Source organism: Paraburkholderia ginsengiterrae (assembly GCF_001645125.1).
GTDB lineage: Bacteria > Pseudomonadota > Gammaproteobacteria > Burkholderiales > Burkholderiaceae > Paraburkholderia > Paraburkholderia ginsengiterrae.
Window position 1 is genome coordinate 57,672 of record NZ_LXKA01000098.1, and the last position, 92,499, is coordinate 150,170.

The following is a 92,499-nucleotide window of genomic DNA, read 5'->3' on the forward strand; positions in this document are numbered from 1 at the left end:
CCGGATCTTCGCCAAGGCAAAAGTCCCCGTCTATGTTTTTGAATTCATCAACAAACGTTTCATGGGCCTGCGGTATACGAACCCGACACCGTTCATGGAACTTGTAATGGAGTGAGCTTCGCCCGGTTTCTTGCCTTCCAACGGTCGCGAGTTACGCAGCCGCATCCTTGGTCCGCTGAGCCTTAACATTTAGCAACGGCGCTTGTCTCAATCGCGGCAAGCGCCGTTGCTAGCTAATCTTCCCGCTCCGTCCACTCACGCCAAAGGGCGGACAGCCCGCTGCCTTGGCAGGCAAACCAGAATTCGCGGCCGGCACCGCAGGTTGCCCCCATCCGCCTCTGAAATACTGTCGCAGTCGAGGACCAGCAGTTAAGGCTTGCCACTCAAGCGGCACCCTGTGCGTTTCGAGTTCGAAATATGCGTTTGTTATACTCGGAAGTGCACTTTCGTACCCATTTTGAGAGACCCCAATGCTGGTCAAAGACCTTGTTCGCGACACGATCTGGATGCCTGGAACGGATTATGATCCGTCGCACAAGCCCAAAATTTCGGTCCTGCTTCCGACCTTCCGCCGCGGCAAGAGCGGCATGTTCCGGCGTTGCGTCGATTCGATCCTCTCCCAGACGCTCGAAGACATCGAGTTGATCATCATCGACGATGCGAGCACGGACGGTACCGCTGACCAGATCGCCGAGTATCTCGCGAAAGACGGTCGCGTGAGCTGCCTGCGGCATCCGAAGAACATCGGCCTGCCGGCAATCTCGGAGTACGAGGGGTACCTTAAAGCCCGAGCGGATCGTCTGTCGTTTGCCTTTGACGACACGATGTTTAACGAAGACGCTCTCGAAAAGCTCCTCAAGGAATCCGAGAAGGCGCCTCACGCGATGATCTACGGGCACGTTGAGATGTCGCTGCGCAACGAAGCGACCGGCGAGATCGTGACAACTCGTCTTGGCGTCGCTCGCTCGCAGGGGACGCTGCGCGTTGAGAATTTCATTCCGAATAACGGCGTGTTGCTGACGAAGGAAATCATCGAAGACGTCGGCTTCTACGACCCACACGTCGTCATCGCGCGGTTATGCGATTGGGATCTCTGGTGCCGCATCGCTGAACGGTACGAAGTTAAAGCAGTCGATGTCGCGGTTGGTCTCGAAGAAGGACCGATCACGAACGACAGCCTCGGACATACTTACGTACTTGACAGCTGGGCTGCCAATGAATGGATGCACACTGCGCGCAACGAACGCTTGCATCCAGATCAGCTTGGGAATTACGAGGTATTCGCCCCGAACCCGGTGCATGGTGCGAGCACACAAAATGTTGCTCACCGCCTTGCCGTCAAGCATGCGGCAGCACGTAACTGGGCGTTGCCGGCCGATCCCGGCCCAGCATCTGGAGCCGGGTACATCCTCGTCGTCACCGCGCACTACGATGCTTCGACGTATCTCTACTTCAACATGCTGCCACCGGAAGTCGCTAGGCGCGTCCGGATCATTTCAATCAGCACGGGATACGGCGTCGAAGAACTCGCTCGCGCCAGCTGCGTGATCTTCGTCCGGCACATCAGCGTGTTTTCCGCGTGGATGGATGCCGCGCGCGCGATGAATGTGCCGGCGTATTACTTCCTTGACGACAATCTTCCGTTGCTCGCAAAGATCGGGGAACTGCCGCCCGGCAACGAAGACTATCGCCCGGATCAATACCGCGAAGACCTGGCGATGTTCGATGGCGTATTGCTGTCCAGCCGGAATCTCCTTGAGTATTTCGAGGAGGAGAAACTACACGACCAGCTGTTTTGTTTCCCAGTCTCCTACTACGATCAGCGTTCGCTGTTCATCGACTATCACGAATCGAAGAACCAGGACGAGTTGGTCATCGCATGCGCGACGGGCTCGCATCGCGCGAAGGGACTCTGGGAAGTCGTGTTCCCTGCCATCCAGCGTTTGGTGAGCGAGGGTCGCAACGTTCATCTCATTGCGCCAGAGCCCAGCGAGAGCGAATACAAGAACCTGACCAAGGGGCTGCCGAAGAATTTCCGGATTACCCTTTTGCCGTTTGAGCTGGATTATCTGTTTGCGATGCGCCGATTCGCGCGCTATTCGCCCGATTTTTTGCTTCACGCGCCAAGCGCCACGGCCAACAACGCCTACAAGACATTGCATCCGCTTATGTCGGCATTGATCATGAACGCCGTGCCTGTGCTGCCCGACACCAAGCCGTACGACCAGATCCTGGAATGCGGCAATGCCGTGTTCGTGCATGATTCCGCGCAGCCGCTCTCGTGGTACACGGCGCTCGTCGATGCGCTTAAAGACAAATCGTCACTTGATCAGATACGTCAGAAAAATGCGGAATACTGCGCGGAAAACTTTTCTGGCTCGCAGAACGCCGCCGTGCTCGACAGCATTCTCACGAAGTTCGATCATGAAGCTTCATGGGAAACGCAGGCCAACCGCCTTCACAAATTCGCCTCATGGTCCAGGAAAATTAATGGTGTAGGCGCAGGCAATGCGTCTACCACGCCAGCAATAGAGCAGGCCGGCGAACTCGCCAACTTCCGGCGCATCCACCGCTACTCGTGGCGTCACCGTATCCTGTCGGCGAGAAGCAATCTTTGGAACCTGATCTCGCCGCAGTTCGCGCGCCTGAAGTCATTCAGCGACGAACAAGGTTGGCGATTGAATGGATCGTCACTCGAATTGAGTGACTCACTGCACAACATACCCTTCCGGGAATACCGCATCTCGCCACCAACGGGAAAGTGGACGGCTCTGTATGTTGCACTGACGGTGGACTTCATTAAGCAAGGTCAGGTCGGAGTCGAACTCGTCTCTCCGGAAGACAATGTCAAGAACCACATCGCCATTGACATTCAGAGACTGGATCTGACGAGACCGATTCGCTTCGATCTCCAGGACATCACCGTAAAACCTGGTGAGTCGTGGCGCGTTCGTGTCTTTGCGAAATCCAAGGCGCCGGTTTACGTATACGAGTTCATCAACAGGAAGTGGTTCGGATTGCGATTTTCCGCACCGACCCCTTTCATGGAACTTGTAACGGAGTGAACCTCCTTCGGGTTTTCGTCTTCCCGGTCGCCACCCAGTAACGACGCGTGCCGCAATTGCGGCACGCGTCGTTGTTAATTCACCTTCCCGCTCCGTCCGCTCATGCCGTCAAGCAACCCTTTTCCCATGAGCTTCAAACGCTGACGTCTTGGCGCTACGAAAAAGCCAAAGAACATAATCTGCGCCACCAATCGGACCGACAGAAAAGCGCGCCATGCAAAACTCATAGGCACGTGGCGAAGCAGTAAGAGCGCGTTGCGTGATGCGTAGTAGTCGCGAATGGGGGAATGCACAAACACCTCACGCCAGCGCCCACTCCACACTTCGACCACTTCGTCGCCCAGTGAATGCGTCAGCAACGCATCGCGGGCGGCATAGAGCCTATAACCTCGCGCCAACGCACGCAGACACCATTCTGTGTCGACATGGTCTATGAACAGGCCATCGTTCATCCCGCCCACATCGTCTAGTACGTCAAGTCGCGTCAATGTGCCCGACGAGATCAGGAAATCAACGGGTAGTTCAGGCACATCGCTTGGGCACTTCTCACGGTTAAGCCAGAAGCGGCGTTCGCGCATGAAGCGAGCCGCCGTGCCGGTCCGCTTGTCGAGCGTGACCGGACCTACGCCGCCTACGCGCTCCCCGCGTTCCCGTATGCGAGAGTCAGCCTCAAGCAGGCACTGCACCATATTGCCAGCAGGAATACTGTCGTGATCTAAAAACAGAGCAAAGTGCGAATCTAGTGCTTCGCCACGCACATAGTCCTTGACCGCCTCAATGCCGCGATTCTGAGCAGTCGCGATGCCGAGATTCTCACCGAGCGCCTTCAGGATGCAATCGTGACGCGCAGAGAGTTGCTCGAGCCTATCCATCACGGCCGGCTTCGAACCGTTGTCGACGATCACAACCCGATCAACCTGCGGACAGATTGCCGCGAGAATTGTCTCAAAGGTCGCCAGATCCGGATTAAACGTGACTACGATCGCCGACACCGATGGGTATTTCCGCGCTCGGCTGTTGTTCACGGGTTGTGCGCTCGCCGTCATTCGCTGTGCGCGCGGCTTCGACGCGCAACAATGGCATGCAACCGCTTACGGGCCATCTGCGCACGCAGGAGTGTCAGGTTGAGGACGCGGCGCGCCCGGATGCTCGTGATAAGTGCGCGGGACGGTTTCCCGACGGGAGTGCTGGTCGAGTATCGGGCCGCAAAATCGAACAGCAGGTCTGCCCATTGCCGCGCGACCACATTTTGCGCATAGTTTTCACGCACGTCCTGATAGGCTGCATCAGCGATCTCGCCTCGCAGCTTCGCATCCACCACCAGCCGCTTCAACGCGCCATACCACGCGTCGACGCCGTGTTCGACAAGCAGTCCAGTATTCCCGTCGACAACCGACTCCCTATACGGTGATGTATTGGTATAGACGCCTGCGATCTTCAACGCACCATATTCACGATACTTGTTATTGGTCTTGTAGAGGTTCGACACGGAGCCGGTCATCGGGGCAATCCCGATATCCAGCCCGCTCGACGCCTTGAGCGCAATGAATTCAGCGTAATCATGGACTGTGGGCACGTACGTCACTCGCTCACGGCCGATCAATTCAGGTGGACAGTATCCGAAGAACACCATCGAAACCTGCGAAAACTCGGTGAGTAATCGATCGAACGCGGGGAGAATCTCAACGAAATCGGCGGCGCGCGACACGTTGCCGGCGAAACCGATGCGAACCTCGCCGGGCGCTTTGTCATGCGGTGCGACTCGCTCAATCAACGAAAAATCGAACGGCGCATTCAGATGAACGACGTTAGCGCGCGGGAAACGTTTCCTGATGTAGTCGCCCAACAGCACGGAATTCACGATGACCGCTTTGGCGCCCTGGACCGCTTGTGCGAGCGCTTTGCGCACTCTGGGATACTGGTAGTACTGGGCGAGCCTGGTATTACCCACCAGCTCCCAGAAGTTGTCATCGATATAGTACAAATACGGGACTCGGCGGGTCGCCATCCACGTGAGCATTGGTATCGCTGTAGGATCGCCCACCCGGCTCAGGATCACGGCCCCGCCATTCTGAAGCACATCCGGGGTGAAATATGGCAGCAGGTATTTTTCGACCGTCCCTTTGCTGCCTAGCGCCTCGCGAATCACCCGTTCAACGATGTGGTTGGTGGGAATGTCCCCTTCAATGATCAGCTTCACGTCGACCGGCAAGGACTCGCTGCCTGGCTCCGTCTGGCCCGATTTGCTTGCTTCGTGATGCGACTTGGCCGCGTCATCCGCCATGCGAGCGTGGTCGTTTGCGTCTCGAGGGGTCATAGGTGCAGCAAGTCCATAAACGGGGACGCCGGGGCGTAGAGCATATTAAAGCCGCGGCGATCGACCAGCTCGTACACATAAACCGGTATCGTCGAACGGCACCGGAGCCGGCCGCGCAGCACTGCCGCGCGAACTACGATAGCAATTCGCGCTTATACCGATCGTTACTGCCCGGCTTTGCGCTCGTACTCAGCGAGCACGCGCTTCGCCGGACCATCCATCACTACTTCACCTTTGCGCATCCAGATAACGCGCTCGCAAAAGGCCTGCAGCATCTCAAGACTATGGCTGGAAAAGACCAGAATCTTTCCCTGCTCCATGAACTCATGCATCCTGCGCTTGGCCTTGTTGGCGAACTGCACGTCACCGGCGCCCATGACCTCGTCCAGAAGCAGAATTTCCGGATTGATCGCCGTCGACACCGAGAAGGCCAGGCGGATGAACATACCCGCCGAGTAGGTCTTGACCGGATAGTCCAGGAACTCGCCCAATTCGGAGAATTCGCCGATCTGCTGAATGCGCTCTTCGACCTGAGCTGGCGTCAAACCGAGCAGCATGCCGCGAATCCGGATGTTGTCCCAGCCGGTCTGTGTCATTTCGAACCCGGTGGCGAGTTCGAACATCGCGGACACATGACCGCTGATCGTCGCCTCACCGGAGGTCGGCGGATAAATCCCGGCCATCACCTTCAGAATCGTGCTTTTACCCGCGCCGTTCAAACCGATCAGGCCGACCCGCTCCCCATGCTCGATATCGAGCGTCACGTTCTTTAGCGCGTGAACGACCCGGCGCTCCGTTTTTTCTTTTTTTCCAGTTCGACGAAACGCGTTGAGCACTGTGGACTTGAGACTGTCCTGGCGCGCCGACACGTCGAACTTCACACCCACGTTACGCAGGCTGATCCTCAAATCTTCGGTCATAACACGTATACGATCCGCTGCGACATCTTTCTCACGACATACGTTGCGACCAACCCCGCAACGACGCAATAGCCCAGCGCGACATAGATCACTTCGGCCGGCGGAGCTTCGCTATTGAGCAACGGATAGCGCAGGATCTCGATAAGGTAATACAGTGGATTGAACATGTAGACGAACGCCAGCCCGCGGTCCTTGAGCATCGCGACGGTGAAAATCACCGGCGTCAGATAGAACGCAATCTGGATCAGACTGCCCAGCAAATGCGGCAGATCCCTGAAGCGAACGCCAATATGCGCGACGATCACCAGATGAAAGAAATTGATGGTCAGGAACAGCAGAAAACACGGCACTGCCCAGAGCGCGCCCCACCCCACGTGGCGCTGATAGAGCGCCATGGCGATAAAGAACACCACCAGGCCCACAAAGAACACCACCGTATAAGGCACGATCGCTCGGTACAGGTAAATGATCTTTGGAAACGCAAATTGCTTGATATAGCCTTCGGCGACGACAAACGCCGAGCAACCGTCCACCAGCGACGACGAGATAAACGTCCAGATCACGATACCCAGCGTGAGAAACGGCAAGAACTCGTTCATCGGCTGATGAAAGAGCCGCCCGTAGATCACGCCAATTGCGGTGATGACCGCCCCCAGATTGATGAGAATCCACGCCGGACCAAGCATCGAACTCCGGAAACGGCTCTTGACGTCCTGAAGACCCATATGGAGCCAGACCCGCCAAAGTTTGGCAGCGCTCACGAACTCCATCAAAGACGGACGAGCGCCGGCTCTGTTATACGTGATCATTGATGCTTCGCTCCATTGTGATCATGCCGTCGGCGCGCGAAACCTCGGTGAAACCAAGCTGCACGTACAGGCGGTGTGCACGCTCATTGGTGTCGCGCACCAGCAGATACACCGATGCAAGCCCGAGCGCCTCGCGCGCGAACCCCATCAGCGCCTCGATGCCCTGGCGCATCAAACCCTGCCCCTGGAATTCCGGTGCGACGACGAAACGTCCGATCTCTGCTTTGCCCGCCACGGTGTCGATCCCATAGATCGCCACTTGACCAACACGCGCCTGGGTTGCCGCCTCTTCGACGATAAACACCAGGTCGTCCGCTTTATCGAGGTAGCGCGTGAACCAGCCGGCGTGCTGATCCCACTGCAGCACGTCGGCGGTGCCGAACTGCTGCCGCGCGCCGTCGCGGTTTCGCCACGCGAGCGTGAACGGCAGATCAGCTTCGGCGAGCAGCCTTAAACGAAGGCTGCCCGCCGCAAACGGCGGGTAGGCTTGCTTCATTGTGCAGCGTAGCGCTTCACGAGGCCGGCGATCAGCTCGACGTCCTTGCGCGTGACGCCCATGTGCATCGGCAGCGACAGGATTTCATTGCTGGCTTGATGCGACTTCGGGCACTGGCCCTTGCCGTGCGCATACATGCGGTATTCGGTGTTATCGCGGTAGTGCACGCCCGGATAAACTTCATGCTCGTTCAGCGCAAGCATCAGCTCGTCGCGATTCTTGACGCGAATCTGGAACAGATGGCGCGACGATTCGCAACCCTTGGTGATCGGCACGAGACGCACGTTGGCTTGATCGCCGAGCAGCTCTTCGTACCAGTTCGCCAACTGGCGGCGATACGAGTTGTCGTTGTCCAGATACTTGAGCTGCACGAGGCCGATCGCGGCCATGATCGAGTTGCCGTGATACTTGAAGCCGACTTCCTCGACGTCGTACATCCACTTGTACGCGCCCTGCGAAGCCGTACGTGCGTACGTGTCCTTGTTGATGCCGAGCCAGCTCATCTTGCGTGCGCGTGCATCGTCTTCCGCGTCGCGGAAGCAGATCATGCCCGAGTCAGCCGTCGGCAGGTTCTTGACTGCCTGGAAGCTGAACACAGTCACGTCCGCGTCATGGCCGACATGCTTGCCATGGAAGCGCGTGCCCGACATATGCGCCGCGTCGAGAATCAGCACGAGGCCGCGGTCGCGGCACAGCTTCAGCACGCGCTCATACTGGCCGACGTTGCCGCCGACACCGACGTAGATCACCGCACGCGTACGGTCGGTAATGCGCGCTTCGATGCTTTCCGGATCCAGGCAGAGCGAATCGTCGACGTCGGCGAACACCGGCGACAGCTGCGAGTAGAGAATCGCGTGATTCGACGACACGAAGGTCAGCGGCGTGGTGATGACTTCGTCGCCATCGGCCCAGTTGTGCTTGGTCTTCAGGAGTTCAAACGCCAGGTGCAGGCCAACGGTGTTCGAGCTCAGGAAGTGCGCATTCGGCAGACCCGTGTAAGCCTTCCATGCTTCTTCGAATTGATTGGTCTTGAAACCGAGTCCGGTCCAGCCCTTCTCGAGGCATTCCTTGATCTCGTCGAGGCACTCTTGAATACGGAAATTGGGTACAAACAACTGGATAGCCATAAAGGTCTCCTCGTGAGGCGGGCTAGTTAAATAATTCGGCGTCGGCAAGTGCAGGCGCTGCGGCGTCTTTTTTAGACAGCAGCGGCTCACCCTCGAACGGCCATTCAATTCCAATCGCGGGATCGTTCCATCCCAGCGAGCGCTCGAATTCAGGTGCGTAGTAATCGGTGGTCTTATACAGGAATTCCGCGAAATCGGACAGCACGACAAAGCCGTGCGCGAACCCCTCAGGAATCCACAATTGACGCTTGTTCTCGGCCGACAATTCGACACCCACCCACTTGCCGAACCGCGGCGAACTGCGGCGAATGTCGACCGCCACGTCGAACACGCGGCCGCTCACCACACGCACCAGCTTGCCTTGCGGCTGGCTGATCTGATAGTGCAGGCCGCGCAACACGTTGCGCGCCGAACGCGAGTGATTGTCCTGCACGAACTCGCGCTCGATGCCCGTGGCTTGTGCGAAAGCCTTGGCGTTGAAACTCTCGTAAAAGAAGCCGCGGTCGTCGCCAAACACCTTCGGTTCGAGAATGACGACTTCCGGCAACGCGGTCGGAATAGCGGTCAGATTCATGCAACAGACTCCTGAAGAATGCGGTGCAAATAGGCACCGTAGCCGTTCTTGGCGAGCGGCTTGGCCAGCGCTTCGAGGTCTTCCGCGGAGATCCAGTGATTGCGGAACGCAATCTCTTCGGGGCACGCGACCATCAGACCCTGGCGCTTTTGCAACGTGGCGATAAAGACGGCGGCATCCTGCAGCGAATCGTGCGTGCCGGTATCGAGCCAGGCGTAGCCGCGGCCCATAATCTCGACGTTCAAGCGGCCGTTGCGCAGGTAGTGCAGGTTGACGTCGGTGATTTCAAGCTCACCACGCGCCGACGGACGAATGCCCGCCGCGATATCGCACACGTCGTTGTCGTAAAAGTACAAACCGGTCACCGCGTAGCTGGAACGGGGCGACTTGGGCTTTTCCTCGAGCGAGACCGCGCGGAAGTCCTTGTCGAACTCGACCACACCGTAACGCTCCGGGTCATGCACGTGGTACGCAAAAACTGTCGCGCCCTGCTCCTGCGAAGTGGCATGCTGCAACTGCCCCAGCAGATCGTGGCCGTGAAAAATGTTGTCGCCGAGAATCAGCGCCGACGGATCGTTGCCCACGAAATCGCGGCCGATGATGAAAGCCTGCGCGAGCCCGTCCGGCGAGGGCTGCACCGCATATTGCAGGTTCAAGCCCCAGCGCGCGCCATCGCCCAGCAGTTCCTCGAACCGCGGCGTATCCTGCGGCGTGGAAATGATCAGGATGTCGCGAATTCCGGCCAGCATCAGCGTGCTGAGCGGATAGTAGATCATCGGCTTGTCGTACACCGGCAGCAGCTGCTTCGACACCGAACGCGTGATGGGATAAAGGCGGGTGCCGGAACCACCTGCCAGGATGATGCCTTTTCGTTTCATGATGGATCTCTCAGGTATGCGATGGAGGCACAATCAACCGAGCAACCGGTGTCCCTCGACAAACTCGGCGAGCGCGCGATCCACGCCTTCGCGCCAATCGGGGAGGTCGATATTCAACGCCGCGCGCAGCTTCGACGTATCGAGTCGCGAGTTGGCGGGACGCGCGGCCGCGCTGCCGTAGTCGGCCGCTGCGATCGGCAAAACGTCTTCCGGCTTGACCGAGAGCGGAATACCGGCAGCGGCGAGCGTTTCGACAATATGGCGCGCATATCCGTGCCAGTTGGTTTCGCCCTGTGCGGCCAGGTGGTACACGCCGCTCGGCATTGGCGAAGCACCGTTCAGATACTGGTGCACGGCGAGCGCCGTCACGTCCGCCAGTAGCGATGCGGGCGTCGGCGCGCCGACCTGGTCCGCGACCACGGACAACGACGTGCGGCTGCGCGCCGCACGTGCGATCGACTTGAGGAAGTTGCCACCCTGCAAGCCGAAGACCCAGCTAGTGCGGAAAATCCAGTGCGCCACGTCCACATTCTGCACCGCGATCTCGCCGTCGAGCTTCGAACGGCCATACACGGACAACGGCGCAGTCGCGTCGTCTTCCAGGTACGGGGTCGCCTTGGCTCCGTCGAATACGTAATCCGTCGAATAGTGAACTATCAGGGCGCCGAGTGCCTTGGCTTCGGCCGCCAGCAGCCCCGGCGCCACCGCATTGACGGCGTGCGCGAGCTCAGGCGATGTTTCCGCGGCATCGACGGCCGTGTAACCACCGGCGTTGACGATGACCCGCGGCTTGACCGATCGCACCGTCGCCACAATCTGTTCCGCGGATGCCAGGTCGCAGGTGTCGCGCCCGACTGCCACGACGCGACCAAGGAGCGCCAGGCTCCGGCACAATTCCAGCCCCAGTTGCCCGCGGGCGCCAACTACGAGAATCGCGCCAGTCTCGCCTTCAGACCGCGACTCAAGGTCACGCATAGTGCTGGCCTACCCATTTGCGGTACTCGCCCGACGTGACGTCGTTCACCCACGGCTGGTTGTCGAGATACCACTGCACTGTCTTGCGCAGGCCCGTTTCGAAAGTCTCGGCAGGCCGCCAGCCTAGTTCGCGTTCGAGCTTGCGCGCGTCGATCGCATAACGGCGATCGTGGCCCGGACGATCCTTGATGAAGGTCATCTGGTCGCGATACGAGCCTTCCGCCTTGGGCTTCAGTTCGTCGAGCAGGTCGCACAGGGTATGCACGACTTCGAGGTTGGTTTTCTCGTTCCAGCCGCCGACGTTATAGGTTTCACCCGGCTTGCCGCTCGCGAGCACCTGGCGGATTGCCGAGCAGTGGTCGGTCACATACAGCCAGTCGCGCACGTTCTGACCGTCGCCGTAGATCGGCAACGATTTACCTGCGAGCGCATTCGTGATCATCAACGGAATGAGTTTTTCCGGGAAATGATACGGGCCGTAGTTGTTCGAACAGTTGGTGGTCAGCGTCGGCAAACCGTACGTGTGGTGGTACGCGCGCACCAGATGATCCGATGCGGCTTTCGTGGCCGAATAGGGGCTATTCGGCGCGTACGGGGTTGTTTCGGAAAACTGAGGATCTTGTGGACCGAGCGAGCCGAAGACTTCGTCGGTGGAGACCGCCAGCATGCGGAACGCCGACTTTTCGGCCTCCGGCAACGCGCTCCAGTAGGCGCGGACCGCCTCGAGCAGCGTGAAGGTGCCAACCACGTTGGTTTGCACGAAGTCAGCCGGGCCGTCGATGGAACGGTCAACGTGGCTCTCCGCCGCGAAGTGCACCACGGCGCGCGGCTTGTGCTCGGCCAGCAAGGCGTCGAGCGCGGCACGATCGCAGATGTCGACCCGGGCAAAAATGTGCTTGTCGCTTCCCTGAAGCGACTTAAGCGTGGCCAGATTACCCGCGTACGTGAGTTTGTCCACGTTCACCACAGGTTCGTCGCTTGCACCAAGCCAGTCCAGCACGAAATTCGCGCCGATGAAGCCGGCGCCGCCCGTTACGAGAATCATACAAATCCTTAAGTTGTATTCGTGCGCCGCAGCATAGGCAGCGCGCCCCGCCCCACCTCCGCCGGCGCCTGCAGCACCGGCCGGACGCTCATTGAATGCGGGTCCTCGCAACAATCGGCTGGGATACGCGGCCGTGCCTCATTCGGCAATGGAGACGAAGAGCACCACGGCCAGGCGCGCTTTTGACGCTTTGGGAGCGGAGATTATATGACAGCCAGCCCCCAAAACAATGCCCCCATACAACTTGATACATCGCACCGGAAGCAAAAAAACAGTGGGGGAAGCCCTGACCCATGCAAGCCTGACACAAGCTTGTGGTAATAACGCGACTTAATCCTGCTATCTGGCGGGCGGGCTCGAGCGACCGGCCTGTGGGCAATTACAGGGAAGTTTCGGCGTAGTTTTCCGCTCGCTACAAACCGTTTCGGAATTTTCAGCGCAATTACACGAGAAAATTCCGACACCCAGATTCAATGGCATGGTCGCAAACGGGCACGCCATCCATATCGGGCAGATTTGCCGGGCATTACCTCTGCGAATCGACCTTCGGTAAAAATAACTAGGCCGCCAGCATCCAGCGCAGCGTCTCCATGAATGGAATCGATTCGACTTCCGGCACGAGCGTGCGCAGTTTCGCGGGCGAACCGGCCAGCATCTTGACATCGGTTTGCCGCACGAAGGCGGGATTGATCCGCACGTCGAGCTCGTGGCCTGTCAGATGGCTCGCCGCCGACAGGATGTCGCGCAGCGTATAAGGCGTACCGGTGCAGACATTGACCGTTTCGCCGGCGGCATCCGACTCGAGCAGCGCTTCATAAGCGCTTGCCACGTAGCGTACGTCGGAGAAGTCGCGCGCCACGTCGATATTGCCCAGTTCGATCGCCGGCTCGCGGCGCGCGAAGTGCTCGACGATTTTCGGCACCAGGAAGTTCGATGCCTGGCCGCGGCCGGTATAGTTGAACGGCCGCACGATCAGGATCGGCAGCCGGTCGAACCAGGTCCGCACCATGGTTTCCATGGCCGCCTTGCTGGCGGCGTAGTGATTGACAGGCGTGACCGGAAAGGTCTCGTCGATGGCGTCGCTCGTCACGTTCCCGTAGACGTTCGCGCTGCTCGCGATCAACAGCTTGCGGGGCGTATGGCCGACCGCCGCGCAAGCCTCCAGCAGATTCAGCGTGCCGATTACGTTGACGCGGTAAAAGTCGAGCGGGTCGTCATGGCCCACGAAGCTGATCGCGGCCAGATGAACGATGTAATCGGGCCGCGCGAACTCGATCACCCGCCGGCAGGCTTCGGGCGACGTGATATCGAGTCTGAGCTGCGTCGGCGTTTCAGGCGCGTTGCGCCCGGCGACCGTTTCGATCACAGTGTGGCCTCGGCCGAGCAGGTTATCGACCAGATAGCGGCCGGTAAAGCCGCTCGCTCCGGTGACGAGTGTGCGGATCGGTTGTCCGGCATGAAAAGACGACATGCTTTCTCCGTTCACGAGGATCATCCTGTTGTGCTGCAATATTGCGCCCACCGTTCGCCGTTCCGTTTGCCAGCGGCGCAGGGCGCGGTAGCGGCGCTTCAGACGGGCTATTATGTCACGCTGGCATGCTGCACTGCCCAATGCGGCACGCCGCGTGCGTAACAGCATGTATCAAACCGCACCCACTTCCTCGATGACTCCCGCCACCACGTCCTCCGCCCTCTCCGACTTATCCGCCATGCCTGAACAGCGCCCGGTCCCGCTCGCCTTCGGCGATCTGCAAGGTTGTCGAAAGCCGTTCCAGCAGCTGCTTGCCAAGGCTGCGCCGCCGGCCGGCACGCCGCTCTGGTTTGCCGGCGACCTGGTCAACCGTGGCGCGGAATCGCTCGCCACCTTGCGCGATGTCATCGCGCTGGGCGATCTGGCGGTGCCGGTGCTGGGCAATCACGATCTGCATCTGCTGTCGGTGTCGGCGGGGATTCGCAAGTCGAAAAAAGGCGACACGATCGACGATATTCTCAGCGCGCCGGATGCCGCCGACCTGCTCGACTGGATTCGCCACCGTCCGCTTGCGCACTTCGCGGACGGCATGCTGATGGTGCATGCCGGCGTCTTACCACAATGGGATGTGAACCTGACGCTGGAACTCGCTGACGAATTGCAGCGGGCGTTGCGAGCGCCGAACTGGAAGGAAACGCTTGCCGGTTTGTACGGCAACGAGCCGAACCAGTGGACCCCGAAACTGAAGGGCATCGACCGGTTGCGCGTGACCTGCAGCGCATTGACGCGCGTGCGCTTCTGCAATGCAGAGGGCGCGATGGACTTCAGCAGCAGCGGCGGCCTGAACGCCGCCCCGCCGGGTTGCATGCCGTGGTTCGACGTGCCATCGCGCAGGACCGCTGACGTGACGATGGTGGTCGGCCATTGGGCCGCGCTCGGTCTGATCTTGCGCGACGACCTGATCGCACTCGATTCGGGCTGCGTGTGGGGTGAAAAACTGTCCGCCGTGCGTCTCGCGAAGGATCCCGCGGAACGTACGCTGACGCAGGTGGACTGCGAGTCCTGCCGGGTTCCCAACGGCGGAAATTAGGCCTGCACCGCAGGCGCTTCCTGAAGGCGTATCCGGCTGAGTGAGGCGCCACAGACTCATGCCGGCTCGAAGCGGGCCGGCATGGCAAAACTAGGCGGACCGGCCAGGCGGGTCAATCGGTTCGACCAGTGCCTCGTTGGCCGCGGGCACAGCATGCTGCCCGCCCTGCACCGCGCTGGTTCTCGCCGCGCCGCGCTGCATGTCCCGCAAGGCGGAGGCAACCACCGCTTCAGCTTCAGCGGCCAGCGTGCGCCGGTCCGCGCCAGGCGCGAGCGGCGCGCCGACGTAGACATGAGCGGTGAGCGGCCCGCCGCGCAGCAGCAGATTCAGCGAATCGCCGAGCGACAGATCGTCGATATAGGCCGGCGCGGTAGATTGCCTGCCGTGCGCGTCCTCGTACATGATGCACAGCGGCTGCACCGGCACGGAGGCCGACACGGCCGCCTGGAACATGTTCGCGTGAAATGGCAGCAGCGAGAGCCCGTTGGTCGTCGTGCCTTCAGGGAACACGCACATGAGCTCACCCGCGCTCAGGCGGTCGGCGAGTTCATGCATGATCCGCTTCGCGTCGCTGCGCTTTTCACGCTGAATGAACACCGTGTCCAGTTGCTGCGCGAGCCAGCCGACCACCGGCCATTGTCGGATCTCCGCCTTCGAAACAAACGGCGTGGGCCGCCACGCATTGATCACGTAGATGTCGATCCACGAGATGTGATTGGCGACCACCAGCACGCCACGGTCGAGCCGCTCGCTGTCGTTGTGCACGACAAGCTGCATGCCGCACAGGCGCAGCATCTTCAGCGACCATTCGCGGTTGAGCGCATGACGCACGTCGGCGCCGGCTTTCGGAAAGCGGGTCGCCACGATCCACATGCCGTGCAACAGATGCGTGATGAGACGGGCCTTGCGTAACGCGAGCTTCATTGTCGGTGCGTTCCGTATTGGGTCGATAAACGTAGCAATAAGCGTGGCAATAAGCGGGCGATGCTGCGGATATTAACGCTGTTCGAATGCGACGTGACCGGAGACGATGGTCGCTCGCACGCGCGCCGGCAGTTCGTAACCGAGGAACGGCGTGTTGTGCCCCTGGCTCTTCAGCGCACGCGGCTCGACGCGCCAATGCGCGTGCGGGTCGAATACGCAGAGATCGGCCACGCCGCCCACGGCAATACGGCCGGCTCCGTCCAGCTTGAGCACATCGGCCGGCGCCGTGGTGATGCGGTTCAATGCCTTGGCGAGCGGCAAGCCTGCTTCGTCGGCCCACTTCACCGTCAGCGAAAGGAACAGTTCCAGCCCGGTTGCGCCCGGCGTGGCCTCGGCGAACGGCAGCAGCTTTTCGTCGTCGTCGACCGGCGTGTGGTCAGAGCAGATCGCGTCGATCGTGCCGTCGACGAGACCCGCGCGGATCGCCTCGCGATCGCGCTGTTGACGCAGCGGCGGATCGAGCCGGAACTGCGCATCGAAATAGCCGATGTCGAGGTCGATCAGATGCACGTGATTGACGGTGACGTCGCACGATACCGGCAAGCCCTCGGCCTTGGCCGTGCGCATCAGCTCGATGCCCGCCGCCGACGACACGTGCGACAGATGCACGCGCGCCCCGGTCACCCGCACCAGTTCGAAGATAGTATGCAGCGCGATGGTTTCCGCCGACACCGGCACGCCCGACAACCCGAGCCGCGACGCCAGCGCACCGCTCGCGGCCACGCCACCCTTGCCGAGATAAGCGTCCACCGGACGCAACCATACGGTGTAGCCGTAGGTCTTCGCGTATTGCAGTGCGCGCATCAGCACCTGGGTGTCGACCACCGGCACGTCGGCCTGCGAGAAGCCGATGCAGCCGGCTTCCGTCAGTTGGACCATCTCCGTGATCACTTGCCCCTTGAGTCCGACCGTCAGCGCGCCCAGCGGGTACACGTGCGCCTGGTTCAGATTGCGCGCGCGGAACTTGAGCATCTCGACGAGGCCCGGTTCATCGAGCGTCGGATCGGTGTCCGGCGGACACACGAGGCTCGTCACACCGCCCGCGAGCGCGGCGGCCATTTCCGATTCGAGCGTCGCCTTGTGCTCGTAGCCCGGTTCGCGCAATCGCGCGGACAGATCGACCAGCCCCGGCGCAACATAAAGGCCTTTGGCGTCGATCGTCCTGGCCGCGTGAAAGTCGGCGGGCGCGTTGCCAATGGCAACGATCTTGCCCGCTTCGATAAAAACGTCCTGCTGCTGTTCGGTGCCCGCTGCTGGATCGATCAGCGTGCCGCCTTGAATATGAATCTTCATGCGCTGCCTTATTCTTTAATCGTGATTGCCCGCGACGATACCCATCACGGCCATGCGCACCGCGATACCGAAAGTCACCTGGTTCAGAATCACCGATTGCGGGCCGTCGGCCACCTGCGAATCGATTTCGACGCCGCGATTCATCGGGCCCGGATGCATCACGATCGCATCGGGCGCGGCGAGCGCGAGACGCTCCGGCGTGAGACCCCAGCTCTTGAAGTACTCCTGCGCCGACGGCAGCAGCGCGCCGCTCATCCGCTCGTTCTGCAACCGCAGCATGATGATGACGTCGACGCCCTTCAGGCCTTCGTCGAGATTGTGGAACACCCGCACGCCCATCTGCTCGAGACCGCCCGGCAACAGCGTGCGCGGACCGATCGCGCGCACTTCCGGCACGCCGAGCGTGGTCAGCGCGTGAATATCCGAGCGCGCCACCCGCGAATGCAGAATGTCGCCGACGATCGCCACACGCAGCTGCGTGAAATCCTTCTTGTAGTGGCGGATCGTGTACATGTCGAGCAGCCCCTGGGTGGGGTGCGCATGACGGCCGTCGCCGGCATTGATCACGTGCACGTGGGGCGCACAATGCTGGGCGATCAGATAAGGCGCGCCGCTCGAAGCATGACGCACGACGAACATGTCGGCGTGCATGGCCGAGAGGTTGTTAATCGTGTCGAGCAGAGACTCGCCCTTGCTGGTCGAGGACGCGTTGATGTTCAGATTCAGCACGTCCGCGGACAGACGCGTCGCGGCGATTTCGAAGGTGGTACGGGTGCGCGTCGAGTTCTCGAAGAACAGGTTGAACACCGATTTGCCGCGCAACAGCGGCACCTTCTTCACTTCGCGATCGGTCACGCTGACGAACTGGTCGGCGGTATCGAGAATCTGATTGACGATCGCCTTCGGCAAACCCTCGATCGACAACAGATGTTTGAGCTCGCCGTTTTTCGTGAGCTGCGGGTTGCCCTTCAGGAAGCCGTAACGGAAGCGCTCAGTGGCGCTGTCGGCGGAATCCTTAGGAGCCGGGGTGGCGGTGTTCATGGTGTACCTGCTTCAAATACGGGCTTCAACGTGATCGATGTCGATGCGCACCGCGCACGACGGTGCCGGACGCGGCCGGCGCGGCTTCATGCGAGGCCTCGCGCCGCCTTCAATCGACGCGTGCTTCAGTGTGAAAGGTGAAACGCGGCTGGCCCTGCGCGCCGCTCTCTTCTCGGGCCAGCACCAGTGTCGCGTCGGCGGGAATGTTCACCTGGGCGCCGACAAAGCGCGCCGCCACCGGCAATTCGCGCCCGCCGCGATCGGCGAGCACCGCCAGCTCGACCGAGGCCGGACGGCCATAGTCGTACAGCTCATTGACTGCCGCGCGGATCGTGCGGCCGGTGTACAGCACGTCGTCCACCAGCACGATACGGCTCCCGTCGACGGAAAACGGCAAGGCGGTTGGGCTGGCCTGCGCGTGCAGACCTTTTTTCGCGTAGTCGTCGCGATGTAGCGCCACGTTCACCACGCCGAAGCTCGGCAGGTTCAGGTCGTGGGCCAGCCGCTCGGCAAGCCATGCGCCGCCGCTGTGGATACCGGCCAGCACGGCGCCTTCGGCGCCGCCTTGCGTGGCGCCCAGCCGGTCGCCATACGCCGCGCGAATCTGGTCGAGCAGCGCGTGATAGAGCGCTTCGGCGTCAATGGAACTCATGATGGTCGGAAAGTCCGTCTAGATATTGCTGAAGGATGATGCTGGCGGCTTCGGCGTCGAGCATGTCGGCGCGGCCTTTGCCGGCGCGGATTTCCGCCTTTGCCTCGACCGACGAATAACGCTCGTCGATCCACGTGACCGGCAGATTGAAGCGGCCGTTCAGCTGATTGCCGAAGCGCTTCGCAAGTTGCGTCATTTCGTGGGGCGTGCCGTCCGGATGCATCGGCAAGCCGACGATCAGGGCGTCCGGCTTCCACTCGGCAATCAGCTTGCCCACCTCTTCGAAGCGGTATTCGCGGCTGCGATTCTGCACGATCACGAGCGGGCGCGCGCGCCTGGTCAGCGAATTGCCGACCGCCACGCCGATGCGTTTTTCACCGTAGTCGAACGCAAGCAGCGTCGCCTCACGTCCGGCCGGCAGGCTCATGCGTGACCTGCCTCGCCCGACAACATGGATAGCGAAATGCCGAGCAATGCAAGGGCGGCTTCGAGGCGCTCTTCGGCCGGCACGTCGAAGACGATGTTCGGGTCGGCCTCGACAGTCAGCCAGCCGTTCTTCGAAATCTCTTCTTCGAGCTGACCCGCGCCCCAGCCGGCGTGGCCGAGCGTGAGCAGAAACCGCTCCGGACCCGTGCCGCTCGCGACCGCTTCGAGCACGTCTTTCGAGGTGGTCATCTCGAGACCGCCCGGCACCGACATGGACGAGGTGTACGCGTTGCCGTCTTTCGGATCGTGCAGCACGAAGCCGCGCTCGGTTTGCACCGGGCCGCCGAAATACACGGGCACATGGAGAAGGGGCTCGATCTCGAGCTTGAGGTCGATGCGATTGAAGAGCGCTTGCAGGTCGATATCGGTCGGCCGGTTGATCACGAGGCCGAGCGCACCGCGCTCACTGTGATCGCAAAGGTAGACCACCGTTCCTGAAAACGTCGGATCGGCCATGTTCGGCATGGCGATCAGGAACTGGTTGGTCAGATTGATGCGATCGGTACTCTTGGACATAGTTCGGATTTTAGCAAAGACGATGCGGGATGGCGGGCTTTGAGCGTGGAACCGTGTGGCATGCCACGAAGGGGGCCGCCCGCCATCGACGGCCAATCAAGTTCCACTCTATCACGCACGCGGGCCCTGGCCACCGCGCAGATTAGCGGTGTTTTGCGGCACGCCTGTTGTGACCCGCCGGGTGGTGCTGCGGTGCCCATGCCGGTGCCCGTTGCCATTGCCTGTTGCCATTGCCTGCTGCCTCTGTGTCACCTGAGTGACCTGACACGCGGACCGGTCACGCACCGCCCTGCTCGATCGCCCGCGTCAACGCGCTCAACGCAGCGTTGCCGCCGGGCGGCGCCACGCCCGCGGCTACCTTATGCAGCGTCGCCCGCAAGGCCTCGGCGGCCTGCTCGAGCGTGCGCGCCGGGGGTGCGCCGACAATCACATGCGCGCGCACCGCCGGCGTCGACACGCCCGCATGCGCCCGACGGCGCCAGGCGAGCCCCAGCGCATCGGCCAGCAGCGCCACGTGGCCGAGGCCGAGCGCGCACGCGGCGGAGCCGAGCCGGTAGGCGGCGCCGCCCGCCTGCAACGCTTCGGTGGGATCGGCTTTCTCCGGCTGATCGGCCGCTCGGGCATGCTCGGTCAGGGCGGAGATCGAGGCATCCGCCGTCTGCAGGAAATCTTCGTAGGCGTTCGCGTTGACAGTCAGCAGACCCAGTTCGCGCGTCAATGTGGTGCGGGTGGCGGTGAACGCCTGTGCCTCAGCGGCGCCCGCTTCCCACAGCATTTCCGATGCCTGGGTGGCCGCCACGTGCCAATCGACCGTCAAACCGTAGTCGTGCAGCACTTCCACCTGATCGGCATCTTCCGCGGCGGCGCCGAACAAGGCGTAGTCGCGCCATAGCAGTGCGAGCGTCGCGCGCACGAGGGAACGCGGCGCGAGTTCGATGCCGCGCGCGTGATCGGCCAGCGCGAGGTTGCAGCGGGCGTAGAAGCGCCGCGCGTCGGTCTCGCCGGTGGCGCGTCCGCCCAGCCGCAACGCCTTGGCGCAGGCCTTGGCGAGGCGCCAGAAATCGTAGGGATCGGGACCTGCGAGCTCGCCGAAAACGAGGTCCAGTTCGTCGAGCGCCGCATTGGTGGCGGCCAGCGCCGCCGCGCTGCCGGAATCCGGTTGCGAGCGCAACACCGGCAACAGCGCGCGCTCGTAGCGCGCCCGCAAATGGGCAAGCTGATCAGCCGGTTGCGCGTGCAGCGACACCGGCGGCACCGGCCGCGCGGCCAGCGCGAGATCTTCAAAGGCGACCGTGGAACCGGGCGTGTGCTCGGACAGATGCGTGCTGAGCGCGCGGTAGTGATTGAACAACACTGGCGAGCAGGACAACTCGCGCAAATTGTGACGCTCGAGCGCCGCGCGAAAATCGCGCAAGGCCGCACCGAACACGGGCCGCGCGCTGTCTGCGTCGGCCGGGTCGCCCGCGGCGGCAAGCGGCGAGACCCGCACCAGCGCATCCGTGAAGCGCTGTGCGCTCAGCCAGCCGGCTCCGCGCAACGCTTGCGAAGCGCGAACGAGAGCCGACGTGCCCTCGCTACGCTGTTCGAAAGCGAGCAGCGCCTCCGCCAGCGCGAGCTCTGCAAGACGAACGGCGCCGCCGCGTGGATTCGGCAAGGCGTCGAAGGGAACGGGTGTGGCGGGTCGAAGAGTCATGGGCAGGCGACACGAAGCTGACGGGCCGACGCCTGGCAACGCGCGCAGACTGCTCGGCTAACGCGCAAACCGGCGACAGGACAATGACAGACTACCGTTGCTAACATTGCGACAAGGCGCGGCCAAGGACGTTCCACACCGTCATATTTGGGGCAACCTTCAGCGTGCAGGGAGCGCGTTCGCCCCAACAGCGACCGGCCGCGAAACGCCGCGCCGGCGCATGCGGCACGCCCTCAGCCGGCCACGCCGGCTGCCCCTGCACTTCAGATCTGGACCATCTCGAAGTCTTCCTTGCGCGCGCCGCACTCCGGACAGGTCCAGTTAATGGGCACGTCTTCCCAGCGGGTGCCCGGCGCAATGCCTTCGTCCGGCAGACCGGCTTCTTCGTCGTAAATCCAGCCGCAAATCAGGCACATCCAGCTTTGATATTCCATTCTTGTGTCGCGTCGTAGAGTCCGTGGAAACGGGAGCCATGATGGTACCGTGTTGCCGCCCCAATGCCTAGCAATCAGAAGCCCGCGATCGTAGCCTGCGGCGGCCTTTGGCTAGAGGTTTTCGTCGGCTCGCCGGACGATCTCGGCGCCATGCCGCGTATCGGCCGCACCGCCTCGAACCATGCGAAAAAACGCCCCCGCGACGGATTAGGCCGCATAATTGAGTCGATTGCGCACTCGCGCACCCAAATCCAGTTCCTTTTAGTCAACTTTCATGCCCAGCGACACGCCTCCGATCGTCCTCACCTTCGGCCTCTCCGATCCCACTGGCGGCTCCGGACTGCAAGCCGACCTGATGACTCTTGCCAGCATGGGCTGCCATGGCATCTCCGTGCTCACGGGCTACACCGTGCGCGATTCGGCAAGCTGCGACGAAGTCACCGGGCTCGATCCCGAGGTGGTCGCGACGCAGGCCCGGATGCTGCTCGAAGACATGCCGGTCGCCGCGTTCAAGGTGGGTGCCTGCACGCGCGCGGAGGTGGTGAGCGCGATTGCCGAAGTGGTCGCCGACTACGACGACATTCCGCTGATCCTCGCCCCCGATTTCACGCTCGACGACGAGCACGTGCTCGCCGCCGACGAACTGCGCGAAGCGATCGCCGATCTGCTCGCGCCGCAAACCACCTTGCTGGTGGCCGATTCGGCCACGCTGCTCGCGCTCGCCCAGCCGGACGGCGACGCCGAAGCACCGAGCCTCGACGCGGCCATTTCGCACCTGCTGTCGCAAGGCTGTGAATACATTCTCTCGACGGAAACCGGCACGCACCGGCACGTCAACACGCTCTTCAGCGAAGACGGGCAATTGCGCCAGGACATGTGGGACCGCGGCAGCCATCGGATCATGGGCTTGACCGATACGCTGGGGTCGGCGATTGCGGCGCTGCTGGCTAACGGCCAGGAACCCGCGGAAGCGGTCCGTGAGGCGCAGGAGTATCTGTACCAGGCGGTACGCAGCGCATTCCGGCCGGGCATGGGCGCGTATCTGCCGGACCGGTTTTTCTGGGCGCGCAGCAGCGACGACGAAACGCCGCCGGCAACCGGCAAGGACGTAGCGCCCGGCGAAGCGCGGCACTGATTGCAGGCCAGGCGCTGAAGGAGTGAGCGCCTGCTGATTCGCGCACCACACGCTAGTACGCTGGCCAGGCGCAACTGCAAGCGCCCCAAAAAAACCCGCATCTCTGCGGGTTTTTTCTTTTGGGAAGCGCGCCTTGCAGCGCACTTCCCCACGCATTCCCAACTGAGCCCCGTAGCGGAGCCCAACCGGAATTACATGTCCATGCCCATGCCGCCCATGCCGCCGGGCATGCCGCCACCCATCGGTGCATCTTCCTTCGGCAGTTCGCAAACAGCTGCGTCGGTCGTCAGCAGGAGACCTGCAACCGAAGCTGCGTTTTGCAGCGCCGTGCGCGTCACCTTCGTCGGATCCACGACACCTGCGTCAACCAGGTCGACGTACTCGCCGGTTGCTGCGTTGTAGCCGTAGTTGCCCTTGCCTGCGGACACTGCTGCCACCACGACGCTGGCTTCTTCACCACCGTTCGTGACGATCTGGCGCAGCGGCTCTTCCATTGCGCGCAGCACGATCTTGATACCTGCGTCCTGATCGGCGTTAGCGCCCTTCAGGCCGGCAACTGCCGTGCGAGCGCGGATCAGCGCGACGCCGCCGCCAGCCACGATGCCTTCTTCCACAGCTGCGCGCGTTGCGTGCAGTGCGTCTTCGACACGTGCCTTCTTTTCCTTCATTTCGACTTCGGTCGCAGCGCCGACCTTGATCACTGCAACACCGCCTGCCAGCTTGGCAACGCGCTCTTGCAGCTTTTCACGGTCGTAGTCCGACGTTGCTTCTTCGATTTGCGTGCGAACTTGCTTCACACGTGCTTCGATGTTCGCAGCTTCGCCAGCGCCGTCGATGATCGTGGTGTTTTCCTTGCCCACTTCGATACGCTTCGCCTGGCCCAGTTCAGCCAGCGTTGCCTTTTCGAGCGTCAGGCCGGTTTCTTCAGCGATGACTTGACCGCCGGTCAGGATCGCGATGTCTTCCAGCATGGCCTTACGGCGATCGCCGAAGCCCGGAGCCTTCACAGCAACCGTCTTCAGGATGCCGCGGATGTTGTTCACCACCAGCGTAGCAAGCGCTTCGCCTTCGACGTCTTCAGCGATGATCAGCAGCGGACGGCCAGCCTTCGCGACTTGTTCCAGAACCGGCAGCAGATCACGGATGTTCGACACCTTCTTGTCGTGCAGCAGCACGAACGGGTTGTCGAGCACGGCAACTTGCTTGTCCGGGTTGTTGATGAAGTACGGCGACAGGTAGCCGCGGTCGAATTGCATACCTTCGACAACGTCCAGCTCGTCTTGCAGCGACTTGCCGTCTTCAACGGTGATGACGCCTTCCTTGCCGACCTTGTCCATTGCTTCAGCGATGCGATCGCCGATCGACGTGTCGCTGTTGGCCGAAATCGCGCCGACTTGTGCGATTTCCTTGTTGGTCGTGCACGGCTTGCTGATCTTGCGCAGTTCTTCGATCGCGGCAGCCACTGCCTTGTCGATACCGCGCTTCAGGTCCATCGGGTTCATGCCCGATGCAACGTACTTCATGCCTTCGCGGACGATGGACTGAGCCAGAACCGTTGCGGTCGTGGTGCCGTCACCTGCGTTGTCGCTGGTCTTGGAAGCGACTTCCTTGACCATTTGCGCGCCCATGTTCTGGAGCTTGTCTTTCAGTTCGATCTCTTTTGCGACCGAAACGCCATCCTTCGTGACCGTCGGGCCGCCGAAGCTGCGTTCCAGGACAACGTTGCGACCCTTCGGGCCCAGCGTGACCTTCACAGCGTTCGCGAGGATGTTCACGCCTTCAACCATCTTGGCACGGGCGGAATCACCGAATACGACGTCTTTAGCTGCCATCTTCCAACTCCTTGAATTCTTGGGATATAACCGGGTAAGTAGCGCTTTGCGCTTACTTCTGCACCACGGCCATGATGTCTTCTTCGCGCATCACGAGCAGTTCGTTGCCGTCGACCTTGACGGTCTGGCCTGCGTACTTGCCGAACAGGACGCGGTCACCAACCTTCACGTCGAGTGCGATTTGTGCACCCTTGTCGTCACGCTTGCCCGGGCCGACTGCCAGAATTTCGCCTTGATCCGGCTTTTCCGCTGCGGCTTCGGGGATCACGATGCCCGACGCGGTCTTGGTTTCTTGATCCAGACGCTTGACGATCACGCGATCATGCAAAGGACGAAGGTTCATACATACTCCTCTCTTGATTGAGACTGAAGAACGCTGAGAAAACCCAGCTGGCCGAGCCAACCGGCGATGTTGTTAGCACTCTCGTGCAGTGAGTGCTAATTATATGGACGGGTGGTGACAAATTCAAGAAGCGTCGGAGAGGGGGTCTCGGAGGGGTATCGAGATTCGCTTAACTTTGAATTTTGCTCGCTTGAGCCTGAACTCCAAGGCTGCGCAGAAACGCGACCGACATGAATTATTCACAACGAAAACAACAACTTGCGATCGCGTCACCACTTGCCTCGGAGCGCTCCTGAAGCCGGCCGCTACAACCTCACCGACCGTTGTCTGGGTGCGCATTACTGCGGTTTTCGCCTTCCCAGGGAATTCCCTATCGTCTTGTCGCCACAATAAATCAGACGAATGTAGCCAGACAACGAGGTCGAAGCTTTCAATACGTAAGGCGCGCGACTACCGTTGTTCAACATGCAGATACCGGTAGTCGTTGTGCCGCATCTCCTGAGGCGTCATTTCATAGGCGCGCCGGAATGCACGGGTAAAGTCGGATGCACTCTTGAAGCCGACTGAATAGCCGACGTCCTTGATCGGCACGCCCGGAAATCGAACGAGCTCGTCAGCGGCGGCGCGCAAGCGAAGATGGCGGATATACGCACCCAGTCCGCCCTCATGCTCGAACAGCCGATAAATCGTGCTGCGCGGAAGCCCCAGCGATTCGATGACGCTCTCGGGTGAAAGTTCGCATGTTTGCAGGTTGGTGCGGACGTACTGTCGCGCATGTTCGAACATGAGCGCGCGGTTGACCGCTCGCTTGCTGCCGCTCAACCCGGCCTCTTTCCCGAATGCGGCCACGATCAGATCAACGAGGCCGGAGAGCTTGCGATGCCCCTCCTCGAACGGCATGTACCGGAAGCTCTCGACTAGCGTCTTGGCACGCTCGACGATCAGCCGGGTGGCAGGCTCGCGCGGATCGAGCACGCGCCCGTGTATCGCCTCCGGGTCCGAGAACACGTGTCGCAACCGGTTGGCGGGCACAACGAGCGTGATGTACCGGCACGCCTGCCGCCGCACGCGTACGGGTTGTCCGAGGTCCGTGGCAAGTATGCTGCCTCCACCCACCTGGTAATCACTGCTCCTCGCGAGCGTGGTCGCCATGTGCGCTTCGCCGTCCAGGAAGATGGTGAAACCGATGCCGCGCGCGTTATCGCGTGAAATGCGCGTGGCGGTGCGTTCGATCATGACATGATCGGTATAGGTGTCGCTGATACGAAATTCGCCGATATCGTAACGGTCGTTGATGCAGGCAAAGGGCTGTCGAACCTGTCCTCGTGACGGCACAATCTCGATAACCTGGCCAAGCTGCTCCCAATAACCCAGCAACTGCTGTTGCGGTGGCAGCCCGGACACATCGAATCGGTTATATACGATGCCATTCGCGAGCATATTGCGATCCCGTAGCAAAGAAGAACGATGACGCGCCCCGCCACCGCGCATCCAGTTAGCGCTTCAAATTGCGCAAGCTTAACTTAATATCGCCAATTCTCGACTGCACCGATTCCGCGCGAATTGGTCGTGTATAACCCGTTCAAATTCCCCATTCATTCTGCATTCCGAAATTTATTGATCATTTTTCCACCGGTGCATGCGCGAGGTCAACTGCAGCTCATCCGCGCGAACCGTAAGAAAAACGTCAGATACCGCCCGTTATCCGAAAGGTGCAATTCGAACCATAGAAACACCACAATTGACTTGCGTCCCGGCCAAATACTGTATAAATTTACAGTACTGTTTTTTTATACAGGATCGGCCATGAATCAACTCATCCGTATCTTGAACGACGGTGACCGCGAAACGCTTGCATGGTTGCGCAAGCATGTCGGAGACCTGCGCGTGACTGCCGCTGCGCGGCATCTGGGGAGCAACGGCAAGCCATACGTGTCGGCGGTGTGCCGCTATCTCGGCGTACGTCCGCCCGCGCCTCGTCAGCAAAGCCGGCCGGTTGAAGACTGCACGGTCGGTGATAACTATCTTGCCCAGATCCGCCAATTGCTGGCACAGAGAAACGAAGCGTCGTTGAAGCACCCGCGTTGACGCCGCGAGTTGCCGCGAGTCCCCAGGAGATAACAATATGATTAACGATTCCGCTCTTGATATGGATGTCCACGACACCCATCCTGTCGCTCCCGAACGCGCACTTCGCAGCGCGTCGCTCGACCTCCAGCAGATCATCGCTACGGTCGCAGGCCGTTACCTCAACAATGGTCGCCGGCAATACTCAAATGGCGCGCAATCACCGACCTGGCGCACGCTGCAGACAATCGACGAACAGGTCTTTGAGAATCGCGGATTCCGGGCGCGACACGATGACACAGTGCGCTCGACGTTCGTCCGGTTTGGGGACAGCCGTTTGTCCGGGATAGATCTCGACGAACCCGTCGACTGGCGACGTGACGACGACGACTTGCCGGCCGTGTATCTGCTCGTGCGCGCATTGGTACAGGCCGACGCCACCGCGTAGAGGCACCGGCCACGGCGAGGCGCTGCATGGCTCACCCGGCGCTACTGCCGGCTATCAGGTTTTCGCCTGCTGCATCATCCAGCGCCGGTATTCGCGCGTGCGCGCCACATCAGCCACCTGTTGCAGAATCAGCGCTCGCAATGGCGACACGCTCGGATTGGGCGTCTTGCCCTGACTCAGTCTGCGCAACTGAAACTTGACGGCAGCCATGTTGGCGAGGGAAGCCAAAGGCTTGTTCTTCCAGGTAATCGGCAAGAGCGCCGGCGCATTCTCCTTGCCGCCACGCCATTCACGCGGCAGATTCGGATCGATCGCCAGGGCCGTTCCGATACCCACCATGTCGACCCCGCTCCTGATCACGTGTTCGGCAACAGGACGGCGGCGAATGCCGCCGGTCACCATCACGGGCATCCTCGCTACCGTCCGGATGTCGCGGGCGAACTCAACGAAGTAGGCTTCACGGGCAAGCGTGCGGCCGTCACGCGCGTCTCCCTGCATGGCGGGGGCCTCATAGCTCCCGCCCGACAACTCAACCAGATCAACGGCCAATTCGTTGAGCAGCCTCACCACCTGACGGGCGTCATCCGCACTGAAGCCGCCGCGCTGGAAATCGGCGGAATTCAGCTTAACGGCCACGGCGAACTCGGGAGAAACCACCGCGCGAACGGCCTTGACGATCGCCAGCAACAGGCGTGCACGATTCTCGAGCGAGCCGCCCCATTCATCCGTCCGCTGATTCGTGAGAGGCGAAAGAAACTGGCTTAGCAGATAGCCGTGCGCTGCGTGGATTTCGACGCCGGTAAATCCGGCCAGCTCTCCCAACCGAGCGGTGCGGGCAAAGCGCTGAATAACATCCTCGATGATTTCCCGCGTCATCGCATGAGGCGTGTTGAAATGCCTGGACATCTTGCCCAGAGCCAACGGTACCGCCGAGGGTGCCCAGGTCCGCTGCCCGAGATTAGCCCGCATCTGGCGACCGGGATGATTGATCTGCAACCAGAATTGCGCCCCCTTGGATCGACCGATCCGCGCCCAACGCCTGAACTCGTCGAGGTGCCTGTCGTCTTCGAGCACCACGCCCCCTGGGCCCGTCATCGCGCGGCTGTCCACCATCACGTTACCGGTAATCAGCAGCCCCGCGCCGCCATCCGCCCACGCCTGATAGAGACGCATCAGTTGCTCGGACGGTGCATGGTCCGCATCGGCCATGTTCTCTTCCATGGCGGCCTTGGCGATGCGGTTGGGAATCGTTGACCCGTTGGGTAGTGCCAACTCGTCGAACACGTTCATGGGTTCACCTCGTTTGATCGTGGTTCGACTTTAAGGTTGAAGTCAACTTTAATGTCAATACCCTTTGTGAGGTGAAATGCTCGCTGTACAAACGGCAATTCGCTCAACGCTCGAGCGTTTCGCAGTGTGACTTGATGAACCCCTATACGAAGGCAGGCGAGCGCCGGAAGGCAAACCTTCCGACGCCCGTGACTATCAGCTTCGCACGAACGCTAGCAAATCTGCGTTGATCGTTTCGGCATTGGAGGTGGGCATGCCGTGCGGGAAGCCCGCGTATGTCTTCAGCGTGCTGTTCCTGGCCAGCTTCGCCGACAGGAGACCGGAGTCTGCATAAGGAACGATCTGATCGTCGTCGCCATGCATCACCAGTACGGGAATCGTGGTGCTTTTAAGGTCTTCGGTGAAGTCCGTCTGCGAGAAGGCGACGATGCCGTCATAGTGGGCCTTGGCGCTACCCATCATGCCCTGCCGCCACCAGTTCCAGATCACGCCTTGCGACGGTGTCGCACCTGGGCGGTTATAGCCGTAGAAAGGGCCGGCCGGAACGTCGTAATAGAACTGCGCGCGATTCGCCGCGAGCTGCGCCTGGAGGTCGTCGAAGACCTGCTTGGGGAGACCGCCTGGATTGCTCTCCGTCTTGACCATGAGCGGCGGGACCGCACTGATGAGCACCGCCTTGGAAACGCGGTCCTCCCCATGTCGCGCGACATAGTGGATCACCTCGCCGCCGCCCGTGGAGTGGCCCACATGAATGGCCTTCTGCACGCCAAGGTGGTTCACGACTGCTGCCACATCATCGGCATAGTGGTCCATGTCATGCCCATCCCAGACCTGACTGGAGCGCCCGTGGCCGCGACGGTCATGCGCGACGACCCGATAGCCTTGCGCCAGAAAAAACAGCATCTGGGCATCCCAGTCGTCGGCGCTTAGCGGCCAGCCGTGATGAAAGAAAATCACCTGCGCATCCCGTGGCCCCCAGTCTTTGTAGAAGATGTCAACGCCATCCTTCGTCGTCACATATGCCATGTTTGATTCTCCTGAGTAATGCGTGAGCTTTCAATCAGTGATGTGAATCGTGACAGTTACCGCCCGGCAGTCGAGCCCAGCTCCTTTTCAAAAGGGGTAAATAACCTGAGGTGAATATGGCCGGGAAGGCGCTCCTACATGCGGCGCGTTAGCGGCGCACTTCGGAATACGCGACCCGCGAAGCGGTGTTCCCCGCCGAACCGGTTCGCCTGATTTCTCGCCGAACCGACAAACACTGTAGGATTAAAGTTAAGGTTAGTGTCAATGCTTTTTTCAGATGCCGTATGAAAATCGGCGAACGGACGAAGCTCCGCGACCCTTGCCTCGCCACGAGCTAAACCAGAATAAACGCGCACGAGCGGCCGCATTAGAAGCGAACCTCCACTATCCATATCTGGACGCTTGACCTTCAAGTTGAGTTCAACCTTAAAGTGCTGATAGCCGGCTGTTGACCGGCATGCCTCAGGCACCGCGTGGCGGGATATTCATCGAGAAAGGTCAACGAACATGGATAGGCGGTTTACACAGGTCGATTTCGGACCGCACAAAGTCGACGTACCCGCAGGCGGGTACTATGACCGTTTCCGGATGAACCCAAACCTCGATGAAGTGGCTCGGGATCCCGCCGCGGGGAACATCGACTACTTTCGCAGGATACCGAAGCATCTGGTCGAATCGCGAGTAGGCCCGACGTGGGCGCCCAACTTCTACTACCGCACCAGCAATATCCAGCTGCTCTTTCTGGCTCCGCTCGCCAGGCTGCGCGCGATGCTGCCGGCACCGCTCGAACCTTTGCGGGCATTCCCGGGTTATGGGCTGGTGGCGCTGACCTTCTTTTCGTACGCCGTTTGCGATAACGATCCCTACGACGAAGTCTCCGTTGCAGTGGTGATCCGCCGCCCCGGCGCGCGAGGTTCCCACACGCTGGAACTGCTCGATTCCATGCGCCGCCGCAGTTTCCACGCACATGTGCTTGCGTTGCCCGTCACCACGGAAATTGCACGGGTACGCGGGGTGTACGGCTACCAGTTGCCCAAGTGGTGCACGGAGATCGGCATGAGCATCGGTGCCGATGTAAGGGCCCATATAGCCGGCCCCAGTGGCACGCCGGACCTGACCCTGAGTGCGCCGCTTCCGGCCCTGCGCAATGTCGCGCCCCAATCCCATATGGGGACGTCCACCATGATCAATCTGGTCGACGGACAATGGCATCAGGCCACGGTTCAAACCAACACGCTCTCGTTCGCTCAGCGCCTGTTCCCGCGAGACGTGAAGCTGTTGCGCAGTGGCGGCCCGCTGAGCCAATTGCTCGACGGGTTGGGTGCCTCGACCATCGTTCGTCTGGACGTGGTCAAGGACGCGCAGGTGGTTCTGAATCTGCCAACGCCGTTAAAGGCTTTCGACTGTGCTTGAACGCAAACCAGAACGCGTGATTTCCAGCCGCCCAAAACAATAAACCCGTGAGGAAAACGTTCATGACCGCTCCGGACTATGACGTTGTCGTGTTTGGCGCCACCAGCTTTGTCGGCCAGATCCTGACGCGATACCTGGCCGAACACTTCGCCAGTCAGACCGAAACCTTGCGCTGGGCCATTGCGGGCCGATCCATGACGAAGCTCGAAGAGCTCAAGCGCTCGCTGGGCGCGGCGGGGCAATCCCTGCCCATCATCGTCGCCGACTCTGCCAGCGAAACCCAGTTGCGAGCCCTGTGCGCACAGACCCGCGTGGTGGTGTCCACCGTCGGCCCTTACGCCCTCTATGGCGAACCGCTGATCAAGGTGTGCGCGGAAACAGGCACGGACTACTGCGACCTCACTGGCGAAACACAGTGGATCAGGAAGATGGTCGGGAAATACGAGTCCACCGCACAGCAATCGGGCGCACGCATCGTTCATTGCTGTGGCTTCGACTCGATACCTTCGGACATGGGCGTCTGGTTCCTGCAGCAACAGGCGAGGCGGCTATGGAATGCCCCGGCCACCCGCGTCAAGATGCGTATCAAAACGCTCAAGGGCGGCGCATCGGGCGGCACGGTCGCCAGCGTCATCAACGTGGTCCAGGAAGCCGCGGCCGATCCGTCCTTGCGCAAGCAACTGCTTGATCCCTATGCCCTCTGCTCCCAAGGTCACGACTTCAAGGCGCGCCAGCATTTTGTCAAATCGGCGGAATTCGATACCGACTTCGAAGCATGGATCGCCCCCTTCGTCATGGCGGCTATCAACGAGCGCGTGGTTCACCGCTCCAATGCTCTGTCGGGCAAGGCCTATGGCAGTCAGTTCACCTATGACGAAGCCATATTGACAGGAACAGGCGTCAAAGGCCGCCTGCGAGCGCTCGCGATCGTAGCCGGTCTCGGTGCATTCATGGCGGGTATCGTCATGAGCCCCATACGCCGCCTGATGGAACGCTTCCTGTTGCCCAAACCCGGTGAAGGTCCCAGCCCTGAGGCACAGTTAGCCGGTTGCTACGATCTGCGTTTCTTCGGTCGAACCGACGACGGGCACACCTTGCGTGTGAAAGTCACCGGGGATCGCGATCCGGGGTACGGCTCGACTAGCAGGATGCTGGGCCAGGCGGCGATCAGTCTCGCAATGGATCACGTCGAGGACGGTATCAAGACTGGGCGTGCCGGCGGCTTCTGGACACCTGCCACGATGTTCGACGAACGCTTCATCGAGCGTCTGACGCGCTATGCGGGTTTGCGTTTCGAGCTGTTAAGTTGATGGTCAGATCAATTCAGGCCAAGGAGTATCCGAACCATGAAAATCGGCGAACTGGCGGAGCGCACGGGCCTTGCCCCTTCGCGCATCCGTTTCTACGAAGACATCGGCCTGCTGAAGGTCGAGCGTGAGTCGAACGGCTACCGGACCTATCCGAGTCAAACCGTGCTGTTGCTCAACCTGATTACGGGTGCGCAGCAGGCCGGTTTCAGTCTCGACGAGATTCGCACGCTGCTGCCGCCCGATCTTGCGCAGTGGCAGCATGGCTCGCTGGTCGACACGCTGCGCAGCAAGGTGCAGGACATCGAGGCGCTGGAGATGCGGCTTGCGCAAAGCAAGGCGCATCTCGTCGCGCTTCTGGCGGAGATCGAGGCGAAACCCGCGGAAATTGACTGCGCCACCAATGCGAAGAGAGTGCTATCGCGGTTACGGTCAGGGGAACTGGAAAGCCCGGTTCTCGCTACCAGCGACGTCACAACACTTCGCAAGGCAACCCGGCGCCGACCGGCCAGGTCCGGCAAATAGTCGATTCGGAGCCTGCGCAACACTGCCGCGTTGGCCCCCTGCCGTCGATCAGAGCAGTGCCGCGACCTGCTCGGCCGTCGCCTTGGCCGATTGCGGATTCTGGCCGGTCACGAGGCGACCATCGGTCACGACCTTGGAGACGAACGGCAGCAAGGCTTTCTCGTAGCGCGCACCGCGTCGGACCATCTCCTCTTCGGCGTTGTAGGGCACTTTTTTGGCGACTCCGGCCAGCACCTCCTCCACCCACGAATAACCGGTGACCCGGCGCCCCGCGACCAGCAGCTTGCCGTCCGACAGTGGCGTGTTGAGCAGGCCGCAATAGCCGTGGCAGACCGACGAGACGATTCCGCCGCGCTCGTAGATGTCGCGTGTGAGCCGTTGCAGGCCCGCATCATCGGGATAGTCCCACATGACGGCGTGGCCGCCGGTGAAATAGATCGCATCGAAGTCCGCCGGATCGATCTGATCGGGTCGGGCAGTGGTCGATAAAAGCGTCTGACGTTCCTTATCCGCCAGCCACTCCTTGACGGAAGCATCGGCAAGCGGCCACTTGAGCGAGCGAGGTTCCAGAGGGGAAACACCGCCCTTTGGACTCACGAGGCGCTGCTCATACCCTTTCCCGGCAAAGACATGCCATGCATGTGTCAACTCGGATAGCCACAGGCCGGTCGGCTCAGCCTGGTCGGCATAGTTGGCGACGTTGCTGACGACGTGAAGAATGCGCTTGGTCATGTCGAAAATCCCTTTTCCTCTACCAACGAATGATGACGCGGACGGGTCGCTACGACTCGTCCGGCAGTCACAACCATAACGTTGAAGTAAAGCTGAAGGTCAAGGGGTTTTAATGGCTTGGCTTCGGCGTCACATGCCAGCGGCGGCGCCTGCTAGCTCCACTTCGACCCGATCGTCTCCAAGCCGGATTTCGCCAGGTCTGCCGGGAGCATCACGACGCGAAACTCGCAGTCGGCGTTGAACTTGAGAAAGAACGGCTCCGCAAATGAGGGAATCTGCGACGGATCATCGAGGTTGATGATGAGCACGGCTCCGCGCCCGCCGTTTTGCTCAGTAAAATACGCCGCTTCCGGTTTCGTCTCTTCAAGTATCTTCGCTATCAGTTCCCCGATCGTGCCGTCGCGCACAAAAGCGTTGAAGGGCTCGTGGGGAAATCGTACGTTGAGAAGCATGCGCATGGTCGTTCTCCTTGCCTGCGGCTGTAAAAGAACCGCTCAAGCATAAGAGATCTCCAGTGTTAGTTTTGTGACCTCGCCAACACTCCCCGCGCGTTGGTGCGGAGTCGATCGCAATAACCGATGGCTTGCGTCCTGGTTAGCTGAACGGCGCCTTTTCCGGTTCGGCCGCATACTTGTCCCGGATCGCGTTCACGCAGTGCGTGAACCGCGTGCGGAAACCGACGGGATCGGTGCTCGGCGGCGTGAGTCCCTCCGTCGTAACTTTCCATCCGTCCTCCGTCCGAATGGCATCGAGATCGAACGAAGCACCCGGCTCGTCCTCGAGAATCACGGTCTCGCGCACCTCGCGGCTGCCGGCGCGGATGATCGCCTGACATCCCTGGCGAAGCCCCCCCGAGATATGCGCTTTGCCGCTGTTCGGAGCAACGTTATCCGGAGCGGCGCCGTACATGCGCATGGTGATGAATTGAGGCGGCGTCCCGGCGGTAACGAATGCGACGTCGGTCTCCGATATGCCGTCGCTGCAGCCGCTGACCAGGCTGGAAATCGCAACCAGCATGATCCCGGCACATGTATATCGGAGGCTCGAAGTGTCGTGGCGTGGCATGGTTCATCCATGAATAGACGGTCTGCAGCCGGTCGTTAGAACCGCTGCCGAACTCGCCAAACACTTTGGACATTGCCGTGTGAGCGTATTCGATTGCTAACGTGCGGGCTTACGCAAATGCATAACGGCATGCGTGAGCGATTCTTTAGATAAAGCCCGTTGGACTGGCTGAATCGCCGCTCTACGCACCGTCCGCCTCTTCATAGCTCGCGAACAACTGACATACGGCTCGCTGATCGAGACAACCGTGCAGCAACTCGCGGAACCGGTGATCGCAGAAGCGCTGCGCAACATCGGCCAGCAGCCGCAAATGCGTGCTGTTCGCCCATTCCGGAACGAGCAGAACAACCACGTCGCTCACCGGTTTGCCATCTGGCGCATCGAACGGAACCGGCTTCGCGGGACGGACATAAAAAGCCATGGCCTGGCGCAGCGTTCGTATCTGACCGTGTGGAACTGCCACGCCCTGGCCGAGGCCGGTCGAGCCCAGCGCTTCACGTGCCGCGAGCCCGGCGGTGACGTCCGCAGCGGGGAGCCCATAGTCCTGCTCGAAGAACTGTCCGAACTGCGTGAACAGTGTCTCCCGGTCGGCCGCTTCCAGACCCAGCAGAACGTGACGCGGTGCAAGCAGTTGCGCGAGGGTGCTCCCTTTTTCGGCCGCTTCAACGCTGTCGGCGCGCGCGTGCGGCTCACCATCCATCAGATCCCGCCACGCGTCTGTCGGCGCGGCGGGGATTTCAAGCAACTGTCCCATTTCGGCGGCCGGCGCCAGATGCGCGAGCCGTTGAATCGCACCGTTGACTGCTTCCCTCGGCAGATAGAGCGATAGCCGCACGCGGCCCGTTCCGTGCAGTGGTGCGACGCGAATGGTCCATTGCTGATCGCCACAGTCCCGGATCAGCGCCTGGCGCAACGGCGTGGCGTGCTGCGCGTCCAGAGTGACGCGCATCATGACGTTGCGGCTGGGCGCCGCCCGCGAGCGGCCGTCGGGCGGCGTTTTACCCATTCCGAGAAGGGTCCGTAGACCAACCAGCGCGCGGGTCATGGCGGCTCCTGTGCGTTATCTGTTATCAGGTTAACCGGATCGCCATCAACTTGGCGTAAAAATTGCCGCCGGTCGCCAACCCGAGCAGACGACGTAACCCGAACCGACCTCACGGGCAGCCAATCAGCCGGTAGCAAGCGATTCCATTGCCTACACTCAGGTTACGCGCAAAACACTTTCGAGCAGCACGATCGCCGTAGCGTTCGCGCTGGAGCTTGCGCGTGTGAATTCCTACCCGTGTCAACCGTAAGGGGAATCGTCATGGCAACTTATGTGGTGCTTGCTCAATTCACCGATCAAGGTATTCGCAATGTCAAAGCCAGCCCGCAGCGCGCAGGTATGGCAGCGGAATTGGCCAAGTCGTTTGGCTGTGAAATGAGAGAGATCTATTGGACGGTTGGCCAATATGACATTGTTACGCTCGTCGACGCACCGGATGAACAAAGCTTCGCGGCCTTCGGCTACGCACTCGGGTCCGCGGGAAATGTCCGCACGCAAACGCTGCGTGCTTTCACGAAGGACGAATTCAGCGCGATCGTCAGCAAGGTCGCCTGACTCACGCAATCATCGGCACGCGAACCGTGTGCTTTCCGCGACTCAATTTCACGAGGTCACTATGAACGCTCAAGCAAACGACGGCGAAGACGTGCGCGCATTCGTGCAAACGGCCGAGCAGTCGGGTTCGTATGTCTGGGTCATTACGCTGGTCGACTTTGGCGCACAAAAGGTCAAACGCTCGCTCGTTTCGGACGAGACGTTCGCCATGCGCGCCGCGGCTCAGGACGCCGGCGATGCCTACCTGAAAGGGCTGGCGGCAGACCGGTAGGCACACCTGCGCCTTCCTGTTTTCGCGCGCAAGCCGACTACAGCTGGAACGGGGGCAAAGGGCCGCCAGAGGAGGACGTCAATGTCCACAACGCACAAGGCTTCCGGATTACCGTTCGAGGTATCCGTCGAAGCAGGCAGTTACAGCGTGACTCGACCCGCAAGCGCGAGCGATGTGATCGGCCTGTTGCAGAGCAATAATATTCAGATCGTCGATCTGAAATTCACCGACCTGCCCGGACTCTGGCAGCACTTCTCGATCACCCTGCCTGAGGTTCACCCTGACCTGTTTGACGCGGGGATCGGTTTCGACGGCTCGTCGATTCGCGGCTTCCAGGAGATCCACGAATCGGACATGCTGCTCAGGCCCGATCCGGCCACGGCCTTCGTCGATCCGGTTTGCGAAACGCCCACGCTGTCGCTCATCTGCGACGTGGTCGATCCGGTCTTGCAGCAGCCGTATTCGCGCGATCCACGCTACGTCGCGAAAAAGGCGGAGAACTATCTGTGTCAGACCGGAATCGGCACGACGTGCTATATCGGTCCCGAGCTCGAGTTCTTCATCTTCGACTCGATCCGCTTCGGGCAGGACCAGCATTGCGGCTTCTACTACGTCGAGTCCGCCGAAGGCGACTGGACCACCGGACGCGACGAGGGTGCGTACGGCGGCGGCAATCTCGGCTACAAACAGCGCTACAAGGAGGGCTATTTTCCGGTTCCGCCTCACGACACGCTCCAGGAGATCCGCTCGGAGATCACGCTCGCACTGCAGCAAGCCGGCATACAGATCGAAGTGCATCACCATGAAGTCGCGACCGCCGGGCAGAACGAAATCGACATGCGGTTTGCCGCGCTCACCCGGATGGCCGACAACGTGATGATCTACAAGTACGTCTGCAAGAACGTCGCGCGCCGCCACGGGAAAGTGGCGACTTTCATGCCGAAGCCGCTGTTCGCCGACAACGCCAGCGGCATGCATTGTCACCAGAGCCTGTGGCGAGACGATCAGAATCTCTTTTACGACGCCAACGGCTGGGCACTCACCTCGGACTTGTGCCGCTGGTACATCGGCGGCCTGCTGCAGCATGCCCCCGCGCTGATGGCCTTTTGTGCGCCGACAACAAACTCCTACAAGCGTCTGGTGCCGGGATACGAGGCGCCCGTCAATCTCGCGATGTCGCAGCGCAACCGTTCCGCTGCGGCGCGCATTCCGATGTACTCGGATTCGCCGGGCGCGCGGCGGGTCGAATTCCGATGCCCGGATCCATCGGCTAATGCTTACCTGGCTTTCGCGGCGATGCTGATGGCGGGCCTCGATGGAATCGAAAACCGGACCGATCCGGGCGACCCGCTCGACCGCAACATTTACGACCTTTCGCCCGAAGAAGCGAGCACCATCCGGCAGGTGCCAGGCTCGCTCGAGGCGGCGCTCGCGGCACTGGAAGCCGACTCCGGCTTTTTGCGCAAAGGCGACGTTTTCACCGACGACGTGATTCAGACGTGGATCAACTACAAGCGCACACGCGAAATCGATACGATCAAACTGCGCCCGCATCCCTGGGAGTTCTACCTGTACTTCGATACCTGAAACGAGGGGCTGGCCGGCCGTGATCGCGCGCACAGGTGCGCTCCCGCCCCTGTATCCGGGTGACTATAATTAAAGCGGTCACCTTTACTTCAGGTGGGCCTGGCTCAGGCGGTAGCCCCCAAACAGGACGTCGACCCGAACGGGTTCCGCCGCGGGGAGATTCACATGTTCAAACATCTGTTGGTACCGACCGACGGCTCGGCGCTCTCCAAGGCCGCCATTCAACTCGCGGTGAAACTCGCGGCGGAAAGCGGCGCCAAGGTGACGGGGCTCCACGTCATCCCTGAATTCCGGGTGCTCGCGTACGGCACCGAAATGATCGCGGACAACGAAGACCGCGTCATTCAGGCCGCCCGGCACCATGCGGACGACTATCTCGCGGTCATCACCAAGGCGGCGGCACAGGCAGGTGTCGAATGCAATACGATTGCCACAAACCGCGCCCATCCGTACGACGCGATCATCAACGTCGCCGATGAACAGGAGTGCGATCTCATCGTCATGGCGTCCCACGGTCGAAGCGGCATGCGCGCGCTTTTGCTGGGCAGCGAGACCCAGAAGGTCCTCACGCACAGTCAGATCCCGGTGCTCGTTGTTCGGCAGCCGGCGTAATGCGGCGCTTCTGCGAGGAGATTGAGAGCAATGAAGCGCGCTCGCTTCATCAAGTTCGGCGTGGCGGCAACGCCCAAGGGTATTCCTTGAGTTTGTCGCCATTTCACGACGTTGTGTCCTGATTCGACTGCAGGATGGCGGTTTCGCGCGCTATGACCGTGTATTGCGCTGACCATACACAGTGTTACGCTGAGGAAAGCAGCCTTCGCGACAGTGAGCCGCCATTGCGCGGCAGAATCGTCAGCAATCAGAACACACCGCGAAGCGCTATTGCCTACGAGAGGCGAAACATCGCTGCGGGAGCGACTGCGATGCAAATCAAAACATATGCCGTACTGACATTGGCCGTAATTAGCAGTGCTGCCTTCGCATGGCAGCCGCTCACCTATCCGGTCAGAAGTCAGGGCCCCTATCAGCGCAGCATTGACAACGCAACCTGCTTCGCCGCGGCAACCAAGGAAAGCAAGGTTAACATCGTTCGCGAATCGCAGATTCCGCCACGCAAACCGGCTGCTACCCACGCGTCATCGACCGGCGCGCCGTCGCGGCCACCCTTGCCGTCCAGCACCTTTTCTGCCATGCCGCCGGGCGCGAGCATGCCGGCCGCCGCGGCCGCGCCTGGCGCCAGCGCGCCGGCGGCAACGACCACGGCGGCGACAGGCGCTTCAGCGCCCAACGCGGCGAGCGCGGTTCCGGCCAGCACCGCCACGGCCGCCACAGCGGCATCGGCAGCGGGTGGGAGCGGCACGGCGGAGACGACAGCTGAGGCATCCGGCGTGAAACTGCCGCCGCTGCCGGCTCCGGAGCCGCCCATGACGCGGTATTGGGCCGCGTATGGTGCGTGCATGCAGGCACGGGGTTACGTCGTCGTCCAGTAACGGGGCATCCAGGCGCAGTAACTGCGCCTGGCTTTTCTGGATGGCGGCGGTGGCATTCGACGCCCATATGCGAAACGGCAATGCTTAGCGATTTGACTTCCTATCGGCACGATTCTCCCCGATGCGGACACTGCGGTAGTCCGCTGAATGGCCGTTTCGCGCGCTGTCCTTCGTGCTTCCGGCTTACCAACGATTCGCTCAGCTTGCATTCCGTGCAGCCTCCCGTGCTGCACGTCCGATTCAACGATTCCCCACCGATACCCAGACACCGCGTGGCATCACGCAAGATCTGGAGGCCGTCGTCGCGCGCGCTGGTCAATGTCTACGACACGGTTGAAGATGTCGAAGCGGTCGTGATCCCCGCGCCGCTTCATCAGCGTCTGCGGCGGCCGCTCTTGCTGGGTGCTTCGCTGGTGGTGGCGGCGTCCGCGGTGTATCTCGGTTTCGTTCACGGCAATGACTTGAGAGTCGGCACGCCTGTCGCCGTGTCCGGCAAAGTGCAGGAGCAAAACGGAAAGGCGGTGGCTGCGCTGCCTCAGAAGGCCGTCACTGCTGCCGCTCGGAAGCCAGTCACTGCGGGCATCCAGAAGCCTGCAACTACTGTTGCTCAGAAACCCGTGACGACGATCACTCAGAAACCTGTAACTGCTGTCGCGCAGGCGCCCGCAACTACTGTCGCTCAGAAACCCGCGACGGCTGTCACCCAAGCGCCTACAACCACTTTCGCTCAGAAGTCCGTAATGGCTGTCGCCCAGCCGCCTGCAACGACTGTCGCGCAAAAACCCGCAACTGCTGTCGCCCATGCGCCTACAACTAATGTCGCTCAGAAATCCGTAACCACTGTCGTCCAACCGCCTGCAACCGCTGCCGCTCAGAAGTCCGTAATGGCTGTCGCCCAGCCGCCTGCAACGACTGCCGCTCAGAAACCCATAACCGCTGTCACCCAAACGCCTGCAACCACTATCGCCCAGAAATCCGCAACCGCTATCGCCCAACCGCCTGCAACCTCTACCGCTCAGAAATCCGTAGCCGCTGTCGTCCAACCGCCCGCAACCGCTATCGCTCAGAAATCCGTAGCCGCTGTCACCCAAACACCTGCAACTCATGCCTCGCAGAAACCAGTAACGACTGTCGCCCAGACGCCCGTCACCGCGACCGCTCCGAAGCCCTCGACGGTTGCCTCGCAAAAACCCGCACCTGTCGTTGCACAGCAGCAGCCTACAACCATCGCCACCGCGCGACCCGCACCCGTGAGCGCCCCGCCGGTTCCGCCCACGGCTGTACGCCGCGCCACCTCCGTCGCCAACGTCGCCACAGTCGCCTCCATCAGCCCCGAAGCGGCGCGTAATCCCGGCAGCAGGACAGCAGCCAATCAGCCGGACAAGCCGCGCGTGGACGTGTCGCGGCACATCCGAGCCGCGCGCATCGATTTGCAGGCCAACAATCTGACGGCGACCAAAGCGCGTCTCTCAGCCGCCATCGCGGCCCAGCCGGACAACCGCGACGCATTGAACATGCGCTCGACGGTTCGCACGCGCGAACAGCAGCGCGACGCACTACTGAGTCTCGCGCGGGGCTGCGGATATATCGCGCACTGGAACTGCGTCGCGCACAACGCCGGCATTGCGCTAAACATCGATTCGAGCAGCAAGGAAGCGCAGCGTCTCGCCGCGCTCGCCAAACGCGAAACGCAATTGCAGATGCCACCGCCGGCTGAACCCGTCGCCGAGCAGCCACCCGAGACGCGCGATGTGAGCGGCCATCATTGACCGCCCGTCGCGCTGCCGTCAGGCCAGCGTGGCAAACGCCTATGAAAGTTCGCGCGCGGCGTCCTCACGGGCCGGGGCGGCGACACACACCTGATGCGCAATCGCACGATAGCGCGCGGCGGTATCCCCGAGCGTAAGACCAGCCAGCGAGCGTTGCGCTCGCGCCTGCCCTAGCGCCGCGACCACAGCGTCGGCATAACACAGCACATCGTCGGTATCGATCAGTTGGACGCCCGGATATCCGGTGGCGAAGGCAAACGCCGGAATGTTGCTCGCCACGATCGGCACACCGGACGCAAGCGCCTCGAGAAACGCCACGCTATGCGCCTCGGAGCGTGACGGCATGACGAACACGCTCGACTCCGCCAGAACTGTCGCAATGTCGGCACGGGGGCCGGCCACCACGACGCGCTCCGCAATGCCCAACGCTCTCGCCTGCGCGACCACCACGTCCTGATAAGACGGATCCTCGACAACCCCATACAGCGTGAGGCGCGCGTCTCTCACGCGCTTGAGGACCTCGCTGAAAGCGCGCACGGTCAGAAGCTGATTCTTCACCGGCGCATAACGGCCGACCTGCACCACCTGCGGTCCATGGCCGCTGCGCGCAACACTATCCGTGAAGGCAAAGCGCCCGAGGTCCACCCCGTTCGGCACCACGGTGATCGAAGGATGAGGCCCGATGGCCTCGGTGTAATCCGTCACCCCTTGCTGCGATACGCTGATCACCGTCCGCGCCCGCGCCGATAGAACAAGTTCGATGCGCCGGAACAGCGGCCGCTCGAAGTCGTTGATCGCCGAATGCATGACGTAGACAACCGGCACGCTCACCGGCAACGCACGCGCGTAGAAGGACGGAATGGTGGCGTGCGCGAAAATCACATCCGGACGGAAGCGCCGCACCGCGACGAACAGATTCCACAGCTTGCGCGGCATGCGGTGCCGCCGCCGCGGAAACCAGCATTGCACGCCATGACGCTGCAGATCGTCATGCAAAGACGCGAAGTCGGCGTGCGAAGGCAGCAGCGACGCCACGCACGCCGTCATACCCGCGGCGCACTGATCGAGCGCGAGGTCCTTCGCGAGCACTTCCGCTCCCGATAAACGGGGAGCCAGAACCAGATGAAACACGCGCATCACGGCGTCCTTGCCATCAACGTCCTGAACAACATCCACGCCGCGGCAAAGCCAAGGCCCAGCGTCATGGACCAGGCAATACCCGTCACCCCCCACCAATGAACGGCGGGCGGCACGCTCAACAGCAGCACGACAACCTGGATCACCGACGCATGCGCGGTCGCCTTCGCGTCGCCGACCGCGCGCAGATAAGCGACCAGCACCGCGATCAACGCACCGATTGCCATGTTGATCACGAGGATTCTGAACAGCGGCACCGCCGGCAGCCACGCCGCGCCGAGAATCAGCGAAAAGAGCGGCTCGGCCACCAGCCTCAGCACCTCGACGAACACAGCCAGCCCGATCGCGATCAGCAGCAGGTAGAGCTTGATGATCCGCGCCGCCGCCTGCGGACTTCTGCGGTGATGCGCGGCGAAGGTGGGGAACAGGTACTGCGACATGGCGATCGCGGCATCCGCGAGCAGCATCTGCGCGAGCCGCGACGACATCTGATAGGCGCCCAGCTGCGCCGGGCCCAACAGCTTGCCGACCACGACCTTGTCGAACTGGTTGAGCAGCAGATTGATCACGCTGCTCGCCCAGATCCAGCGGCTGAAACCGACATAGTGGCCAATTCCCGACCACACTGCGCGAATCGGCGGACGCGGATTCATCGTCGCCCACGTCAGCGTGCTTTTCAGGCTCTCGCCGGCCACGAGGCCGATCAGCACCGAGACCGCCCCCACGCCGAAATACGCGAGCGCGAGTCCGATCGAACAATCGACGAACGCCGCCGCCACTTCCACCCCGGCAATATGCTGGAAGCGCCGCTCACGCTGCACCACGTAATACGCGGGCGAAGCCAACCCGCGCAGCAACGGCAGCAATGCGGCGAGCTGGATCAGCACGAGCGAGCCGCTCAGATGGAACTGGCTGCTCAGCAACGGCGCGAGCGCCACCAGCAGCAGCGAAATGAGGACGCCTCGCGTCGTCAACGTCGTCCACACCGCGCCGAGTTGCGAACGTGTCGGCGGATGTTCGCCTTGAATCACCGCCTGCGCGAGGCCGGTGTCGGAGAGCGCCTCGGCAATCGCCACCGCGAGCAGCGCAACGCTCACGCTGCCGATCGCAGCCGGCCCGAGCATCCGGCCAATCGCAAGGAATTTGATCGCCACCAGTCCACGCACGGCGAACTGTTGCAGCAGGACCCACGTCGCCGCACTCGCGCCGAAGCTGCCCGCCATCGAGAACGCCGGTAACCTGATCGCCCGCAAGCTGTTTCTCCGTCGAAAACGCAGCGCTGTGAAATCAGCCGCGCCGCGCGATGTCAGACATCGCTGCGAACGCCACCGGCGCATAATGAGTTAGGTCGCCTTGCGAAGCTGGCGAAGTCTTTCATCGGAACATGCACGACCTTACCGCGAGCGGATCGGCAACAACCGCCATCAGCCAGGCCCGTTCAGCCGAAGCCGGCGGCCGCTGGTACGGTGTCGCACAAAGCGCGCCAACTCAGCGGGTCCGCTCGTGCCGGCGATGCTACCGTTGTCCGGCTGGCGCCACGCGCGCGCCTTCCAGCCGGTACTTTTTTCCGCAACGCACATGGCAACCGACGCAATGGAACAAGACTACGTCCTGATTGTGGAACCGAATCTCACTGGCCACCGTTGGCGCTATGTCGAGTGGATCATGCAGGCCTGCGCGGAGGCCGGTTATCCGTGCATGCTCGTGACCGAATGCGCCAACGAAGATCACCGGCTGCCACGGCAGATCACCGCCGCCAACCGCCCGGACCAGCAGATCGCCTTCGTCGATCCTGACGAGCGGCCCCGCAGCCGCCTGCGCGAGCCCAACGACTACTGGCGCTTTCACCACTATTTCTCACGCGTGCATACGATCATCAGCCGCATCCAGGCGATCCGTCTCGTCGTGGTGCCGTACGTCGACTATTTCTTCTATTCACTGCCGTTTCTCGGCTCGCCTTTCGGCAACACGCCGTGGATCGGCATTACGATGCGCGCGACGTTCCATCATCACAAGGTCGGCATCAAGGCGCCCGATCGTCCGGTCGTCAATGCAGTCAAGGCGCAGCTCTTCAAACGCGCGGTCCGCACGCCCGGTCTGCGCACCCTGCTGACGATCGATCCCACCTTGCCGGAATGGGCGGCGCACCATACGTCGAAGCGCAGCGCGGCCGTCGCTTACGTGGCCGACCCGTTTCCCGACGAGCGCGCGGAAGACCCCGCGCTGGCCCGCGAGCGCCTCGGACTGGATCCCGCGCAGCGCTATCTGCTGGTGTACGGCTCGATCACCGAACGCAAGGGAATCTACGAACTGGTGCACGCGTTGACGCGTCTCGAGCATGCGCCCGCGCTGATAGTCGCCGGCGAACAGGACGAGAGCACGCGTCATTTCATGCGCAACAACGTGCGCAGCCTCAACCCTGCGCCGGTCGTGCTCGACACCTTCATTTCCAACGACACGGAGCGCGACCTGTTCTCCGCATGCGACGCGGTATGGCTCGGCTATAAGGGGCACTACGGCATGAGCGGCGTGCTCGTGCAGGCCTACCGGTTCGGCAAGCCCGTGATCGCCACGGAAGACGGTTTGATCGGCTGGTTCAGCCGGCGCTGCGAACTGGGACCGATTCTGAGCGACCTGAGCTCCGCCTCGATCGGTCGCGCGATTACGGAGGCCATGACGTCGTGGCCGCACGAGCCGCAGGCCGTGTCGTCCACGCACGAAGATCTGTTGTCCCGCAACACGCTCGGGCAATTCAAGCAGACCTTGCTGCAGCAGATGGCCTGATTCCGCGCAGCTCCCTGGAAAAACACGAGGCGCTCATCATGACGATGAGCGCCTCGCTATACATAACACGGAATGGCGGTCCGCTACGTCGGTAGCTGTCTTTCTTCGCCACGTGCCGGGGGCAACGGTTCAACCGTCGTCACGGGCACTTCCGCGCGCACCGCACTGCTGCGCTTTTCCGGGAACAGCGCGTTGCGCATCAGCAGGAACGGGTATTCGATCGCACGCGTGGTCACGTAGCCGATTGTGATCGCAATAGCAGACTGTGCCGCAATCGCAAGAATCCAGATCAGGCTCGGCGCGAGGCCCAGTGCAGTCGCCTTGCGAATCAGGATGTCGCCGGGCGCGAGCGCGAGCGAATGCCACAGGTAAATGCCGTACGAGTAGAGGCCGATCCACGCCACGCCGCGATAGATCCACGACTTGCTCAGCGACCCCGAGTATTCCAGCACCAGCACGATCAGCGCGGCAAAGCCGATTGCCTGGATCGTGTAGCCGATGCTTTCGTCGAGCGCGAGATGCTTCGTGGCCAAAGCAAGCCATGCGCAGAGCAGGAGGACGCTGACGATCAGAAGCCATTTGCGCTTCGCGAGCTGCTGATAGACGCCGGGCTTCATCCAGTAGATCGCGGCGAGAATCACGCCGATCAGCAAGCTGTCCATACGATATTGCGTGTAGGCAAAGGCTCCGTCCAGATTGCCGCCCGCCACGGCGAAGCAACGCGCGGTGAGCACCACTGCGCAGATGCCGGTCAGGATGCTCACGATCGTCCACGCGCCCAGACGCCAGCGCGCGAATAGCAGCAGAATCGCCGGCAGGAACAGGTAAAAGTGTTCTTCGACCGCAAGACTCCAGGTCTGCGTAATCGACGTCCCCAGATAGTTTTGCAGGTGGGTCAGGTTCTGGACCAGGAACGTATTCAACGGATGGCGTCCGGCCAGCACATGAAAGACGATCAGCACGTAATACGCGGGCCAGATGCGGAAAATCCGCCGCACAATAAAGCGCCGCGCGTCGACGTGACCGGTTTCGGCGTACTGTCGAAGCAGCAGGCCGCCGACCAGAAAACCGCTGAGCGTGAAGAACAGGTTCACACCTTCCCGGCCGAAATTCTTCAGCGGGTATTCGATGATCTGGATCAGATAATTGCCGGTATGAACGGCGTGAAAGTGAAAGCCCATCACCGCGATAATCGCGATGCCGCGCACGAAGTCGAGCTCGACTGACCGGCCGGCTTTTGAGGGTCTCGCCCCGCCGAAAAATTTCATTTTGGTCCCCCTGTCTTCTTTCGAGGGCGCGTGGCCCTGTTTGCATCTTCGGTGCCAGCAAACGTGCGTGCGCGCCAACTTCAAGGCATTGACCGACAACCTGCACAAATATGCGAATGCGTCGTAAAGGTTACCCTTTCTCCTGTCGCCAGAACCCAGGCAATGATCGACTAATGCGGTCCAGGTCACTAACCACCATAGAGATTCCTTCACAATAACCCGATGCGAGACCGTCTGCTGTAGACCGACGGCAAAACGAAGGCGACGGGGAGGAATCAGTAATGCGCCACCAGTACGGAACGCCCTGGATCTGGATTTTTCTGCTGCCGCTTGCGCTGGACTATAAGGCGACCGACGCAAATACGGGTCACTTCGCACAGTTCGTGTTCGTCATTCCGGCGTTCGCGGCGGGGCTCGCCCTCCTGCTGATCGCGCCACGCTTTCACGAGCGCTCGCGGCTGCGCTCGCTCGTCACCTGGAGCGTGCTGCTATGCGTGCTCGGCAGTATCGTCGCCCAACTGATTCAGGGTAACGACACCGGCAATTATCTGCGGACCCTGTTGCCGTTCCTGCTCTTTATGCTGGGCTATCTCGTGGCGTGCCGCCCGTGGAGCGAATCGCGCATTACCCAGTTCGAGAAAGCGCTATTCGTGGGCAATGTCATCAGCCTCGTGTTCACTTTTGTCTACGGTATCCTGACGAGCGGCGATTTCGAAGAAGTGCGCTACCGCATCGTCTCCGTGACACTGCTGGGCCTGCAGGGCGTGCTGCTGCACGAATTCGTCGTGGCGAAGCGTTTTTCCGCCACCACCGTCGCGATTTTTGCCGCCTCCCTCGTCGTCGAATTGCTGAGCGTGACCCGCAGTCTGCTGGTCGGCACCGTGCTGCTGTTCCTCATCGCCATGGCCCTGAGCGCGCCGACGATGCGGCAAATCTGGCGCGCGGCCAACCGCAGCATCGTCATTGGCGCGGTGCTCGCCGGCATGGCCGGCGTCGCGATGCTGGCGTTCCCGACGGTCGCCGAACACTGGACGCAGCGTATCTTCGCGTCCGAGGAAACGCGCTCTGGCAAGGATCCGACCACGATCACGCGGCTCGCGGAAATGCGTGACCAATACGACCAGGTGACCGCGGAGCCGGAAACGCTATTGTTCGGCGAAGGCTACGGTCACTATTACCACTACTCACCCCTCTATCTGCCGGATCTTGCCGATCAGATCAGCGAGCAGGACTTCTACGCGATCAATGAATATGCGGCCGGTCATAATTTCTGGGTCTATCAATTATTCGCCGGCGGCCTCGTATTCGGCATCGCGATGCCGTTGGCCACGCTCGCCGCACTGGCAGTCTGCTTCTTCTCATATCGCTACTGGCGCTCGGTCGTGCCCGACGCGCCCATGCTGCCCGTGCTCGGGCGCGCCATCATGCTGTTCGCCGCGTTGCCGGCCACCTCGATTGGCGGCAATCCGCTAGGGCCGCGATTTTCGGGTCTGGTATTCGGTGTCGCCCTCGGCTTGATGATCGCCACCCATGCGCGCTTGCAGCGCGCGCTGCCGGCACGCGTGAGGCGCAGCAGGCCCCGGCCGCCGTCGTGGCGACCGGAGCTCATGCCCGAACTGCCAGGCCGGATCCAACCCGGCACGGGCCGCGCCGACCTCGCCGCCACGCTTGGCATGTCGCGCACGAGCAACAGTGCTTCCGATGCCGGCTCGCTCGGCGCGCTCGTGCCGCACACCTCGCCCGCGCATCGCCCCAACCGACCCAATATCGTCCGATGAAAATCCTCCACCTGCTTGCAAGCGTCGACCCGCGCGCCGGCGGTCCGGTTGAAGGCGTGCGGCGCAGCGGCGTAGCCATGCAGGACGCCGGGCACGAGATCGAAGTTGCCACTTGCGACGCCCCAGGTGAAGCTTATCTGTCGGCCTTTCCGTTTCCGGTCCACGCGTTCGGCCCCACCAGCAGCCGCTACAGCTACAGCGAACGCCTCGGGCCGTGGCTCGCCGCCAACGCGAAGCGCTTCGACGCGGTGATTGTCCATGGCTTGTGGCAATACCACGGCCTCGCCGCGTGGAGAGCACTGCGCCGCAGCGAGGTGCCGTATTACGTGTACGTGCACGGCATGCTCGACCCGTGGTTCAAGGAAGCCTACCCGCTCAAGCATCTGAAGAAGTGGCTGTACTGGCCGTGGGCCGAGTACCGCGTGCTGCGCGACGCGCGCGCTGTCCTCTTCACGACCGAGGAAGAGCGCACGCGTGCGAGGCAGTCGTTCTGGCTGTACCGGGCGCGTGAACGGATCGTGCCGTTCGGCACGGCGGTGCCGCAGCTCGAAGCAGCGCGGGTGCGCGAGGCCTTCCTGCAATCACAACCTGGCTTGCGCGGCAAACGCATCGTGCTGTTTCTCGGCCGCGTGCATGCGAAAAAAGGCTGCGATCTGCTGATCGACGCGTTCGCGCGCGTCGCCGGCCGCGACCGAACGCTGCACCTCGTGATCGCCGGGCCTGACGAAACAGGTTGGACCGCGACGCTGCATGCGCAGGCACAGGCGGCCGGCATTGCGCATCGCGTGAGTTTGCCGGGCATGCTGCAGGGCGAGCTCAAGTGGGGTGCGTTTCATGCGAGCGACGTGTTCGTGCTGCCTTCGCATCAGGAAAACTTCGGCGTGGCGGTTGCCGAGGCGCTCGGCTGCGGACTGCCGGCGCTGATCTCCGACAAGGTCAACGTGTGGCGCGAGATCGAAGCCGACGGCGCGGGCCTGGTCGCGGCCGACACGGTGGACGGCACCGAAAAGAATCTCGTGCGCTGGCTCGAACTCGACGACGCGGCGCGCGACGCGATGCGCGCCCAGGCAACCCGCACCTTCAATGCGCGCTTCCGGATCGAGACCATGGTCAATGCGCTGACCGCGCTGCTCGAGACAAAAGGCGCTCACGGCGACGCGCGCGGGAACCGGCTCACCACGTTGCGCGAAGCGTCCCAGCAAAGCCGCTAACGCGCGACGGTCGCGATAGCGGGCGCTCCCGCGAGTGTTCCACCCAAACGAAAACGGCGCGCTTGCTGCGCGCCGTTTTCGTTTGCGCTCATTCTCCGCTCACGGTTCCTTCATGAACGGCGTCAACGTGGACGCCGCAATGGGCAGCGTGCCGACCTGAGACGGCCCCTGATTCGGCATCGTGGCACTGTTCGCGGCCTCGACCCGCGTATCGCCGACCACGCTCGGCAAATCCAGTTGCCGCACCAGATGGCCCGCCAGACGCAGCGACAATGCGGCAATCGTGATGGTCGGAAAATTGGCGCCGACGGTCGGAAACACCGAACTGCCGCCGACATACAGATTGCTGATGCCGTGCACCTTGCAATCGCGATCGACCACGCCCTCGCGCGGCGAATCGTGCATGCGCGTGGTGCCCATGTGGTGCCATGTACCCTCCAGTTTCGCCGGCCACGCCCGGCCTTCGAGCGGCGCGTCGAGCTGAACGTCGGCCACCTGCGCCGTCTGCAATTCCTGCGCGAACAGCTGGAAGGTTCTGTCGAAGGTGCGTTGCACCTGTTCGCCGAGACGCCACTCCACCCGCACGCGCGGCATGCCGAAGCGGTCGCGCTTGTCGGCCGACAACGTGACCCGGCTGTCCGGGTTAGGCACGGCTTCGACAATGGCCTGCAGCGTCACGTCGGTGATCAGCGCCGGCAATTGCAGGAGCCGCGCCAGACCGTAACCCACGGTGTGCAGCGGATGCGCGACCATGGTGCCGATATCCCGCTTCAGGCTGCGGCCGGGCTGATCCTTGCCCATCAGCGCTTCCTTGCAATGGATCAACGCCTCGGAGCCCGCACTGCCTTCGCCGTACCACTTCGAGTAAATCCATACGCGCGAATTCAGCAGCTGCTCGCGTTCCATCCATGCCTGGGTCGGCGCAAACTGCGACGAGATCTTGGTACCGTGCGCGGAGACCGCGGCATTCTGATAGTGATACTTGATGTCGTACAGCTTGTTGCGCGCGACGCCGGGACGGAACCGCACCCGCCCCGACATCATGCGCGGATGATCCATGAAATAGCGGCCCACCAGATCGTTGGCATTGCCGAGGCCATGGGCCTGGACATCGTTCGATGCAAGCAGCAGGCGCGCGTTTTCAATGCCGCCCGTGGCCAGCACGAAAATCCTTGCATTGACCGACAGCCTGCGTCCGCTGATCGTGCCCACTCTTACCCGGGAAATCGTCGTGCCTTGCGCATCGGCGTCGATATTGAGCACGTTCGCGTGAAGGAACACGCGCACCCGCGTCGAGCGCGACAGTTCCTCGCGATACACCTTGCCGAAACGCACGGGCGGGCTGAACTGCGCGACCGTATCGCGCAGGTCGCCGGTCGCGAGCGGCAGACGGCGCACGTCATGGCGTCCGATCTCGCGCTCCCAGTAGGCCGGGTCGAAATTCTGCGGGCCGAGTTTCAGCAGTTCATGCGTGCGCGCGTAGTACGGGGCCAATTCATCGAGGCCGAACGGCCAGCCGCTATGCGCGATCCAGTCGCGCTTCTCGAAGTCCCACGGATCGAGCGGACGGCACCAGCCGCCCCAGCAATTGCTGCTGCCGCCGAAGTAGCGGCTGCGCGAGCCGTCCGCGAAGGTATAGGGAAGCCCGATGTTCTCGCCGCGGTAGAGGTCGCGGGTTTGATCGTCCGGACCGAAGCCACCGCTTTCCAGCACGCACGTCTCGACGCCCGCTCTCGACATCTCGAGCGCAAGCGTGATCCCCGCCACGCCGGCGCCGATGATGCACACCGTCGTCTCAATGACGGTGTTTTGTTCAACAGTACGCGTATCGATGAACATCCAGTGCTCCCATCTTTAGCACGCATTTTTTGAGCGCGTCACGGCCGGGCAGCAAGAGCAGCCGGACAAGCCACGCACACGTCGCAGCCGGAAACTTCTATGGCTTGCCGCGAGCGCCGATCAACTGGCACGATAGACCTTCCCCGCACGGCAACCGGCGTTTCCGGCAATACGACCTCGGTCTCCTCAGCGTACAAACGCTGCGGGTTTTTGTCTGTGGTTCAGGTCACGGAGTCAAACCGTTTCCGGATAAAGCGGCAAGGGTTTCCGCCATATACGCCTTCAGGTTCCAGCGAACGGTGCACGACCGACAACGGCGTCACCACCGCGGAGCGGCCGATCGTCACGCCCATTTGCACCACACACTTCGACGTGATCCACACACCGTCTTCTATAACGATCGGCGCGACGCGTAATTCCATCGTGGTGCTCATATCGTGCGAGCCGGTAGTAAGAAACGTGCCCTGAGAAATGCACACATTCGAGCCGATGCGAATCGGCGCCTGGTTGTAGATCCAGACGTCGACACCGAACCAGCACTTGTCGCCCACTTCGAGGTTCCACGGCGCCTTCACGCGCAGCGGATGCACGAACCGGCAACCGGTGCCGATCTTCGCGCCGAAGAGGCGCAATAACGCCACGCGCACGAACGACAGCGGCAGCAGTTTGTTGTTGATTACACAGGCTTCGACCACAAACCAGATAAGCTCGATCAGGGCGCTGCGCCTCGCCTCGTAATTACCCTTTCCGGCCTGCCCCAGATCGATGACACGGCCCTTCTCGCCTGCCGCCCCGGCGCGAGGCAAGCCCCCAATCTGCGGATCGTCGGCAATGTTACCCATCAGCTTTCTCCGAACCACGAACAGTGGTAAACATAGGCAGGCCTGCGAACTATCTTCTCACCATTATGTTGCGGTGCCGCGCGTGACCTGACCGCGTGGCTGTGCAGGCAAGCGTTTTGGCGCTTATACGCGTACAGGTTGGCGCACGATAGCTGTATATCGACTGCATCTCTCCGGGGACCACAATGACCACCTTGCTTCGGCACACCGCCACCGGCATGTTTCTCGCGATCGCCTCGTGCACCATGCCGGTGTTCGCGCAGAACGCCGCGCCCAAACCGGCTGCGCCCGGGCCGGCCGTCGCCGCGACGACGCCCACCGGTTATGGCGCCCCGCTGCCGCCTCCCGTCGACCGGCGTGCCGCGCAGCGCACCAGCGAGCAGACCTTGCTCGGTGCTCCGCAGGAATACAGCGCCGACGGTATGGCGCAAGGCAACACCGACGACGCCCAGCGCACTGCGCTGCTCAACGAACAGCGCATGACCGTGACCGGTCCCGGACAAGCCGCAAAAGCCGGGCCTGCCAAGGGGCTGCGCAAAGCACCGGCGGCGAAAGGTCAGGCGAACGGCCAGGCGCGCGTAGCCGGCCAGCCGGCACGTCAGAATGCGGCCGACGGTTTGATGCCGCAAGGCGCGGCGAAAGCCGCTTACGCCGATCCGTACGATGCCGGCAAGCACGCTGTCTATCGTTCCCCGTGGTGATATCTCATTCATGACAGACGCGCGCGCCGGATCAATCCGGTGCGGCCTCCTCTGTGGCGGCCGGTTTTCGCCTGCGCCGCAGCACGACCCCTGAAGGCGTCGCGCCGAATGCCGGCGCCGCCGCTTTGATACGCCGGCCTCCCACCGCGCGCGAGAGCATCGCAAGCCGCTCCTCGAAGGTGCGAATCGTCGATTCCGGCGAGAACGTGCGCTCCGCATAAGCGCGCGCGGCTTTGCCGAGCGCCGCGCGGCGTTCGGCATCGCCGGCCAGCACCGTGATGGCCGCCGTCAACGCCTTCACGCTGTCCGGCGGAACGACCACGCCACGCGGCGACACCGCTTCGTAAAGCGCCGTGCCGCGACGCGCCATCGCCACGGTTGCGCGGCCGCTCGCGAACATGCCGGTGAGCTTGGACGGCATGACGAGATCCGCCGCATCGCCGCGTTGCGGCAGCACATGAATGTCAGCGAGATTGAGCAGCTCGTTCAGGCGTTCCCCCGGCTGCAGCGGAAGAAACAGACAATTCGTCAGCCCCGCGCAGCGCCGGATCAAACTTTCCTTCGCGGCGCCGCAGCCACAGAATACAAACGTGATGTCCGTACGCGCGGCCAGCGCGACCGCGGTGTCGGCGAGCGTTTCGATGCCCTGCTTCGCACCCATGTTGCCGGAGTACAGCACCACTTTCTGTCCGGGCGGAATGCCAAGCAGCTCCCGGTAATCGCTCGGGCGCGACAGCGGAAAGATCGCCGACACATCGACCCAGTTGGGCAGGCAAACGACCCGCGACGGCGCGACCCCCTTGGTCATCGCGCGCGCGCTCATCTGCCGCGTGATCGACGACACCACATCGAAGCGCCGCAGCAATACGCTTTCGATCCAGCGGGCCACATGCGCCACGCGCGAGCTTTTCAGAAGGCCCAGACCAAATGCGGCGTCAACCTCGTAGTCCTGAATATGCAGCCACGTGTTGGCGCGCGCGGCGCGTGCCAGCATCAACGCGCCCGGCGCGCACATCAGGGCCGGTGCGACCAGCATCACCGCATCGGGGCGCCACAGCGCCTGCCACGCGAGCAGCGGCAGCGAACTCGCCGCAAAGCTCGCCAGATGCAGCAGCCGCGTCAAGCCGCCCGGATGTGACGGCACCCACAGCGGCGCGCGCCAGATCTCCACCCCGTCGCGCATTTCACGCTGATACCGCCACGAAGCGTAGCCCGTCCCGACACGCCAGTCCGGGTAGTAGGGCGGCGCGCACACCACGCGAACTTCGTGCCCGCGGCTGGCCAGCAGCACGGCCATCTCGGCCGTGTACTTGCCTACCCCCGTCAGCTCGGGCGCGTAGTTGATGCCGTGGATCAATATCTTCATTATGGCTGCCAGAACAAGTTAGAACGTCGCGCGCTCGACACGGCCTTCAGGCGAATCAGTCGCTCAACATCAGTGCACAGCCGCGGGCAATATTGGCCGCGGCGGAAGGCGGATCGAAGCGGCGAATCACGTCCATGCAGCGGCGCGCGGTGCCGCCCGCATCCGCGAAGGCTTCCATGGCTTTGAGCATCGTGCGCTGCAACGCGGGGACGTCGCCCGCGGTAAACGCATAGCCGCTCACACCGTCGATCACCAGCTCCGGCACGCAGCCGCAACTCTCGCTGACCACCGCCGGGCAGCCGTGCGCGAGCGCCTCGTTGACCACGAGTCCCCACGGCTCGCTGTAACTGGGCAGCACCATGCAGGTCGCGCCGTAATACTCGCGTGTCAGCGGCTCGTCCTGCAGACTGCCGGCGAACGTCACCGCATCGCCGAGTGCGAGATCGGCCACTTTGGTATGCAGCACATCGGCCATCGGCCCCGTGCCGACAATGCGCAACTTCGCCGCCGGAATCCGCCGGCGCAAGCCGGCGAACGCCTCGATCAACGTGCCGATGCCTTTCTCCTCCGAAAGACGCCCCACGTACAGAAACACCGGCGGATTGCCCGCCCGCGCGGCGACGCGCTCGACCAGCGCGCGTTCGGGCGAGAACGAACCCGGCAACGCGGCCGCCTGGCACGGCACGAAGATCTTGTCGCCCTTCGCGCCGAGCGACAGCAGATACTCGCGGCTGCGCTCACCGAATCCGAAGTAGCCGTCGCAGAGCGCGAAAAACACCCGCTTTGGAATCGACGTCAGCAGCTTCTTGGGCCGGTCGCGCGCCGTCGAATCGCAGAACACCGCACGGCGCTTGCCGGTTACGATGCACGCCGCGAGCATGGCCCAGTATTCCGGACGGTGATAACCCGGCAGCACGATCAGATCCGACTTGGTGCGCAGGACTTCCCAGGTGAGCCGCGCGATCAGCTTCAACGTCGGCACATCCTCATAGCAGCCGTCGAACAGCTTTTGCATGGGATAGCGGTGAAACGAATAGTCGACATCGGAAAAACCGACCCGATCGTGCTCCGTATCCGCGATCTGCACCATCGAGTAGTGAATTGCTCCGGATGCCGAAATGTTATGCAACGCAGAAAACACGACACCCTTATGGCGCGACCACACGACGTTGTGGAAGATCGTGACTGACGCTGTCATTTTTATGCCACTCCTCGAAATTTCGTCCCGTGTGCAACGCGCCCGGCGCGCCTGCACAGCGTCTCCTGCGGTCCGGTCCTTCAGCTCAAAAACGCGTCGAAGCGGCAATCCGTGCGCCTAAGCCTGCATGGCGGCAGCGGGCGTCGAACCGGCTAGCGATTCGACGAACCCGCGATAGGTGGACGCGATGCCGTCCGCCAAAGCGGTTCTCGCCTGCCAGCCCATTTGCGCGAGGCGCGAGACGTCGAGCAGCTTGCGCGGCGTGCCGTCGGGTTTCGACGCGTCGAACACGAGTTCTCCCTCGAAGCCGACCACCTTGCAGATGCACTCGGCCAGCTCGCGAATCGACAGATCCTCACCCACGCCGACGTTGAACAGGCCATCGGTCACGTTGTGCTCGAGCACGAACAGCGTGGCCGCGGCCAGATCGTCGACGTGCAGGAATTCGCGGCGCGGCGTGCCCGAGCCCCACACCGTCAGCGTGGCGTCGCCGTTCAGCCGCGCTTCGTGCGCCTTGCGCAGCAGCGCCGGCAACACATGGCTGCTGTTCAGGTCGTAGTTGTCGTTCGGGCCGTACAGATTGGTCGGCATCAACGCGACGTACTGCGTGTTGTACTCGCGGTTGTACGCGTCGCACAGCTTGAGGCCCGCGATCTTCGCGATCGCATAGGCGTCGTTGGTCGGCTCGAGCGGCGAGCTCAGCAGATACTCTTCGCGGATCGGCTGCGGACATTGCTTCGGATAGATGCACGACGAACCGAAAAACACCAGCCGTTCCACCTTCGCGCGGTAAGCCGCGTGGATCACGTTGGTTTCGATCACGAGGTTTTCATAGATGAACTCGCCCGGCTGAGTCGCATTCGCGAGAATGCCGCCCACACGGGCGGCCGCGAGCAGCACCACGTCGATCGGTTCGCTTTGGAAAAAGCGGTTCACGGCCGCCTGATCCGTGAGGTCGAGCTCCGCCCGCGTGCGGGTAATCACGTTGTGATATCCCTCGGCGGCCAGACGCCTGACCAGCGCGGAGCCGACCATACCCCGGTGCCCCGCGACGAAGATGCGTGCTTGTTTGTTCATCGCAATTACTCGTGATGTTCCAGTGCCGTGAATCCGGCCAGCGTGACCAGCGCGTCGCGGCGTGCAATCTGATAGTCGGCGCGCACCATTTCCTTGACGAGCGAGGCGAACGAGGTGGTCGGCTGCCAGCCGAGCTTCGCGTGCGCCTTCGACGGATCGCCCAGCAGCGTCTCGACTTCGGCGGGCCGGAAATAGCGCGGATCGACGCGCACGATCACGTCGCCGGGCGACATCTTGATCTCGCGCCCTTCCACCTTCTCGACGATGCCGACTTCATCCACACCGGTGCCTTCGAACCGCACGGTTACGCCCAATTCGGCCGCGGCATGCTGGACGAACTGACGCACGCTGTACTGCACGCCGGTCGCGATCACGTAATCCTCCGGATGATCCTGCTGAAGCATGCGCCACTGCATCTCCACGTAATCGCGCGCATGACCCCAGTCGCGCAGCGCTGACAGATTGCCGAGATACAGCGTCTTCTGCATGCCGACCGCGATGCGCGCGACGGCGCGCGTGATCTTGCGCGTCACGAAAGTCTCGCCGCGCACCGGCGATTCGTGATTGAACAGAATCCCGTTGCAGGCAAAGAGCCCATAGGCCTCGCGATAATTCACCGTGGTCCAGTAAGCGAACAGCTTGGCGACGGCGTACGGACTGCGCGGATAGAACGGCGTGGTCTCCGACTGCGGCACCTGTTGCACGAGTCCGTACAGCTCAGAGGTCGAGGCCTGATAAAAACGCGTCTTGTCCTGAAGCCCGAGAATCCGGATCGCTTCCAGAATCCGCAAGGCGCCCAGACCGTCCGCGTTGGCCGTGTATTCCGGTTCCTCGAACGACACCGCGACATGGCTCTGCGCGGCCAGGTTGTAGATCTCATCCGGCTCGACCCGCTGGATCACGCGCAGAATGCTGGTCGAGTCGGTCAGATCCGCGTGGTGCAGAAAGAGTCGCTGATCCGGATCGTGTGGATCGCGGTAAAGGTGGTCGATCCGGTCGGTATTGAACAGGGACGTCCTGCGTTTGATGCCATGCACGTCGTAGTCTTTGGCGAGCAGCAGCTCCGCCAGATACGACCCGTCCTGTCCAGTGATGCCGGTGATCAGCGCGACCTTACGTTTCATGGAGCGTTCTCCTCGTTTAGCTTGTCTATTGCCGTGCCAGGATCCCGTTGAGCGGCCGGCCGCAGGCCGCTACTTCAACCGGCGATGCTGTCGTACCCGTAGTAACCACCCTGATAGCCCGAACCGAGGAATGCCCCTTCCTGCGGCACGTCGGTCAGCAACACGCCTCTGAGCGCCACGCCGCCGTTGCGCAGCCGCTTGGCCGTCTCCAGGATCTCGTTGAGCGGATGGCGGCCGTGGCGCACCACCAGCAGCGTGGTGCCCGCGTACTTGCCGATCACGGTCGAGTCGGTCACCGCCAGAACCGGCGGCGTGTCGACGATCACGAGGTCATAGTGCGACTTCAGTTCGTCGAGCAGCGTTTCGAAGCGCTTGCTCATCAGCAGCTCGGCCGGATGCGAGGGCAGCGAGCCCTTCGAGAGCACGTCGAGGCCGGGCAGCACGTCGCGCTGGATCATCGAGCCCAGGTCGCCTCCGTTCAGCACATCGGACAGACCCGGCTGATGCGCGACGCCGAAATGCGAGTGCACGTCGCCGCGCCGCATGTCGCCGTCGATAATCAGCACGCGCTTGTTCGCGGAGGCCACCAGCGCCGCCAGATTCACCGACAGGAACGACTTGCCGGCGTCCGGCCGCGAACCGGTGATCATCACCACGTTGTTTTCAGCGTGGTCGAGCGAGAGCTGCAGCGAGGTGCGCAGATTGCGCACACCTTCCACGGCGATGTCTTCCGGCGCCTGTTGCGCGAGCACATGCAGGCCGCTTCGGCGCAGCATGACGTTTTCCTGCAGCTTCAACTGGTTCTGACTGCGCGGCACAGCCGCGAACACCGGCACGCCGAGCACTGATTCGAGTTCGTCCGGACGCTCCACGCCACCGTACATGGCGCGCTTGAAGAAGGTCAGCATGATGCCGAGCACGAGGCCGCCGCCGAGCGCGATCAGGATCGCGATCACGCGCTTCGGACGCACGGGTTCGTCGGGCGTTTCGGCGAAGTCCACCACGCGCACGCTGCCCACTTGCCCGGCCTTCGCCACGCGCAGTTGCTGCGCGCTGTTGAGCAGATTGGTATACAACTCCGTGTCGACGTGCACGTCGCGCAACAGACGCAATGCGGTCTGCTCCGTGTCCGGCATCACCTCCACGCTGCGGTTCATGTTGGCCTGGGCACCTTGCAACGCCGCGATCTGCGCGTCGAGTGCGGCCACCGCCGGGTGACTCGCCGTGAAGCGTTGCGACATCTCCGCGCGCTGCTGCTGCAGATCGAGCAGCTTGGTCTTGTTATCGACGATCTGTTGCAGCAGCAGGCGGCTTTCCTCACCGAGGTCGACCGTGCCATGTTGGTTGCGGAACTTGTTGTAGCGCTGTTCGGCTTCGTCGAGTTCCTTGCGCAAGCCCGGCAGTTGCTGATCGAGGAAGGCCAGCATGTGCTCCGCTTCGGTCGAACGGCTCTCGACGTCCTGCCGCACGAACTCGCGTGCCATGCTGTTGACGATCGCCGCGGTCAGGCCGGCGTCGCCGCCTTCGAGACTCGCGCGAATCACGCCGGACTGCAGCGTGGTTTCCTGCACGACCATGGCCTTTTGCAGCCGGTCCACCGTGCTCAGCGTCGAAGCGCGCTGCAGTTCGAAACGCGAACCGGGCGCGCCGGTCAGCTTGTCGACGTGCAACGCGATCGGGCCGTCGGCGGTATCCGTTTGCACGGTCTCGCCGACTTTCCCCGACAGAATCGCAATGCCGTTCTTGTCGCGCAGCACATACGCTCCTTCATTGCCGGCAATCAGCGTGAAGGTCGTGTCGTACATCTCCTTCGAAGTGTCGAACTGCGACACCGCAATGCTCTCGTTACCCCATGCATAGCCCGACAGGTTGATGAACTGCGGCAGCTTGAAGCCCCACTGCCCGTTCACCAGCCCCGCGATCATCCCGCCAATGATCGGCAGATAACGCGGGGTGGCCGTAATGTCGAGGTGCAGCTTCTTGACGGTTTCTTCCGTGACGAGACGCGACTTCAGCAACTCGATCTCGGCCGCCGTCGACGGCTTGGTGTCGAACATGCCGGTCAGCGGCGGCAAGGCTTCCTTGCCGTTCGCATTGTTGGCATTGGCCGTCTTGTCCTCGACGTGGAACAGGACATCCGCGCGATACGTCGGCGGCGCGAGGAAGGCGTACGCGCACCCCAGCGCGAGCGCGATCAGCGTCACCATTACGATCGTGCGCCAGCCCCGCACGATCGTCCGCAGATAATCCGACAAATGCAGCTCGTCCGGTCCGGACACGTCGATATAGCGGTTTTCGAAGTTGATTGCCATTTTGGTCACCCAGCAAAGCCCGGCGGTTCAAGGTCACGTTGCACGTTTATCATTTCGCAAGAACTGCACCCGTTACAGCAGCGTTAATCGCCGGCAGCAACAGATTCAACACACGATTGAAGCGGACCAGGCTGCCTTGACCCACGTACACCACGTCCTTCGGCTGCAGTTCGAACTGGTTGGCGAGCACCATCGACACCGGCGAGGTCGCGTCGAGGTGATACACCTGCGGCGAGTCGCTGGTCGAATTGCGGATCACGAATAGTTGCCGTGGCGCGGACGTGTTCGAGTCGAAGCTGCCGCTGTCGGAAAGCGCCTGCGAGAGCGTCAGCGAGCCGTTGCGCATCGGCAGGACGGTGGCCGGCTTGTTGACTTCGCCCATCACGTAGACGCCGCTGTCTTCGCGTGCCGCCACGCGCACCATGTCGCCGGGCTGCAGATAAATGTCCCCTGGGTTGTGGCCGTGCTTGATCAGGTCGTCCACGTTAAGCTGATAAGTGACACCATTACGGACCAGGTCCACGCGGCTGCGGTCGGCAGTCCCATTGAAGCCGCCGCTCAGGCCGATCGCGTTCGTCAACGACATCGGCACGTCGTTGAACGATTGAGCGCCCGGCAAGCGCACTTCACCGTCGACATAAACCTGCGACGCGCGGAACGACGCGACGCGCACGGTCACCTCAGGCTTCTGGTAGACCTTGCTAAGACGCTTGTACAGTTCCTTCTGGATCGTCGCGACGTCCTGGCCGGCCACGTGCACCGTGCCGGCATACGGGAACTGCACATCGCCGTGTTCGTCGATCAGGAAACCGGGGGCCGCATCCGTCGTCTTGGAGTTTGCCGCGGGCTGACCGAGCGCCGCCGCGAGTTCCGGGTGATCCCACACGACGATCTGCAGCACGTCGCCGGGGCCGACGCGGTACACCGGCGGTTTGCCGAACAAGGCCAACGTCTGCGGCGGGATCGTCGCGGACGACTGGTTCATCTTGCGCAGCAGCGCGAGATTGATGTCGGTGATCGGAATCTGCTGTTGCGCAGACGGATCCGTACTGTAATCACCACCCGTGTCCTGAATCGCCGCCGGCGTAATCATCCGCTGGCCGGGTACAGCTCCGCATCCGGAGATCAGTGCCGCAGTAGCGAAAACCAGAATACTTCCCGTGCGTATACCAAGCGAGCTCATAGTATTTCCTCCTTGTGCCACGACGTATTCCTCGGGGGAGTTAGCGCGTGGCAGGCTTGTTAACTACTTAGTAAGCGTTTCGATGCACCAGTCCGGCGACTATCGTCGCGCCGATAATCCGCATGTCGAGCGCGAACGACCAATGCCCCAAGTAATACAGGTCATGTTCGACACGCCGCTCCATCTTCTCGATGCGGTCGGTTTCGCCTCGAAAGCCGTTTATCTGCGCCCACCCCGTGATACCCGGCTTGATCCGATAGCGATTGATGTAGCCCGCGACCACTTTCTGATAGAGGTCGTCGTGCTCGAGTGCATGGGGACGCGGTCCTACGACCGACATGTCGCCACGCAACACGTTGAAGAATTGCGGCAGCTCGTCGAGGCTCGTGCGGCGCAGAAATGCGCCCACTTTCGTGACGCGCGGATCGTCGCGCGTGGCCTGGCTGAGGGTGCCTTTTTGCTCGGTATGCAAACGCATCGAGCGGAACTTGTAGATCGTGAATACGCGGCCGTCCGCGCCTTTGCGCTTCTGTTTGAACAGCACCGGACCGCGCGACGAGAGCTTCACAGCGATGGCAATCGCGAGCAGGATGGGCGCCAGCCCGAGCAGCGCCGTCGCCGCGAACAGGCGGTCGAAGATTTCCTTCTTCAGCATCGAACTGGCGGACAGCGGCGAGGCGACCAGGTTGATGGCCGGCACGCCGAGCAACTCGATCACGCCGCTGCCTTCGAATAGCGCAAGACTGCGCACGTCCGGCATGAAGCGGATGTTCACGAGATCGTCACGAAACTGGCTGACGAGCGAGCAGATCAACGGCTCCTCGGCAAGCGAGAGCATCAGCCAGAGTTCGTGCACGTCGTTGGTCCGCATATAGCCTGCCAGCGCGTCGACCGTGTCGAACACGGGCACGCCCGGACTGGTGACGGGAGAGACGTCCGGCCGCGCGTTGAAGACCGCGGTGGCGCGAAAGCCGCTGGTCGGCGACGAACCGATACGGCGGATGATCGCGTCGCACTGTGAACCGCTGCCGACAATCGCCACCTGGTGCAGGTTCATACCGGCGCTGCGGGCGCGCGCCAGCACGGCGTGGGCGATCAGCCGGTAGGCGATCAGCAGTCCGCCGGTCACCGCCGTCCAGTAGGAAAACCACAGCCGCGACACGAAGTCGGCACGATGCAGCGAATACATGAGCACGAGCGCGCAGGCCTGCACCATCAGCCATGCGAGCGACACCTGGCCGGTCAGCGCCAGCTTGGAGCGGCCGCGCCACGAGTCGTACACCCCGAACGCCGGAAAAATGGCCAGCGCGAAAGCGGCGCAAAACATCACGAGCGCCCAATAGAACCCGGTTTGAGCGAGGTAATCAAAGCGAATCTGCGACGCAACCGCCGCCCCCGCCAACACCAACGCGACATCGAAAATTCGCGCGAGTAAATCCTGAAACTTGCGCATTTTGCTTACCTCGTTCTTGCCGTTCTTGTCCGCAATAAGTTGTGGCGTGCTGTTTACGAGCAGCGGCCGTAGTTGTCGTTGAACCTCACAATGTCGTCCTCACCGAGATAGGTGCCAGACTGGATTTCAATGATCTCGAGGGGTACCTTCCCCGGGTTCTCGAGCCGGTGACGCGTACCGAGCGGGATGTAGGTCGATTCGTTTTCACTCAGCAGGAACTGCTCCTCGCCGCGTGTGACGAGCGCCGTGCCGCGCACGACCACCCAGTGCTCGGCACGGTGGTGATGCAGTTGCAGCGAAAGCTGCGCGCCCGGCGTCACGACAATGCGCTTGACCTGAAAACGTTCGCCGTGGTCGATCGAATCGTAAAAACCCCACGGGCGGCGCACCTTGCGATGCGCGTCGGCCTCAGGCGCGTGCTGCGCCTTGATGCGCGACACCAGCCCCTTCACGTCCTGCACGTGCGAGCGGTCCACCACCAGCACCGCGTCGGCGGTTTCGACCACTACCACGTTGGTCGTGCCGACACAGGCAACCAGCCGCCCTTCCGAATGCGCGTAGCTCGACACCGCGCCCTCGAAGGTCACCCGGCCGCGCCCGGCGTTGCCGTTGACATCCTTCTCCATCGCGGCCCACACGGCGTCCCAGGAGCCCAGGTCCGACCAGCCGGCATCGAGCCCCACAACCACACCGGCGGGTATCGCCGACTCATTCGTCGGCTCATTCGCCGGCGTGCCGTTTGTCTGACCTGCTTCGTCCGTCTCCGTCAGACGCTCCATCACCGCGTAGTCGATCGAATCGGCCGGCGCGCTGAGGAACGCGTCCACCAGCGGACGGAAATACGCGCCTTCAGTGCGCCCGCCGCTGAACGCGCGTTCGCAAGCCGCGTGCATCTCGGGTTGCAGACGCTGCAGGGTGTCGAGCCACACGCTCGCCCGGACGATGAAAATGCCGCTGTTCCACCAATACGTACCCGCCGCGACGTACTGCGCCGCCAGTTCTTCCGCGGGTTTTTCGACGAAGCCGTCGATCACATGACCGCCGCCCGCCAGTTCCGCGCCAATGCGGATATAGCCGAAGCCGGTGTCGGGCCGCGTGGGCGGCACGCCCAGCGTCGCGATCGCGCCCTGCTCCGCGTAGCGCGCGGCGCGCTCCAGCGCAGCCTGCAGGGCGCATACGTCCGCGATCGAATGGTCCGCAGGCATGACGACCAGAATCGCATCGCCACCCGCGGCCGCGAGCGACGCGGCCAGCGTCAGCGCCGGCGCTGTATCGCGCCGCGCCGGCTCGACAATAAGACGAGCGTCGACGCCATTTTCATGAAGTTGTTCTGCGATCACGAAGCGATGTTCTTCGCCGCACACGATGATCGGCGAGGCATCCACGTTCCAGCCGGCGGGAAATCCACACATGCGCCGCGCGGTAGCCTGCAGCAGCGAGTCGGAACCCACTACGTCGATCAGTTGCTTCGGATAGTTTTCACGCGACACCGGCCACAGCCGCGTGCCCGAGCCCCCTGCCAGAATGACCGGGACGATGCGCGTACAACGCGCGCCGGCCTTCCCGGCATTCGCACCGTTCGGGCCGGTCGAACCGCTGCTTACAGCTGCCTGAGTCAACATATTCGCATTCCTTAAGATTTCATTAAGTCTGCAGAAATACGGACCGCTGGCCGCGCCGCACGCGGCCATCACGGATGGCCCCGTCGCGCTACTCGCCGACCAGTCTGCGGCTCTGGATCCGAAACTCGGTGGGGGAAATCCTCATCCGCTTGCGGAATACCTTCGCGAGACGGTCACCGTTGCCCATGCCGGTGCGCCGGGCAATCTTGTCGACCGGCAACTCCGATTCGGTCAACAGACTGCAGGTCACGGCAAGGCGTTCGTGCAGTAAAAAACTAGAGGGCGTGATGCCCATTTCCATCTTGAAGCGGCGCAAAAAGTTGCGCTCGCTCATTGCCGCAAACTGCGCCGCGTCGGCGATCGAAATCGCCTGCTGGCAGTTTTCCTGCAGCCAGCGAGCCGCCGCGCGCACCTTGTCGCCGGGGCTCAACGCGCCGTCTTCACCCAGCAGCGGCGCGAGGTTCGCGCACGAATCGGCCAGCAGACGCTCGGCAACCGTGCGCGCCGTGGCGCCGCCCAGATCGCGCTTGATCATGGCGAGCGCGCTTCTCATGGATTCGAGGCGGTCGCCCGTCTCCGCGCTCTGTTCCGGCTGGCGCGCCAGCAACGCCGGCGGATTGAAATCGCCGCCGTCCTTGCTGTCCCGCACATACGCCGCATCGAGCAGCGTGCGGCCTTCGCCGATCGGCCGGATCATGCCTGTATTGCGGCGCACACGGCGCAGCCACGCGATCAGGCGCTCGTCATCGGCAGCCGCGAATGCGCCCTTGCCGCCCGCAACGTACAGCGCATCGAAACCGCCGTAGTGGCGCGCGTCGAGCCCGTCCGTCCAGACACGCAGCCCGGCCGACGAAGTCACCATGCCGCCATCGGCCGACAGGAAAGAAACGTCGTACAGCCAGCCGCCCGAACCGGACGAGGCCATTTCGTTCGCTGCCTGGAAGACCTCGGCAACAACGCCTGCGCCCTGGAGTGAGCAGTCGTTGAACATCAGTATTGCGATGCGACGCATACCCTTGTTCGGAGCGTGCACCCAGCGCAGCATTGCAGACTCGAGACTCGCGCAGGTCATAGTCATCCTCTCACCAGAAAACGGATCTACCTGTCACCTTGAGCGGCCGCACAGAGATGCATGCCCTGTGCCGTGCATCATAGGTAGCACTAATCAAGCATTTAGCCGCCACGACCGAAAGTGACGACATGTTGGCGTATGAACAGGACGATCGGCCAGGGATTTTCGGCACAAACTGCCAATGCAGGCTTTTCACCGAATTAATTGCCGATTCCACACATGAATGAACTGCTATTCTGCGAATGGTAATGCAAGTAAAAAATCCATTTCGTTCGGCAACGCACACACCGCGGCCACCCGAAAACGAAGGAGTTTCAATTTATTCCATCCGCCGCCCGGCCGGTTCGAGGTAACTTTTCCCCATCACGCGGCTGCCGTGAGCGTATGTCCCTTCCATGCACCAGTATTTACCACCCCGCGGCGCCAGCACTTCTTTCCTCTGACGATAAAGATCCGGGATGGCTATGAGTAAAGCTTGTAACCAATATAAGCAATTTAGAGTGCAACAGATTTTATTAATTGTGAGATTTTGAATCTCATGAATATAAACACGGCGATTAATGTTTCAAACATGAAACATGGAAATTAGACAACTTTGTCCACCCGGCAATAGGCGGGCCAATGGCGGAATGTGCCGAATACGAACCGGGTCATTTCCGCCAAAGGATTGCGGAAATGCACTATGCGATTTCCGCAACACATCGCGACGGGAGGTGTACCCAGGCGGGTCCGACCTGGTGTACTAGTAGTTGGACGACGTGATGTCGTCGAGGACATACCGCGATCCACACGGGGCATCTATGGCGAATGCAGGTGAACAACGCGCGCGGCGAACACTGACCGGCTTCCTTGCCGCCCGTGGGCCGCGGCTGCATATTTTACGTGTTGCGGCCTCGGCAGCGGCGCTGCTTCTGCTCGGCCTCTCCGCCGGCCAATGCGGCGCGGCTGATGCAGGGACGGAAGCGAATGGTGCGGACAAGACCACGTTCCGTGCCGACGGCAAAACATGGACACCGTGCGCGGCGGAAAACGGCAACTGTGAATTCAGCGGCACGCGCGATGTGCTGTACGGCACGGCGAAGCAGCATGTCATCAAGACATTCTCGAACGGCGCCGAATGCAACAACGGCGTGTTCGGCGACCCTGCTCCCGGTGAGGATAAACGCTGCGCCGTTGCACAAACCGCGGGCAGTGCCACCAGCCGTGCCACGAGCACGGCGGCCGCGCCGGCGGCAGGTCAGGATGCGGCGCCGACTGCCGCACTGCAATCCGCCCCGCGCTCCGATCTGAAGGCGCCGCCTGGGCAGGGCCTGCGCTGTTCTTCGGCACCAACCTTGCAGGCGAGCGCACCGGCGAACGGCGATCTCGTCGAAGCCGACACGCCGAGCGACGGCACTCGGCTATTCCCCGTGGCCAAACCGTTCGCGCTCGTCTTCACCACACGCCCGGCCCAAAGCGATACGCTCGACTGGCAGATACGCGACGCGTGGAATACCGTGCGCGCGAGCGGACGCTTCCCGGTGGCGGCGGGGGCGACGCTGTCCACGCTGAGCTGCGCCTCCACCGTGGCCGGCTACTTCGCGGTGTCCGCTTCGCTCGAACACGGACACGGGCAACTCGAATCGCGTGGCACGCGTCCTGCTGGTATCGCTACGTTCGGCGTATTGTCGGATCTTTCCGCTGCGCTACCCGCCGTGCAGTTTCCGTACGAGGACCTGCACCGATTCGGCGGACAGGGCACCGCCTATCTCGCGCCGGGGCAGCACTGCTGCGACGGCGACGGCTACCGGCCGGTCTACACCGCGCTCGGTCTGTCGTGGGTGAACGACAATCGCAACTGGTATGTCGAGGAGCCGAAGCAATCAGGCACCTTCGCTCCCGCGACGAAGCAGCTCGCGCCCATCTTCCGGCGCGGCGACCTCATGCGGCTGATCCAGCTCGACGGCATTCCGCAGTGGGCGAGTCCGACCGGCAAAGAGACCCATAGCTATGCACCGACCTCGCTCGCGCAGATGAAGGACTACATGGCCAAAGTCGGCACCGAGTCGAACCGCGTGCGCATGACTTATTTCCCCAAACAGCGCGACAACTACTATCAGGTGACGTGGGAGCCGGACGCCGACGGCGGGTTGCCGTGGCGCGACAGCGACGCGAATTTCATCGCGATGTACAAGGCGGTCTGGGAAGGCATCCATCAGAACGATCCGCATGCGGTCGTGATGGGGCTGACCTATTCGTCGGTGCAGGGGAACGTGAAATGGATGCGCCGGCTCGGACCGCAGGGAATCGGCCGCTATATGGATGGCATGACGGTTCACGGTTACTACGATATCGGCACGACGCCGTCGCATCCGCCTGAGCGAGTCGCGGATAACGGCAATCAGGGCACCGTGCCGGGTGCGCTGCCCGCCTCGATGCGCGCCCTGCGCCACGAACTGCGTCAGTACCTCAAGCCCGGCGCGCCGCTATTCGTGACTGAAACCGGCATTAGCTATGACATCGGCGCGTCATATGGCAAGAACTACCCGGGCGCAAACGTGCTCTATGCGCAGGCCGCGGTCACGGCGCGCACGCACCTGATTCTGCTCGGCGAAGGCGCGGACATGACGTACGTGTTCTATCTTGCGGACATGCCGGACGCCGCTCCTGGCTACGGCATCTTCTTCGAACTCGATCATCCGTCCGGCGCCTATGGGCCGTCGCACATCAGCCCTAAACCCGCCGCGCTCGCGGTGGCGGCGATGACGCGCATCATCGACGGCACCAACACGCTCGGGCCGCTCAAGAATCTGCCCAAGGGCGTCTACGCGTATGCATTCCGGCGGCTCGGCGGCGGCAAGATCGTGACCGCGCTCTGGACGCATGAAAACGACGCGTGGAGCGCCAAAACCGGCTTCGACGCGAGCCGAAGCGTGGACTACCGCCTGCGCGTCGACGCGCCCGGCACGGCGGGCGACGTGACGGTGTTCGACATGATGGGCAACGCAACGAACTTGCCTTACCGCGACGGCGTGGCCGGTCTGAAACTTTCGCCCGCGCCCATTTATGTCGTGTCCGGCAACGCCGACGTGTTCAAGGACGCCGTCATGACGCCGGAAGGTTACGTGGCGCGCTAGCGGCGCGATCGGGCGATATTTCGGCGTGCGGCGACAGGGCCCATGGCGACTGGCGCACAGAGCAGGTGGCCGGCGACAAGTTAGCATGGGTATCGTCACCCAGAAGCGGCGCCCAGAAGCGCAGGAGAGGACATGCTCACCGAGATCGATTTCATGGACGTGGTTCGGCTCACGCCACTGGTCGCGATCGATCTGATCGTCAGCGACGCACAGGGGCGCGTGCTGGTCGGCCGCCGCCGCAACCGGCCGGCTCGCGGCACGTGGTTCGTGCCGGGCGGCCGCATTCTCAAGGACGAAACGCTCGACGCCGCGTTCGCGCGCATCGCCGAGGCCGAGCTGGGCATCGCGAAGCTGGCGCGCTCGGCGGCACGCTTCGAAGGCGTGTACGAACACCACTACGGCGACAACTTCGCGGGCGAGCCGGGTGTGTCGACGCACTACATCGTGCTCGCTTATGCGCTGACCCTGACCAGCACGGCGCAGCTCGGACGGCCGGAACAGCACAGCGAATACCTCTGGCTCACGCCTTCGGAACTGCTGTCGCGCACCGACGTTCACGAGAACACGCAGGCCTATTTCCGCTAACGCGGCTACGCGCTCGCGCGAGCGCGCCGGCGCGCGCGCATGCCGACGCGCCATACCGTGCCGACTGTGAGTTCGGCAACGTGGCGACAAGGGCGGCTCAAGTATGATCGAGCTCTCCTTCAGGGCTCGAATCACTATGCGATCATCGGCAATCCGGTTCGTACACGATTCACTCGTTGCTTTCCTCGCGCTTGTCGCTTTCGCCTTCTTTCCGGTCCAGGCGCGCGCGGCCGATTGCGCCGCCGGCACGCTCGTCACCGTGGTCGCGCACCTCGATGACGATCTGCTGTTCGTGGACCCGGCCATCACCGAACGCCTCGACGCGGGGTGGTGCATCACCACCGTGCATCTGATCGGCGGCGCCAACGGTGCGGACTTCGCCTATGTGCTGACTCGCGAGCGGGCCTCGCGGCTCGCTTACGCACGCATGGCCGGGGTGCCCAACGAATGGATCGAGTCGAACGTCACGCTGGCCGGCAAGCAGGTCCATCAGATGGTGTTGAAGGCGAAGCCGCAGGTACGCCTGCTCGAGTTCCGCCTGCCCGGCGGTGGTGTGCGCGGCGGCCGCGAGCCGCTCGGCCTGCTGTGGGAGCAGCACGCCACGCTCTCCACCTACCCGATGAACGCGGACGGCACCGTGCGCGTCAAATACGATCGCGATAGCCTGTCAGCAGCGCTGAAAGTCGTGCTCGCGCAGGCCACGCAGATCTACACACTTAATCCGGACACCGTACCGTTTATCGAGCACCCGGACCACATCTTTGCCGCCCGCATTACACGCCACGTTGCGCAGACACTCGGCAAGAGCGTGCCGATTGTCTATCACGTCACCTATCCGACCGGCGGCTGGCCAGGCAATCTTCCCTCTGCCGAAGTCCAGCGCAAGCGCGACATTGTCGCGAGTTACTTTTCGATCGACGGCAGCGAGTGGTCGCATGTATTCGGCGAGTTTCAATGGAACGGCAACTGGATCTCGCGGCGCTATGCCTTTGAGGATCGCACCGACCATCGCGTGCCGGATTTTCAGGCGTACCCGATGCAACTCTTCAACGCCGCGGCGAGCCGCTGCCTGACCTCCGCGGGCCCGGGCCGCGCCCCCACGCTCGCGGCCTGCGCGAACTCGCCCGCCCAGCAATGGCGCTGGGATCCGCTCACCGTCTATCCCGGCAATCCACGCAACGCCGCGCTCGTGAGCGTCGCGACCTCGCAATGCATCGCCGAGCGCGACGGCTATCTGGTATCCGAGACCTGCGATCAATGGGACCAGGCGCAGCGCTGGACGCCGTGGGACTTCGGCATCGTCTATACGCCGATGCGCCACTGCCTCGGCGAAAACGACGGCAAGCTCACCATGCGCGGCTGCACCGCGCTCACCACCCGCTTCCGCTGGGCCACCACGCAGCGCACCCAGGAGAACGACCTGAGGCTCGCCACCGCGATGGTGGGCGACATCGCCGGCGCGGGCGAACCGTCGGCAGTCTATGTTCAGCGGCGACACGACGGCCCCGGCTTCAACGTGTATGCCGCGTCGCTCGCGAAAGCGTCGCCGCCCGCGCTGTGGTACGCCGACGCGGTGCCGTTCGACCCGCTCGCCACCGCGCCGAGTTGCGCCGGCGACAAACTGTGCTTCGACAGCGTGCGCTTCCTGCTTGGCGACTTCAGCGGCGACGGCAAGGCCGACCTGATGATCGTCGCGGCGCGTCAGGGTGGCACCGCGTTCTGGCTGCTGCGTAGCACCGGCGACCATTTCGAGGCGCCGCGCCTGTGGCTGCAAACCAGTCAGGCGTTCAGGCCGGAACTGGCGCAGCAGTATGTGGCCGCGGACTTGACCGGAACCGGACGCGCCAGCGTGCTGATCGCGCAGAAACGCGCCGATCGCGGACTCGACCTGTGGGTCGCCACCGCGCAAGGAGCGGGCGCGGTGGTGGGGTCCGCGCCGGCGCTCTGGGCGCAGGCCGACACGCTGAACCAGAACGTCAATCTGCTGGTGCGCCGCGACAAAGCGGGCGCACGCGAGTCACTGGTGGCTGTCGATAGCGCCGACGGCCGGCTTGCGCTCACGCTCATCGCGACCGAAGGCACGCGCCTGGGTGTTGGCGAGCGTCACCTGTTGCCGGCGACTTTTGTCCCGGGGTTTGTAAAAGTGACCATCGGCGCCGTGCACGACGAGGACCGCAACACCTTGATCCTGCTGACACCCCATCTCGATGAGACGAGCGAAGACGCAATGATCGACGTGGCCACTGTCGACCTAAGCAGCGCGGCCTATGCACCGGTCGAGGCAGCGACCCTGCACGGCCTGTCGTGGTCGGATGTCTTTCCCGCATTCGTGCGCGACAAGCAAGGCGCGGCGCTGGTGCTGTACCGGCGGACCGACGCGACGCTCGGCGATTTTTATTTCACCGGCGGCGCACCGGCGCTGTCGCGCTATCCGGCAGGAAACGGCCTCGCGCTGGGCGCCGCCCAGGATCTCGGCACGTTGCCGGGTCTTTTCTCGGAGACAGTGCGAATCGACCGGCTCGCGCAGTAGCGCGAGCGCCGGTCGGCGCGTTGTGCTGCGGTGTGCTTCAGGTCGAAACGCGTAGCGGTTGAACGAACTTGCGCGCGACCGTCATGTAACGATCCGCCGTGTCATGGAGCGTGTATCCGGCCAGCTGCCGGTTCGCGCGCGGCGTGCCGAGAGCATTCAGCAAGGCTCGCCCGTACGCTTCCGGGTCGGTCGTGTCGACGAGGCTGACCCCGGCGAACGCGCTCGCGAAACTGAACGAGGGAATCCGGCTCGCCACGACAGGAATACCCGAGGCCAGCGCCTCGAGAAAACCAATGCTCTGCGCCTCGAAACGCGAAGGCATGGCAAAGACACGCGACGAACGCAGGATCGCTGCAACGTCGGAGCGCGGGCCGCCCACCGTCACCTTGCTTTCCAAACCAAGCTCAGCGACGAGCGACAGCACCGCCCTGTGATAGTCGAGATCCTCGACGACGCCGCACAGCATCAGATGCGCCTCCGGCTCCGATTGCACCACCCGCTCGAACGCGCGAATCGTATCCAGCTGGCTCTTGCCTTCGATATACCGGCCAAGCTGAACGATCTGCTTCGGGTGCACGTCGAGACTGAGCGCCGAGGCATCGTCCGGTTCCGAGAACAGCGTCGCGTCCACGCCGTTCGGAATCACGACCATGGCCGGATGCTTGCCGATCTCCCGCATGTAGTCGTCGATATTCTGCTGCGACACGCCGATAATCGCCCTCGCCCGGCGCGAAAGCAGGCGCTCGGCCTGCTTGAGCGCGCCGTTCTCGAAGTCGTTCACGCCGGAATGCATGACCCATGCAATCGGCGTATGCACGGGTAAAAGACGCACGTACAGCGCGGCGAGCGTGGCATGCGCCACGATGAAATCGGGCCGGAACCGCCGCACCACGCGATACAGGTGCAGCAGCTTGCCCACCCTGCCATGGCGTACCTCGGGAAACATGCAGGTAACGCCCGCGGCCTGAAGTTCGGCCCGAATGGCGGCGAAGTCGTCCTGCTGCGGAAGCAGCGACGTCATGCAGACTTCATGACCACCCCGCTGGTGATGAATGGCCACGCCTTTTACGAGTATTTCTGCCCCGGACAATCGCGGTGCATGAACCAGTTGAAGAATCCTCACGATTGATCTCTCTGGATAACCGCATTCTTTGCGCAGCGGATGGGACGCCGCCCCCGTTATTACAGGCCCTGAATAACGTCAGCATCCAATAAACGTATCTGAAGCACTCCTTGTTCCCGAGCGCGCCGACACCCTGGTAAAACAGCGACAGTTCCGCTGCGAAGCGCATGTCGCGAGGAAACCTTACACCCAAGGCCCAGCACTTTTCCGCCAACCCCAAGGCTTCTTCGGCTATCGAGTGAGCGCTAGCGCCCATTTCTCAGCGGATTGCCCGCCGAGATAGTTAGGCATCCGTTTCAAATTATTTCGACCCCATTTCGACGTGGCGTAAAAGTACTACTCTCTTCTGACAACTCATATCATGCGATCAATGTAATGAGTACTGCGTCATTATTCATACGTAACGACTCGTTACTTCTTTTAAGCATACTAATGCGTATTGTTGCGGTCGATTCTCCCCAACCGGACCGTCATAACTTACGAAATAGTAAAAAGTTCATCGGCTCGCGTCGTGAACTTTGGCGAGGCGATCCACATTGTCTTGCTCACGCAAGACATCGGTAGTTTTCGTCGTACTTTCCCCGGTCGTTCGTTTCCGCCAAATCCGCTTCCGCCAGCGGGGCGGTTTCGCATGAGCCAATCAACCTCGATGTTCGCCTTCTTGCCCAACGCGCCGCGCGCGAGGCCATGGCGAATGATCGGCTAACGCATTGCCTACAGACTGATGAAATCGCGACTACTTGTACTCTCGACACTGTCTCTCGCTCTCGCCGCATGCGGCGGCGGTGGCGGCAGTTCCGGCAGCACCTCGGCAACCCAGGTCAACGGGGCGACCAATCCGACCGGCTCGAGCACGTCGGGCAATGGCGCCACTGGCAGCACCGGCAACGGCAACGCCGCGCTGAACGTAACGCCCAGCACCACATCGGCACTGAGCTGCACCTCGCCCGCCACGTCGGCGGGCTCCGGCAGCGCGACCATTTCCGCGGACACGCCTAGCACGGACGGCACGCGCATCTTCGCGCAGGGCACCACGTTCCAGCTTTCCTTTACAACCAACGTGGCGAACGCGGACACGCTGAACTGGGCCGTCACCGACACGCTCGGCCACGTTGCCGCGAGCGGCAGCACGCCTGTTGCGGCCGGCTCGAAGACCACCACGTTCAATTGCACCTCGACGCTCGCCGGCTATTTCGCGGCGACCGGCACACTTGCACAGAACGGCGGCCAGCTGCCGCAGGCCGGCACGCGTCCGGCCGGCATCGCAACCTTCGGCGTGATGCCGAATCTGGCCGGCGTCATTCCGGCGGTGACCTATGCACGCCAGGAACAGCACCGCTTCGGCATGCAGGGCGCGAACGACAACGGTCCGCTGCTGGCGGCGCTCGGCATTTCGTCGACGATTGACGACCGCGAACTCTCCACGATGGAACCGAACGGACCGAACACGTTCAATCCGTCGGCCAACAATCTCGATCCGTTCTACACGAGCGGCAACGTGATGCGCCTGATTCGCCTCGACGGCATTCCGGCGTGGGCGAGCAGCACCGGCGCGTTCCAGGACGACACGACGCTGCCGACCGATCTGGCGTACTACCAGAACTACATGAGCCGCGTCGGCACGGAGTCGAACGCGATTCGCGCCGCGTACTTCCCGACCCAGTCGGCCAACTACTATCAGGTGACGTGGGAACCGAACCAGATGTGGACCGACACCGACGCCAACTTCATCGCGCTGTACAAGGCGGTCTACCAGGGCATTCATTCGACGGATCCGCACGCGATGGTCATGGGCCCCGCCGACGCCTTCCCGAGCCTCACCACGACGCGCCTGAAGCGTCTCGCGCCGCTCGGCTTCGGCCAGTACATCGACGCGGTCGCCACCCACGGCTACTACGACGCAGGCACCTCGCCGTCGCATCCGCCCGAGCGCTACGACAGCGATCCCTCGACCGCCGAAGGTTCGTTGCGCGGCCAGATGCGCGACCTGCGCGCGGAAATGGCCAACGACTATCGTCCGGGCATGCACCTGTTCTCGACGGAAGCCGGCATCAGCTACGACCTCGGCAGCTCGTACGGCCCGAACTATCCGAGCGCCAACGTGCTGTACGCGCAGGCGGCGGTGGCGGCGCGCATGCACATCATCACGCTCGGCGAGGGCGCGGATCAGACCTATGTGTTCTATGGCGCGGACTATCCGGGCGAAGTCGGCTATGGCACGTTCTTCGACCTGAACGACGCGCAAGGCGCATTCGGCGCGTCGAACCTCAGTCCGAAGCCGGTGGCAATGGCGATCAGCGCCATGACGCACACGCTCGACGGCACCACGACGCTCGGCCCGGTGAACGGCACGCCGACCGGCATCTATGCCTACGCCTTCCAGCAGGTCGGCAACGGCGCGGTGATCACCGCCTTGTGGGCGCACAACAACAACGTGTGGAGCGCGAGCACGGGCTTCAGCTCGACCTATAGCGTCGCTTACAGCCTCACCGTCGACGCGCCGGGCACGAGCGGCACCGTGAAGCTGATCGACATGATGGGCAACGCGACGAGCGCCAGCTACAGCAACGGCGTGCTGACGCTGAACCTGACCGAATCGCCGGTGTATGTGGTGTCGGGCAACGCGTCGGTCGCCAAGGCCAACGCGACGACGCCGGTGGGATACGTCGGCATGTAATTCGCTGATCCGGTTCGCCCGGATCACGGATATCACGATACCCCTGAAAAACGTCAGCCGGCTCACAAGCCGGCTGACGTTATTTTTTTGGATGCTCAATCATCCTCGGCGGCGGCTCAACTTTCCTCCAGTTGCCCCTCCATGCCACGCAATTCGCTTTCTCGCTCTTTCGACAGCTTGCCGATCGGCGGCCCTGCGAAACTGTTGCGCACGCCCGCGCCGTACCAGATCGCCAGCAGCACCACGAGCAAGCCGATAATCACGTAGGTCACTTTCTGATTCGGCGGCTGCATGCCGACATAGGCGAGCACCAGCGCACCGAACACCGCCGCCACCGCGAACGGCTTCGACCACATACCCAACTGAAACGGGCCCTTTTCGGTCCACGTGCGGCCTTCGGCGAAAATGCCGGCCGCGGTCGGCATCGCATACGAAATGAACAGGAACACCGCACTGCCGGCGCTGAGCACGGTGAAGGCGTCGCCATACAGCGTGACGGCAATCGCCAGCACCGCGCAGGTCCAGATCGCCGCGCCCGGTGTGCGATGCGCCGCATTCACCTTGCGCAGCCATTTGGAGGCGGGCAAGCCGCCGTCACGAGCAAACGCAAACATCATGCGCGACGTGGAAGTCACCGCCGCGAGCCCGCAGACGTAGTTGATGAAGAACATCAGCAATTCGATCACGATGCGCAGCGGCGCCGGAATCGGCGCGAGGATCGCCTCGAAGAATCCCGTGCCCTGCTTCACGGCCGCGGTGATATCCGGCATGACCAGCACGAAGGCGCACACCATCACGTAGCCAAACGTGGTCGACCAGAACACCGAGCCGATGATGCCGCGCGGCACATTGCGCGCCGCCTCATGGGTCTCTTCCGACGTATGGGCCGAGGCGTCGAAGCCGGTAATCGTATAAGCGGTCAATAGGAGACCTGAGAGAAACGCCATTGCCATGGTCTGTTTCGGCCACTGGCCACCGTCGACACCGGTGAAGTTGGTGAACGTGTAGAGCCGCGACAGATCGATCTTGACCGGCGAATACACCAGCAGCGACACCACCAGCATGACCGTCACCACGAAGATCAGATAGCCCGACAGGTCGGTGATCTTGCTCGTGATGCGGATGCCGCGATGATTGAGAAACGCCTGCGACGCGGTGATCACGGTCAGAAACAGCGTCTGCTGCCACCAGCCGAGGGAGTCTGGGTTCACACCGAACATCGGCGCGATCAGCGTACGGAAGAACGGATCATAGGTGCCGAAGTTGATCGCGGCGACCACGAACACGAGGCCGAGCAGATTCAGCCACGCGGTCAGCCAGCCCCACGTTTTGCCGCCGAGAATCGAACTCCAGTGATAGAGCCCGCCCGCAGTCGGATACGACGAAGCAATCTGCGCCATGGCTGCGGCCACCACCAGCGCGAACAGCGAGCCGAGCGGCCAGCCGAGTCCGATCGACGCCCCGCCCGCCGCCGACAGCCCCATCTGGAACGACGTGATGCCGCCCGACAGAATGCAGATCAGCGAGAACGACACCGCGAAGTTCGAGAACGCCCCCATGCGCCGGGACAGTTCCTGCGCGTAACCCATCTTGTGCAGCAGTTTGACGTCGTTGTCGGCAGACTCCGCCGACGGTACGGCCGTGTTGATGTCCATGACGCGATCCTTTGAACAGGGTTATGACTGAGGTGCGGCGAGCGTGCGGCGAAGCGCGGCTCACGCGGCCGTGAAGCAGTTATCGACGTACAGGTGCGCGCCGTTGACGAAGCTCGCGTCGTCGCTGGCGAGAAAGAGCGCGGCGCGCGCCACTTCTTCCGGTGCGCACAGGCGCCCCTGCTGCACCGACAAGGCCGCCTCGCTCGCATCGAACCCATATTTGGCAAGCGCGCTGATTTCGCGCCGCCCGTGCGGTGTGTCGATGAAGCCGGGGCACACGGCATTGCAGCGAATCCCGCGGTCGCGATACTCGACAGCGATGGCACGCGCGAACATCGCGCAGGCGCCCTTGGTCGTGCAGTAGAGCACTTCGAGCGGCGTCGCCGCCACCGACGAAATCGACGCCGTGCACACGATCGAACCGCCGCCCGCGGCGAGCATGTGCGGCAGCACGGCGCGCGTCATCATGAACATGCTTTTCACGTTGACGTTCATGAGCCAGTCGTAGTCTTCATCGGTGGTGTCGACAAACGGCTTCACGACAATGCTGCCGGCGTGATTGAACAACACGTCGATCCGTCCGAAGCGCGCCATGATGCCGGCCACGGCGGCGTCCACCGCCGCGCGCTTCGACACGTCGGCGGCGAACAGTTCGGCGCTGCCGCCTGCCGCGCGAATCCGCGTCACCACTTCCTCGCCCGCATCCGTATTGATGTCGACGACGGCGACCTGCGCGCCCTCCTGCGCGAACAGCAACGAAGCCGCGCCGCCCGCGCCCGTCGCCCCGCCCGACACGATCGCGATCTTGCCTTCCAGCCTGCCTGCCGCTCTGCTCATGCGTCACTCCCACTTTGGTGCATTACGTTGTGCACAAAGTAGGAGCGGCAAAAAGCGGCGACTATCCAAAATTGGCAAAAAGTAAAAATCCCGTAAAAATCCGGCGTTTCTGACAAATGCATTACGACGCCCTCGAAATCTGAGGCGTGCGAGCGAATACGGCCTGTTTCACCGCTACGGCATGGCTTTTTTTTCGCATACACTGGTCGGCACGCGGCATTCGGGAGCGCCATCAGAATCGGGAGAAGCTATGCAGGCGGTCAATCGGACGAGCGGCGCGGTCGAGATTCACTGTTGCCGCAACATCGACGAGCAGGCGCTGCTGCTCGACGCGTGGAACCAGAGCTATTGCCAGATTTCGCGTGGCGCCTTCGACGGCTCGGTCAGTTCATTCCACGCGGGTGGCGTGCGGGTGCTGGTCGAGCGTCTGAACCGCACGGTCTATCAGCGCGGCCAGGTCGCGCCGTCGAGAGTCGCGGTGGGCATCCCGTTTCAGCTCGAAGGGCATGCGTTGCTGTGCGGACAGACGAGTCACCGCGACGGCTTGCATGTGTTTTCCGGCGATGGCGGGTTCGAATTCCTGTCGCCCGACAAACATGTGGTGGTGAACCTCGAGATCGAGCCGGCTGCAATCGGTGATCGCCTGGTGCGCTCGCAGCTCGACGAGCTGATGCCGCTGCTGGGCGCAAGGCCCGGCGTACTGAATGCCGATCCTGCGAGATTGCAGGGCCTGCGCGAGGTGCTGAAGCAACTACTCGACGCGGTAGCTGCCACACCCACTTTGCTCGACGACGCCGGCGTGGCCGCGGCGTTCGAGAAGTCGGTGATATTCGGTCTTGCCGATGTGTTGCAGGACATGCGCGAGGTCGATCCGCACGGGCATGCCGGGGCGCGTACCGCGCGGAACTGGCAACTGGTGCGCAGCGTGCGCGAGCTGGTTGAGGAGTCGCCTGATTGCCCGCTCTCCGTCGCGCAATTGTGTGCCCGGTTTCGCGCGAGCCGGCGCACGTTGCAATATGCGTTCGAAGACACGCTAGGCGTCAATCCGTCCGCTTACATAAGGGCGGTCCGGCTCGATCACGTGCGCCGTGAATTGCGTGGCTCCGCTTCGGTAACGGAAGTCGCCACTCGATGGGGATTCTGGCATTTCGGGAATTTCTCCAACGAGTATCGCGGGCAGTTTGGCGAGTTGCCGTCGGAGACCTGGAGAAAAAGCCGAGCCGCTTAGATTGCTGGCCCGAACGCCGCGCGAATGCCGGCGTGCTGTCCCATCTCATTCATTCGCTGCCTTGCATGGCCCCGGCGCTTCCCGCAACGCGCCGTCGGATGACCTTGAGACTTATCTTATATCTAAGCCGATTCGGGCTCCCTACAATTCTCTACTGTTGTGAGCGGTAAGGAAGCGATAGCTCCAAATCCCGTTCACGATCAAGCGTGAACACGCCTGTTTGCCCAGCAAGATCCATTTTTTGATCTGCCCTATCAACCCGCGCCAGAGCCGATTTCCTGTGAATCGCGTGATTGCGCATTCGCCGGCAATACGCCTGCCACTTTAACGCGCGAGGTCAAAGTGAATACTCCCTACCAGATGAACTACAAAGCCCCAATTGCCGACAACTGGACTCACCATTCGCCCGCAGCACCCGAAACAGCCGACGAGGTCTCGTCGATGCTAGAGCGGTTGAAGGCCGAATCGACCTCGCTGGAATCGTACGTGACCGACCTCGAGAGCGAACTCAAGCGCGTCCATCTCAAGCGGAAAGTGGTGGGCAAGAAACTGGGCGTGCTGTCGGAACTCGCGAGAGACGTCGAGGCGCTGCGCGCGGAACCAATGGCAGCGGCGCCGATGGTCGCGATGCCCGCAGCGCACCCCGAAGTGCACACGCCGGTTGCCGCCGATTCGCGGCCATCACGGACGAAAAAGATTCTGTGCGCCGCGTCCGTCGCCGTGGTGGCGCTTGCGGTCACTTTCATCGCTCTGGAACAAACGGGGCAAATTCATTCCTGCGTGTCTTGCGCGCCGGCCAAGCTATTGGGCTTGATGTGAGCGTGGCCCGAAGGTCTCCTTCGGGCTTCACGCGTCATGTGAACAAATCAATAAAGGGTTGCTCCGCGCACGCGGGCACCTTCCACCTCAGGCGTCCTCCCGTGGCGCCTGCTTCAAACTGGCGTCGGGCACCACGATCGCACCGTGGATTACACGCGGACTTGCCCACCGTTTCTGGTCTGGCTATGCTGAGGGACTCGCCCGTCATGAGCATGGCGGCACCGTCAAGCCGCCCTCGGCGGCCAGCGGCACGAACCAGAACAATCCGTCAGAGATAGCCATGTCCACCACCAGTCTCTTCTTTACCGCAGCGGGCGTCGGCCTTGCGATTGCCGCGCCGGTCGGTCCGATGGGCATGCTGTGCATCCGCCGCACGCTGACCGGCGGTCCGCGCGCCGGGCTCGCAATCGGCTTCGGCATCGCCACGGGCGATGCCGTCTATGGTCTGATCGCGGCACTCGGGCTTGTCGGTATCTCCCAGTTCATGCTCGCGTATGACCGGCCCTTGCATCTGCTCGCCGGTCTGTTCCTGCTGTATCTGGGCGTGCGAACGCTGCTGCAGAAAGCGCCCGCCGATACGGCAAACGGTGATGCAAACGGCACGGGCAACGGCAATGGCAAGCTCGCGCAAGTGGGCCGGGCAGGTGCGTTGCGCGCGTATGCGAGTTCATTGCTGCTCACGCTGACCAATCCGCAAACGGTCATCATGTTCGCCGCGCTGTTCACCACGCTCGCGCCGCGCGGCGCGTTTTCATCGGCGATTGCTCTGACCACGGTGGGCGGCGTGTTTTGCGGCTCGATCGCGTGGTGGTGTTTCCTCGTGACCGTGGTGTCGCTCGCGCGCCATGCGATCGGCAGCAAGCTGCGGGTCGCCATCGACCGGCTGGTCGGGCTCATGCTCGCGGCGTTCGGCGTGGTGGAGATCCGCCGCGCGCTTTGAGCGGGGTGTGACAGTTTCGCACCGGCCGCTCACCGTGGCGTTCGAGCGCTCCGCATGGGGTTTCGTACGCAAGTGCGGCAGTTTTGCGACAATAGCGGCTTTCGCCGCGCCGCGGCGGCCTGCCCGCCGCCCTCGATCGACTGCCGAAGGCACGCGCGCCGGCTTTGCCGCCTAACTTGTCCAACCCACCCGGCCGCCAGCGGTCTGTCCCATGGCTCTTCCTCACATCGATCTGCTGTACTCCCTCTCCGGCCTGTTCGTCGGCTTTCTGGTCGGTCTGACGGGCGTCGGCGGCGGTTCGCTGATGACACCGATCCTGGTCCTCCTGTTCAACGTGCATCCCGCCACCGCGGTCGGCACGGATCTGCTCTACGCGGCTGCCACCAAGGCGACCGGCACGCTCGTGCACGGCCTGAAGGGCTCCGTCGACTGGCAGGTTACGCTGCGCCTCGCCGCCGGCAGCGTGCCGGCGGCCACCATCACCCTGATCCTGCTGCATCGCTATGGCATGGACACGCCGGGCGCGAGCCGGCTGATCCAGATCGTGCTCGGCGTGGCGTTGCTGGTGACGGCGGTGGCGCTGGTGTTTCGTCCGCAACTCGCGGCGCTCGGCGCGCGCAAGCTGCGCACGCCCAGCCAGGGACGCACGCTGGGGCTCACCATCCTCACCGGCGCGGTGCTCGGCGTGCTGGTCTCGCTGACCTCGGTGGGCGCGGGCGCCATCGGCGTGACGGTGTTGCTGCTGCTCTATCCGCTGCTGCCGACCACGCGCATTGTCGGCTCCGATATTGCGCATGCAGTGCCGCTCACCCTGCTGGCGGGCGCCGGCCATTGGCTGCTGGGCTCGGTCAACTGGGCGATGCTGCTGTCGCTGCTGGTCGGGTCGCTGCCGGGCATCGCGATCGGCAGCTATCTGTCCTCGCGCGCGCCGGACGCGTTGCTGCGCAACCTGCTCGCGGCCACGCTCACGCTGGTTGGGGTGCGCCTTGTGCTGGCCTGAACGGCTGGCGGCTATTTGAAAAAGCGGGAGGTCAGATCGGCCTCGAACTGCCGGATCCATTGACCGCGACTGTCGCGATAGCATTGCGCCCAGCCAGCACGCCGCACGGTGACGAAACGCTCGTGCGCGGCATCGCCCGGGTCCGTGCAGGCACTGATGTCGAAATGCGCCGGCGCGAAGCCGTGCCGCGCGCAAACCAGTTCAAAAGCGGCGCGATCGCCGATCGGCAAATCCGTGTAGCGTAATAGCGTGTTGTCCATGGCATTAACTCCAATTCCTATGCCTCACAGTACGCCATGGGGCGAGGCATCAGTGTGTCATAGCGCACAATCGAACCGTGACGGCATACCCCACTCATTCGCAATTGCCGTGCCCCATCATTACCGCCAGATAATCACCTGAATTAAAAACGAAAAAGGCTCCGGTTTTTTGCCGGAGCCTTGGTGTTTACCGTTTCACGATCAGGCGCGACGGTATCGAACCGTCGGCCAAACGTGCGGCCGCGCACGGCGCCTGCGGGCGCCGCGTGCCTCGGCCAATTACTGCTGTTCGACGCTCAGCTTGTTCGAGACCGAGCTCACGCCCGCGACGCCCTTGGCGATCTCGCCGGCTTTGTCGATCTGGCCTTGATCAGGTACCGAACCCGTGAGCGTCACCGCGCCGCCACGTGCACGCACGGCGATGCTCGACACGTCGATGCCTTGCGCCTTGGCCAGCGCGCCACGCACCTTGCGGCCCAGCTGGCTGTTCGCCTTCTTGGCGGATTGCGCGCTGGCAGCCGGCGCGGCGGTCGTGCCGGTTGCCGTTGCATCGCTTGCCTGAGCGTACACATTGCACGCCACCACCATTGCCACCACCGAGCCCAGCGTCTTCAGATAACCGACCGATTTCATAGCTTTTTTTCTCCTTAGCTTCACATTGGACCGCATCTACAAGCGGCTTCGTTACGACTACCGGCGGCCATACCGGCGCGCGCGACAAGGCGCGGCAAAGCGATGGCCGACTATGGCTGTAACACGGTGAGCGAGAGGCGAGAGAGGCTGGCGGCCGATTGCCGCATGCGATGCGGCAGGAACACCGGCAAGCCGCGAAGTCCGCCGACGCGCCCGGTTCTCTTGTGTGTCGTGCCGGGTCGCGCCGCGCAAACGTCAGTTCGCGGCAACGGTGCACAATTTAATCTAGACGGGCCATAAGCGCAAAGGGTTTAGTCAATCCTTCCGCCGTCGCGCGAATCTCAGGTACCATCGGCGCGACGCGCACTGCCCGCGTGGCTCGCGCGCCATGCATAGCGTGCCGCATGGGTTTCGCCCCTGGTTGGCGCGCCGCGCAGCGCCAACCCTGTTCATTTTCGACCGTCGCCGTCACGTCATCAGATGAAGCCAGCCACCGGCCGCAAACGCCCTCCCCGTCTCGTCGCCCGTTTTGTCGCGATCTCCTGGCGCGATCTGGCGGTCTCGTTCGGGCCGATCCTGCTGATCGCCGCCGCGGCGATCTGGGTCGCCGTGCGTCTGATCCAGCCCGCGCCACCCAGCACGCTGACGATCAGCGCGGGCCCGCAGGGCAGCACCTTCTGGAACGCGGCGCAGAAGTACAAAGCCATTCTGGCGCGCAACCGCATCACGCTGAACGTGTTGACCTCCGAAGGCTCGCTGCAGAATCTGCAGCGGCTCTCCGACCCGAAATCGAACGTCGACGTCGGCTTCGTGCAGGACGGCGTCGCACCCGGCTCGGCGCGCGATGGCCTGATGTCGCTCGGCAGCGTGGCTTATGTGCCGCTGGCGATCTTCTATCATGGGCCTACCGTCGCGCGTCTGTCGGAATTCAAGGGGCAGCGTGTTGCGGTCGGCGCCGAAGGCAGCGGCACGCGCGAACTGGCGCTCGCGCTGCTCAAGGCCAACGGCATCGAGCCGGGCGGGCCGACCAAACTGCTGCCGCTCTCCGGCGAAGACGCCGCTCAGGCGCTCGTTTCCGGCAAGATCGACGCGGCGTTTCTGGCCGGCGATTCGGCGCAACCCGCCGTGATGGGCAAGCTGTACCGCACGCCGAACGTGCAGTTCTACGATTTCTTCCAGGCCGACGCGTACACACGCCGCTTTCCCTACCTGACCCAGCTCGAAATGCCGATGGGCGCGTTCGACCTCGGCAAGAATCTGCCCTCCGTGCCGATTCACATGGTCGCGCCGACCGCCGAACTGGTGGCGCGCGACTCGCTCCATCCCGCGCTCTCGGATCTGCTGATCGAAGCCGCGCGCGAGGTGCACGGCAAGGCGACCATCATGCAGCGCGCCGGCGAATTCCCCGCGCCGCTCGCACACGACTTCCCGATCAGCGACGACGCCGCGCGCTACTACAAGTCGGGCAAAGGCTTCCTCTACCGGATGCTGCCGTTCTGGCTGGCGAGCCTCGCTGACCGGCTGCTGGTGGTGGTCGTGCCGCTGATCGTGCTGCTGGTGCCGGCCCTGCGCCTCGTGCCGTCGCTGTATGCCTGGCGGGTGAAATCGCGGATCTATCGCTGGTACGGCGCGCTGATCGCGATCGAGCGCAGCGCCCTCAGCGAGCATTCAGCCGCCGAACGCGCCTCGCTGATCGAACGGCTCGACGCGATCGAGGAGTCCGTCAACGGTCTGAAAATGCCTCTCGCCTATGCGGATCAGTTCTATGTGCTGCGCGAGCATATCGGCTTCGTGCGCCGCCGGCTCAGGCAGGCTCGCGAAGCCTATGCCGACGGCTCGGACGGCGACTCCGAGGCCGAATCGGACGAAGCGGGCGCCGACCCCACGCCGGCGGCGAACGAGGCGGCTGAAATCGGGGAAACCCCTCACAACCGTGGAGCAAAGCCATTTTGACCGGTGCAAGCGGCGGCCGCACCGCGTAAGATCGTCACAAATCCGGCGCTTCGGCAGACATGGCGTTCGGAACGGGCAATTCGGGAGACATTTATGACCGTTGGCATCGACGCCAGGCAACCGCTGTGGTTTTACGATTTTGTCTCGCCGTTCACGTACCTGTTGCTCGAGCAACACGACAAATGGCCGGGTTTCGACTTCGCGTTCACGCCGGTTGTCCTGACCGACCTGTATCACCACTGGGGACAACGGTCGGCTTACGGCATCCCCTCCAGGCGCACCTTTACGTACCGGCACGCGCTGTTTCGCGCGGAGCAGCTCGGCATTCCGTACAAGATGCCGCCGGCTCATCCGTTCGATTCCATGAAGCCGCTGCTGCTCGCCACCGCGGCGAAGGGCGACGTCAACTTCGTGCGCGAGGTTTTCCGCTTTATCTGGCGCGAAGGCCGCGATCCGTCGAGCGAAGCAGGCTTTGCCGCGCTGTGCGAACGCGTCGGCATGCGCGACGGCCCGGCGCTCATCGAGAGTGAAGAGGTGAAGGCGCAATTGCAGCGCAATACAGCGGACGCGATCGGCCTCGGCGTCTATGGCGTGCCGACTTTCCGTCTGAACGACCAGCTGTTCTGGGGTGAAGACGCGTTGCCCATGGTGCTGTACTGCGCGCGCACCCCGAACTGGCTCGAATCGAAAGAAGTGAAACGGATCAGTTCGTTGCCGTCGGGCCTGGCGAGCAAAAAACCGTAGGCGGACTGTCCGCCTGCGGCGCGCGAGGCATGGTCCGCGCCGCCGTCCGGGTCGATCAGCGCAAAACGGTATGGCTGATGCCGGCCATACCGGGCCTGCTATGCCGCTACACGGCAAACGGGCCTAAGGTTATGGCCTATGCGCCGTGCGCGTTGGCGCCCCGCTGTTGCGAGCCGCCTCGCGGACGGCTCCGAACGACGCTTCATCCGGACCCGACCCGCTTGCCCCGCCTCGCTTAAACCATGGACGACACCGCCGCCTCCCTCGATATCTGGCTCGTGCGCGTACTGCGCACGCTGCTGGTCGAGCGCAGCGTCACGCAGACCGCGCTGCGTCTGAATCAAACCCAGCCCGCCATCAGCACCGCGCTGCGCAAGCTGCGCGCGACGCTGAACGACCCGATCCTCGTGCGCGGCAAGTCGGGCATGGTGCCGACCGAATATGGCGAATCGCTGCTGGGCTCCGCGCAACGCGTGCTGCGCGAAGTCGATTTCGTCGCGACGCCGCATGGCGACTTCGATCCCGGCCGCTCGCGCCGCACGTTTCGCGTGGCGGCGCCGGACTATCTGAACGATTTCTTCATGCCCACGGTGGTCGCGCAGTTTCGCGAGGCGGCGCCGCACGCCCGGCTCGAGATCGATTCGCTGAGCCCGATGCTCGATCATTCGGCCGCGCTCGACGCCGGTGAACTCGATCTGGTGATCGGCAACTGGCCGAAGCCCGAGCCGCGTTTCGAACGCAGCGACCTGTTCTCCGATACGGTGGTCTGCCTGATGCGCGCCGACCACCCGTTGACGCGCGTGCCGTTGACGCGCGAAGCCTATCTCGCGGCGCCGCATCTCGCGCCTACGCCCTATAGCGGCGCGAGCAGCGGCGCCATCGACCTGGGTTTCGCGCGGGCGCGCGCCGACCGCCGCATCGTCGCAACGCTGCCTTATTTCGGCCTCGTGCCGCAAACGCTGCTGCAATCCGATCTGATCTTTACGACGACACGCCGGTTCGCGACGCACTACGCGAGCATCCTGCCGCTCGCCGTGGTCGAGGTGCCGATTCCGTTTCCTCGCATCAGGTGCTATCAGCTGTGGCATCCGCAACCGGACCGGCCAAGCGATGTCGGCTGGCTGCGCGCGCTGATGTCCCAGGTGTCGGATGGATTGGTGGCGCACAAGGTGCGGCGCGCCAGAACGGCCTCAAAACGGCCGCCGAAAGAGGAAACGTCAGCCGCGGCGGGCTGACGTTTGGTATGAGGTTCGGTATGAGGGGGGAGGCGACAGTCTTACCTCGGCCGTTCAAACACTTGCACAGAGATTCTGCGTCGCCACCTGTGCCACCACCTGCCGTGCGCGAATCTGCAGCAGTTCCGCGCACACCGCCACGGCGATCGCAGGCGGCGCCTTATCGACAATGCCGGCCACGCCGATCGGGCACGTCATCTCCACGAGCCGGTCCAGATCCACGCCGCGATCGAGCAAGCGCCGCTCGAACTTCACGCGCTTGGTCTTCGAGCCAATCATGCCGAAGTAGGTGAAATCGCGCCGCCGCATGATGCGCGCCGCCAGCGAAAAATCGAGCGCGTGATTGTGCGTCATCACCAGAAAGTACGCGCCGGGCGGTGCCGTGTCGACGATCGCATCCGGCGAGTCGGTCGCTTCGACCTGCACGTTGGCGGGCGTTTCATCGGGGAACAGCTCGTCGCGCTCGTCGACCCACTGGACCACGCACGGCAGGCTGCCGAGCAGCTTGACGAGCGCGTGCCCGACGTGTCCCGCGCCGAACAGCACGATGTGCATCGGCGCCGGGCGCGGCGCCTCCACGGCGCTGCGCCGGCCGATCTGAACGGAAGAGAAATCGTTCATGGCGATCATTCCAGTGAGTGTTTGATTCACGCGCGCGGCTCCCGGTTCGGTGCCGCGCTTTTTGCAACGCTTATTGCAACGCTTATTGCAACGCAAATTGCAGCGCTTACTGCCGCGCGGCGGCGGTCGCGGCCCGCACCGCGTCGATCGCCTTGAGGATTTCCTCGCTGGTCGCGGGCGCGTTCAGCGGCGGATTGACCTTGTGGTCGCCCACCGCCGACACCGCGTCGCGCACGGCGAAGAACACCGAGAACGGCAGCAGCAGCGGCGGCTCGCCGGTCGCCTTCGAACGGTGGATGCTGTCCTCCGCGTTGCGATTCTTGAACAGGCGCACGCGGAAGTCCGGCGGCGTATCGTTGACAGTCGGAATCTTGTAGGTGGACGGCGCATGCGTCATCAGCTTGCCGCCCGCGTTCCACCACAGTTCCTCGGTCGTGAGCCAGCCCATGCCCTGAATGAAGGCGCCTTCCACCTGGCCGACGTCGAGCGCCGGATTCAGCGACGCGCCCACGTCGTGCAACGCGTCCGCGCGCAGCACGCGCATTTCGCCTGTCAGCGTGTCGATCACCACTTCCGACACGGCCGCGCCGTACGAGTAGTAGTAGAACGGCCGGCCCTGCAGCTTCGATTGATCCCAGTAGAGCTTAGGCGTCGCGTAGAAACCGTCCGACCAGAGCTGAACACGCGCGACGTAGGCCTTCGCGATCACTTCTTCGAACGGCACGATCGTCTCGCCGACCACGATCCGGTCGTGCACGAAGCGCACTTCCGCGGCGCTCACCTGCCCCGCGCCGAAACGCTCCGCCGCAAACGCCGCCAGGCGTTCGCGCAACTGGCGCGCGGCGTCCTGCGCGGCCTTGCCGTTCAGATCGGAGCCCGTCGAGGCCGCCGTCGCCGACGTATTGGCGATCTTGCTGGTGTCCGTGGCCGTGACGCGAATGCGGTTAAAGCCGATGCCCAGTTCGTGCGCGACGACCTGCGCGACCTTCGTGTTCAGGCCCTGGCCCATTTCGGTGCCACCGTGGTTCACCAGCACCGAGCCGTCGGTGTAGATGTGCACGAGCGCGCCGGCCTGGTTGAAGTGGGTCACGTTGAACGCGATGCCGAACTTGACCGGCGTGAGCGCGAGCCCCTTCTTCAGCACTTCGTTGTTCGCGTTGAACTCGTTGATCGCCGCGCGGCGCGCGCGGTATTCGCTGGTCGCTTCGAGTTCGTCGATCAGCTCGTGAATCACGTTGTCTTCGACGACCTGGCCGTACGGCGTCTGATTGCGCTCGGTCTTGCCGTACAGATTGCGGCGGCGCACGTCGAGCGAATCCTCGCCGACCGAACGCGCGACGTTGTCCATGATGTATTCGATCGCGAACGCGCCTTGCGGGCCGCCGAAGCCGCGGAACGCGGTGTTCGACTGCGTGTTGGTCTTGCCACAGAAGCCGTCGATGCTCACGTCCGAGAGCCAGTACGCGTTGTCGAAGTGGCACAGCGCGCGCGTCATCACCGGGCCGGACAGGTCGGCGGAGAAACCGCAGCGCGAGGTCATGTCGACCGTCACGCCGTCGATCACGCCCTTGTCGTCGTAACCCACTTCGTACGTGTAATGGAAATCGTGGCGCTTGCCCGTGACCATCATGTCGTCGTCGCGGTCCGGACGCAGTTTCACGGGGCACAGCAGCTTCCACGCGGCGAGCGCGGCGCAACAGGCGAACAGGCCCGATTGCGATTCCTTGCCGCCGAAACCGCCGCCCATGCGGCGGCATTCGATCAGCACGTTGTGCGACGCCACGCCCAGAGCGTGAGCGACCATATGCTGCATTTCGGTCGGGTGCTGCGTCGAACAGTAGACGTGCATGCCGTCGTCGTCCTTCGGCACTGCGTACGAAATCTGGCCTTCCAGATAGAACTGCTCCTGACCGCCGAGCAGCATCTCGCCGGCTTCACGACGCGCCGCGCGGGCGATCTTCGTGCCGGCTTCGCCGCGGGCGAGCTTCATGGGCGGCAGGACGTGCTGGTTCGCGGCGCGTGCCTGCTGCGCGGTCAGAATTGCCGGCAGTTCCTCGTAGACGATGTCGGCGCGGCGCGCGGCGAGACGTGCAATTTCATGCGACGTCGCGACCACGATGAAAATCGGCTGGCCGACGTATTGCACGAGGCCGTCGGCGAGAATCGGATCGTCGCCGTGAATGATCGGGCCGACGTCGTTGACGCCTGAGATATCGCCGGCAGTAAAGATCGCGACCACGCCGGGCGTGGCGCGCACCTTGTCGAGCGACATCGAGACGATCTTCGCGTGCGCTTTCGGCGACAGGCCGAGCGCGGCGTGCAGTGTGCCGGCGAGCGTCGGGATGTCGTCGGTGTACGTGGCGCGGCCGCTGACGTGCAGATGCGCCGATTCGTGCGGGCGCGAGACGTGAACCTGGGTGAAATTGTCGAGATCCTGAAGGTCTTTCAGGAATGGTTCGGCATGCTGATTCATTGTTGTGTTCTCCGTATCCTTGGATAGCTGACTGCGTCTCAGGCGTTCGCGCCGGCAGGCGCGCAGGCCGCGGCGACCGCGCGCACATCCAGTGCGCTCTTCGGCAGCGGATTGTTCGGACGCGTTTCGAGCCAGAAACGGTACAGCGTGTTCTTCGCCGATTCGAGGCGATAGTTGCTGGTCGCGCGCATGTCGGACAGCGGCGCGTAGTCGTTGCCGAGCGCAAGCATGGCGGCCTGCGCGGTGGCTTCGTGCCACTGCGCGTCGCGCAGCACGGCCTCGGCGTGCGTCGCACGCTTGGACGTGGCGGCCATCCCGCCGAACGCGATGCGCGGCTCACGGATGAACTCGCCATCGGCGATGAACGAGAATGCAGCGCATACCGCCGAGATGTCCGAGTCGAAGCGCTTCGACAGTTTGTAGGTGCGGAACTGCAGGTTCTGGCGCGCGCCGGTACGCGTCGGCACCTTCAGCCCGACCACGAACTCGTGCTCCGCCATGTCCTTCTTCTGATACGCGAGGTACAGGTCTTCGAGCGGCATCTCGCGCTCGATCTCGCCGCCACGCACAATCACTCGTGCGCCGAGCGCGATCAGGCCCGGCATCGAGTCGCCGATCGGCGAGCCGTTGGCGACGTTGCCACCCAGCGTGCCGGCGTTGCGGATCGGCAGGGATGCGAAGCGTTGCCACATTTCGTAGAGTTCCGGGTACTGCTTCGCGATTTCCGCGTACGCCTTTTCGACGGTGACGCCCGCGCCGATCTCGATCCACTCGTCATTGGTTTCGAGCTTTTGCAGTTCGGCGATCTGACCGACGTAGACGATGTTGCCCAGCTCACGCATCTGCTTGGTGACCCACAAACCGATGTCCGTGCTGCCGGCGAGAATCCGGGCGGCAGGTTCGGCTTCCTTGATTTTCGCGAGCGCGTAGACGGTGCGCGGCGCGTCGAAGTTCTGGCCGGCGTGCTGGTAGTGGAACGTCTCCTTGCGCTCGAGCGTGGCGAGCGTTTTCGACAGCGCCTCGACGTTGACCGGCGCTTTCGGCGCGGGGGCTTCGAACATGCGCACGGCCGCATCGACGATCGGACGATAGCCGGTGCAGCGGCACAGATTGCCGGTCAGCGCATTGCTGATTGCATCGCGCGACGGCACGGTCTTGTTCGCGCAGCTGTGCTCGTGGCCGTGCTTTTCGTACAGCGACCACATCGACATGATGAAGCCCGGCGTGCAGAAGCCACACTGCGAGCCGTGGCACTCCACCATCGCTTCCTGCACCGGATGCAGCGAACCGTCCGGCTGGCGCAGATCTTCAACGGTGTACAGCGCCTTGCCGTCGAGCGTCGGCACGAACTGGATGCAGGCGTTGACCGCCTTGAAGTCGACGCCGCCCGCCTCGTTGCGCTCGCCGATCACGACCGTGCACGCGCCGCAGTCGCCTTCAGCGCAACCTTCCTTGGTGCCGGTGCAATGCGCGTCCTCGCGCAGATACTGCAGGACGGTGCGGGTGACGGGCGCATCCTTGATTTCGCGGATGGCGTTGCGGTGGTAGAAGCGAATCGGCTCAGTCATGTCTCGTTACTCTCGAATGTGCTGCGTCCGTTGGGACGTGCAGCTGTGATGGTCCGAAAACTATCACCGTCAATAAATACAACCCATAGCCCGGATCGCATGCGGGACATATTCCTGAAACGATATAGAGATGGATTTGGGGGCCGGCTGGCTTATGTCATTACTGACTTTTTGCCATAATTTTTTCATTTATAGTGAATTACAGCCACACAAACAGCTGACGCCCTGGCCCGCCGCGCCGGCAAAACGGGGGCCGATGAGGCAAAAACGGACCATTATGGCGATCCGGCACCTGTTTTTGGGCGGATAAAACATTAAGCAAGTCCTGCAAAGGAATCGGTTCCATGGGAAAATCACGACTCCCCGTCGATTTCAAGTCTCGTTTTCCCCATGTCCACCGATTCAGCGACACCTCGTAGCGAATTTGCGACGACCATGCAGATCATTCCGGTCGTTTTTTTCACGTTTCTTTGTTATCTGACGATCGGAATTCCGCTGGCGGTGCTGCCGGGTTACGTCCACGAGGACCTGGGTTACAGCGCGGTGCTGGCAGGCGCGGCGATCAGCGTGCAATACTTGGCAACGCTGGCCTCGCGGCCGCTCGCTGGGCGTTCGGCGGACACGCTGGGGCCGAAACGGACCGTCTCGATTGGCTTGCTGGGTTGTGGCGCGAGTGGCGTCTTGCTGCTGCTGGCGGTGTTGTGCGCTCACTGGCCGGTGTTGAGCCTCGGGTTGCTGGTCTGCAGCCGTCTCGTGCTGGGGTTTGGGG

At 62.7% G+C, this 92,499-nt stretch carries 81 protein-coding genes (1 of these 81 cut by a window edge); 31 read left to right on the forward strand and 50 right to left on the reverse strand.

What is annotated here, in order from left to right; genetic code table 11:
- Window positions 1–115: the 3' end of a glycosyltransferase gene (locus A6V37_RS07140; protein ID WP_064272411.1), read on the forward strand. Its footprint begins 2,477 nt before the window's first position; the window shows 115 of its 2,592 coding nt (coding positions 2,478–2,592); its start codon lies beyond the left edge, outside the window; it ends in the stop codon at window positions 113–115.
- 355 nt (window positions 116–470) lie between these two features.
- A complete protein-coding gene (locus A6V37_RS07145) occupies window positions 471–3,065 on the forward strand; it encodes a glycosyltransferase (RefSeq protein WP_064272412.1) in 2,595 nt (864 codons plus the stop codon).
- A gap of 74 nt (window positions 3,066–3,139) precedes the next feature.
- Here A6V37_RS07145 and A6V37_RS07150 read toward each other — a convergent pair whose 3' ends face one another.
- The 11 genes from A6V37_RS07150 to A6V37_RS07200 form a co-directional block, all read right to left on the reverse strand.
- Window positions 3,140–4,057, reverse strand: coding sequence for a glycosyltransferase family 2 protein (locus A6V37_RS07150; protein ID WP_165614511.1), 918 nt, complete (start codon window positions 4,055–4,057; stop codon window positions 3,140–3,142).
- 50 nt (window positions 4,058–4,107) lie between these two features.
- A complete protein-coding gene (locus A6V37_RS07155) occupies window positions 4,108–5,349 on the reverse strand; it encodes a glycosyltransferase family protein (protein ID WP_064272414.1) in 1,242 nt (413 codons plus the stop codon).
- 197 nt (window positions 5,350–5,546) lie between these two features.
- Window positions 5,547–6,302: an ABC transporter ATP-binding protein gene (locus A6V37_RS07160; RefSeq protein WP_064272415.1), complete on the reverse strand. Its 756-nt coding sequence runs from the start codon at window positions 6,300–6,302 to the stop codon at window positions 5,547–5,549.
- Window positions 6,299–7,063: an ABC transporter permease gene (locus A6V37_RS07165; protein WP_165614512.1), complete on the reverse strand. Its 765-nt coding sequence runs from the start codon at window positions 7,061–7,063 to the stop codon at window positions 6,299–6,301. Before A6V37_RS07165 ends, A6V37_RS07160 begins: the two co-directional genes overlap by 4 nt.
- 34 nt (window positions 7,064–7,097) lie before the next feature.
- On the reverse strand, window positions 7,098–7,607 hold the full coding sequence (locus tag A6V37_RS07170; protein ID WP_064272417.1) for a GNAT family N-acetyltransferase: 510 nt from the start codon (window positions 7,605–7,607) through the stop codon (window positions 7,098–7,100).
- Entirely contained in the window at window positions 7,604–8,734 is a 1,131-nt protein-coding gene (locus tag A6V37_RS07175; protein ID WP_064272418.1) for a DegT/DnrJ/EryC1/StrS family aminotransferase, read from the reverse strand. The genes A6V37_RS07170 and A6V37_RS07175 overlap by 4 nt, the downstream gene beginning before the upstream one ends.
- A 22-nt stretch (window positions 8,735–8,756) precedes the next feature.
- A complete protein-coding gene (gene rfbC, locus A6V37_RS07180) occupies window positions 8,757–9,308 on the reverse strand; it encodes a dTDP-4-dehydrorhamnose 3,5-epimerase (protein ID WP_064272419.1) in 552 nt (183 codons plus the stop codon).
- A complete protein-coding gene (gene rfbA, locus A6V37_RS07185) occupies window positions 9,305–10,186 on the reverse strand; it encodes a glucose-1-phosphate thymidylyltransferase RfbA (RefSeq protein WP_064272420.1) in 882 nt (293 codons plus the stop codon). The genes rfbC and rfbA overlap by 4 nt, the downstream gene beginning before the upstream one ends.
- Before the next feature lie 33 nt (window positions 10,187–10,219).
- Window positions 10,220–11,161 (reverse strand): dTDP-4-dehydrorhamnose reductase, encoded by a 942-nt coding sequence (gene rfbD, locus A6V37_RS07190; RefSeq protein WP_064272421.1) that lies wholly within the window; start codon window positions 11,159–11,161, stop codon window positions 10,220–10,222.
- Window positions 11,154–12,206, reverse strand: a complete 1,053-nt coding sequence (rfbB, locus tag A6V37_RS07195; RefSeq protein ID WP_064272422.1) for a dTDP-glucose 4,6-dehydratase — start codon at window positions 12,204–12,206, stop codon at window positions 11,154–11,156. Before rfbB ends, rfbD begins: the two co-directional genes overlap by 8 nt.
- A 559-nt stretch (window positions 12,207–12,765) precedes the next feature.
- Window positions 12,766–13,677, reverse strand: coding sequence for a GDP-mannose 4,6-dehydratase (locus A6V37_RS07200; RefSeq protein ID WP_064272588.1), 912 nt, complete (start codon window positions 13,675–13,677; stop codon window positions 12,766–12,768).
- A gap of 238 nt (window positions 13,678–13,915) precedes the next feature.
- Here A6V37_RS07200 and A6V37_RS07205 point away from each other — a divergent pair, with 238 nt between their 5' ends.
- A complete protein-coding gene (locus A6V37_RS07205) occupies window positions 13,916–14,767 on the forward strand; it encodes a symmetrical bis(5'-nucleosyl)-tetraphosphatase (RefSeq protein ID WP_423213173.1) in 852 nt (283 codons plus the stop codon).
- Between the two features lie 90 nt (window positions 14,768–14,857).
- Here the strand turns inward: A6V37_RS07205 and A6V37_RS07210 are convergent, their stop codons facing one another.
- The 8 genes from A6V37_RS07210 to A6V37_RS07245 all read right to left on the reverse strand — a co-directional run bounded on the left by A6V37_RS07210 (window position 14,858) and on the right by A6V37_RS07245 (window position 21,866).
- Window positions 14,858–15,691 carry a lysophospholipid acyltransferase family protein gene (locus A6V37_RS07210; RefSeq protein WP_064272423.1) on the reverse strand — a complete coding sequence of 278 codons (834 nt, stop codon included), beginning with the start codon at window positions 15,689–15,691 and terminating at the stop codon, window positions 14,858–14,860.
- A gap of 72 nt (window positions 15,692–15,763) precedes the next feature.
- Window positions 15,764–17,044, reverse strand: coding sequence for a dihydroorotase (locus A6V37_RS07215; protein ID WP_064272424.1), 1,281 nt, complete (start codon window positions 17,042–17,044; stop codon window positions 15,764–15,766).
- Between the two features lie 15 nt (window positions 17,045–17,059).
- Window positions 17,060–18,085 carry an aspartate carbamoyltransferase catalytic subunit gene (locus A6V37_RS07220; protein WP_064272425.1) on the reverse strand — a complete coding sequence of 342 codons (1,026 nt, stop codon included), beginning with the start codon at window positions 18,083–18,085 and terminating at the stop codon, window positions 17,060–17,062.
- 109 nt (window positions 18,086–18,194) lie between these two features.
- Window positions 18,195–18,737, reverse strand: coding sequence for a bifunctional pyr operon transcriptional regulator/uracil phosphoribosyltransferase PyrR (gene pyrR / locus A6V37_RS07225; protein WP_064272426.1), 543 nt, complete (start codon window positions 18,735–18,737; stop codon window positions 18,195–18,197).
- On the reverse strand, window positions 18,724–19,164 hold the full coding sequence (gene ruvX, locus A6V37_RS07230) for a Holliday junction resolvase RuvX (protein WP_064272427.1): 441 nt from the start codon (window positions 19,162–19,164) through the stop codon (window positions 18,724–18,726). Before ruvX ends, pyrR begins: the two co-directional genes overlap by 14 nt.
- Window positions 19,161–19,739 (reverse strand): YqgE/AlgH family protein, encoded by a 579-nt coding sequence (locus A6V37_RS07235; RefSeq protein ID WP_064272428.1) that lies wholly within the window; start codon window positions 19,737–19,739, stop codon window positions 19,161–19,163. The genes ruvX and A6V37_RS07235 overlap by 4 nt, the downstream gene beginning before the upstream one ends.
- Window positions 19,740–20,016: 277 nt before the next feature.
- The gene (locus A6V37_RS07240; protein ID WP_064272429.1) at window positions 20,017–21,432 is read right to left on the reverse strand and encodes a FimL-related protein; all 1,416 of its coding nucleotides are present in this window, start codon (window positions 21,430–21,432) and stop codon (window positions 20,017–20,019) included.
- A 263-nt stretch (window positions 21,433–21,695) separates the two neighbouring features.
- Window positions 21,696–21,866 carry a rubredoxin gene (locus A6V37_RS07245; RefSeq protein ID WP_006047743.1) on the reverse strand — a complete coding sequence of 57 codons (171 nt, stop codon included), beginning with the start codon at window positions 21,864–21,866 and terminating at the stop codon, window positions 21,696–21,698.
- 274 nt (window positions 21,867–22,140) lie between these two features.
- Here A6V37_RS07245 and A6V37_RS07250 point away from each other — a divergent pair, with 274 nt between their 5' ends.
- On the forward strand, window positions 22,141–23,001 hold the full coding sequence (locus tag A6V37_RS07250) for a hydroxymethylpyrimidine/phosphomethylpyrimidine kinase (RefSeq protein WP_064285880.1): 861 nt from the start codon (window positions 22,141–22,143) through the stop codon (window positions 22,999–23,001).
- A gap of 191 nt (window positions 23,002–23,192) precedes the next feature.
- Here the strand turns inward: A6V37_RS07250 and groL are convergent, their stop codons facing one another.
- The 3 genes from groL to A6V37_RS07265 all read right to left on the reverse strand — a co-directional run bounded on the left by groL (window position 23,193) and on the right by A6V37_RS07265 (window position 26,616).
- Window positions 23,193–24,833 (reverse strand): chaperonin GroEL, encoded by a 1,641-nt coding sequence (gene groL / locus A6V37_RS07255; RefSeq protein ID WP_064272431.1) that lies wholly within the window; start codon window positions 24,831–24,833, stop codon window positions 23,193–23,195.
- A gap of 52 nt (window positions 24,834–24,885) precedes the next feature.
- Complete coding sequence (gene groES, locus A6V37_RS07260; protein WP_007178996.1) at window positions 24,886–25,176, reverse strand: co-chaperone GroES; 291 nt, start codon at window positions 25,174–25,176, stop codon at window positions 24,886–24,888.
- 450 nt (window positions 25,177–25,626) lie between these two features.
- On the reverse strand, window positions 25,627–26,616 hold the full coding sequence (locus A6V37_RS07265) for a helix-turn-helix domain-containing protein (protein WP_064272432.1): 990 nt from the start codon (window positions 26,614–26,616) through the stop codon (window positions 25,627–25,629).
- A gap of 366 nt (window positions 26,617–26,982) precedes the next feature.
- On the opposite strand from A6V37_RS07265, the gene A6V37_RS07270 reads away from it, so the two are divergent.
- Entirely contained in the window at window positions 26,983–27,264 is a 282-nt protein-coding gene (locus A6V37_RS07270) for a CppA family protein (RefSeq protein ID WP_064272433.1), read from the forward strand.
- 37 nt (window positions 27,265–27,301) lie between these two features.
- Entirely contained in the window at window positions 27,302–27,691 is a 390-nt protein-coding gene (locus A6V37_RS07275; RefSeq protein ID WP_064272434.1) for a DUF2471 domain-containing protein, read from the forward strand.
- A 54-nt stretch (window positions 27,692–27,745) separates the two neighbouring features.
- Here the strand turns inward: A6V37_RS07275 and A6V37_RS07280 are convergent, their stop codons facing one another.
- Window positions 27,746–28,981, reverse strand: coding sequence for an NADH:flavin oxidoreductase/NADH oxidase family protein (locus A6V37_RS07280; RefSeq protein ID WP_064272435.1), 1,236 nt, complete (start codon window positions 28,979–28,981; stop codon window positions 27,746–27,748).
- 195 nt (window positions 28,982–29,176) lie between these two features.
- The gene (locus tag A6V37_RS07285; RefSeq protein WP_064272436.1) at window positions 29,177–30,007 is read right to left on the reverse strand and encodes an alpha/beta fold hydrolase; all 831 of its coding nucleotides are present in this window, start codon (window positions 30,005–30,007) and stop codon (window positions 29,177–29,179) included.
- A gap of 507 nt (window positions 30,008–30,514) precedes the next feature.
- Here A6V37_RS07285 and A6V37_RS07290 point away from each other — a divergent pair.
- From A6V37_RS07290 to A6V37_RS07300, 3 genes are all read left to right on the forward strand, one after another.
- Window positions 30,515–31,420 carry a hypothetical protein gene (locus A6V37_RS07290; protein ID WP_064272437.1) on the forward strand — a complete coding sequence of 302 codons (906 nt, stop codon included), beginning with the start codon at window positions 30,515–30,517 and terminating at the stop codon, window positions 31,418–31,420.
- Window positions 31,421–31,482: 62 nt separating this feature from the next.
- Window positions 31,483–32,730 carry a saccharopine dehydrogenase family protein gene (locus A6V37_RS07295; RefSeq protein ID WP_064272438.1) on the forward strand — a complete coding sequence of 416 codons (1,248 nt, stop codon included), beginning with the start codon at window positions 31,483–31,485 and terminating at the stop codon, window positions 32,728–32,730.
- Window positions 32,731–32,766: 36 nt separating this feature from the next.
- Window positions 32,767–33,252, forward strand: coding sequence for a MerR family transcriptional regulator (locus A6V37_RS07300; RefSeq protein ID WP_064272439.1), 486 nt, complete (start codon window positions 32,767–32,769; stop codon window positions 33,250–33,252).
- A 48-nt stretch (window positions 33,253–33,300) separates the two neighbouring features.
- On the opposite strand, the gene A6V37_RS07305 is transcribed toward A6V37_RS07300, so the two are convergent.
- The 4 genes from A6V37_RS07305 to A6V37_RS39895 form a co-directional block, all read right to left on the reverse strand.
- The gene (locus A6V37_RS07305; protein ID WP_064272440.1) at window positions 33,301–33,984 is read right to left on the reverse strand and encodes a type 1 glutamine amidotransferase domain-containing protein; all 684 of its coding nucleotides are present in this window, start codon (window positions 33,982–33,984) and stop codon (window positions 33,301–33,303) included.
- Between the two features lie 152 nt (window positions 33,985–34,136).
- Entirely contained in the window at window positions 34,137–34,442 is a 306-nt protein-coding gene (locus A6V37_RS07310; protein ID WP_064272441.1) for a hypothetical protein, read from the reverse strand.
- Window positions 34,443–34,578: 136 nt separating this feature from the next.
- Window positions 34,579–35,001 carry a hypothetical protein gene (locus tag A6V37_RS07315; protein WP_064272442.1) on the reverse strand — a complete coding sequence of 141 codons (423 nt, stop codon included), beginning with the start codon at window positions 34,999–35,001 and terminating at the stop codon, window positions 34,579–34,581.
- A gap of 229 nt (window positions 35,002–35,230) precedes the next feature.
- A complete protein-coding gene (locus A6V37_RS39895; RefSeq protein WP_082902935.1) occupies window positions 35,231–36,094 on the reverse strand; it encodes a PTS sugar transporter subunit IIA in 864 nt (287 codons plus the stop codon).
- A gap of 261 nt (window positions 36,095–36,355) precedes the next feature.
- On the opposite strand from A6V37_RS39895, the gene A6V37_RS07325 reads away from it, so the two are divergent.
- The 6 genes from A6V37_RS07325 to A6V37_RS41690 all read left to right on the forward strand — a co-directional run bounded on the left by A6V37_RS07325 (window position 36,356) and on the right by A6V37_RS41690 (window position 41,766).
- Entirely contained in the window at window positions 36,356–36,649 is a 294-nt protein-coding gene (locus A6V37_RS07325; RefSeq protein WP_064272443.1) for a GYD domain-containing protein, read from the forward strand.
- A gap of 61 nt (window positions 36,650–36,710) precedes the next feature.
- Complete coding sequence (locus tag A6V37_RS07330; protein ID WP_064272444.1) at window positions 36,711–36,920, forward strand: hypothetical protein; 210 nt, start codon at window positions 36,711–36,713, stop codon at window positions 36,918–36,920.
- An 81-nt stretch (window positions 36,921–37,001) separates the two neighbouring features.
- Complete coding sequence (gene glnA / locus A6V37_RS07335) at window positions 37,002–38,507, forward strand: type I glutamate--ammonia ligase (protein ID WP_064272445.1); 1,506 nt, start codon at window positions 37,002–37,004, stop codon at window positions 38,505–38,507.
- A 165-nt stretch (window positions 38,508–38,672) separates the two neighbouring features.
- Complete coding sequence (locus A6V37_RS07340; RefSeq protein ID WP_064272446.1) at window positions 38,673–39,119, forward strand: universal stress protein; 447 nt, start codon at window positions 38,673–38,675, stop codon at window positions 39,117–39,119.
- Between the two features lie 311 nt (window positions 39,120–39,430).
- Window positions 39,431–39,997: a hypothetical protein gene (locus A6V37_RS42090; RefSeq protein WP_075643425.1), complete on the forward strand. Its 567-nt coding sequence runs from the start codon at window positions 39,431–39,433 to the stop codon at window positions 39,995–39,997.
- An 80-nt stretch (window positions 39,998–40,077) separates the two neighbouring features.
- A complete protein-coding gene (locus A6V37_RS41690) occupies window positions 40,078–41,766 on the forward strand; it encodes a hypothetical protein (protein ID WP_131799960.1) in 1,689 nt (562 codons plus the stop codon).
- 39 nt (window positions 41,767–41,805) lie between these two features.
- Here the strand turns inward: A6V37_RS41690 and A6V37_RS07355 are convergent, their stop codons facing one another.
- Both A6V37_RS07355 and A6V37_RS07360 read right to left on the reverse strand, forming a co-directional pair.
- Window positions 41,806–42,903 (reverse strand): glycosyltransferase family 4 protein, encoded by a 1,098-nt coding sequence (locus tag A6V37_RS07355; RefSeq protein WP_064272449.1) that lies wholly within the window; start codon window positions 42,901–42,903, stop codon window positions 41,806–41,808.
- On the reverse strand, window positions 42,903–44,156 hold the full coding sequence (locus A6V37_RS07360; RefSeq protein WP_064272450.1) for an oligosaccharide flippase family protein: 1,254 nt from the start codon (window positions 44,154–44,156) through the stop codon (window positions 42,903–42,905). Before A6V37_RS07360 ends, A6V37_RS07355 begins: the two co-directional genes overlap by 1 nt.
- 325 nt (window positions 44,157–44,481) lie before the next feature.
- Between A6V37_RS07360 and A6V37_RS07365 the strand changes: the two genes are divergently transcribed.
- Entirely contained in the window at window positions 44,482–45,687 is a 1,206-nt protein-coding gene (locus A6V37_RS07365; RefSeq protein ID WP_064272591.1) for a glycosyltransferase, read from the forward strand.
- 83 nt (window positions 45,688–45,770) lie between these two features.
- On the opposite strand, the gene A6V37_RS07370 is transcribed toward A6V37_RS07365, so the two are convergent.
- Complete coding sequence (locus A6V37_RS07370; protein WP_064272451.1) at window positions 45,771–46,955, reverse strand: acyltransferase family protein; 1,185 nt, start codon at window positions 46,953–46,955, stop codon at window positions 45,771–45,773.
- A 281-nt stretch (window positions 46,956–47,236) separates the two neighbouring features.
- On the opposite strand from A6V37_RS07370, the gene A6V37_RS07375 reads away from it, so the two are divergent.
- The gene (locus A6V37_RS07375) at window positions 47,237–48,733 is read left to right on the forward strand and encodes a hypothetical protein (protein WP_064272452.1); all 1,497 of its coding nucleotides are present in this window, start codon (window positions 47,237–47,239) and stop codon (window positions 48,731–48,733) included.
- Entirely contained in the window at window positions 48,730–49,944 is a 1,215-nt protein-coding gene (locus A6V37_RS07380; protein ID WP_064272453.1) for a glycosyltransferase, read from the forward strand. The genes A6V37_RS07375 and A6V37_RS07380 overlap by 4 nt, the downstream gene beginning before the upstream one ends.
- 99 nt (window positions 49,945–50,043) lie before the next feature.
- Here A6V37_RS07380 and A6V37_RS07385 read toward each other — a convergent pair whose 3' ends face one another.
- A complete protein-coding gene (locus tag A6V37_RS07385) occupies window positions 50,044–51,783 on the reverse strand; it encodes an FAD-dependent oxidoreductase (RefSeq protein ID WP_064272454.1) in 1,740 nt (579 codons plus the stop codon).
- A gap of 221 nt (window positions 51,784–52,004) precedes the next feature.
- Window positions 52,005–52,625 (reverse strand): DapH/DapD/GlmU-related protein, encoded by a 621-nt coding sequence (locus A6V37_RS07390; protein ID WP_064272455.1) that lies wholly within the window; start codon window positions 52,623–52,625, stop codon window positions 52,005–52,007.
- Between the two features lie 185 nt (window positions 52,626–52,810).
- On the opposite strand from A6V37_RS07390, the gene A6V37_RS07395 reads away from it, so the two are divergent.
- Complete coding sequence (locus tag A6V37_RS07395; RefSeq protein WP_064272456.1) at window positions 52,811–53,326, forward strand: hypothetical protein; 516 nt, start codon at window positions 52,811–52,813, stop codon at window positions 53,324–53,326.
- Window positions 53,327–53,357: 31 nt separating this feature from the next.
- Here the strand turns inward: A6V37_RS07395 and A6V37_RS07400 are convergent, their stop codons facing one another.
- The 9 genes from A6V37_RS07400 to A6V37_RS07440 form a co-directional block, all read right to left on the reverse strand.
- The gene (locus tag A6V37_RS07400; protein ID WP_064272457.1) at window positions 53,358–54,692 is read right to left on the reverse strand and encodes a glycosyltransferase WbuB; all 1,335 of its coding nucleotides are present in this window, start codon (window positions 54,690–54,692) and stop codon (window positions 53,358–53,360) included.
- Between the two features lie 55 nt (window positions 54,693–54,747).
- A complete protein-coding gene (locus A6V37_RS07405; protein ID WP_064272458.1) occupies window positions 54,748–55,890 on the reverse strand; it encodes a glycosyltransferase family 4 protein in 1,143 nt (380 codons plus the stop codon).
- Window positions 55,891–56,007: 117 nt separating this feature from the next.
- Window positions 56,008–56,967, reverse strand: coding sequence for a GDP-L-fucose synthase family protein (locus A6V37_RS07410; RefSeq protein WP_064272459.1), 960 nt, complete (start codon window positions 56,965–56,967; stop codon window positions 56,008–56,010).
- A gap of 5 nt (window positions 56,968–56,972) precedes the next feature.
- Window positions 56,973–58,091 carry a GDP-mannose 4,6-dehydratase gene (gene gmd, locus A6V37_RS07415; protein WP_064272460.1) on the reverse strand — a complete coding sequence of 373 codons (1,119 nt, stop codon included), beginning with the start codon at window positions 58,089–58,091 and terminating at the stop codon, window positions 56,973–56,975.
- A gap of 74 nt (window positions 58,092–58,165) precedes the next feature.
- Window positions 58,166–60,403: a polysaccharide biosynthesis tyrosine autokinase gene (locus A6V37_RS07420; protein WP_064272461.1), complete on the reverse strand. Its 2,238-nt coding sequence runs from the start codon at window positions 60,401–60,403 to the stop codon at window positions 58,166–58,168.
- Window positions 60,404–60,452: 49 nt separating this feature from the next.
- Window positions 60,453–61,586, reverse strand: a complete 1,134-nt coding sequence (locus A6V37_RS07425) for a polysaccharide biosynthesis/export family protein (protein WP_064272462.1) — start codon at window positions 61,584–61,586, stop codon at window positions 60,453–60,455.
- A 67-nt stretch (window positions 61,587–61,653) separates the two neighbouring features.
- Window positions 61,654–63,039, reverse strand: a complete 1,386-nt coding sequence (locus A6V37_RS07430; RefSeq protein WP_064272463.1) for an undecaprenyl-phosphate glucose phosphotransferase — start codon at window positions 63,037–63,039, stop codon at window positions 61,654–61,656.
- Window positions 63,040–63,092: 53 nt separating this feature from the next.
- Window positions 63,093–64,661, reverse strand: a complete 1,569-nt coding sequence (locus A6V37_RS07435) for a sugar phosphate nucleotidyltransferase (RefSeq protein ID WP_064272464.1) — start codon at window positions 64,659–64,661, stop codon at window positions 63,093–63,095.
- Between the two features lie 88 nt (window positions 64,662–64,749).
- Window positions 64,750–65,733, reverse strand: a complete 984-nt coding sequence (locus A6V37_RS07440) for a helix-turn-helix domain-containing protein (protein ID WP_064272465.1) — start codon at window positions 65,731–65,733, stop codon at window positions 64,750–64,752.
- Window positions 65,734–66,533: 800 nt separating this feature from the next.
- Between A6V37_RS07440 and A6V37_RS07445 the strand changes: the two genes are divergently transcribed.
- The 3 genes from A6V37_RS07445 to A6V37_RS07455 all read left to right on the forward strand — a co-directional run bounded on the left by A6V37_RS07445 (window position 66,534) and on the right by A6V37_RS07455 (window position 71,964).
- Window positions 66,534–68,849, forward strand: a complete 2,316-nt coding sequence (locus tag A6V37_RS07445) for a hypothetical protein (RefSeq protein WP_064272466.1) — start codon at window positions 66,534–66,536, stop codon at window positions 68,847–68,849.
- 132 nt (window positions 68,850–68,981) lie between these two features.
- On the forward strand, window positions 68,982–69,434 hold the full coding sequence (locus tag A6V37_RS07450) for a GDP-mannose mannosyl hydrolase (RefSeq protein WP_064272467.1): 453 nt from the start codon (window positions 68,982–68,984) through the stop codon (window positions 69,432–69,434).
- Between the two features lie 136 nt (window positions 69,435–69,570).
- Complete coding sequence (locus tag A6V37_RS07455; RefSeq protein ID WP_064272468.1) at window positions 69,571–71,964, forward strand: RICIN domain-containing protein; 2,394 nt, start codon at window positions 69,571–69,573, stop codon at window positions 71,962–71,964.
- A gap of 37 nt (window positions 71,965–72,001) precedes the next feature.
- Here the strand turns inward: A6V37_RS07455 and A6V37_RS07460 are convergent, their stop codons facing one another.
- Window positions 72,002–73,087, reverse strand: a complete 1,086-nt coding sequence (locus A6V37_RS07460; RefSeq protein ID WP_064272469.1) for a glycosyltransferase family 4 protein — start codon at window positions 73,085–73,087, stop codon at window positions 72,002–72,004.
- 724 nt (window positions 73,088–73,811) lie between these two features.
- Here A6V37_RS07460 and A6V37_RS07465 point away from each other — a divergent pair.
- The gene (locus A6V37_RS07465) at window positions 73,812–75,764 is read left to right on the forward strand and encodes a glycoside hydrolase family protein (protein ID WP_064272470.1); all 1,953 of its coding nucleotides are present in this window, start codon (window positions 73,812–73,814) and stop codon (window positions 75,762–75,764) included.
- A 116-nt stretch (window positions 75,765–75,880) separates the two neighbouring features.
- Here the strand turns inward: A6V37_RS07465 and A6V37_RS07470 are convergent, their stop codons facing one another.
- Entirely contained in the window at window positions 75,881–77,419 is a 1,539-nt protein-coding gene (locus A6V37_RS07470) for an amino acid permease (protein ID WP_064272471.1), read from the reverse strand.
- A gap of 60 nt (window positions 77,420–77,479) precedes the next feature.
- On the reverse strand, window positions 77,480–78,256 hold the full coding sequence (locus A6V37_RS07475) for an SDR family NAD(P)-dependent oxidoreductase (protein WP_064272472.1): 777 nt from the start codon (window positions 78,254–78,256) through the stop codon (window positions 77,480–77,482).
- 250 nt (window positions 78,257–78,506) lie between these two features.
- On the opposite strand from A6V37_RS07475, the gene A6V37_RS07480 reads away from it, so the two are divergent.
- The 4 genes from A6V37_RS07480 to A6V37_RS07495 all read left to right on the forward strand — a co-directional run bounded on the left by A6V37_RS07480 (window position 78,507) and on the right by A6V37_RS07495 (window position 82,243).
- Window positions 78,507–79,484, forward strand: a complete 978-nt coding sequence (locus A6V37_RS07480) for a helix-turn-helix domain-containing protein (RefSeq protein WP_064272473.1) — start codon at window positions 78,507–78,509, stop codon at window positions 79,482–79,484.
- A 486-nt stretch (window positions 79,485–79,970) separates the two neighbouring features.
- A complete protein-coding gene (locus A6V37_RS07485) occupies window positions 79,971–80,303 on the forward strand; it encodes a hypothetical protein (protein WP_208607854.1) in 333 nt (110 codons plus the stop codon).
- A 280-nt stretch (window positions 80,304–80,583) separates the two neighbouring features.
- Window positions 80,584–81,243, forward strand: coding sequence for a LysE family translocator (locus A6V37_RS07490; protein ID WP_064272475.1), 660 nt, complete (start codon window positions 80,584–80,586; stop codon window positions 81,241–81,243).
- A gap of 211 nt (window positions 81,244–81,454) precedes the next feature.
- Window positions 81,455–82,243 (forward strand): sulfite exporter TauE/SafE family protein, encoded by a 789-nt coding sequence (locus A6V37_RS07495; RefSeq protein WP_064272476.1) that lies wholly within the window; start codon window positions 81,455–81,457, stop codon window positions 82,241–82,243.
- An 11-nt stretch (window positions 82,244–82,254) separates the two neighbouring features.
- On the opposite strand, the gene A6V37_RS07500 is transcribed toward A6V37_RS07495, so the two are convergent.
- Window positions 82,255–82,503 (reverse strand): hypothetical protein, encoded by a 249-nt coding sequence (locus tag A6V37_RS07500; RefSeq protein ID WP_064272477.1) that lies wholly within the window; start codon window positions 82,501–82,503, stop codon window positions 82,255–82,257.
- A 279-nt stretch (window positions 82,504–82,782) separates the two neighbouring features.
- Complete coding sequence (locus A6V37_RS07505; protein WP_064272478.1) at window positions 82,783–83,136, reverse strand: BON domain-containing protein; 354 nt, start codon at window positions 83,134–83,136, stop codon at window positions 82,783–82,785.
- A 480-nt stretch (window positions 83,137–83,616) separates the two neighbouring features.
- Here A6V37_RS07505 and A6V37_RS07510 point away from each other — a divergent pair, with 480 nt between their 5' ends.
- The 3 genes from A6V37_RS07510 to A6V37_RS07520 all read left to right on the forward strand — a co-directional run bounded on the left by A6V37_RS07510 (window position 83,617) and on the right by A6V37_RS07520 (window position 87,068).
- Window positions 83,617–85,089 carry a TAXI family TRAP transporter solute-binding subunit gene (locus tag A6V37_RS07510; RefSeq protein ID WP_064285881.1) on the forward strand — a complete coding sequence of 491 codons (1,473 nt, stop codon included), beginning with the start codon at window positions 83,617–83,619 and terminating at the stop codon, window positions 85,087–85,089.
- A gap of 93 nt (window positions 85,090–85,182) precedes the next feature.
- On the forward strand, window positions 85,183–85,833 hold the full coding sequence (locus A6V37_RS07515) for a 2-hydroxychromene-2-carboxylate isomerase (protein ID WP_064272480.1): 651 nt from the start codon (window positions 85,183–85,185) through the stop codon (window positions 85,831–85,833).
- A gap of 242 nt (window positions 85,834–86,075) precedes the next feature.
- Entirely contained in the window at window positions 86,076–87,068 is a 993-nt protein-coding gene (locus A6V37_RS07520; RefSeq protein WP_064285882.1) for a LysR substrate-binding domain-containing protein, read from the forward strand.
- Window positions 87,069–87,122: 54 nt separating this feature from the next.
- Here the strand turns inward: A6V37_RS07520 and xdhC are convergent, their stop codons facing one another.
- From xdhC to xdhA, 3 genes are all read right to left on the reverse strand, one after another.
- Complete coding sequence (gene xdhC, locus A6V37_RS07525; RefSeq protein ID WP_064272482.1) at window positions 87,123–87,689, reverse strand: xanthine dehydrogenase accessory protein XdhC; 567 nt, start codon at window positions 87,687–87,689, stop codon at window positions 87,123–87,125.
- A 106-nt stretch (window positions 87,690–87,795) separates the two neighbouring features.
- Window positions 87,796–90,162 (reverse strand): xanthine dehydrogenase molybdopterin binding subunit, encoded by a 2,367-nt coding sequence (gene xdhB, locus A6V37_RS07530; RefSeq protein WP_064285883.1) that lies wholly within the window; start codon window positions 90,160–90,162, stop codon window positions 87,796–87,798.
- Between the two features lie 38 nt (window positions 90,163–90,200).
- The gene (gene xdhA, locus A6V37_RS07535; protein ID WP_064285884.1) at window positions 90,201–91,730 is read right to left on the reverse strand and encodes a xanthine dehydrogenase small subunit; all 1,530 of its coding nucleotides are present in this window, start codon (window positions 91,728–91,730) and stop codon (window positions 90,201–90,203) included.
- Window positions 91,731–92,120: 390 nt separating this feature from the next.
- On the opposite strand from xdhA, the gene A6V37_RS07540 reads away from it, so the two are divergent.
- On the forward strand, window positions 92,121–92,499 hold a 379-nt coding region (locus A6V37_RS07540), incomplete at its 3' end, for an MFS transporter (protein WP_157447856.1).

What these genes read in the sequence shown, in the direction of transcription:
- A6V37_RS07155 (WP_064272414.1), bottom strand. Translation starts at nt 5,349, where the DNA reads ATGGCGGATGACGCGGCCAAGTCGCATCACGAAGCAAGCAAATCGGGC.
- glnA (WP_064272445.1), top strand. Translation starts at nt 37,002, where the DNA reads ATGTCCACAACGCACAAGGCTTCCGGATTACCGTTCGAGGTATCCGTC.
- A6V37_RS07220 (WP_064272425.1), bottom strand. Translation starts at nt 18,085, where the DNA reads ATGAACACCGCCACCCCGGCTCCTAAGGATTCCGCCGACAGCGCCACT.
- A6V37_RS07235 (WP_064272428.1), bottom strand. Translation starts at nt 19,739, where the DNA reads ATGTCCAAGAGTACCGATCGCATCAATCTGACCAACCAGTTCCTGATC.
- A6V37_RS07375 (WP_064272452.1), top strand. Translation starts at nt 47,237, where the DNA reads ATGCGCCACCAGTACGGAACGCCCTGGATCTGGATTTTTCTGCTGCCG.
- A6V37_RS07365 (WP_064272591.1), top strand. Translation starts at nt 44,482, where the DNA reads ATGGCAACCGACGCAATGGAACAAGACTACGTCCTGATTGTGGAACCG.
- A6V37_RS07510 (WP_064285881.1), top strand. Translation starts at nt 83,617, where the DNA reads ATGAAGCCAGCCACCGGCCGCAAACGCCCTCCCCGTCTCGTCGCCCGT.
- A6V37_RS07410 (WP_064272459.1), bottom strand. Translation starts at nt 56,967, where the DNA reads ATGAACAAACAAGCACGCATCTTCGTCGCGGGGCACCGGGGTATGGTC.
- ruvX (WP_064272427.1), bottom strand. Translation starts at nt 19,164, where the DNA reads ATGAGCCTGCCGGCCGGACGTGAGGCGACGCTGCTTGCGTTCGACTAC.
- A6V37_RS07315 (WP_064272442.1), bottom strand. Translation starts at nt 35,001, where the DNA reads ATGCTGGTTGCGATTTCCAGCCTGGTCAGCGGCTGCAGCGACGGCATA.
- A6V37_RS07435 (WP_064272464.1), bottom strand. Translation starts at nt 64,661, where the DNA reads ATGTTGACTCAGGCAGCTGTAAGCAGCGGTTCGACCGGCCCGAACGGT.
- A6V37_RS07300 (WP_064272439.1), top strand. Translation starts at nt 32,767, where the DNA reads ATGAAAATCGGCGAACTGGCGGAGCGCACGGGCCTTGCCCCTTCGCGC.
- A6V37_RS07475 (WP_064272472.1), bottom strand. Translation starts at nt 78,256, where the DNA reads ATGAGCAGAGCGGCAGGCAGGCTGGAAGGCAAGATCGCGATCGTGTCG.
- A6V37_RS07275 (WP_064272434.1), top strand. Translation starts at nt 27,302, where the DNA reads ATGATTAACGATTCCGCTCTTGATATGGATGTCCACGACACCCATCCT.
- A6V37_RS07295 (WP_064272438.1), top strand. Translation starts at nt 31,483, where the DNA reads ATGACCGCTCCGGACTATGACGTTGTCGTGTTTGGCGCCACCAGCTTT.
- A6V37_RS07215 (WP_064272424.1), bottom strand. Translation starts at nt 17,044, where the DNA reads ATGAAGATTCATATTCAAGGCGGCACGCTGATCGATCCAGCAGCGGGC.
- A6V37_RS07385 (WP_064272454.1), bottom strand. Translation starts at nt 51,783, where the DNA reads ATGTTCATCGATACGCGTACTGTTGAACAAAACACCGTCATTGAGACG.
- xdhC (WP_064272482.1), bottom strand. Translation starts at nt 87,689, where the DNA reads ATGAACGATTTCTCTTCCGTTCAGATCGGCCGGCGCAGCGCCGTGGAG.
- A6V37_RS07270 (WP_064272433.1), top strand. Translation starts at nt 26,983, where the DNA reads ATGAATCAACTCATCCGTATCTTGAACGACGGTGACCGCGAAACGCTT.
- A6V37_RS07430 (WP_064272463.1), bottom strand. Translation starts at nt 63,039, where the DNA reads ATGCGCAAGTTTCAGGATTTACTCGCGCGAATTTTCGATGTCGCGTTG.
- A6V37_RS07515 (WP_064272480.1), top strand. Translation starts at nt 85,183, where the DNA reads ATGACCGTTGGCATCGACGCCAGGCAACCGCTGTGGTTTTACGATTTT.
- A6V37_RS07420 (WP_064272461.1), bottom strand. Translation starts at nt 60,403, where the DNA reads ATGGCAATCAACTTCGAAAACCGCTATATCGACGTGTCCGGACCGGAC.
- A6V37_RS07465 (WP_064272470.1), top strand. Translation starts at nt 73,812, where the DNA reads ATGAAATCGCGACTACTTGTACTCTCGACACTGTCTCTCGCTCTCGCC.
- A6V37_RS07340 (WP_064272446.1), top strand. Translation starts at nt 38,673, where the DNA reads ATGTTCAAACATCTGTTGGTACCGACCGACGGCTCGGCGCTCTCCAAG.
- A6V37_RS07445 (WP_064272466.1), top strand. Translation starts at nt 66,534, where the DNA reads ATGGCGAATGCAGGTGAACAACGCGCGCGGCGAACACTGACCGGCTTC.
- A6V37_RS07425 (WP_064272462.1), bottom strand. Translation starts at nt 61,586, where the DNA reads ATGAGCTCGCTTGGTATACGCACGGGAAGTATTCTGGTTTTCGCTACT.
- A6V37_RS07330 (WP_064272444.1), top strand. Translation starts at nt 36,711, where the DNA reads ATGAACGCTCAAGCAAACGACGGCGAAGACGTGCGCGCATTCGTGCAA.
- rfbC (WP_064272419.1), bottom strand. Translation starts at nt 9,308, where the DNA reads ATGAATCTGACCGCTATTCCGACCGCGTTGCCGGAAGTCGTCATTCTC.
- A6V37_RS07380 (WP_064272453.1), top strand. Translation starts at nt 48,730, where the DNA reads ATGAAAATCCTCCACCTGCTTGCAAGCGTCGACCCGCGCGCCGGCGGT.
- groES (WP_007178996.1), bottom strand. Translation starts at nt 25,176, where the DNA reads ATGAACCTTCGTCCTTTGCATGATCGCGTGATCGTCAAGCGTCTGGAT.
- A6V37_RS07210 (WP_064272423.1), bottom strand. Translation starts at nt 15,691, where the DNA reads ATGAAGCTCGCGTTACGCAAGGCCCGTCTCATCACGCATCTGTTGCAC.
- pyrR (WP_064272426.1), bottom strand. Translation starts at nt 18,737, where the DNA reads ATGAGTTCCATTGACGCCGAAGCGCTCTATCACGCGCTGCTCGACCAG.
- A6V37_RS07470 (WP_064272471.1), bottom strand. Translation starts at nt 77,419, where the DNA reads ATGGACATCAACACGGCCGTACCGTCGGCGGAGTCTGCCGACAACGAC.
- A6V37_RS07310 (WP_064272441.1), bottom strand. Translation starts at nt 34,442, where the DNA reads ATGCGCATGCTTCTCAACGTACGATTTCCCCACGAGCCCTTCAACGCT.
- A6V37_RS07145 (WP_064272412.1), top strand. Translation starts at nt 471, where the DNA reads ATGCTGGTCAAAGACCTTGTTCGCGACACGATCTGGATGCCTGGAACG.
- rfbB (WP_064272422.1), bottom strand. Translation starts at nt 12,206, where the DNA reads ATGATTCTCGTAACGGGCGGCGCCGGCTTCATCGGCGCGAATTTCGTG.
- A6V37_RS07285 (WP_064272436.1), bottom strand. Translation starts at nt 30,007, where the DNA reads ATGGCATATGTGACGACGAAGGATGGCGTTGACATCTTCTACAAAGAC.
- A6V37_RS07290 (WP_064272437.1), top strand. Translation starts at nt 30,515, where the DNA reads ATGGATAGGCGGTTTACACAGGTCGATTTCGGACCGCACAAAGTCGAC.
- A6V37_RS07520 (WP_064285882.1), top strand. Translation starts at nt 86,076, where the DNA reads ATGGACGACACCGCCGCCTCCCTCGATATCTGGCTCGTGCGCGTACTG.
- A6V37_RS07200 (WP_064272588.1), bottom strand. Translation starts at nt 13,677, where the DNA reads ATGTCGTCTTTTCATGCCGGACAACCGATCCGCACACTCGTCACCGGA.
- A6V37_RS07370 (WP_064272451.1), bottom strand. Translation starts at nt 46,955, where the DNA reads ATGAAATTTTTCGGCGGGGCGAGACCCTCAAAAGCCGGCCGGTCAGTC.
- A6V37_RS07480 (WP_064272473.1), top strand. Translation starts at nt 78,507, where the DNA reads ATGCAGGCGGTCAATCGGACGAGCGGCGCGGTCGAGATTCACTGTTGC.
- A6V37_RS42090 (WP_075643425.1), top strand. Translation starts at nt 39,431, where the DNA reads ATGCAAATCAAAACATATGCCGTACTGACATTGGCCGTAATTAGCAGT.
- gmd (WP_064272460.1), bottom strand. Translation starts at nt 58,091, where the DNA reads ATGAAACGTAAGGTCGCGCTGATCACCGGCATCACTGGACAGGACGGG.
- A6V37_RS07505 (WP_064272478.1), bottom strand. Translation starts at nt 83,136, where the DNA reads ATGAAATCGGTCGGTTATCTGAAGACGCTGGGCTCGGTGGTGGCAATG.
- A6V37_RS07325 (WP_064272443.1), top strand. Translation starts at nt 36,356, where the DNA reads ATGGCAACTTATGTGGTGCTTGCTCAATTCACCGATCAAGGTATTCGC.
- A6V37_RS07305 (WP_064272440.1), bottom strand. Translation starts at nt 33,984, where the DNA reads ATGACCAAGCGCATTCTTCACGTCGTCAGCAACGTCGCCAACTATGCC.
- A6V37_RS07490 (WP_064272475.1), top strand. Translation starts at nt 80,584, where the DNA reads ATGTCCACCACCAGTCTCTTCTTTACCGCAGCGGGCGTCGGCCTTGCG.
- A6V37_RS07250 (WP_064285880.1), top strand. Translation starts at nt 22,141, where the DNA reads ATGCCCAGCGACACGCCTCCGATCGTCCTCACCTTCGGCCTCTCCGAT.
- A6V37_RS07405 (WP_064272458.1), bottom strand. Translation starts at nt 55,890, where the DNA reads ATGACAGCGTCAGTCACGATCTTCCACAACGTCGTGTGGTCGCGCCAT.
- A6V37_RS07265 (WP_064272432.1), bottom strand. Translation starts at nt 26,616, where the DNA reads ATGCTCGCGAATGGCATCGTATATAACCGATTCGATGTGTCCGGGCTG.
- xdhB (WP_064285883.1), bottom strand. Translation starts at nt 90,162, where the DNA reads ATGAATCAGCATGCCGAACCATTCCTGAAAGACCTTCAGGATCTCGAC.
- xdhA (WP_064285884.1), bottom strand. Translation starts at nt 91,730, where the DNA reads ATGACTGAGCCGATTCGCTTCTACCACCGCAACGCCATCCGCGAAATC.
- A6V37_RS07245 (WP_006047743.1), bottom strand. Translation starts at nt 21,866, where the DNA reads ATGGAATATCAAAGCTGGATGTGCCTGATTTGCGGCTGGATTTACGAC.
- A6V37_RS07170 (WP_064272417.1), bottom strand. Translation starts at nt 7,607, where the DNA reads ATGAAGCAAGCCTACCCGCCGTTTGCGGCGGGCAGCCTTCGTTTAAGG.
- A6V37_RS07240 (WP_064272429.1), bottom strand. Translation starts at nt 21,432, where the DNA reads ATGACTCTTCGACCCGCCACACCCGTTCCCTTCGACGCCTTGCCGAAT.
- A6V37_RS07455 (WP_064272468.1), top strand. Translation starts at nt 69,571, where the DNA reads ATGCGATCATCGGCAATCCGGTTCGTACACGATTCACTCGTTGCTTTC.
- A6V37_RS07400 (WP_064272457.1), bottom strand. Translation starts at nt 54,692, where the DNA reads ATGAAGATATTGATCCACGGCATCAACTACGCGCCCGAGCTGACGGGG.
- A6V37_RS07450 (WP_064272467.1), top strand. Translation starts at nt 68,982, where the DNA reads ATGCTCACCGAGATCGATTTCATGGACGTGGTTCGGCTCACGCCACTG.
- A6V37_RS41690 (WP_131799960.1), top strand. Translation starts at nt 40,078, where the DNA reads ATGCTTAGCGATTTGACTTCCTATCGGCACGATTCTCCCCGATGCGGA.
- rfbA (WP_064272420.1), bottom strand. Translation starts at nt 10,186, where the DNA reads ATGAAACGAAAAGGCATCATCCTGGCAGGTGGTTCCGGCACCCGCCTT.
- A6V37_RS07160 (WP_064272415.1), bottom strand. Translation starts at nt 6,302, where the DNA reads ATGACCGAAGATTTGAGGATCAGCCTGCGTAACGTGGGTGTGAAGTTC.
- A6V37_RS07175 (WP_064272418.1), bottom strand. Translation starts at nt 8,734, where the DNA reads ATGGCTATCCAGTTGTTTGTACCCAATTTCCGTATTCAAGAGTGCCTC.
- A6V37_RS07355 (WP_064272449.1), bottom strand. Translation starts at nt 42,903, where the DNA reads ATGCGCGTGTTTCATCTGGTTCTGGCTCCCCGTTTATCGGGAGCGGAA.
- A6V37_RS07440 (WP_064272465.1), bottom strand. Translation starts at nt 65,733, where the DNA reads ATGACCTGCGCGAGTCTCGAGTCTGCAATGCTGCGCTGGGTGCACGCT.
- rfbD (WP_064272421.1), bottom strand. Translation starts at nt 11,161, where the DNA reads ATGCGTGACCTTGAGTCGCGGTCTGAAGGCGAGACTGGCGCGATTCTC.
- A6V37_RS07390 (WP_064272455.1), bottom strand. Translation starts at nt 52,625, where the DNA reads ATGGGTAACATTGCCGACGATCCGCAGATTGGGGGCTTGCCTCGCGCC.
- A6V37_RS07495 (WP_064272476.1), top strand. Translation starts at nt 81,455, where the DNA reads ATGGCTCTTCCTCACATCGATCTGCTGTACTCCCTCTCCGGCCTGTTC.
- A6V37_RS07395 (WP_064272456.1), top strand. Translation starts at nt 52,811, where the DNA reads ATGACCACCTTGCTTCGGCACACCGCCACCGGCATGTTTCTCGCGATC.
- A6V37_RS07280 (WP_064272435.1), bottom strand. Translation starts at nt 28,981, where the DNA reads ATGAACGTGTTCGACGAGTTGGCACTACCCAACGGGTCAACGATTCCC.
- A6V37_RS07205 (WP_423213173.1), top strand. Translation starts at nt 13,916, where the DNA reads ATGCCTGAACAGCGCCCGGTCCCGCTCGCCTTCGGCGATCTGCAAGGT.
- A6V37_RS07500 (WP_064272477.1), bottom strand. Translation starts at nt 82,503, where the DNA reads ATGGACAACACGCTATTACGCTACACGGATTTGCCGATCGGCGATCGC.
- groL (WP_064272431.1), bottom strand. Translation starts at nt 24,833, where the DNA reads ATGGCAGCTAAAGACGTCGTATTCGGTGATTCCGCCCGTGCCAAGATG.
- A6V37_RS39895 (WP_082902935.1), bottom strand. Translation starts at nt 36,094, where the DNA reads ATGACCCGCGCGCTGGTTGGTCTACGGACCCTTCTCGGAATGGGTAAA.